At 70.9% G+C, this 115,343-nt stretch carries 75 protein-coding genes and 3 pseudogenes (1 of these 78 cut by a window edge); 46 read left to right on the top strand and 32 right to left on the bottom strand.

The features are described from left to right. Positions 1-2,055, bottom strand: partial view of a sulfatase-like hydrolase/transferase gene (locus WME95_RS42575; RefSeq protein ID WP_437904979.1) — the 5' portion only. It extends 258 nt beyond the left edge of the window; 2,055 of the gene's 2,313 nt are visible here — the first part of the coding sequence; it begins with the start codon at positions 2,053-2,055; the stop codon falls past the left edge of the window. Next, a complete protein-coding gene (locus WME95_RS42570; protein WP_437911086.1) occupies positions 2,052-3,110 on the bottom strand; it encodes a tyrosine recombinase XerC in 1,059 nt (352 codons plus the stop codon). Before WME95_RS42570 ends, WME95_RS42575 begins: the two co-directional genes overlap by 4 nt. Before the next feature lie 514 nt (positions 3,111-3,624). Here WME95_RS42570 and WME95_RS42565 point away from each other — a divergent pair. Continuing rightward, the gene (locus tag WME95_RS42565; RefSeq protein WP_437904978.1) at positions 3,625-5,148 is read left to right on the top strand and encodes an MFS transporter; all 1,524 of its coding nucleotides are present in this window, start codon (positions 3,625-3,627) and stop codon (positions 5,146-5,148) included. Between the two features lie 130 nt (positions 5,149-5,278). Here the strand turns inward: WME95_RS42565 and WME95_RS42560 are convergent, their stop codons facing one another. From WME95_RS42560 to WME95_RS42540, 5 genes are all read right to left on the bottom strand, one after another. Then, positions 5,279-5,641, bottom strand: coding sequence for a hypothetical protein (locus WME95_RS42560; protein ID WP_437904977.1), 363 nt, complete (start codon positions 5,639-5,641; stop codon positions 5,279-5,281). Positions 5,642-5,829: 188 nt separating this feature from the next. Beyond that, the gene (locus WME95_RS42555) at positions 5,830-6,444 is read right to left on the bottom strand and encodes a hypothetical protein (RefSeq protein WP_437904976.1); all 615 of its coding nucleotides are present in this window, start codon (positions 6,442-6,444) and stop codon (positions 5,830-5,832) included. Next, positions 6,444-9,710, bottom strand: coding sequence for a hypothetical protein (locus WME95_RS42550; RefSeq protein ID WP_437904975.1), 3,267 nt, complete (start codon positions 9,708-9,710; stop codon positions 6,444-6,446). Before WME95_RS42550 ends, WME95_RS42555 begins: the two co-directional genes overlap by 1 nt. Beyond that, positions 9,707-13,330 (bottom strand): protein kinase domain-containing protein, encoded by a 3,624-nt coding sequence (locus tag WME95_RS42545; RefSeq protein WP_437904974.1) that lies wholly within the window; start codon positions 13,328-13,330, stop codon positions 9,707-9,709. Before WME95_RS42545 ends, WME95_RS42550 begins: the two co-directional genes overlap by 4 nt. Positions 13,331-13,639: 309 nt before the next feature. Beyond that, positions 13,640-17,173, bottom strand: coding sequence for an AAA-like domain-containing protein (locus WME95_RS42540; protein WP_437904973.1), 3,534 nt, complete (start codon positions 17,171-17,173; stop codon positions 13,640-13,642). 608 nt (positions 17,174-17,781) lie between these two features. Between WME95_RS42540 and WME95_RS42535 the strand changes: the two genes are divergently transcribed. The 6 genes from WME95_RS42535 (at position 17,782) to WME95_RS42510 (ending at position 28,109) form a co-directional block, all read left to right on the top strand. After that, positions 17,782-19,764 carry an alpha-amylase family glycosyl hydrolase gene (locus WME95_RS42535; RefSeq protein ID WP_437904972.1) on the top strand — a complete coding sequence of 661 codons (1,983 nt, stop codon included), beginning with the start codon at positions 17,782-17,784 and terminating at the stop codon, positions 19,762-19,764. Positions 19,765-19,803: 39 nt separating this feature from the next. Further along, on the top strand, positions 19,804-20,883 hold the full coding sequence (locus WME95_RS42530; protein ID WP_437904971.1) for an ABC transporter ATP-binding protein: 1,080 nt from the start codon (positions 19,804-19,806) through the stop codon (positions 20,881-20,883). Positions 20,884-20,890: 7 nt separating this feature from the next. Next, entirely contained in the window at positions 20,891-23,179 is a 2,289-nt protein-coding gene (locus tag WME95_RS42525; protein WP_437904970.1) for an extracellular solute-binding protein, read from the top strand. Continuing rightward, complete coding sequence (locus WME95_RS42520) at positions 23,176-24,036, top strand: sugar ABC transporter permease (protein ID WP_437546213.1); 861 nt, start codon at positions 23,176-23,178, stop codon at positions 24,034-24,036. Before WME95_RS42525 ends, WME95_RS42520 begins: the two co-directional genes overlap by 4 nt. 228 nt (positions 24,037-24,264) lie before the next feature. Continuing rightward, a complete protein-coding gene (locus WME95_RS42515; protein ID WP_437904969.1) occupies positions 24,265-27,192 on the top strand; it encodes a response regulator in 2,928 nt (975 codons plus the stop codon). After that, on the top strand, positions 27,186-28,109 hold the full coding sequence (locus WME95_RS42510; protein ID WP_437546209.1) for a response regulator: 924 nt from the start codon (positions 27,186-27,188) through the stop codon (positions 28,107-28,109). The genes WME95_RS42515 and WME95_RS42510 overlap by 7 nt, the downstream gene beginning before the upstream one ends. Positions 28,110-28,163: 54 nt before the next feature. Here the strand turns inward: WME95_RS42510 and WME95_RS42505 are convergent, their stop codons facing one another. Then, the gene (locus WME95_RS42505) at positions 28,164-34,469 is read right to left on the bottom strand and encodes a thrombospondin type 3 repeat-containing protein (RefSeq protein ID WP_437904968.1); all 6,306 of its coding nucleotides are present in this window, start codon (positions 34,467-34,469) and stop codon (positions 28,164-28,166) included. Between WME95_RS42505 and WME95_RS42500 the strand changes: the two genes are divergently transcribed. From WME95_RS42500 to WME95_RS42480, 5 genes are all read left to right on the top strand, one after another. Beyond that, a complete protein-coding gene (locus WME95_RS42500) occupies positions 34,468-34,710 on the top strand; it encodes a hypothetical protein (protein ID WP_437904967.1) in 243 nt (80 codons plus the stop codon). The genes WME95_RS42505 and WME95_RS42500 overlap by 2 nt on opposite strands. Before the next feature lie 214 nt (positions 34,711-34,924). Next, complete coding sequence (locus tag WME95_RS42495) at positions 34,925-37,222, top strand: substrate-binding domain-containing protein (protein ID WP_437904966.1); 2,298 nt, start codon at positions 34,925-34,927, stop codon at positions 37,220-37,222. 541 nt (positions 37,223-37,763) lie between these two features. Then, on the top strand, positions 37,764-38,429 hold the full coding sequence (locus tag WME95_RS42490) for a hypothetical protein (RefSeq protein WP_437904965.1): 666 nt from the start codon (positions 37,764-37,766) through the stop codon (positions 38,427-38,429). Then, the gene (locus tag WME95_RS42485) at positions 38,426-38,653 is read left to right on the top strand and encodes a hypothetical protein (RefSeq protein WP_437904964.1); all 228 of its coding nucleotides are present in this window, start codon (positions 38,426-38,428) and stop codon (positions 38,651-38,653) included. Before WME95_RS42490 ends, WME95_RS42485 begins: the two co-directional genes overlap by 4 nt. A gap of 730 nt (positions 38,654-39,383) precedes the next feature. Beyond that, positions 39,384-39,863 (top strand): DUF4382 domain-containing protein, encoded by a 480-nt coding sequence (locus tag WME95_RS42480; protein ID WP_437904963.1) that lies wholly within the window; start codon positions 39,384-39,386, stop codon positions 39,861-39,863. Between the two features lie 135 nt (positions 39,864-39,998). Here WME95_RS42480 and WME95_RS42475 read toward each other — a convergent pair whose 3' ends face one another. Next, complete coding sequence (locus WME95_RS42475) at positions 39,999-41,165, bottom strand: serine hydrolase domain-containing protein (protein WP_437904962.1); 1,167 nt, start codon at positions 41,163-41,165, stop codon at positions 39,999-40,001. 191 nt (positions 41,166-41,356) lie between these two features. Between WME95_RS42475 and WME95_RS42470 the strand changes: the two genes are divergently transcribed. Continuing rightward, complete coding sequence (locus tag WME95_RS42470) at positions 41,357-41,830, top strand: MarR family winged helix-turn-helix transcriptional regulator (RefSeq protein WP_231864492.1); 474 nt, start codon at positions 41,357-41,359, stop codon at positions 41,828-41,830. A 71-nt stretch (positions 41,831-41,901) separates the two neighbouring features. Here the strand turns inward: WME95_RS42470 and WME95_RS42465 are convergent, their stop codons facing one another. The 3 genes from WME95_RS42465 to WME95_RS42455 all read right to left on the bottom strand — a co-directional run bounded on the left by WME95_RS42465 (position 41,902) and on the right by WME95_RS42455 (position 45,930). Then, a complete protein-coding gene (locus WME95_RS42465) occupies positions 41,902-43,428 on the bottom strand; it encodes a hypothetical protein (RefSeq protein WP_437904961.1) in 1,527 nt (508 codons plus the stop codon). Between the two features lie 28 nt (positions 43,429-43,456). Next, positions 43,457-44,977, bottom strand: coding sequence for a hypothetical protein (locus WME95_RS42460; RefSeq protein WP_437904960.1), 1,521 nt, complete (start codon positions 44,975-44,977; stop codon positions 43,457-43,459). Positions 44,978-45,159: 182 nt separating this feature from the next. Continuing rightward, complete coding sequence (locus WME95_RS42455; RefSeq protein WP_437904959.1) at positions 45,160-45,930, bottom strand: SDR family NAD(P)-dependent oxidoreductase; 771 nt, start codon at positions 45,928-45,930, stop codon at positions 45,160-45,162. Positions 45,931-46,071: 141 nt separating this feature from the next. On the opposite strand from WME95_RS42455, the gene WME95_RS42450 reads away from it, so the two are divergent. Continuing rightward, positions 46,072-46,980, top strand: a complete 909-nt coding sequence (locus tag WME95_RS42450; protein ID WP_437904958.1) for a LysR family transcriptional regulator — start codon at positions 46,072-46,074, stop codon at positions 46,978-46,980. A gap of 159 nt (positions 46,981-47,139) precedes the next feature. Here WME95_RS42450 and WME95_RS42445 read toward each other — a convergent pair whose 3' ends face one another. The 5 genes from WME95_RS42445 to WME95_RS42425 form a co-directional block, all read right to left on the bottom strand. Next, entirely contained in the window at positions 47,140-47,760 is a 621-nt protein-coding gene (locus WME95_RS42445; RefSeq protein WP_437904957.1) for a DUF1349 domain-containing protein, read from the bottom strand. A 116-nt stretch (positions 47,761-47,876) separates the two neighbouring features. Further along, positions 47,877-48,251 (bottom strand): response regulator, encoded by a 375-nt coding sequence (locus WME95_RS42440; RefSeq protein ID WP_437904956.1) that lies wholly within the window; start codon positions 48,249-48,251, stop codon positions 47,877-47,879. Between the two features lie 14 nt (positions 48,252-48,265). Then, positions 48,266-49,696 carry a sensor histidine kinase gene (locus WME95_RS42435; protein WP_437911085.1) on the bottom strand — a complete coding sequence of 477 codons (1,431 nt, stop codon included), beginning with the start codon at positions 49,694-49,696 and terminating at the stop codon, positions 48,266-48,268. Between the two features lie 195 nt (positions 49,697-49,891). Beyond that, positions 49,892-51,196: a c-type cytochrome gene (locus tag WME95_RS42430; protein WP_437904955.1), complete on the bottom strand. Its 1,305-nt coding sequence runs from the start codon at positions 51,194-51,196 to the stop codon at positions 49,892-49,894. A 5-nt stretch (positions 51,197-51,201) separates the two neighbouring features. Continuing rightward, the gene (locus WME95_RS42425; protein ID WP_437904954.1) at positions 51,202-51,780 is read right to left on the bottom strand and encodes a hypothetical protein; all 579 of its coding nucleotides are present in this window, start codon (positions 51,778-51,780) and stop codon (positions 51,202-51,204) included. 417 nt (positions 51,781-52,197) lie between these two features. Between WME95_RS42425 and WME95_RS42420 the strand changes: the two genes are divergently transcribed. The 7 genes from WME95_RS42420 to WME95_RS42390 all read left to right on the top strand — a co-directional run bounded on the left by WME95_RS42420 (position 52,198) and on the right by WME95_RS42390 (position 63,995). Next, complete coding sequence (locus WME95_RS42420; RefSeq protein WP_437904953.1) at positions 52,198-53,232, top strand: BMP family lipoprotein; 1,035 nt, start codon at positions 52,198-52,200, stop codon at positions 53,230-53,232. Positions 53,233-53,251: 19 nt separating this feature from the next. After that, positions 53,252-54,349, top strand: a complete 1,098-nt coding sequence (locus WME95_RS42415) for an ABC transporter permease (RefSeq protein ID WP_437904952.1) — start codon at positions 53,252-53,254, stop codon at positions 54,347-54,349. A gap of 56 nt (positions 54,350-54,405) precedes the next feature. Continuing rightward, positions 54,406-55,488 carry an ABC transporter permease gene (locus WME95_RS42410; protein WP_437546178.1) on the top strand — a complete coding sequence of 361 codons (1,083 nt, stop codon included), beginning with the start codon at positions 54,406-54,408 and terminating at the stop codon, positions 55,486-55,488. Further along, the gene (locus WME95_RS42405; RefSeq protein WP_437904951.1) at positions 55,485-57,041 is read left to right on the top strand and encodes an ABC transporter ATP-binding protein; all 1,557 of its coding nucleotides are present in this window, start codon (positions 55,485-55,487) and stop codon (positions 57,039-57,041) included. Before WME95_RS42410 ends, WME95_RS42405 begins: the two co-directional genes overlap by 4 nt. Next, a complete protein-coding gene (locus tag WME95_RS42400) occupies positions 57,038-59,020 on the top strand; it encodes a DUF1585 domain-containing protein (protein ID WP_437904950.1) in 1,983 nt (660 codons plus the stop codon). Before WME95_RS42405 ends, WME95_RS42400 begins: the two co-directional genes overlap by 4 nt. Next, positions 59,020-59,754, top strand: coding sequence for a hypothetical protein (locus WME95_RS42395; RefSeq protein WP_437904949.1), 735 nt, complete (start codon positions 59,020-59,022; stop codon positions 59,752-59,754). Before WME95_RS42400 ends, WME95_RS42395 begins: the two co-directional genes overlap by 1 nt. Before the next feature lie 278 nt (positions 59,755-60,032). Beyond that, positions 60,033-63,995 (top strand): phosphorylase family protein, encoded by a 3,963-nt coding sequence (locus WME95_RS42390; RefSeq protein ID WP_437904948.1) that lies wholly within the window; start codon positions 60,033-60,035, stop codon positions 63,993-63,995. Positions 63,996-64,430: 435 nt separating this feature from the next. Here WME95_RS42390 and WME95_RS42385 read toward each other — a convergent pair whose 3' ends face one another. Continuing rightward, positions 64,431-66,131 (bottom strand): AAA family ATPase, encoded by a 1,701-nt coding sequence (locus WME95_RS42385; RefSeq protein ID WP_437904947.1) that lies wholly within the window; start codon positions 66,129-66,131, stop codon positions 64,431-64,433. A gap of 212 nt (positions 66,132-66,343) precedes the next feature. On the opposite strand from WME95_RS42385, the gene WME95_RS42380 reads away from it, so the two are divergent. The 10 genes from WME95_RS42380 to WME95_RS42335 all read left to right on the top strand — a co-directional run bounded on the left by WME95_RS42380 (position 66,344) and on the right by WME95_RS42335 (position 78,673). Next, positions 66,344-67,735, top strand: a complete 1,392-nt coding sequence (locus WME95_RS42380) for a DUF1501 domain-containing protein (RefSeq protein ID WP_437904946.1) — start codon at positions 66,344-66,346, stop codon at positions 67,733-67,735. Then, on the top strand, positions 67,732-68,943 hold the full coding sequence (locus WME95_RS42375) for a c-type cytochrome (protein ID WP_437904945.1): 1,212 nt from the start codon (positions 67,732-67,734) through the stop codon (positions 68,941-68,943). Before WME95_RS42380 ends, WME95_RS42375 begins: the two co-directional genes overlap by 4 nt. Before the next feature lie 122 nt (positions 68,944-69,065). Further along, positions 69,066-70,754, top strand: coding sequence for a metallophosphoesterase family protein (locus WME95_RS42370; protein WP_437904944.1), 1,689 nt, complete (start codon positions 69,066-69,068; stop codon positions 70,752-70,754). Positions 70,755-70,760: 6 nt separating this feature from the next. Next, complete coding sequence (locus tag WME95_RS42365) at positions 70,761-71,912, top strand: hypothetical protein (protein WP_437904943.1); 1,152 nt, start codon at positions 70,761-70,763, stop codon at positions 71,910-71,912. Then, positions 71,909-72,532, top strand: coding sequence for an RNA polymerase sigma factor (locus WME95_RS42360; RefSeq protein WP_437904942.1), 624 nt, complete (start codon positions 71,909-71,911; stop codon positions 72,530-72,532). Before WME95_RS42365 ends, WME95_RS42360 begins: the two co-directional genes overlap by 4 nt. Beyond that, positions 72,529-73,407, top strand: a complete 879-nt coding sequence (locus WME95_RS42355; protein ID WP_437904941.1) for a hypothetical protein — start codon at positions 72,529-72,531, stop codon at positions 73,405-73,407. Before WME95_RS42360 ends, WME95_RS42355 begins: the two co-directional genes overlap by 4 nt. Before the next feature lie 61 nt (positions 73,408-73,468). Further along, positions 73,469-74,236 (top strand): hypothetical protein, encoded by a 768-nt coding sequence (locus WME95_RS42350; RefSeq protein WP_437904940.1) that lies wholly within the window; start codon positions 73,469-73,471, stop codon positions 74,234-74,236. 183 nt (positions 74,237-74,419) lie between these two features. Then, positions 74,420-75,214: a BPTI/Kunitz domain-containing protein gene (locus tag WME95_RS42345; RefSeq protein WP_437546149.1), complete on the top strand. Its 795-nt coding sequence runs from the start codon at positions 74,420-74,422 to the stop codon at positions 75,212-75,214. Positions 75,215-75,554: 340 nt separating this feature from the next. After that, on the top strand, positions 75,555-77,270 hold the full coding sequence (locus WME95_RS42340; RefSeq protein ID WP_437904939.1) for a DUF1592 domain-containing protein: 1,716 nt from the start codon (positions 75,555-75,557) through the stop codon (positions 77,268-77,270). Next, on the top strand, positions 77,267-78,673 hold the full coding sequence (locus WME95_RS42335; protein WP_437904938.1) for a DUF1552 domain-containing protein: 1,407 nt from the start codon (positions 77,267-77,269) through the stop codon (positions 78,671-78,673). Before WME95_RS42340 ends, WME95_RS42335 begins: the two co-directional genes overlap by 4 nt. Positions 78,674-78,735: 62 nt before the next feature. On the opposite strand, the pseudogene WME95_RS42330 reads toward WME95_RS42335, so the two are convergent. After that, positions 78,736-79,827: pseudogene (locus WME95_RS42330) on the bottom strand (vitamin B12 dependent-methionine synthase activation domain-containing protein); the annotation flags it as partial. 718 nt (positions 79,828-80,545) lie between these two features. Next, entirely contained in the window at positions 80,546-80,815 is a 270-nt protein-coding gene (locus tag WME95_RS42325) for a transposase domain-containing protein (protein WP_437904937.1), read from the bottom strand. A 309-nt stretch (positions 80,816-81,124) separates the two neighbouring features. Here WME95_RS42325 and WME95_RS42320 point away from each other — a divergent pair, with 309 nt between their 5' ends. The 5 genes and pseudogenes from WME95_RS42320 (at position 81,125) to istB (ending at position 86,074) form a co-directional block, all read left to right on the top strand. Next, positions 81,125-81,325 carry a hypothetical protein gene (locus tag WME95_RS42320; protein WP_437904936.1) on the top strand — a complete coding sequence of 67 codons (201 nt, stop codon included), beginning with the start codon at positions 81,125-81,127 and terminating at the stop codon, positions 81,323-81,325. Further along, positions 81,312-82,094, top strand: a pseudogene (locus tag WME95_RS42315) (recombinase family protein); the annotation flags it as partial. The gene WME95_RS42320 and the pseudogene WME95_RS42315, both read left to right, overlap by 14 nt. Before the next feature lie 646 nt (positions 82,095-82,740). After that, complete coding sequence (locus tag WME95_RS42310; RefSeq protein ID WP_437904935.1) at positions 82,741-83,661, top strand: ParB/RepB/Spo0J family partition protein; 921 nt, start codon at positions 82,741-82,743, stop codon at positions 83,659-83,661. Continuing rightward, positions 83,658-85,325 carry an IS21 family transposase gene (gene istA, locus WME95_RS42305; protein ID WP_437904934.1) on the top strand — a complete coding sequence of 556 codons (1,668 nt, stop codon included), beginning with the start codon at positions 83,658-83,660 and terminating at the stop codon, positions 85,323-85,325. Before WME95_RS42310 ends, istA begins: the two co-directional genes overlap by 4 nt. After that, on the top strand, positions 85,229-86,074 hold the full coding sequence (gene istB, locus WME95_RS42300; protein ID WP_437904933.1) for an IS21-like element helper ATPase IstB: 846 nt from the start codon (positions 85,229-85,231) through the stop codon (positions 86,072-86,074). The genes istA and istB overlap by 97 nt, the downstream gene beginning before the upstream one ends. Positions 86,075-86,253: 179 nt before the next feature. On the opposite strand, the gene tnpA is transcribed toward istB, so the two are convergent. The 3 genes from tnpA to WME95_RS42285 all read right to left on the bottom strand — a co-directional run bounded on the left by tnpA (position 86,254) and on the right by WME95_RS42285 (position 88,524). Beyond that, positions 86,254-86,430: an IS66 family insertion sequence element accessory protein TnpA gene (gene tnpA, locus WME95_RS42295; RefSeq protein ID WP_437904932.1), complete on the bottom strand. Its 177-nt coding sequence runs from the start codon at positions 86,428-86,430 to the stop codon at positions 86,254-86,256. Between the two features lie 542 nt (positions 86,431-86,972). Then, the gene (locus WME95_RS42290) at positions 86,973-87,539 is read right to left on the bottom strand and encodes a hypothetical protein (protein WP_437904931.1); all 567 of its coding nucleotides are present in this window, start codon (positions 87,537-87,539) and stop codon (positions 86,973-86,975) included. Positions 87,540-87,573: 34 nt separating this feature from the next. Continuing rightward, entirely contained in the window at positions 87,574-88,524 is a 951-nt protein-coding gene (locus WME95_RS42285; RefSeq protein WP_437904930.1) for a hypothetical protein, read from the bottom strand. Here WME95_RS42285 and WME95_RS42280 point away from each other — a divergent pair. Both WME95_RS42280 and WME95_RS42275 read left to right on the top strand, forming a co-directional pair. Further along, positions 88,480-88,716: a Tn3 family transposase gene (locus WME95_RS42280; protein WP_437911084.1), complete on the top strand. Its 237-nt coding sequence runs from the start codon at positions 88,480-88,482 to the stop codon at positions 88,714-88,716. The genes WME95_RS42285 and WME95_RS42280 overlap by 45 nt on opposite strands. A gap of 414 nt (positions 88,717-89,130) precedes the next feature. Beyond that, positions 89,131-89,568, top strand: coding sequence for a hypothetical protein (locus WME95_RS42275; protein ID WP_437904929.1), 438 nt, complete (start codon positions 89,131-89,133; stop codon positions 89,566-89,568). A 255-nt stretch (positions 89,569-89,823) separates the two neighbouring features. Here WME95_RS42275 and WME95_RS42270 read toward each other — a convergent pair whose 3' ends face one another. The 4 genes from WME95_RS42270 to WME95_RS42255 all read right to left on the bottom strand — a co-directional run bounded on the left by WME95_RS42270 (position 89,824) and on the right by WME95_RS42255 (position 96,341). Further along, positions 89,824-91,074, bottom strand: a complete 1,251-nt coding sequence (locus tag WME95_RS42270) for a transposase (protein ID WP_437904928.1) — start codon at positions 91,072-91,074, stop codon at positions 89,824-89,826. Positions 91,075-91,243: 169 nt separating this feature from the next. Then, a complete protein-coding gene (gene metH, locus WME95_RS42265) occupies positions 91,244-95,089 on the bottom strand; it encodes a methionine synthase (RefSeq protein ID WP_437904927.1) in 3,846 nt (1,281 codons plus the stop codon). Between the two features lie 2 nt (positions 95,090-95,091). Next, positions 95,092-96,045, bottom strand: a complete 954-nt coding sequence (locus tag WME95_RS42260; RefSeq protein WP_437904926.1) for an ArsR/SmtB family transcription factor — start codon at positions 96,043-96,045, stop codon at positions 95,092-95,094. A gap of 80 nt (positions 96,046-96,125) precedes the next feature. After that, positions 96,126-96,341 (bottom strand): hypothetical protein, encoded by a 216-nt coding sequence (locus tag WME95_RS42255; RefSeq protein WP_437904925.1) that lies wholly within the window; start codon positions 96,339-96,341, stop codon positions 96,126-96,128. A gap of 67 nt (positions 96,342-96,408) precedes the next feature. On the opposite strand from WME95_RS42255, the gene WME95_RS42250 reads away from it, so the two are divergent. From WME95_RS42250 to WME95_RS42230, 5 genes and pseudogenes are all read left to right on the top strand, one after another. Next, the gene (locus WME95_RS42250) at positions 96,409-96,609 is read left to right on the top strand and encodes an alpha/beta fold hydrolase (protein ID WP_437904924.1); all 201 of its coding nucleotides are present in this window, start codon (positions 96,409-96,411) and stop codon (positions 96,607-96,609) included. A 16-nt stretch (positions 96,610-96,625) separates the two neighbouring features. Beyond that, positions 96,626-97,453, top strand: a complete 828-nt coding sequence (locus WME95_RS42245) for an alpha/beta fold hydrolase (protein ID WP_437904923.1) — start codon at positions 96,626-96,628, stop codon at positions 97,451-97,453. Between the two features lie 157 nt (positions 97,454-97,610). Beyond that, positions 97,611-98,090, top strand: a pseudogene (locus WME95_RS42240) (catalase); the annotation flags it as partial. A 105-nt stretch (positions 98,091-98,195) separates the two neighbouring features. After that, on the top strand, positions 98,196-100,631 hold the full coding sequence (locus WME95_RS42235; protein ID WP_437904922.1) for a multiheme c-type cytochrome: 2,436 nt from the start codon (positions 98,196-98,198) through the stop codon (positions 100,629-100,631). Between the two features lie 115 nt (positions 100,632-100,746). Next, positions 100,747-101,847 carry an aldo/keto reductase gene (locus tag WME95_RS42230; RefSeq protein WP_437904921.1) on the top strand — a complete coding sequence of 367 codons (1,101 nt, stop codon included), beginning with the start codon at positions 100,747-100,749 and terminating at the stop codon, positions 101,845-101,847. Positions 101,848-102,243: 396 nt separating this feature from the next. Here the strand turns inward: WME95_RS42230 and WME95_RS42225 are convergent, their stop codons facing one another. Further along, positions 102,244-102,465 carry a hypothetical protein gene (locus tag WME95_RS42225; RefSeq protein WP_437904920.1) on the bottom strand — a complete coding sequence of 74 codons (222 nt, stop codon included), beginning with the start codon at positions 102,463-102,465 and terminating at the stop codon, positions 102,244-102,246. 828 nt (positions 102,466-103,293) lie between these two features. Next, on the bottom strand, positions 103,294-103,581 hold the full coding sequence (locus WME95_RS42220; protein ID WP_437904919.1) for a hypothetical protein: 288 nt from the start codon (positions 103,579-103,581) through the stop codon (positions 103,294-103,296). Between the two features lie 75 nt (positions 103,582-103,656). Here WME95_RS42220 and WME95_RS42215 point away from each other — a divergent pair, with 75 nt between their 5' ends. Beyond that, on the top strand, positions 103,657-104,352 hold the full coding sequence (locus WME95_RS42215) for a nitroreductase family protein (RefSeq protein WP_437904918.1): 696 nt from the start codon (positions 103,657-103,659) through the stop codon (positions 104,350-104,352). Here the strand turns inward: WME95_RS42215 and WME95_RS42210 are convergent. After that, complete coding sequence (locus WME95_RS42210) at positions 104,349-106,001, bottom strand: protein kinase domain-containing protein (RefSeq protein WP_437904917.1); 1,653 nt, start codon at positions 105,999-106,001, stop codon at positions 104,349-104,351. The two genes, WME95_RS42215 and WME95_RS42210, sit on opposite strands and share 4 nt — an antisense overlap. A 710-nt stretch (positions 106,002-106,711) precedes the next feature. Here WME95_RS42210 and WME95_RS42205 point away from each other — a divergent pair. Then, complete coding sequence (locus WME95_RS42205; protein WP_437904916.1) at positions 106,712-107,689, top strand: hypothetical protein; 978 nt, start codon at positions 106,712-106,714, stop codon at positions 107,687-107,689. Here the strand turns inward: WME95_RS42205 and WME95_RS42200 are convergent. Continuing rightward, positions 107,686-111,186, bottom strand: a complete 3,501-nt coding sequence (locus WME95_RS42200) for a hypothetical protein (RefSeq protein WP_437904915.1) — start codon at positions 111,184-111,186, stop codon at positions 107,686-107,688. The two genes, WME95_RS42205 and WME95_RS42200, sit on opposite strands and share 4 nt — an antisense overlap. A 460-nt stretch (positions 111,187-111,646) precedes the next feature. On the opposite strand from WME95_RS42200, the gene WME95_RS42195 reads away from it, so the two are divergent. Then, the gene (locus tag WME95_RS42195) at positions 111,647-113,983 is read left to right on the top strand and encodes a helicase-related protein (RefSeq protein WP_437904914.1); all 2,337 of its coding nucleotides are present in this window, start codon (positions 111,647-111,649) and stop codon (positions 113,981-113,983) included. 99 nt (positions 113,984-114,082) lie between these two features. Here WME95_RS42195 and WME95_RS42190 read toward each other — a convergent pair whose 3' ends face one another. After that, the gene (locus tag WME95_RS42190; protein WP_437904913.1) at positions 114,083-115,147 is read right to left on the bottom strand and encodes a toll/interleukin-1 receptor domain-containing protein; all 1,065 of its coding nucleotides are present in this window, start codon (positions 115,145-115,147) and stop codon (positions 114,083-114,085) included. Positions 115,148-115,343 lie beyond the last annotated feature (196 nt).

Below are 115,343 nucleotides of genomic sequence, written 5' to 3'. Positions count from 1 at the left end.
CGGGGCGAGGAACACGTCGGGCAAGAGCGACGCGCCCGACAGGAAGTCGTTCGCGGCCGCGCCCTCGGCAGGCCCGGGCACCCGCATCAGATCGAGCAGCGTCGGCGCGATATCGATCAGGCTGCGCCGCGCCGAGACCCGGGACGGCGCCGCGCCCGGCACGTGGACGACCAGCGGCACCCGCACGAGCTCCTCCCAGAGCTCGAAGCCGTGGCGGAACATCTTGTGCTCGCCGAACGCCTCGCCGTGATCGCTCGTCACGACGATCGCCGTGCGCCCGCCGTAGGGCGCCGCCGCGATCGCGTCGAGCAGCCGGCCGATGTGCCGGTCCGTGAAGGCCACCTCGCCGTCGTAGAGATCCCGCTGCGAGGCGGCGCCGAAGCCCGCAACGTCGTCGTGCCGGAGGTAGTCGGCGTGCGGGTCGAGGTAGTGGACCCACAGGAAGAAGCGCCCGCCCGTGTTGTCGGCCGACCCGATCAGCCGCAGCGCGGCGTCGGTCAGCGCGGCGCTCGTCGCCTTGTTGTCGACGTCCCAGGGCGCGCCCTCCGGCGGCGCCGCGGACATGTCCACCACGTCGAAGCCGCGATCGAGCCCGCCGAAGCTGCCGAAGTAGCGGTGCCCGTGCACGCTCATCGTGCGCACCCCGGCGCGCTTCAGGCGCTCGGCGACGAACGTGTCCTCCTCGCTGAACTTGTTGAAATGCCCCCAGTTCCTGTGGGTCTCGCTCCCGTACTTGCCGATGAGCATCGGGCCGACGCTCTTGCCCGTGTAGGACGCGAGCGAGTACGCGCGCTCGAACACGGTGGAGCGGGCCGCGAGGCCGTCGAGGTTCGGCGACACGGGCCGCGGGTTGCCCGCGTAGCCGAGGTCCCAGCGGAGCGTGTCGACGGTGACCAGGACGACGTTCAGGTCCGCCGGCAGGCGCGCGGTGGACGACCCGCGCGAGTCGGCGCCCGGGGCCGCCTTGGGGGCGGGGGCGAGCGCGGCGAGCGCGGCGGCCGTCAGATCGCCGCCGGAGCAGTCGTCGTCGACGCCGTTGTCGAGGATCTCCTCGGCCAGCGGGTGGACGCGCGCGTCGCGGTCGTCGCAGTCCCCGCCGCCGAACAGGGCGGCCGCGCGGTCGCCGTCGCGATCGGCGAGGCGGCGCAGGACCGCGAGGCTCTTGCCTCCGACGGGCGCGCCGCGCTCGATCGCCTGCGCCACCGCGGGCTCCGCGTTGAGCGCCGAGGCGGCGCGCGCGGTGAGCGCGAGCGGCAGGAGCGCGGCCAGGAGCGCGACCGGCGCGCGCGCCGTCCGGACGGCGACCGGCGCGAGGAAGGCGGCGAGCGCGACGACCAGGAGGAGCGCCGGGGCGCGCAGGTCGAGCTCGGGGCGCTTGAAGATGCCGTAGACGCCGAGGAAGCCGCCCTCGCCCGAGACGCCGCCCGTGGCGACCCCGAACGCGAACAGGGCCGCGGCGATCGCGAGCGCGACGCCGCCCGTGACCGCCGGATCGACCCAGGCGGGGCGGCCGTCGCTGGCCTTGGCGAGCGCGCGCCGGAGCGGCGGCGTGAGGGCGAGCACGGCGAGGCCCGCGATGAGGCCGAGGCCGAGCGCGCCCGCGGCGACGGCGGTGCCGACCAGGAGGGGCGCGGCCTCGAGGCCGAGCAGGGCGCGGGCGAGGTGGGCGGACAGGGTCATCCAGAGGAAGGCCGCGAGCACCGCGAGCGGCACGAACGCCGCGATGTCGGCGGGCCGGCCGATCGCCCGCACCCGCAGCGCGCCCACGAGCGTGGCCGGCGACGGCGGGTTCGACGGGTCGACAACGATCGCGGAGGCGCCCGCGAGCAGCCCGACGACGAGCGCGACGGGCGCGAACACCCCGGTGTCCGCGAGGTAGGTGGCGAGCTGGAAGGCGGCGTCGTCGCCGGCGCCCGCCGTGGCCCACCCGGCGTCGAGCGACGCGGCCACGACGCCGAAGACGCTGGCGCCGAGCGCGCTCCTGGCGAGCCGCCCCGCCCACGCGCGGGCCAGCGTCGGGACCGCGGGGCCCGGCGAGCTCGAGGCGCGCTTCACGCCGGGCCCCGCTTCCGCGCCATGGGGTGAGCGGCGTCGTAGACCTTCAGCAGGTGGTCGATCGAGACGTGCGTGTACCGCTGCGTTGTGGCGAGCGAGGCGTGCCCGAGCAGCTTCTGGATGGCCCGGAGGTCGGCGCCGCCGTCGAGCAGGTGGGTCGCGCAGGTGTGCCGGAGCGCGTGGGGGTGCAGGTCGGCCCGGCCGGCGCCGAGCGCGCCGTAGCGCTGGACGAGCGCCTGGACGCGGCGCACCCCGATGCGCGCGCCGCGGCGGGACAGGAAGAGGGCGCGGGGATCGCGGGCGCCGGTCGTCGGATCGGCGAGCTCGTCGCGCCGCTCGAGGTAGCGCTCGATGGCGGCGAGGGCGTGGGAGCCGAGCGGGACGATCCGCTCTTTGTCGCCCTTGCCGACGACGCGCACCGCGGCCCTGTCGGCCGGGCGCCGGTCGACGTGGGTGAGGTCGAGCCCGCAGAGCTCGGAGACGCGCAGGCCCGCGCCGTAGAGGGTCTCCAGCATGGCGCGGTCGCGGAGCCCCTCGGCCGTCTCGGCGCCGGGGATCTCCATGACCTCGGCGGCGGCGTCGACGTCCAGGAAGGTCGGCAGCGGGCGCCGGACCTTGGGCAGGGCGAGCTGGGCCGCCGCGTTCTTGTCGACCTCGCCGCGCCGCTCCAGGTAGCGGAGCAGGGCGCGGGCGGCGCCCACCTTGCGCGCGATCGAGGCGGGCGCGTGGGTGCGCGCGAGCGAGCCCAGCCAGCTGCGCAGCAGGAGCACGTCGAGGCCATCCACGGCCGTGGCCTCGTCCGGAGAGGGGGCCTCGCCGGTGGCCGGGGCCTTGCCGGTGGCCGGGGCCTTGCCGCGCGCTCGCGCAGGGCGGTGATCGGCGTTCGCGGCCGCCTTCTCGCGGGCGAAGCGCGCGAGCTGCTCGAGGTCGCGCCGGTACGCCGCCACGGTGTGGCGCGAGGCCCGCCGCTCGGCCGTAAGGTAGGTCAGGAAACGCGCGATCGCCTGCTCCAGCGTGGTCCCGCCGGATCGATCGCCGCTCCGCCGCGCGTGCATCACGGGGTTTGCCCTACCATCAGGACGGCGCCGCAGGCAAAGACTCGCCGGCGGCCGAGGTGGAGCGCCGCTCGGCCGGCGCCGCTGCGCGGCACGGCAGGGGAGGCGGGCGCTGGTCGGACGGGACCGCGGTCGCCACGTCCCGCGGCAGGCAGGTGGAGGTCGCGGGGCGTGTCTCGCCATGCCCTGACAAGAAACGCCCCTCACGGATCACGAGCGAACCACCCACCCGGTGGGCGACATGGCGCGAGCGCCGCTCGCTCCCGGCTCCTCTGTCCAGGATGATCCATGATCTGCGCTGTCGAGGCGTGAATCGGACTGCAGAGCGCGGCGGTGAATACCGGCTGTTTCGACGCGCGTGAGACCGGCGCCCGCTCGCTCGCCGCGAAGGAGCTGCTCAATCGTAGTTGCCCCTGACGGACCGCGGCGGGACGCGCCTGTGATCCAGGTGTGTACGCTGCTCTCGGTGTGGTACGAGGGCTTGCCCGGGGCCCGGGCGCACGAGGAGCATGAAATGACCAACGCCGCCGTGAGCGAGCCGGCCGTCGAGGCGCCGCCGAAGCTTTCCTTTGCTCAGACCCTGAAAAGCCTGCCGCGCTCCTTCTGGATGGGCTGCACCATGGAAATGTGGGAACGGCTGGCTTACTACGGCGTGCGTGTCGTCATGCCCATCTATATCGCGCAGGCCGACGAACCTGGAGGGCTCCACTTCAGCCAGCAGGACAAGGGCACCATTTACATGGTCTGGGCCCTCATCCAGTCGCTGCTCCCGATGATCAGCGGCGGTTACGCCGACCGGTACGGCTACAAGCGCACGATCTTCATCACGGTGTGGCTGAAGATCATCGGTTATCTGCTGATGGCGACGCAGCGGAGCTTCACCGGCTTTCTGCTCGGCGTGGTCATCCTCGCGACGGGCACGGCCCTCTTCAAGCCCGGTATCCAGGGCACCCTGGCCCAGTCGATGGACAAGTCGAACTCATCGGTCGGCTGGGGCCTCTTCTACTGGCTCGTGAACGTGGGCGCGGCGATCGGCCCGCCGCTCGCCGGCTACCTCCACGGCAAGAGCTGGTCGTGGGTCTTCTATGGCTGCGCCGCCATCATCTCCCTGAACTTCCTGATGCTGTTCACGTACAAGGAGGTCGACTCCGGCGCTGACAAGACCTCCGGGGCGTGGAAGGTCTTCAAGGACACGATCAAGAACATCTGGGACGCGCGGCTCATCACCGTGATCCTGCTGCTCTCGGGGTTCTGGCTGATGATGTACCAGCTCTGGGACCTGATGCCGAACTTCTACACGGACTGGATCAGCAGCACCTCCTTCGTGCAGAACAACCCCTGGCTCCCGGCGTCATGGCTCGAACTCAAGGATCCGCGCGGGGTCCAGCTCAAGCAGGAGAACGTGATCAACCTGAACTCGGTGAGCATCGTCCTGCTCCTCGTGCCCTTCTCGTACCTGGTGGCGAGGATGAAGGTGCTCTCGGCGATGACGCTGGGCATCCTCGTCGCCATCTTCGGCATCCTCGTCGCAGGGACCACGACGTCGCTCTACGTCCTCTTCGTGGGCATCCTGCTCTTCTCCATCGGCGAGATGCTGACCGGCCCGAAGAAGAGCGAGTATTTCGCGCTCATCGCGCCGAAGGGAAAGAAGGCGCTCTATCTCGGTTACGTCAACATCCCGGCGGCGATCGGCCCCGCGATCGGCGCGCAGATGGCGGGGATCCTCTATGGGACCCGGGGCGAGAAGGCCACGCTGGCCCTGCGCTACCTCGCCGAGAAGACCGATGTCGCCAAGGGGAAGGCCTGGGACGGCGATGTGGCGTCGCTCTCGGAGCTCCTCGGGGTGTCGCGCCAGCAGGCCTTCAGGACGCTGCAGGAGACGCTGCACATCGACGCCGCCGAGGCCACGCGCCTGCTCTGGGACACCTACCGGCCTTACGAGATCTGGTATTCGTTCGCGGCGATCGGGGTCGCTTCGCTCGTGGGGATGCTGATCTTCTCCCGGCGCTCGAGGCGGTGGAAGGACCTCGACGTGTAGGGCGCGTGGCCGCGCCGGTGCGGGCGAGGCGGGGGGGTGTAGGGCGCGTGGCCGCGCCGTCGCGGGCCTGGCGCCGGCTGGCGCGGCCAGTCGCCGCACGAGTGGCGCCTCCAGGCAGGGCAGCTCGCGGTTACGTCAACGCTTCGGCCGCCGTCGTGGCGGTGACGGCGCGCTCGAGCCACCGTTCCAGGACCTCAAGCTCGGCGCAGCCCTCGATGCGTGCGTCCTCCTCAGGACGCAGCGCGAGCTGCCGCTGCGCGAGCACTCTGCGCAGCGCGGTTCGGGCCTCGGAGAGGCGACCCCGCTCGATGCCCTTCTCGACCAGTTTCTGCTGTACGTCCGGGTTTGCCCCGAGCAGAGCCTGAAGGATCTCTCGCTCCCGCGCCTTGACCTCGGGGTCCTCACCCTTGCCAACCCACCACAACAGCTCTTCGCGCACGGTCGCCGACATCGCGGTGAATCTTACCATGCCGAGCACCCACGCGAGCGGCATTCGCGAGGCGGCTGCCCCACGCGCGGCTCAGGAACAGAGCGTGTCCACGGGAACCAGCGCGTTTTGCCGTGTTCTTCGCCGCTTCGTCTCTTACGCGCGGTGGTGCATGCGCATCACGAGATCGCATTGCGAACGATTTTTTATTTTTCGGATCATCCGCTCCGCTGCTGGACTCGCAGCGCTCCGGCCTACTCGCACGCCTCGCCGAGGACGTACCCGTGCTTGCAGATGCAGCGGCATTCGACCTCGAACTCGGGCTCGTTGCACGCCGGCCGGACCTGCCGCACCTGCTTCGCCGTCCGGCCCTCCCTGTCCTTCACCTGCACCTCGATCTCGTAGTCGTGATCGAAGATGTCGCTGCCCGACCAGTTGTTCGGGCAGACTCCCACGTTCGCGAAGGTCGAGATGTCGGCGTCGACGCTCGCTCCCCAGCCGTCGCCGGTCGGCCTGAGGTTGACCGTCCTCGACTCGGACATCACACGCCCGGACACGGGATCGCGGAGCGAGCCGGACAGCTGGACGCCGCAGGCGCTCAGGTTCGTCGCCCGGACGCCCAGGAAGAGCACCCGCCCGCCCTGCGGCGGCATGATGATGTCGATCCCGTCGCCGTCGCTCACCGGGTGCGCCGCGTCGCTCGAGTCGAGCGCGATGACCTCCATGCGGATGTCGGCGCCCTCCTCGCCCAGGTACCCGAGCTTGCAGGGGTGCTCGACCGGCGGGGGATCCCCGCCGTCGTCGGCGCACGCCGGCGCGGCGAGCAGCAGCGCAGCGAGCCCGCGGCTCGCCGCAGCGGGCCAGGCCATCAGCGGTCCCGCCCCTCCGGCGCCGGAGGATCACCCCCGTCGTCCTCGGGCTCCTCCCGCGGGATCGGCGCGCGCGGGCGCCTCGTGGCGCCCAAGGAGCTGGAGCTGATCGGCGCCATGGTGATCGGCGCCATGGTGATCGGCGCCACCGCCCGCGAGTCGGGCGCCGGGCGCTGAGACAGCGCGTCGCCGCGCCACCTGCCGTCGACGTCCGCCTCGGCGCGCCCCGGCGCCTCGCTGGGCGCCGAGCTCCATTCATGAAGACCAGCCTGCGGGAAGGGCGTGCGCTCGGCCAGGTACGCCGCGAGCAGCCGATCGCGCTCGAGCTCTTCCGTGCTCGGCGGCGGGGGAGGATCGAGCGTCGGCAGCTCGTCGGTCCACGTCAGGTCCGCGTCGTCCAGGCTCGATCCGGACCCGGCGCTGGAGAACGCGCGCGGCGCGTTCCGCTCCGTCGGGACAGGCTCCGGCGCGTAGCTCAGGGCACCGCCCGGCGCATGGCTGGAGGCACGGGCCGGCGGCGGGCTGGGGGTACGGGGCGCCGCGTGACCAGGGGCGCGGTCCGACGCGTGGCTGAAGGCACGGGCCGGCGTGGGGCTAGGGGTGCGGGGCGGCGCGTAGCCAGGGGCACGGTCCGACGCGTGGCTGGAAGGACGGGCCGGCGGATAGCCAGGGGCGCGGTCCGACGCGTGGCTGGAAGGATGGGGCGATGGATAGCGAGGGGCAGGGGCGCGGTCCGACGTGTGGCTGGAAGGATGGGGCGATGGATAGCGAGGGGCAGGGGCGCGGTCCGACGCGTGGCTGGAAGGATGGGGCGATGGATAGCGAGGGGCAGGGGCACGGTCGGACGCGTGGCTGGAAGGATGGGGCGATGGATAGCGAGGGGCAGGGGCGCGGTCGGACGCGTGGCTGGAAGGATGCGGCGGCGGATAGCCCGGGGCGCGGTCGGACGCGTGGCTGGAAGGATGCGGCGGCGGATAGCCCGGGGCGCGGTCCGACGCGTGGCTGGGAGGACGGGGCGGGGTGTACGTGGGCGCGTGATCGAGCGCGCTGGCGGGCGGAGGCTCGGACGCGAAGGAAGGGCTCCGCGAGGTCGGCGGCGGCCCCGGCGGCGGCGGATCGATGGTCGGGAGCTCGTCGTCCCAGTCCCAATCCTCCGGATCAACTCGGGAATCCGACCGGCGCGACGACGCGCCGAGCCGGAGATCCCCCGACCTCCGCGACGCCGGGAACGCCGCCGGAGGGCCGATCGTCGGCAGCTGGCCCACGCCCGGGTCCCGCGCCGGCGCGTCGTCCCGGCGCTCGATCTGCCGCGACGGGCGCGTCGGCTCGGGCGCCGGCACGGAGTACCTCGTCGACGCGACCTGCCCGAAGGGCCGCGAATCCCGCGGCAACCGCGGCGGAGGAGGGACGGCCATCGCCGCGCGCGCCGCCGCCGTCGAGGGGGGCGGCTGCGTCGAGATGAGGTTCTCGTCGCGACCCCGCTCGGCCGGCGCCGGGCGCTCGGCCGGCGCGGGCTGCCGGGGTTGCATGCTGGTCGGCGACGACCCGGCCTGCGCGGAGCCCGCGAGCGGCCTGCCGAGCCACGCGGCCTCCTTGCGCGCCTGCGCGGAGCGCGCGCCTTCCTCCGAGCGGACCGCGCGCGGCGCGAGCGTGTCGCCCGGCTCCGTCGGCGGGACCTCGTCGCCGAAGAGCACCGGCGCGGCGGCCGTCACGCGCGACTCCACCCCCGCGGCGCCCCTCCCTGAACGGAAGCCGAACGCGGCGCGGATCGCCCGCTCGTGGTGAGGCTCGACCTCGACGGGCCGGACGATGAAGCACGGCTCCGCGCCCGGCGCCCGCTGCGAGAGGTCGACGTCGAACGGCGCGCCGAGGAGGTGGCCCTGCTCGTCGAACAGGACGCGCACCGGCGGCTGCGCGAAGTGCGCGGGCGACAGCGGCGTCGAGAGCACGACCCCGAGCTCGCCGGTGCTCAGCTGCACGAACGTCCCGGTCGGGATGATGCCGAGCGCGCCGACGAGCAGCTTGCCGATCGCCCGGTCGGTCGCGCTCTCGGCGCCCGTGATCATGCGCTGGAGCACGGCGTCGAGCGACGAGGCGCCGCCCGATGCCGTCTCGATCGTCGGGAACGGCGCCGTCCGGAGCTCCGTGAACTGGCGGGCCGCCGCCAGGATGCGCGCGAGCACCGTGGGGCTGCGCCGGCCGCCGTAGAGCGGGCCCTGCCGGCCGCCTTGCCGGAGCGCGAGCGCCTCGTAGGCGATGACCGTGCGCGTGATCGAGGGCGCGTGCAGCTTGCCGAGCGCCGTCAACATGACGGCCGCGCTCGCGGGCAGCCGCTCCTTCTCGTCGTCGCTCAGGCCGCGCTCGAGGAGAGAGCGCGCGACAGGCTCCTCGCCGTCGGCCGAGCCGGCGAGCACCCCCGTGAGCCGCAGCCGGCTCACGTCGTAGAGCAGCGCCGCGGTGACGAGGCCCCCGAGCATCCTCCTGTCGGTCGTGAGCTGCCGGGCGATGCCCAGCGCGACGATCGCCGTGGACACGCTGAGGCCCCCCTCGTCCGGGTCGGCGATCTTGCCCGCGGCGACCGAGAGCAGCAGGCGCGCGTCCTCCTCGGCCGCGGCGACGAGCTTCTGCGCGACGCGCTTCACCCGCTGCGGCAGGATCACCGGGGACGAGCGCAGGGCCGCGTAGAACGACCGCATCACGAGGATCGCCGCCGCGTAGGTGCGGCTGATCCGGCCGATGCGGGTGCCGTCGCCGTCGATGGCCCCGCCGGGGAACGGGTTCGTGAGCTTGCGGACGCGGACGCCCCGCAGGCTCGACTGGAGGAGCCGCGCGGCGATGCTGCGGTCGCGCTGGGCGTCGGCGAGGAGGCGGGCGAAGGCGGCGAGCTCGGCCCGACGGACCGTCTTGTCGAGCACGAGCTCGGAGACGTCGCAGGCCTCGAAGAAGCTGCCGAGCTCCAGGGCGACCTCGTACGTCTCGCGCGAGGCGCGGAGCATCTGGCCGTTGATGAAGAGGGTGTTGCCCGCGAACACGATCGTCGCGGCCTCGCTCCCCGACAGCTCGCAGAACTGGACGATGCTGTCGATCGCGGACGGGACGAGCGACAGCACCGCCTGGTTCGAGTCGCTGTGCAGGAGGCACGCCTTCGCGAGCCGGTAGATCATCTGCACCAGGCCGAGCGCCGCGCGGCGCCGCCCGTCGGCCTTCACGCCCGAGATCGCCGTGTCGCCGGTGCTCTCGTGGAGGTTGGCTTTCTCCTCGCTCACGGCTTCCTCCCGCCGCGGGGCGACGGAGACGGCCCCGGCTTCGTCGAGGGCACCGCGCTGCCGGGCGTAGGCTCGATGGCCGTGCGGGACGGCGCGCCGAACGGCAACGAGGCGGGGCCCTGCCGCGCGCTGTACGGCGCGACGCTGGCGCTCGAGGGCGGGGCGGGGGACCTCGGCGGCATGGCCGGGCGCGGCATCGACGGCGGCATCGGCGGCGGCGCGGCCGTCGGGGTGGACGACGACGTGGAGGAAGGCGGCGGCCCACGCCGGCTGAACGGCACGGAGGTGGGAGGCGCCGAGGCGGCGCTCGTCGAGGCGGGCACCGGCGAGACGAGCGGCGGCCTGTAGGCGGATCGGCCGGCGTCGCCGTTCGGGGCCATGGATCCGGGGCGCGGGGTGCTCCACGGCTCGAGCTGATCCGGCAGGCTGAGCGGCCCGCCCGGGCTCACGCGCCGGACCGAGACGGGCGAGTACGAGCGCTTCGCGCGGGAGGGCGGCGCGCTCGCGTCCGGGTGCGCCTGCGCCAGGGGACGATCGCTCGGGCGGGTCGGCGCGACGAGGCGCGCGGCGATCGCGACCGCGGCGCGCGCTGCGGCGTCGCGCACCGGCGGGGTGTTCCACCAGCGCGGCTTGGTCGCCTCCTTGACCGCGCGGAGCGCCTCGTAGCTCCGCGCCTGGCAGAGGAAGTGCGCGGCCAGCTCGCGGGTCTGCTCGATCGCCTCGGACGGGATGAGCTGGCGCTTCTCGAGCAGCTCGATCGCGAGCTTCTCGGCCCGCGCGGGGTTCAGCTGCGCGACGGTCTCGATCCACTGCCGCCGCTCTGCCCCCGAGAGGTCGTGGAACGACGGCGCGATGATCCGCCGCACGAGCGTCGGGCCCGCTGCGAGGACGCCGAGCTTGCCGATGAGGCGCAGGGCCTCGCAGCGCACCAGCGGCGCGGGGTCGTCGAGGAGCTTCTGGAGCTCCTCCCGGACGCGGTCGGCGGCGGAGCCCGCGGAGCCGCCCTCGCCCGCGGCGGCGTCGGGGAGCTCGGCGAGCGCGTTGATGCGCACCTCGACGTGCGGGCTCGCGAAGCCGGCCTCCAGCGCGGCGAGGGCGCCGGGGGTCTTGAGCTGCGCGAGCAGCTGGAGGAGCGTCAGGGCGAGGGGGGCCGGGGCGCGAGAGAGCAGGTCCCCGAGCTCGGCCTCCCGGCCCGGCGCCCACCGCCGCATGTAGACGAACAGGACCTCGCGCAGGCGCTCGGACTGCACGGCGCCGTGGCACTGGCATGCGGCGCTGAAGAGCGAGCCGTCCTCGAGCGCGTCGAGCGCGTGGGCCAGCCCCTCGACGATCGCCGGGTCGAGCGGCGCCACGCTCCGGCTCGCGCCGGCCTGGGCCGCGCTCCGGCTCGCGCCGGCCTGCAACGTGTTCCGGCTTGCGCCGGCCTGCGCCGTGCTCCGGCCCGCGTCGACCTGTGTCGCGCTCCGGCTTGCGCTGGCCTGCGCCGCGCTCCGGCCCACGCCGGCCTGCGCCGCCACACCTGCGGCCGCCGCGCCGCCGAGGGCAGCGCCTGCGGCCGCCCCGCCGTGGCCCGCCGCGCCGGTGGCCGACGCTCCCGTGGCCGACGCTCCCGTGGCCGCCGGCTCCTCCGGGTGAGCCGTCGCGAGATCGTTGAGGATCGCCCGGAGCGCCTCGACCGGGAACATCGCCTGCGCGAGCGTCCGGTCGACGGCGCGCGCCGAGAGCTGCGGCAGCGCGGCGCTGGATCGACCTGCCGCGCCCGCCGCGCCGCGCTGCATGCCGTCGAGCCGCGCGAAGAACGCGCGCCGGAGCATCGTCTGCACCTCGAACGCGAGCTCGTAGCTGTGCAGGACGATCTGGTCGGCGGTCCACGCGGTGAGCGCCCCCGTCATGCGGTCCTCGTCGCCGTGCCGGACGGCGTCCACGTAGCCGTCGACGAACGCGTCCATGTAGCGCTCGTTCCACTGCTCCGACGGCAGCGCGATCTGGGCGCCGAGGGTGCTCCGGGTCAGCGGGTCGATGGCGAGCGCCGAGGCGGCCGCGCCCGTCTCCGCGAGCGCGGCCTCGACGTTCCGCTGGAGCGCCCTGCCCGCGAGCGAGCTCTCGTCCCACAGGCTCTCGATCTGCGCGAGGGCGCGCGCCCCCACCGCGACCTCACGGCACTGCTCCTCGAAATCCTCCAGGTCCGCGTCGCCCTCGGCGAACTGGTCGATCGCCATGTACGCGATGTGCTCGAAGCGCCGGTCCCAGAGCGCGGTCACGGCGTCGTCGTCCTCGCCCATGCCGAAGCTCTGGTCGCGGAGCAGGATGGCGGCGAAATCGCGGAGCTCGGCCTCGGTGATGCCGGCCTTGATCTGGATCTTCCGGACGCCGTCGGCGAAGAGCTGGTAGGGGATGCGATCGAACGGGGGCCTGTCGGGCTGCCAGATCGGCTGGCCGCCCGAGGTGAACGCGCTCGGGGTGACCTCCCAGCGGACGCCGAGGGGGTTCTGCGAGAGCGTCCGCGTGATCTCGTCGAACGCGAAGTGGATGCCCTTGTTCACGTGGGGGTGGTTCCACCCGTACTGGCGGATGTTGCTGAGCACGAGCGCGAGCTGCCTCCAGACGCCGACGAGCCGCTGGCAGGTCTGCTCGACGATCGACGGCGGATCCTGGTCCTCGTCGATGGTGTCGTTGCCGCGGACGAGCACGCGCGGCGCCTTCTTCTCGCGCGAGGGCGTCAGCTGGCCGGCGGCGTGCGCGGCCGTCAGCCGGCGGAGCTCGCCGCGCATCGCGGCGGCGCTCTGGAAGCGGCCCCCGCGCTCGAAGGCGAGCGCCTTGTCGACGAACGCCACGATCTCGACCGGCAGGTCGGGGACCTCGGTCGCGATCGACGGCGCGGTCTGCGTCGCGGCGAGGAAATACGACTCGGACTCGCTCCGGCCGCGGTTGAGCCGCTTGCCCGACAGCAGGGTGAACAGGCTCGCGCCGACCGACCAGAGGTCGGACCGGCCGTCGATGCCGGACACGCCCATCGCCTGCTCGGGCGACATGAAGGCCGGCGTGCCGAACGTGAGCCCCGCGCGCGTGGCCTGCCGCTCGGGGTCGCGCATCCGGGCGATGCCGAAGTCGAGGACCTTCACGTGGCCGGCGCTCGTGACGAAGATGTTCGCCGGCTTGATGTCGCGGTGGACGATGCCGATCGAGTGGCACTTCTCGAGCAGATCGAGCACCACGTCGAAGACGGGCAGCACCTGGGCGAGGGGGAGGGTGCCGCCGGCGCTGCTCGCGAGCCGCTGGAGCGTGGTGCCGGAGAGCAGCTCCATGACGAGGAACGGCTCGCCGCGGTCGCTGAGGTCGTCCTCGACCACGGCGACGCGCGCCGGGTGATCGACCCGGTTCGCGATCTTGCCCTCGCGCAGGAAGCGGTCCCGCAGCTCGGCGTTGCGCGCGAACTCGATGTGGAGGACCTTGACCGCCGCGCGCGTCCCCCTGCGGTGGGTCGCCGCGAACACCGCGCCCATGCCGCCGACGCCGAGCAGATCGTCGAGCCGCCACTTGGCGTTCAGGGCTGTCCCGATCCGCGAAGCGGCGGTGTCCACGAGGTTCGGCTCCTCGGCGTGCGGGTCGAGCGGGGCCATAGACCGGGCAGCGATCAGGGGCCGCGCAGTGCGCGGCAGAGGGCGAGCAAGCCTGGCCGAGCATACATGGTTCCCGCTGAAGCGCGAACCATGACAAGAACGTCCGCCCCCACGGAACAAAGGTGGGAGAGGCATCCTGTGGGGCTGCTGCCAGGCGCTTCGCAGCGCGCAGCGCGCGGGTCACACGGGGTCACGCGGGGTCACGTGGGTTCATGTTGGTTCACGTTTCCGCGTGCAGCCGATAGAGACGATCACGGCCCGCCGCGGAGCGCGCCGACACGCTCGGACACTCACCGACGATTCCCTGCTTCAGCGCACGTCCAGCCGCGGCGCTGCGCCGGCGTCCTGCTCGGGGGCGCCTGGCCACTCGGGGCACGTGGCGCGGTAGTCGATGCCGGGCATGAGCTGCGCCCATTCCTCGCGCGTGAAGTTGCGCCCGGCGTAGGCGCACGCGCGCGCCATCAGCGACTCGGCCGCGATCGAGAAGACGCGCGCCGCGCCGTCGTTCGCGGCGGTCACGACGCGGGTGGCGTCGGGGCTGAACACGGCGTCCGTCAGCGTGACGCCCTCGGCGCGGAGGGTGATCGCCTCGCCCTGCCCGTCCACGGGGAGCACCCGCGCGATGCCGTCGCTCGAGACCGCGACGAGGCGCGCGCTGTCGCTGCTGAACGCGACGGTCCGGACCGCCGCGCCGAGGCCGCTCAGGAGGACGGGCTGGCCCTGGCCGTCGACGCGGAGCAGCCGCACGCCGCCGTCGAGCGCGGCGATCGCGACATGGCTCCCGTCCGGGCTCACCGCGATGGCGGCGATCGCCCGGTCCTCGTACCCCGACGGGAGGACGCGCGGGACGCCGCGGCCGTCCGCGGGCCAGACCTTCACGTTGGGCCCCGACGTCGCCACGATGTGCTGGCCATCCGGGCTGAACGCCGCCCGGAGCAGCCCCGCGCGCTCGTCGCGCAGCACGACGGGCTCTCCCGGGACGCCGTCCTCGAACACGCGCAGGATGCCGTTCCACGAGGTCGTGACGATCCGGGTGCCCTCCGGGCTGAAGGCGACGCCCACCACCCGGTCGTCGTGGACCCCGAGCACGATCGGCTCGCCCCGCCCATCGGCGCGCCAGATCCGCGCCGTCTTGTCGGCCGAGCCGGTGACGAGGCGGCTCCCATCGGGGCTGAAGTCGACGCTGAGCAGGTGCTCCGCGTGCCCGCGGAGGACGACGGGCTCGCCCGAGCCGTCGGCCCGGAAGACGCGCGCGGTCTTGTCGGTCCCGGCGGTGGCGATCTTGCTGCCGTCGTGGCTGACGGCGATGCCGGTCAGCGGCCCCTCATGGCCGCGCAGGAGCAGCGGCTCGCCCGGCCCGCCGAGCCGCCACACCCGCGCGGTCCCGTCCTCCGACGCGGTGACGACGCTCGCGCCGTCGCGGCTGAAGGCGGCGCTGTTCACGACCCCCTCGTGGCCCTCGAGGACCATCGGCGCGCCCTTGCCGTCCGCGCGGAAGACGCGCGCGGTCCCATCCGCGGAGGCCGTGACGACCGCGCCGCCGTCGGCGCTGAACGCGGCGCTGCGCACCGCGCCCTCGTGCCCGCGGAGGACGACGGGCTCGCGCCGGTCCGCGCCGGGGATGCGCGCCGTTCCGTCGCCCGTCGCGAGGACGATGCGGTCGTCCACCGGGCTCGTGTCCGCGCTCTCGACGCCCGGCCCGTGCCCCTTCAGCGCCGCGGGGGCGCCGTGCCCGTCGGCGCGGACGACGTGGACCGTCCCGCTGATGGCCGTGGCGAGGATCCGGGCCCCGTCGTGGCTGAACACCGCGCGCCGGATGAGCCGCTCGCCCAGGGGCACGACGAGCGGCGGCTCGCCCTCCATGCCGAGGCGCCACACGTAGATCGCGCCGCCCGTCGTCCCCGCGACGACGCGGCTGCCATCCGGGCTGAACGCCACGCTGGTCGGCGCGGCGTCCCTCGTGCCGAGCGCGCGAACCTCGTGGCCGTCGGGGCGCCACAGGCGCACCGCGCCGTCGGTCGACGCGGTCGCCAGGAGGCTCCCGTCGTGGTTGAAGGCGACGGCGACGACGCCGCCGGGGGTGGCGGCGCGCAGCACGAGCGGCTCGTCGCGCCCGCCGAGGCGGAAGATCCTCGCGGCCCCGTCGGCGGAGGCGGTGGCGACGAGGCGGCCGTCGGGGCTGAAGGCCGCGTGGTGGACCGCGCCGCCGTGCCCGACGAGCACCTCCTGGTCGACGGCGGGGCCCCAGACCGCGTCGCCGAGCGCCTGCACCACGGCGGGGCCCGCGGGGCGGCCGCTCGCCCTGGTGGCGAGGGCCGCCTCCACGGCGAGCAGGCGCGCGCGGGGCAAGAGGCCCTCGGCGCGCTCCTTCGCCGACTGGGCCGCGAGCCGCCGGGCGTCGTTCTCGCGCGACTCCTGCCGCGCGCGGACCAGCGCCCGCTCCTCCTTCCCCATCTGCCAGAGCAGCACGAGGGTCAGGCCGCCGAGCAGCGTGACGGCGACGGCGAGCACGCTGATGAGCCGCCGCGTCGACCGCTTCTGGCCCTCCGCCCGCGCGCAGGCGGAGAGGAACGCCCTCTCCTCCGCCGAGAGGTCCGCTCGCCCATCGCACCACGACGTGAGCTCCGCGAGCGCCGCGCCGCCCACGAGGTAGTCGTCTCTCCGGCCGTGCGACAGCCAGCGCGCGAGCGGCTCCCGGGTGGCTCGGTCCGCCTCCCGTGACAGGACCCACGCCCGGTCGAAGACCCTGCGGACGACGCGATTGCGCACGTCGAGGTACGGCGCGCCCGAGGCCGCCGTCCGCTCCACGGAGAGCCCCGAGAGCAGCAGCGTCCGCTGGACCGGGTCGCCGGCGTCGACGCCCACCCGGTGGCCGTCGAGCAGCTGCTTGTAGAGCTGGAGGAGCGCCGGCGCCCGCCCGCAGCGGGGCCCCTGCGCCTCCAGGCACCGCTCCGCGTGGCGCAGGTTCGGGTCCTCGGTCCTTCCCTGGTCCAGGAACCGCCGCGCCACGGCCTCGTCGACGTCGAGACCGCGCCGCTCTCCGGCGAGATCGGCGCAGAGCCGCTGCGTCATGTAAGGGTGGCCCGAGGTCCACGCGAAGACCGCGTCGAGCAGCGCGTCGGGGTCGGCCACGAGCCCCTCCAGGCCCGCGCGGAAGCCGCGCGCCTCGGCGCGGGTGAAGTCGTCGAGCCGGATCGGGCGGCCGATGTTGAACGGCGCGCGCGCCGGATCCGCGACGAGCTCCGAGGGCGCCGCCGCCCCGAGCAGGCAGAACGTCAGCCGGCTGTTGGCGGGGCGCTCCGCGCGCCGGTTCACGAAGGCCCGGAGGATGGCGAAGAAATCGTCCCGCGAGAACGGGAGGGCCAGCGTGGCGTCGACCTCGTCGATGAACAGGACGATCGCGGAGGAGATCTCCACGAGCACGACGTCCTCGAGCCAGCGCAACCAGCAGTGCACCGGCCCGAGGTGCCAGTGGGCGTCCCAGAACTCGTCCGGCGGCTCCAGCCCGAGCTGCTCGGCGATCTCCGACGCGATCCCGAGGTACCAGCTCACCGGCGAGGTGGTGTCGGTGCCGAGCGCCCCGAGATCGACGCTCGCGCACTCCACCTGCTCGGCGCGGAGCCGCGTCGAGACCTGGAGTCGCAGGCTGGACTTCCCGGTGTGCCGGGTCGAGAGCACATAGCAGAGCTCTCCGCGCAGGAGCGCCTCGAAGAGCTCCCTGTCGGCGGGGCGCTCGATATAGATCACGCCCTCGCCCACGGTCCCGCCCGCCTGGAACCGGCGCCTGTGATCTCCGGCACTGGCCTTCGCCTGAACGAGGTCGGGAGGCGCCGAGAAGGTCACGAATCTGACGGTGCCATGCGACGCCAGGACCGTCAACGGAACGACAGCCCGTGTCGCTGGCGTCCGCGATGAAACAACAGGGCTCGCGACGGCGCGGTGAATGTCACGCGAATGTCGCGTCGACCGGATGGGCTGGCGCCCACACGATCGGGATTCGTCGGCGAAGGCGCAGGCGACGCGCGCCCCGCCTGCGCGCCTGCGCGTCTGCGCGTCTGCGTTGCGCGCGGCGCGATTGCGTGTGCGTCCATCGTGTCGCGCCGAGAAAACCCGCTTTTTACGTCCAGAAATTGTGGACCGGGCCACCGCTGCTGGTGTAGCGTTCGCGCCGTGCGAGGCGTGTTGAGGGCGGGGCAGAATCGCGTCGTGGTCGCGCCGGCCGCCGTGCCGCTGCTCGTCTGCGCATTGCGCTCCGCGGCTCGGAAGGCTCCTGCGGATACTACGGCTTTGCCTGACACTCCAGAAGCTCCTGCCGGAGCGCGCGGGCGGCCTGACCCGCACGCGCTCGCGCCGGCCGCGCCGCTGCCCATCGGGCTCATCCGTCGAGATGGGCTCTCGTCCGGCGCGTGTGTCGGCTCGCGTGGATGCGTGATGGCTCGACGCGCCGAGCTATGGTGATCACGATGGACCGGCGGCGATCGAGACTCTCCCTCTGGCGGACGGCGCGCGCGGCCGCGCTCGCGCGGACGGCGCGGGCGGCCGGGGTCGCCTCACTGGCGCTCCTCGCGGCGGCGTGCGCCGAGCTCGACGAGGAGCCCGTGCGGTCGGCCTCGCTCGCGGCGCACGCGAGCGACTGGCGGGAGGAGATCATCTATCAGGTGCTGATAGACCGCTTCGCCGACGGCGACGCGGGGAACAACCACCGGGTGGCCTCGGCGCCGGGCAGGTGGCACGGCGGCGACTGGAAGGGGCTCGAGGAGGGTCTGCCCTACCTCGAGGCGCTCGGCGTCACCGCGCTCTGGATCTCGCCGATCGTCAAGAACGTCGACACCGACGCCGGCGTCGACGGATACCACGGTTACTGGACGCAGGATTTCACCGAGCTGAACCCCCATTTCGGCGACCTCGCGTCGCTGCGCCGCCTCGTCGCGTCGGCCCACGATCGCGGCATGAGGGTCATCCTCGATATCGTGACGAACCACGTCGGCCAGCTGTTCTATTATGATATCAACGAGAATGGGCAGCCCGACGCGGACGTCCACGGCGGCGGCGAGGACGGGCGCCTCCAGCTCGAGGCCGTGAACGAGTACGATCCGGAGTTCGACCCCCGCGGCGTCCAGGCGCGGACGTCACCCGGCAAGTCGGGCCCGGCGCCGATCGTCTTCCGCCACGAGCCCGCGACCAACCACCTCCCGCCGCAGCCCGAGCTCTTCCAGGACCCCGAGGTCTACAACCGCAAGGGGCGCATCCTCGATTTCGAGGATGTCGACCAGCTCGTGCACGGCGATCTCCCGGGCGGCCTCAAGGACATCGACACCTCCCGCTGCGACGTGAAGCGGGAGATGGTCGACGTGTTCGTGCGCTGGGTCGAGCTCACCGACGTCGACGGGTTTCGCATCGACACGCTGAAGCACGTCGAGCACGAGTTCTGGCGCTATTTCACGCAGAACGTCCGGCTGCAGCTGGCGGCGATGGGCAAGACCGATTTCTTCATGTTCGGAGAGGCCTTCGACGGCAAGGACGACCTCGTCGGCAGCTTCACGAAGCACGAGGTCCCGGCCCACCCGCACGACGAGGCGCTCGGCGGCAACCTCGAGCGCGAGAACGCCGACGAGGCGGAGGGGGGCTGTCCGGGCGCCGCGCCGATCACGGGGGACTCTGTCGACTCCGTGCTGTATTTCCCCCAAGCTTATCGGGTCTTCCGCGACGTCTTCCGCGACGCCCGGTCCACGCGGCGGATCGAGGAGCTCTGGGACGCGCGGGCGCTCAACTACGGCGCTGAGCCGAACGCGAACGGCATCGGCGTCCCGCCGCTGAAGGCGCTCGTCAACTTCATCGACAACCACGACGTCCCGCGCTTCCTCCATGTCGGCCCGGGCGCCTCGCCCTTCAAGGCCGATCCCGAGGCGGCGCTCAAGAATGCGCTCCTGTTCCTCTTCACGGAGGAAGGCATCCCTTGCCTGTACTACGGCACGGAGCAGGGCTTCAGCGGCGGCGACGATCCGGCGAACCGCGAAGATCTCTGGGAGAGCGGCTATGACACGGAGCGCCCGCTCTTCCGGTGGATCCAGCGGCTCACGGCGCTGCGCAGGGGCTACCCGGCGCTCACCGCCGGCGAGCAGCGGGTGCGCTGGTCGACGGAGCGGACGGGCGAAGGGGACGAGGACGCGGGGATCTTCGCGTTCGAGCGGGGGGAGCCGGACGGCGACTATGCGCTCGTGGTGCTCAACACGCACCCCCGGAAGCAGAGCTCGACGAGCTTCAACGGGGCGGCGATGACGACGGGGCTGACGCGGGGGACCGTGCTCGTCGACGTGCTCTCGCCCGAAAAAAAGACAACTAGGGCGGGCGCGAACGGCGCTGTCACCGTCAAGCTGCCCCCGGTGAGCGGGGCGCTGCTCATCCCGGAAGACCAGATCATCCATGGTCTCTGATCCTGCCTGGCACTCCTCCCTTCCAAGAGAGTCTCCAACATGGCGTCTGTCAAAGTGCGCGGACTCAACAAGCGATTCGGCCAGACCCACGTGCTGCGCGGCGTCTCTGTCGACGTGCCCGACGGCTCGTTCGCCGTCCTCGTGGGACCGAGCGGCTGCGGCAAGTCGACGCTGCTGAGGCTGCTCGCCGGGCTCGAGGAGGCAGACGACGGCACGATCGCGCTCGGTGACCGCGACGTCACGCGGCTGGAGCCGCGCGATCGCGACATCGCGATGGTGTTCCAGTCGTACGCCCTCTATCCGCACCTCACGGTGCGCGAGAACCTCGCCTTCGGCCTCAAGCTCCGGAAGACGCCGCCGGCCGAGATCGAGGCGCGCGTGAAGGAGGCGTCGGAGATGCTCGGGCTCGGCCCGCTCCTCGACCGGCACCCCCGGGCGCTCTCCGGCGGCCAGCGGCAGCGCGTGGCCATGGGCAGGGCCATCGTGCGGCGGGCGCAGCTCTTCCTGTTCGACGAGCCGCTCTCGAACCTCGACGCCGCCCTCCGCGCGCAGGTGCGGGTCGACATCCGCAAGCTGCACGACCGGCTCGGCGCGACCAGCGTCTACGTCACCCACGATCAGGTCGAGGCCATGACGCTCGCGGACGAGATCTTCGTGCTCAACAAGGGCGTCGTCGAGCAGTCGGGGCCGCCCCTCGAGGTCTTCGCCCGGCCTCGCACCCGGTTCGTGGCGAGCTTCCTCGGCAGCCCGGCCATGAACTTCGTCGAGGCGCGCCTGGAGAGCCGGGGCGGCCGGTGGGTCGCGGCCCAGGGCGACCTCGCCATCGACGTCGACGCGGCCGACTTCCCGGGCGCGCTCTCGTCCGGGCGGCAGGTGACGGTCGGCGTGCGCCCGCACGAGGTGGACCTCGCCCCGGGCGACGGCGGCGCCCCGTTCGAGGTGGCGATCGTCGAGGCCCTCGGGGCCGAGTCGTACGCGCACGGCACCGTCGCGGGGGCGCCGTTCGTGGCGCGCCTCGACCCGGCCGCGCGCGTCGCGAAGGGCGACACCGTGCGGGTCGCGCTCCGCCAGGTGCACCTCTTCGACGCGGACTCCGGGCTGAGCCTGCGAGAAGCGTGAGGCGACCGTGCCGAGCCGTCGCTGTCGTCTCGCGCTCGCGCTCGCGCTCGCTGCGCCCGCGCTGATCCTCCTCTTGCCCGCGCTCGCGGCCGCCGCGCCGATCCGGCTGTGGCACGCCTACCGCGACGACGAGGCCAGGGCGCTCGACGCCATCGTCGCGGCCTTCGAGGGCGAGGAGGTCGAGGTCCTCGCCGTCCCGTTCGACGCCTACGCCTCGAAGCTCCAGGCCGCGATCCCGATGGGGGAGGGGCCCGACCTGTTCATCGACGCCCACGAGCGGCTCGGCGACTTCCGCGCGCGCGACCTCGTCACGCCCGTGGGCGACGCGCTCGAGCCGGGCGGCGAGGCCGTGTTCCTGGGGCCGGCGCTCGCCGCGGTCCGGCAGGGGGGCGAGATCCTCGGCCTGCCGATCAGCCAGAAGTGCGTGGCGCTCTACATGAACACCGCGCTCGTGAAGGAGGCCCCGGCGACCCTCGAGGACATCGCGGCGCTGGCCGGCTCGCTCCCCGAGGGCGTGTACCCGCTCGCGTACGAGGCGTCGAACGCCTACGCGCACATGCCGATCCTCGCGGCGTTCGGCGGCGCGATGCTGGGCGAGGACGACCAGTTCGGCTTCGTCGGCCCGGGGCCCGAGCGCTCGCTCGAGCTCGTCCGCGCGTTGATCCAGCGCCGGGTCGTCCCGGAGGACGCGAACGGCGCGCTGGTGACCGACCTGTTCAACGCGGGCCGCGCCGCGTTCGTGATCAGCGGGCCGTGGTTCGCGGGCGGCCTCGGGGAGGAGGCGCGGCGGCGCGCCCGCGTCGTCCCGCTCCCCAAGGTGCGCGAGACCGGCCTCCCGATGCGGCCGTTCCTGACCGTCGAGGCGGTGATGCTCTCGCCCCAGGGCGCGCGGCGCGCCGAGGCGCGGGCGCTCGCGCGCCACCTCGCGGGCGCCGCGGCCGCGGCCACGCGGCTCGAGGTCGCGCGCACGCCGCCGGTGCGGAGCGACGTGGCCGTCCCGGCCGGCGACGCCTTCATCGCGGCGTTCACCGAGCAGGCCAAGGCGGCCATCCCGATGCCGACCTCGCCGGCGATGCGCTCGACCTGGGAGCCGGCCACGCGCGCGATCCGCAAGGTGCTCCGGGGCGACGCGCCCCCCGACGTCGCGCTCTCCGAGGCCAAGCGCCGCTTCGACGACGTCCGCCGGCCGCTCCCTCCCCCCGCCTCGCCGGCGCCGCTCCTCGTCGCGCTCGGCGCGCTCGCGCTGCTGCTCGCTCTCCGGTGGGTCCGCGCCGCGAGGGGCGCGGCGCCCGGCACCGGGCGCTGGCGCTCGTTCCGGCGCGCGCTCGGGCGCTCGCTTCCTGCCTACAAGTACGTCGCGCACGCGGTCGTCGCGATCGGCGTGCTCGTGGTGATCCCGCTCGTCATCGGCGCGGCGACGTCGCTCTTCGCCGGCAGGGGCGAGGGCCTCCGGTACGTCGGCCTCGCCAACTTCATCAGCATCCTCACGGCCCGCGGCGGGCCGCTCTTCGCGAGCGGCTCGTTCTACCTCGTGCTCGCGGTGACCGTGCTCTGGACCGCGGTGAACCTCTGCCTCCACGTCCTCCTCGGCGTCTCGCTCGCGCTGCTCCTGCACCGCCCGACCCTGCGCCTTCGGGCGCTCTACCGGGTGCTCCTCATCGTGCCCTGGGCCGTGCCGAGCTACGTGACCGCGCTGTCCTGGAAGGGCATGTTCCACCGGCAGTTCGGGGCCGTCACCGGCCTCATCGAGGCGGTGAACTCCGCGCTCGGGACGAGCATCGAGCCCATCTCCTGGTTCTCGAGCTTCACGACGGCGTTCACGGCCAACGTGACGACCAACGTCTGGCTCGGGTTCCCGTTCATGATGGTTGTCACGCTGGGCGCGCTCACCGCCGTGCCGGAGGACGTGCTCGAGGCCGCCGAGGTCGACGGCGCCACGCGGTGGCAGCGTCTGCGGATGATCACGTTGCCCCTGATCAGGCCGGTGCTCGCGCCCGCGGTGACGCTGGGCGCGATCTGGACGTTCAACATGTTCAACGTCGTGTTCCTCGTGTCCGGCGGCGACCCGGACGGCACAACGGACATCCTCGTCTCCGAGGCGTACCGGTGGGCGTTCACCCGCGAGGCCCAGTACGGCTACGCGGCGGCGTACTCGGTGCTCATCTTCCTGCTCCTGACGCTCGCGACGCGCGACTGGCATTTCCGGCGGCGGCGGACGCCCGTCTCCGCCATCCCGCAGGGCGGGGCCGAGGCTGGATCGGCGCCCCTTCCGGCGGCGGCGACGGAGGTCGCGTGACGCGGAGGCCCTCTCCTGTCGAGTCGATCGCGGTGCACGCCGCGCTGGTCGCGGCGGTCGCGTTCGCGCTGTACCCGGTGCTCTGGGTCGCCTCGATCGCCTTCTCCGGGGCGCGCCCGCCGGTGCCGGAGGTGCTGCCCATCCCGAACCAGCCGACGCTCGAGCACATCGTCGCGGTGGTCACGACGTCGAAGAAGGTCGGCGGCGAGCCGATCTGGCTCTTCCCCCGCCAGCTCGCCAACTCGATCGTCGTCGCGCTCGCGACGGCGGCCGCCGGCGTCTCCGTCGCGGTCCCGGCGGCGTACGCGCTCGCGCGCTTCCAGTTCCTCGGCAAGGACCGCGGCCTGCGCGCGCTGCTCGCGACGCAGATGTTCCCCACGGTGGCGAGCGCGATCCCGCTGTACCTCCTGCTCGACGCGCTCGGCCTGCTCAACTCGCGGACCGGGCTCGTGCTCTGCTACGCGTCGACGGCGGTGCCGTTCTCGATCTTCCAGCTCCGGGCGGCGTTCGAGGCGATCCCGGTCGACCTGGAGGAGGCGGCGATGGTCGACGGGGCGACGCGCTTCCAGGCGTTCCTCCGGGTCGTGCTCCCGGCGGCGCGGCCGGCGATCGCCGTGACGGCGCTGTTCGCGATCATGACGGCGTACAACGAGTTCATCCTCGCGGCGACGCTGCTCGGCAAGGAGGAGATGTTCACGCTGCCGGTGGTGCTGCAGCGGTACATCGGCGAGTACGACGCGCAGTGGGAGCGGTTCGCGGCGGGGGCGCTCCTCGTGTCGCTGCCGGTCATGGCGGCGTTCTATGTGGTGCAGCGCCACCTGATCGCGGGGCTGACGACCGGCGGCGTGAAGGGGTGAGCGCGCCGCGGTGAGCGTGGCTGCGGGCGCCCCGGACGCGGCCCCGGCGGCGCGGGCCGCCAGCGCCGCGTCCGCGGGCGACGCGACCCGCGCTGCCCGGCCTCGTGCTGCTCGGGGCCGAGGGGCGTCCCTCCTACTTGCCCGCCGTGCCCGGGCGCCGCCCGTTCATGGGACCCGGCCCTCGCGGCCGTGGACGCCCGATCGCGACCCCGCTATCTCCATGAAGCCATGCCGAAGGCCGAGGATCCCCCGCCCGCCGCCGCGCCGGGGACCGCTCACGCGGACCCCCGCGCATCGGTGGGCGTGGGCGGCGAGCCCCGCCCGTCGCTGGGCGGCGAGCCCCGCCCGTCGCTGGGCGGCGAGCCCCGCCCGTCGCTGGGCGGCGAGCCCCGCCCGTCGCTGGGCGGCGACGCCGAGGGCCGCGGCACGTTCCTGCCGCTCCCCACCGCGCTGCAGCGGCGCCTCAGCCGGCCCTCGTGGGAGAAGTTCGTGCTCCCGCTGCTCGGCCCCCTGCTCGCGCTCCTCGTCATCGGCGCCGTCGCCACGCTGGAGGCCGCGCTCGACTGGACCGTCCCGAACCCGCCCGCGATCCTCTCGATGATCATCGTCTTCGCGGCGTTCAGCGGCGGCCTCTGGAGCGGCATCGTCACGGCGCTCATCTCGTGCGTCTTCTTCGCGCTCTACTTCTCCAAGGAGGGCGTCCTTTTATCGTACGACGAAGACAACCTCCTCCGGGTCATCGTCTACGCCGTCACCACCCCCGCCATGGCGGTGATGGCGAGCATCGCCAAGCGCCGCGCGGACGCCATGGGCGAGGCCTCGCTCGAGAACGAGCGCGAGCACTCCGCGAGCCTGCGCGCCCTGCTCATGCAGCGCCAGGCGGTCGAGGACGAGCTCCAGCAGGCCAAGGAGGCCGCCGAGGCGGCGAGCCGCGCGAAGAGCGAGTTCCTCGCCAGCGTGAGCCACGAGATCCGCACCCCGATGAACGGCATCATCGGCATGACGTCGCTCGCGCTCCAGACCGAGCTCACCCCGGAGCAGCGCGAGTACCTCGAGATGGTCAAGATCTCGGCCGACGCGCTGCTCTCCATCATCAACGACGTCCTCGACTTCTCGAAGATCGAGGCCGGCAAGCTCGAGATCGAGCCCGTCGTCTTCGACCCGAGCGAGATCATCGGCGACGCCGTGAAGACGCTCGCGCTCCGCGCCCACGAGAAGCGGCTCGAGCTCGCCTACGACGTCGGCCCCGACGTGCCCGAGGCGCTGGTCGGCGATCCGCTGCGCCTGCGCCAGGTCCTCGTCAACCTCGTGAGCAACGCGGTGAAGTTCACCGACGCCGGCGAGGTCGTCGTCCGCGCCGAGGTCGTCTCGCGCGCGCCCCTCACCGCCGAGGAGGATGCCAGCGCGGACAGCCAGGGCACGCCGAGCCTCTACGCGGGCGAGGCGCTCGGCGACGCCGTGGTGCTGCGCGTGAGCGTGATCGACACGGGCATCGGGGTCGCTCCGGACAAGCAGCGGCTCGTCTTCGACGCGTTCGCTCAGGCGGACGGCTCGACCACCCGCAAGTACGGCGGCACGGGGCTCGGCCTCACGATCTGCGCCCGCCTCGTCGAGATGATGGGCGGCAAGATCTGGATCGAGAGCGAGGTCGGCAAGGGAAGCACGTTCCACTTCACCCTCCAGCTCCGCGCGCTCGATGGCGCCGCCCGGTCGCGCCGCCTGGAGATCCCGAAGGACCTCCTCGGCACGAAGGTCCTCATCGCCGACGACAACGCGACCGCGCGGCGCATCCTCGCCGAGACCATCGAGGGCTGGGGGATGAAGGCGGTCCCCGTCGACTCGGGGGCGGCGGCGATCGCGGCGCTCTCGGAGGACTCGGGCGTGTGGGCGCTGCCCTGGGGCAAGCCGGGGGGCAACGCGGTCGGGCCGAGCAGCTCGTTCGGCCTCGCCATCGTCGACGCCCGCATGCCGAAGGTCGACGGCTTCGCCGTGGTCGAGCACTGCCGGAAGCGCGAGATCTTGAAGGGGCGCGTCCTCATGCTGCTCAGCTCGACGTCCGCGCAGGCGGACGTCGCGCGCTGCCGCGATCTCGGCGTCTTCGCCATGGTCACGAAGCCCGTGAAGACGTCCCACCTCCAGGAGGCCGTGTTCCACGCCTTCGGCGTCCCGACGCGGACCTCGCTCCGGTCGGCCGACCCGCGCCGCGCCGCGCCCGGGACGCGCGCGCGCGGCCTGCGCGTCCTCGTCGCCGAGGACAACGCGATCAACCAGAAGCTGATGCGCCGCTGGCTGGAGCGGCAGGGCCACCACGTGCACATCGTCGAGAACGGCCGCCTCGCCGTCGAGAAGATCGCGGGCGGGCAGTACGACGTGGCCCTGCTCGACGTGGAGATGCCCGAGATGGACGGCCTCCAGGTCGCGCGGGTCGTCCGGGCCCGCGAGCGGCGCGAGGGCGGGCACATGCCGCTCATCGTCGTGACCGCGTACGCGATGAAGGGCGACCGCGAGCGCTGCCTCCGGGCCGGCTTCGACGGCTACCTGTCGAAGCCGGTGCAGGTCGACGAGCTCTACGACATGATCGACCGGCTGGCCGCCGGGCCCTCCGCCCTGGAGATCGAGGACCCGGCGCGCATGTCGCTCGGCGCGCCGAGCTCGTATACGTCGGCGCCCTCGCCGGCGTCCGACAGCGGGCCGCCGAGCACCCGATCGGAGGAGCGGCTCCTGCCTTCGCCCTCCTCGATCGCGGCCCGGCCGATGTTCGATCGCACGAAGGCGCTGGAGCGGACGGGCGGCGACGCCGACCTCCTGCGCGAGCTCGCCGAGGTCTTCCTGGAGGAGTGCCCGCGCTGGATGGGCGACATCGACGACGCGGTCGCCGCCGGCGACGCCCGCAAGCTCCAGCGGGCCGCGCACAGCCTGAAGGGCGGGGTCGACAGCTTCGGCGCGCGGGGCGCGTTCGAGGCCTCCTTCGCGCTGGAGAAGATGGCGCGCGCGAACGAGCTCGGCAGCCTGGCCGAGGCGCAGTTCGCGCTGCGGGCGCAGATCGAGCGCCTGCTCCCCGAGCTCGCCGCGTTCGTGCGCGAGGGCGCGCCGGCGGACCCGGCGCCGCCGGTGCAGGGCGAGCGGCGCTCTGATAGCGAGGTGACGCGATGGTGAGGGTGCTCGTGGTGGACGACTCCCCGATGGATCGGCGCCTCTCCGGGAGCTTGCTCAAGAAGCGCGCCGGGATGGAGCCCGTGTACGCCGAGAACGGCGTCGAGGCGCTCGAGACGATCGCCAGGTCGATGCCCGAGATCGTGCTGACCGATCTCCAGATGCCGGAGATGGACGGCCTGGAGCTGGTCGAGGCGATCCGCCGCGAGCACCCGTACCTCCCGGTGATCCTGATGACGGCGCACGGCAGCGAGGAGATCGCGGTGCAGGCGCTGCGGCGCGGCGCCGCGAGCTACGTCGCGAAGCGGAACCTCGCGGCGGAGCTCGTGAACACGGTCGAGAACGTCCTCGCGGTGGCGCGGCTCGATCGGCGGGAGCAGCAGCTCCTCTCGTGCCTGACGGCGACCGAGTCCCATTTCGAGCTCGACAACGACGTGGCGAAGGTCCCCGCGCTGGTGGGCCACGTCGAGCAGAGCCTGGGGCGGATGCGGCTGTGCGACGAGACGGGCCGGATCCAGGTCGCGGTGGCGCTGCGCGAGGCGCTCGTGAACGCCATCGTGCACGGCAACCTCGAGGTCAGCTCGACGCTGCTCGACGAGCAGCCGAGCGCCTTCTCCGCGCTCGTCGAGCGCCGCCGGGCGGAGAGCCCGTACCGGGATCGGCGCGTTGTCGTCGTGGCGCGCGAGACGCGCACCGAGGCGACGTACGTGGTGCGCGACGAGGGGCCCGGCTTCGACCCGCGCAACCTGCCGGATCCGACCGATCTCGCCAACCTGGACAAGCCGAGCGGCCGCGGCCTGATGCTGATCCGCACGTTCATGGACGAGGTGCGGCACAACGAGAAGGGCAACGAGATCCGCATGGTGATGAAGTGCCGCTCGCCGGGGGCCGGCGGCGAGCCGGGCGACGACGGCGGCTGACGCGGTCCGTCGGATCGCCCGGGGGAAGGCTCGTGGTGATCTTCAGGACGAGCGCTAGCGTTCCGTGTAGCAGACCGTGAGCCACGGACGTCGGCCCGCGTTGGTCTGCTCGCTCGCTCCGAATGCGGTCCGCGCCCCTGGATCCTCCTCGAGGAGGAACCCGAAGTTGGGAGCCGCGCCGTCGAGCCACGCCTGCACCAGATCGGTCAGATCCAGGGTCACATCCCCGTACGGGACCCCTGTCACGGTCGCTTCGACGGCCGTGTCGTAGCTCGCGCCGAAGCTGCTCCAGGTCACCGTCGCTTCTTCCCATGGCGCAGTGATCCGGTGCGCCCGGATCGCCTGTGCGCCCGAGCTCACCGCGAAGGCCCCGAACGTGCTCGATGCGACCGCCGCGCCGGCGGGGAAGCCGCCGAGATCGAAGCGGAACAGCGCCCGCTTGGGGAAGCCGCCGCTGTGACCCGAGTGGGCGTAGGGCATATTCCCTTCGTTGTAACGGGGGTATGCCTCCCAGACCGTCGTGTCGGAGACCTCGCCGAAGAGCCCGCGCTGGATCGTGACGCACACCGGATCGCAGGCGTCGCCGACGCCGTCGTGGTCCCGGTCCTCCTGCGACGGGTTGGCGGCCTCGAGGCAGTTGTCCTCGGGATCACACACCCCGTCGGCGTCGCCGTCCGCGCAGGCGACGCAGCTCGCGCTGCACCCGTCGCCGTCGATGAGATTCCCGTCGTCGCATGACTCCCCGGGATCGACCTCGCCGTCGCCGCACGCGGGCGCGCGCTCCGCCGCGGCGTAAGCAAACACGTAGTCGAGCTCATCCCATGTCATCCGGCTGAGGGCGTAGGCCTCGGCGCCCACCGCCCCGAGCGCGGCGAGCGTCTCCTCCCGCGTGTCCGCCGAGCCGTAGAACAGCCGGAAGACGTGGGACTCGCCCGGACCGAGCGCGCCGAAGTCGAAGTCGAAGAGCGACCCGAAGTCCCCGGGTCCCACGTCGCTCACCGGCTCGGGCGGCCCTCCCGCGGCGACGAGCGGGTCGGCCGGGTTCCAGGGGCTCGTGCCCGTACCGAGGAGCGCAGGCGTCGTGCCCGGCTGCATCGTGACGTGCTCGCCCCCGCGGTACTCGATGATGTTCCAGTTCATCACCCGGCGGTAACGCAGGTCGACCGGGCTCGCGCTGATGTTCTCGATCGTCACCTCGACCTCGTACAGCGAAGGGGTCGCGGGCGACGGCCGATAGGCGTGCGTGACGAGGAACGTCGAGCCCACCTGGACCGTGGAGACCGCCGTGCTCTCCGTGGCCGAGAAGCTGACGAGCGTCATGTTCGCGGGGGCGCTGTCCAGGCCATCCGTCACGAAGCCGGAGACCTGCGCGATGGCGTCGCCGACGCCCCACCCCTCGGAGCCGGGGGTGCCCTCCAGGCCATCGATGGGAGAGTCACGACCCAGAGGCTCGCGGGAGATCCCGATCCACTCGTCCCGCATGTACGGGTCGAGCACCAGGTTCAGGTGGCCTTCGCAGTTGATGCCGAGCTGAACCCGACCGTTCCAGATCGCCGCGCCGCAGCGATCGCAAGGGTCGCCGATGCCGTCGCCGTCGCGGTCGCGCTGATCCGGGTTGAAGTGCCACCCGCAGTTGTCCAGGGTCTCGCATATCCCATCGAGGTCGTAGTCGTAGGCTGCGGTGCCTACGCAGTCGTTGCAGGCGTCGCCGAGCCCGTCGCCGTCCGCGTCCTCCTGTCCTGGGTTGTAGGTGGCGTAGCAGTTGTCGGTCCGGTTGCAGAGGCCGTCGCCGTCGTGGTCCCGGTCCCCCACGGCGAAGCAGGCATCACACGCGTCGCCGACGCCGTTGTAGTCGTTGTCGGACTGTCCCGGGTTGGGCGCGAGCGGGCAGTTGTCCTCGAGGTCGATCACCCCGTCGGCGTCGGCGTCGGGCTCCGCGAGGCACCCCGCGCTGCAGCCATCGCCGCTGCTGCGATTGCCGTCGTCGCATTCCTCGTCGGGCGCGAGCTCCCCATCGCCGCACATCGGCGCGTGATCCGAGCCGTTGTACGCCAGGATGAAGGTCGGCGGCGCTGGCCACTCCTCCAGTCGATCCAGGGAGTACGCCTGGGCGTCCACCGCCTCGAGCGCGGCGAGCGCATCCGCCTGCGTGCCCGCCGCGCCGTAGAACAGCCGGAATGCATGCGCGTCCCCCGGATCGAGCGTGCCGAAGTCGAAGTCGAAGAGCGCACCGTAGTTCCCGGGGCCCAGGTCGCTCACCGGTCCGGGCTGTTCCCCCACGAAGCCGAAGGGATCGTGCGAGCCCCAGGGCGCCGTGTCCGTACCGACGAGCTCGGGCACCGAGCCCGGCTGGAGGGTGACGAACTCCGAGTGGTAGACATACCCGAACCAGTCAATGCTCCGGCGGTAGCGCAGATCGACCGGGCTCGCCCCGATGTTCTCGATCGTCACCGCGACCTCGTACAGCGACGGCGTCGCTGGCGACGGGTGGAAGTCGTGCGTGACGCGGAAGGTCGAGCCCACCCGGACCGTGGAGACCGCCGTGCTCTCCGTGGCCGAGAAGCTGACGAGCTCCATGTGCCCAGGATGGCTGGAGATCAAGGTGCGCGCGTCGCCGACGCCCCACCCCTCGGCGCCGGGTATCCATTCGATGCCCTCGGCGACAGAGCGTCCCTCGCGCAGATAAACGATGCCCGTATAGGTGGGCACCGTCCACCACCCGTCGGACAGGTTCAGCTGACCGTTGCAGTTGACGCCCAGCCGGACCGTGCCGCTCGAGATCACCGCGCCACAGGGGTCGCAGGCGTCGCCGCGCCCATCGCCGTCGCGGTCCCTCTGGTCTGGATTGAATCCATCGAAGCAGTTGTCCTCGTTATCGCAGACGCCGTCCGTGTCGTTGTCCCAGACGCCGAGCCCTGCACAGTGGTCGCAGGCATCCCCGTCCCCGTCGCCGTCCGCGTCCTCTTGCCCGGGGTTGATCTCCCCGTCGCAGTTGTCGATGCGGTCGCAGACGCCGTCGCGATCGGGGTCCTGATCCCCCGCCGCGAAGCAGGGGTCGCAGGCGTCGCCGACGCCGTTGGCATCGCTGTCGCGCTGCTCGGGGTTGGGCGCGCTCGGGCAGTTGTCACACGCGTCGCCCCGCCCGTCGGCGTCGCTGTCCTCTTGCCCCGGGTTGTGGCGGTACCTGCAGTTGTCCGCGTTGCCGCAGATCCTGTCGCCGTCGTCGTCCCAGCCGTCCGCCTGCCCGCACGAGTCGCAGGCGTCGCCGAGCCCGTCGCCGTCGCGGTCCTGCTGCCCAGGGTTGCTGGCATGGACACAGTTGTCGGTCTCGTCGCAGACGCCGTCGCGATCGTCGTCCCGGGCTCCAGGGCCTGCACAGGCGTCGCAGGCGTCGCCGCGGCCATCGCCGTCGGCGTCTTCCTGGCCGGGGTTGAACCGGCCGTCGCAGTTGTCGATGTCGCTGCAGACCGTGTCGTGATCCGAGTCGGACTGGCTCGCTCCCCGGCAGGCGTCGCAGGCGTCGCCCACTCCGTCGCCGTCGCCGTCCTCTTGCGAGGGATCGAAGTTGTACAAGCAGACGTCGGCCAGGTCGCAGACGCCGTCGCGGTCTGCATCCCAGTCTCCCGCGGCCCCGCAGGCGTCGCACGCGTCTCCGATCCCGTTGCGGTCGACGTCGAGCTGCTCCGGATCGGGCACGAGCGGGCAGAGGTCGCAGGCGTCGCCCACCCCGTCGCCGTCGCTGTCCTCCTGCTCCGGGTTGAAGACGTCAGGACAGTTCTCCACCCCGTCGCACAGCCAGTCCCAGTCCCGGTCCGAGGCCCCGGCTCCGTCGCAAGAGTCGCAGGCATCGCCGAAGCCGTCGCCGTCCCAGTCCTCTTGCCATGGATTCATGGCGTTGGGGCAGTTGTCCATGTCATCGCAGAGCGCATCGTAATCCCCGTCGTACTCGCTGAGTCCGGTGCAGGAATCGCAGACGTCGCCGCGGTTGTCGCCGTCGCTGTCCTGTTGCCAGGGATTGAAGTCGTACGGGCAGTTGTCGGCTTGATTGCACACGCCGTCGCGGTCGACGTCCCCGTCTCCCGCGGCAGGGCAGAGGTCGCACGTGTCGCCAATGCCGTTGTGGTCCCAGTCGACCTGATCCGGGTTGGGCACCGTCGGGCAGTTGTCGCACACATCGCCCACCCCGTCCGCGTCGCCGTCCTCCTGCGCCCAGTTGAAGGCGTAACGGCAGACGTCCGCCTCGTCGCAGAGCCCGTCCCAGTCCGAGTCCCGGTCCCCCGCCCCATAGCAGGAATCGCAGGGATCACCGTAGCCGTCGCCGTCGCTGTCGCCGTCGTCCTGCGCCGGGTTGTAGAGGTAGACGCAGGTATCCGCGTCGTCGCAGGCGCCGTCGCGGTCATAATCACCGATCCCGGCTCCGTCGCAATAGTCGCAGGGGTCACCGTAGCCGTCTCCGTCGGCGTCCTCCTGCTGTGCGTTCCACGATCCGTTACAGTTGTCGATATCGTCGCAGATCCCATCGTCATCATAGTCGTTCTGGCTCCATCCACGGCAGCGGTCGCAGGCGTCGGCATGGCCGTCGCCGTCGGTGTCCTCTTGCCACGGATTGAAGTCGTAGACGCAGCTGTCGTCCCGATCGCAGACGCCATCTCTGTCGGAGTCCTGGTCTCCCGCGGCCCGACAGACATCACACGCGTCGCCGATGCCATTGTTGTCTGTGTCGAGCTGCTCCGGGTTGGGCACGCGTGGGCAGTTGTCGCACGCATCGCCTACCCCATCGCCGTCGCGCTCCTCCTGCTCCGGGTTGAAGACGTAAGGGCAGTTGTCCTCCTCGTCGCACAGCCGGTCCCCGTCCGAGTCCCAAGCCCCGGCCCCGTCGCAATAGTCACAGGCGTCGCCGGATCCGTCGCCTTCGCTGTCCTGTTGCCAGGGATTGAAGTCGTACAGGCAGTTGTCGGCTTGATTGCACACGCCGTCGCGGTCGAGGTCCCAGTCTCCCGCCGCAGGGCAGAGGTCGCACGTGTCGCCAATGCCGTTGAAGTCCCAGTCTTGCTGCTCCGGGTTGGGCACCGTCGGGCAGTTGTCGCACACATCGCCCACCCCGTCGGCGTCGCCGTCCTCCTGCTCCGGGTTGAAGACGTAACGGCAGACGTCCGCCTCGTCGCAGAGCCCGTCCCAGTCCCAGTCCCGGTCCCCCGCCCCATCGCAGGAATCGCAGGGATCACCGTAGCCGTCGCCGTCGCTGTCGCCGTCGTCCTGCGCCGGGTTGTGGATATAGGCGCAGGTGTCCGCGTCGTCGCAGGCGCCGTCGCGGTCATAATCCCCCATCCCGGCACCATCGCAATAGTCGCAGGGGTCACCGTAGCCGTCGCCGTCGGCGTCCTCCTGCCGTGGGTTCCGCGGTCCGTTACAGTTGTCTATCTCGTCGCAGATCCCATCGTCATCATAGTCCTGCTGGCTCCATCCACGGCAGCGGTCGCAAGCGTCGGCAAGACCGTCGCCGTCGGTGTCCTCTTGCCACGGATTGAAGTCGAAGACGCAGTTGTCGTCCCGATCGCAGACGCCATCCAGGTCTCTGTCCTCGTCTCCCGCGGCCCGACAGACATCACACGCGTCGCCGATGCCGTTGCTGTCTGTGTCCAGCTGCTCGGGGTTGGGCACGCGTGGGCAGTTGTCGCACCTGTCGGCGACGCCGTCGCCGTCGCCCTCCTCTTGCCCGGGGTTGAAGCGGTAGACGCAGTTGTCTGTCTCGTCGCAGACGCCGTCCCAGTCGCTGTCCCAGATCCCGAAGCCTGCACAGGAGTCGCAGGCGTCCCCGTGGCCGTCCCCGTCGGCGTCCTCTTGCCCAGGGTTGTACCAGCCAAGGCAGTTGTCCACTCCACCGCAGACGCCGTCGCCATCGTGGTCCCACCTCCCGGGACCCACGCAGCGGTCGCACGCGTCCCCGAAGCCGTCGCCGTCGACGTCCGCCTGATCGGGGTTCGCCGCGTCGCCGCAGTTGTCGCAGCCGGCGCCGAGCCCGACCCTCACCCCATCACCGTCGATGTCCGCCTCGACGGCCCAGCCGAAGACGCTGTTTCCTTGGCACAGGTCGCGATCCGAGCAGCGCCCATACGGGTTGTCGTCCCATGCGTCGAAGATGCACGCGCTCTCGGAGCCGGCGGTCGACTCGACGGTCACGCGGACGAACCCCCAGCCGACGCCGTCGAATCCGCCGATCGCCTCCACGCCGAAATCGTTGCACTGCGCGGGGTCGTACAGCGCCAGCGCCGCTGGATCGGTGATCGTCCGCACGAGCGGCGTCGCGTTGCAGTAGCACCCATTGGAGCTCGGCACCGTCTCTAGGAGCATGCCGTTCATGAACAGCTCGAAGCTGTTCTGTCCGCAGTCTGCATGGTTTATCGTGAACGTGATGGAGCTCGGCGCCCCGTATGCCGGTCTCAAGCACACGAAGGACGCGAGCAGCGCAATGACGCTGATGAATCCCGCCCTGCCGTTTCGGCCCATAGGCCCTCCGCCTCTCCCCGCCCTGGGTGGACGGGTCAGCGTTGACGCGTTGTATACGGCTCAAGTGCGAAATGTCCCTGAGCGTAATCCATGATCTTCGCGCCTTGGCGGTGTTCTCGTCAACAGAAAAACCGGCGCGGGTGTGTTCGTCTCGTGTCCTCACGTGGCCGCGGGGCAGGCGCCGCCGCTGTCGAGCCTCTTCGACTTTCTTCGACATCGCCCCGTCGCAGAGAGATACGTCCGGACCGTGGTATATAGGTGGGTACGCGAGCGCAGCCGTGGGACGGGGGAGCAGGGAGACCGGGGCGATGGTTCAGGGTAGCCGGGGCAGTGAAGTCGAGTTGCCGGGGCAGCGGGGCGGCAGAGCTGACGGCTCGGCCCAGGAAGATGGAGCGGGCGGGCAGCCGGCCGCGGGAGGAGATGCCGGCCGCTCGACGCGTGATGTGAATCGCCTTGCAGAGCCGCCCCCCGGCGGTACAGGCGTTCATGGGATGCGACGTGGGATGACCGTGGGCGTCATCACCCCCTACCTGGACGGCTCGTTCTGGAACCCGGTCCTGACGGGTATCCACGAGGCGGCGCGAAAGCACGGCTGTCGCATGCTGGTGATGCGCGGCACGGCCGCCTCGCTCCAGGCCCCTTCGCTCGCCAGAGAACAGGTGGATGGATGGATCGTCGTGATCGGGGTGGACGGCATCGAGCAGCTCGCTGCCGCGCGGGTCCCGCTCGTCGTCGTCGGCACCCATGTCCACAAGGGCGACTGCCCGTCGGTGATCCCGGACAACCACAGCGGGATCCGGGGCGCGGTGCGCCATCTGATCGGACACGGTCACCGGCGCATCGCGTTCGTCGGCTGCTTCCACGAGTCCGATGTGCGCGAGCGCTTCGACGCCTACCGAGAGACGCTCGCCGAGGCGGGGATACCGCTCGACCCGGAGCTGGTCATCCGGACCGACGACAACTGGTATACCGGCGGCGAGAACGCTGCCCCGCAGCTCATCGCGCTGCGGAACGCGTGTACAGCTGCGGTCTTCGGGACGGACAAGAACGCGATCGGGATGATGCCGTCGCTGAAGGCGGCGGGCGTCCGCATCCCCGAGGAGCTGGCGATCGTCGGCTTCGACGATGTGCCGGAGGCGCAGACCTCCGACCCACCGCTGACCACGGTGCGCCAGCAGTTCGAGATGCTGGGGAGCGCCGCGTGTGAGCTCGTCGTCTCGATGCTCTCCGGCGAGACGGCTGTGCCAGAGCTCGTGCTCACGCCGAACACGCTGATCCAGCGGATCTCGTGCGGATGCGACGTGGTCCAGAGCTTCCTCGACGAGGACGCGGCGCCCGGGGAGCACGGCGGCGGCGACCTGGATCGACGGATGGTCGAGCTGCTCCTCGCGCCCCGGCCCCTGGCGCCCGATACACCGCCTGCCGCGGTATGGCCGGGGGTCGCCCTGGTGCTCGAGGCGTATGAGGCGGCGATCGAGGGCGCCGCGCCCCCTCCGGCGAAGGCGCTGGAGCGCGCCTACAAACAGGCCGTCGACATCTCCTCCGATATGGGCACCTTGATGGCGATCGTGCGCCTGCTCCGCCGGTCCCACGAGCGGCGCCGCGAGCGGCTGGGCGGGGATGCGGCGTCGGCGCAGCGGGTCGAGTCGTTCCTGGACGGCGCGCACCTCTCGATCGCGCGGGCTCGGCTCAGCGTCGAGGCCGAGTTCGTGGCGCAGCTCGGGATGCTCGTGCGGTCCAATCACGACGTGGGCCTCGCGCTGGTCAGCGCCTCGCAGGAGGAGTCCATGTCGCTCTCATGGCTCGCGAAGACCAGCGCGACCTGGGCCTGCCTTGCGCTCCGGGAGGACGCGAAGACGCTCGTCGTCGCCGGCGCCTTCAGCCGTGACGGCAGCGCGACGCCCCCGATCGGCGGCCGCCATCGGCTGGAGGCGTTTCCGCCGGAGCACCTGCTGCCGCCCGCGGCCGCGAGCGGCGCGCTCATGATGATGCTGCTGCCGATCCGCACCGAGCGGCGCGACTGGGGGGTCGTTGCGCTCATGGGGCCGACCCTCCGCGAGCTGGCCGGCGACGAGGGCACCGTCGGGGTCTGGGCGTCGCTGCTCGCCGCGGCCCTCGAGCGCGGCGAGCTCGTCCAGTCGCTCTCGACGAAGAACGCGGAGCTTCAGATGGCCTATGCGAGCGAGCGGACGCTCTCGGAGACGGTGCGCGAGCTCGGCTGCCCGCTCATCCCGCTCCTGCCCGGCGTGCTGCTCGTGCCGCTGATCGGCGCGATCGACCGGGACCGCGCCCTCCAGGTGCTCACGGCCGTGGTCGAGGGGGTGGGCCGGCACGAGGCGCGCTTCGTGCTGCTCGATATCACCGGCGTGCCGGCGGTGGACGCCCAGGTCGCCCATGCGCTGGGCCAGACCAGCCGCGCGGTCGCCCTGCTCGGCGCGCGCCTCTTCCTGGTCGGCGTGCGCCCCGAGCTCGCCAGGAGCCTCGTGGACGTGGAGCTAGGCAGTCTGGCCACGTACTCGTCGCTGGCGGGAGCCCTTCACGAGCTGACGACAGGAGGCCTCCGCCCTGGCGGCGCGAGGCGCGGCGCGCCGCGCCTTCCTCGCTGAGACGCCGCCGCTGGCGCCACCGTCAGCGATCGTCGCAGCTGCTATCCCAGGTTGTGCAGCTGTGCATTCGATGGATTTTGGAGCTGCCGCCGTCGAGGCAGACGGCGTTCGTCTCGCATCCGTAGCGATCGGTCGCTTGCTGGCCGCCTGTCCCACAGAGACCATCTCCGACGGATCGAGCGTGGTGCCGTTGACCTTGGCGGCGTAGAAGGCTTTGAAGGAGTCGGTCGACACGACGCTCGTTGTTGTGAATCTTTCAATGTTCCCGTGTCTGATGATTCGCATGGGTCCGACACCCGACCACGAATCGGCTCATTTCCGTTCTTCATCCGTGGTCTCAGGCAATCCTCGTGCCCAGTATCGACGATGCCTGTGTTCAAGGCGTGTGCCAGATGCAAGTTGTCGAAATGTTTAGTCAATCGTGCCTGTCTGAACACCTGTGATTCATCGTCGAACCGTTCGAAAATCGCTTGAGGCCATCGGGCGATTGATGCACGATGGGCACTCCAAGGAGACGACCGCTATGAGACGAACTCTATGTGTGCTCGTGACGGCAGCAGCGGCGATGCTCTTGAGTGGGGCCGCTCTGGCCCAGTCTCCCCAAGCAGCGGCGCCCGCCAAGGCGGCCGACGCGAAGAAGCCAGAGGGAAAGGCTGGCAACGTGGCGAAAGCTGACGCGCGAGGGCTGGCCAGCAAGAGCGAGCATGGCGCCGGCGACGCCGATCTTGCGCCTGGCAAGAGCGAGCATGCCGCCGGCAAGGCCGATCTTGCGCCTGGCAAGAGCGAGCATGCCGCCGGTGACGCCGATCTTGCACCTGGCAAGAGCGAGCATGCCGCCGGCAAGGCCGATATGGCGCCCGGCCAAGCGGACAAGGCAGCCGGCAACGCGGAGGTGGAGGGCAGCGCTGCGGCCACGGAGAAAGCCAAGGCGCGAGAGATCCGCAAGAAGAGCCAGCGTGAGGCGGTGCGCACGAAAGTCGTCGCCGCACTCGAGAACCAGCCGATGACGGAAGCGATGAAGCAGGAGCTCCGCCGTCATGCCCGGCGGATTGCGCGCCTCGAGCGCGTCAATCAGCTCGCCAGGGATGAAAAGGATCAAGCTTCGTCCGAGCGCGTGTCCAAGCTGATCGATAAGGAAAACGCGCGTCACGAGACGTGGATGGCGAATTTCAACGCGAAGGCCGTCGCGAAGGCAGGTGCAAAATGAGGCACGCTCTGAGCGCCGTTGGGATAGCGGCATCGATGCTGCTGATGGTTGGCTGCAAGCAGGGCTCGACGACGGAGCAGCAGGATCCGGCGCCCAGCGCGCAGCCGACGATTGCAGACACGGATCTCGCCGTTCCGGCGGACTTCGAGGAAGAGGCCGCGAGCTCGATCACTGTCGCCAATTACAAGACGGAGCTCGACGCGATCGAATCTGAAATCAACTGATCCATCCGCGGCGAGCGGTCGGCCCAGGTGAAGTCGGTGCTCGCGCGCGTCACGAAAGACGCTTCGAGCGGTTGCTGCACCGAAGTTCCAGCAGTGAGCTTCGCTGCGATGCGCTCTTTTTGCAGGCGATCGGCGGGACACGCCAGCCTGTCTCATCAACCGTCGCGAGCCCGCCGAAGCTAGGCTCTGACTGACGAACGGCGCGGGCGGCCCGAGCCCAGTCGGCTGTCCCCCCAGGTTCGTCCCGGGTTGCTCCCTCCGGAGAGCGAGCTCGACCGACGGATCGGGCCGCGCAGCGGTTCGTCAGACGGAGCCTCGGGAAGGCGACCATGGAAGCCTCCCGATCTGGGGGGCCGGCCGATCATGCTCGGCCATGGCTGCGAGCTCATTCCATGGAAAGCGACTCGAGCGGCGCGGCGCCGAATGGCCATTGAGGTCCCTGGGCGATCGAAGAATGTGAGCCGTCGGAAGAGCGCTCGAGCACTGGTTGAAACAGGTGATGGAGGCCCAGTCAATGGGCTCCTCTTGGAAGGGGCGCGATGCATGGGCGCCGCCTTCGCCCCGAACGAAGGAGATTGATATGCACGCTTTCTCATCGCACTTGGTCCGCTTCGGCTTTTTCGCGCTCGTCATCGCTGGCTGTGGCGGCGGTGATGCCACCGTGGAGGTGGGGGTCACGGCCCAACCGCTTCAGGCGTCCGCTCCGTCTGAGGGAGGCACGGAAGAGGCCGTGCGGAGGCACCTCGTGGTCACGCTCACCGAGGTGAACGTCCATGTCGCGGGGGACGCGGAGCAGGATGAAGCCGGCCAGGCGTCGCCCGGCGATGACGACGGGTCGAGCCACGACGAGAGCGCGGGGGAGAGCGGCTGGAGCACGATCTTCAGCGGCGAGGTCAAGCTGGATCTCCTGGACGCGAGCTCGACCGAAAAGCTCCTCGGATCGAGCGAGGTCCCCGCGGGCAAGGTCACGCAAGTTCGGCTCGTGCTCACCGACGCCGAGCTTGTGGAGGGATCCACCACGAGCCCGGTCTCCTGTCCCTCCTGCTCGGAGTCGGGGCTCAAGATCGTGACGGAAGGCGCGGTCGAGGTGAGCCCCGGTGGCACACTGCACCTCACGCTCGACTTCGACCAGGCCAGATCCCTGACGCAGGAGCAGAGCGGCTATCGCCTCGATCCCGTCATCAAGATTGCCAAGGCAGAGGAGCTCTGAGCCGCGCTGTCAGCGGCCCATGATGGCCTGCGAGGCCCGGATGAGACCTACGGGGAAGCCCAGCAGGCTGTAGAGCGAACGCCGCCCCTCCTCTCACGAACCCAGTCACGCGCCCCGGCGACGCGCGACCAGCGCTCATAGGCACGAGTACACGGCCTCGATCAGCGCCGGCCACCGCGGGTCGCCGCCCTGGCCGCTCGCGATCGTCTGGTTCGGCGTGTAGCCGAACCCGAGCCCCGCGTCGGGGTCGGCGAAGCCGAGCGCGCCGCCGGCGCCGGGGTGGCCGAAGGTCCGCGGGCCGCGTCCGAAGGGGCGCAGGGCGCTCGGCAGCATGAACCCGAGCGAGAACCGGCTCTCCGCGAGGAGGACGGCGTCGAGCCCGGCCGATCGCTCCGCCAGCGCGGCCTCGACCGCCTCCGGCGACAGCACGCGCGCGGTGCCGGCGAGGGCCCCGCCGTTCGCGAGCGCGCCGTACATCCGCGCGAGCGCGCGCGCGTTCGCGTGGCCGTTCAGCGCGGGGATCTCCGCGCGCCGGGCGCGGGCGGTGTTGACGAGGCCCGGCGACACGAGGTCGCGCGGCCTGGTGAAGGCCATCGAGGTGAGCGACGCCGGGTCGCGGAAGCTCGCGCCGAACGCGCCGCCCAGGCCGTTCGGGCTCGCGACGGTCGGGGGCACCTCGGCGATCCGCCCGTCGTGCTCGGCGCCGGTGCCGATGTGGAAGTCCAGGCCGAGCGGGCCCGCGACGGCCTCCCGGAGGAACGCGCCGACCCGCTGGCCGCTCGCGCGCCGGATCACCTCGCCCACGAGGAAGCCGAACGTCACGGCGTGGTAGCCGTGGCGGGCGCCCGGCTCCCAGAACGGCTCCTCCGCGGCGAGGGCGGCGGTCATGGCCTGCCAGTCGTAGAGCGCGCCCTCCTCCGGCTCGGCGCGGAGCGCCGGCAGGCCGGCGCTGTGGTCGAGCAGCTGGGCCACGAGGACGCGCCCCTTGCCGGCCGCGCCGAACTCCGGCCAGGCGGCGGCGACCGGCGCGTCCACGTCGAGCGCGCGCCGCTCCGCGAGCGCGTGGGCGCAGAGCGCCACGGCGCCCTTCGTCGCCGAGAAGACGTTCACGATCGTCTCGAAGCGCCACGGCACGGTCTTCGCCGCGTCCCGGAAGCCGGCCCAGAGGTCGACGACCACGCGGCCGCGCACGGCGGCGCACACGGCGGCCCCGAGCTCGGGAAACCGCTCGAAATTCGAGGCGAACGCCGCGCGCACGGGCGCGAACGCCGGGTCGCAGGAGCCATGGATTGCGAGGTGCATCGCTCGTCCCTTCGTCCCTTCCTCGGGGCAGCACGGGCCCGGGCGCGCGCGGGCGAGCCGCCCGGCCCTTTCGCGCCCGACCCGGATGATGCGCACCCTATATTGCGCAACCTTGGTTGATGAATAGGGCCGCCGCCCGCGGCCGTCAACGTCATTTGCGCAACCTCGGTTGCGGGTTACACGCTCCGGCCGTGAAGCCCGCGCGCCCGGACGAGGACCTCGTGCTGCTCTTCGCCGCCATCGCGGCCGCGAACAGCGACGAGGTGATGCGCCGCGTGGAGCGGGCCGGCCACGGGGATCTCCGGCCGAGCCATGGATACGTGTTCCAGCACCTCGTCCCGGGGCCGGTGAAGGTGAGGGAGCTCGCGGAGCGGCTCGGCATCACGGCGCAGGGCGCCTCGAAGGCGGTGGCGGAGCTGGAGCAGCTCGGCTACGTGCGCCGGCGCGTCGCCGAGGACGACCAGCGCAACCGGCTCGTGGAGCTCACCGACCGCGGGTGGGCGGCGGTCGAGGCGGGGCGCGCCGCGCGCGCCGCGGTGAACAGGCGGCTCCGCGCGCTGCTCGGCGAGGAGCAGGCCGGCGCGCTGCTCGCGTCGCTCCAGCGCATCGCGGAGCGCACGGGAGGGCTCGAGCTCCTGTCCTCGCGCCGGCTCCGCCAGCCGTAGCGCGCCCGGGTCCGACCCGGCGGCTCTTCTCGTAGCGTCGAGGACCCAGGCGTCGAGGTGCGGCGCGTGTCTCAGTCGCCTGGCGCGGCGGGCGCGAGGAGCGAGGTGTCGATGCGCAGCACGCGGGCCGTGAAGGGCCCCTCGCGTGACGCCTGCGTGCGCATGGCCACGGTGAGCTCCGTGCCGAACGCGGAGACATCGACGAGCGGGTGCTGCTCGTGCAGATCGTTGAAGTAGCTCCATCCTGCGATCGCGGGGAGCGGCAGCGTCACCGCGACCTCGGGCGCGCCTCCGGCGGCAGGCACGCGCACGAGGCGCAGCTCGCCGCGGCTCTCGTCCGCCACGGTGTGGCCGACGCACACCCGGTCCAGACCGGTGTCCTGCAACTCGTACGTGAGCGTCTCGTCGATGTGGCTGATCAGGAGCGCGACCCACGCGTCGCCATCGCTCGTGCGCGCGGCCGCGAAGGCCGACCATTCGAGCCCGGAGGCCACCATGTGGCATTCGGCAGGGCAGCTCGTAGCGCCCGGGAGCGGGCCGTCGACGCCGTCCTGGCAGCGGTACGTGGGCGTCTCGGTGCCGGGGATCGCGACCTCGTCGAAGCCGCCGTCCTCGCTGGCGCTCGCAAGCCGCAGCCCGTCGGTGTGCTGCACGACCGCCGCGAAGCGCGGAAACGTCGCTTGTCCGGCGGGCTGCGGCGGCGGGACGGGCTCGTAGTCGAGCAGGAAGCTCGCGGAGTCCGGGGCGCCAAGGCTCCGCTCCGTGGTGCCGTCGAGCACCGTGAGCTGCCGTTCCCCTGGGAGCGGTTCGACGAGCCCGAACGCCAGCGGCGCGTCGTCGGGCGCGAGGGCGAAGCGGGTGTAATCGCTGCCGCTCGGCCGGCTCGCCGGCGCGACGTCCCAGGCGCCGCCGGACGTGCGCGTCGCGTGCGCGACGCCGTCGTCCGCGCCCGTGTCGATCCAGATGTGGGGCTCGCCCCGGGAGTCCACCGCGACATCGAGGACCGGCACGTGGCCGTCGTCGCGATCGAACACCGCCTGCTTCTCCGCCGCGCTGCCGGCCAGCGGCAGGAACACGACACCGCCAGGATAGCCGTCACCGCTGCCGTTCGTCTCATCCACCGCGGCATACGCCCTTCCGTCCGGCGAGAGCGCCACGCTCACGGTGTTGGACTGCACGTCGAAGTCTCGTTGCGTCGCCCCATCGTCGTCGAGCTCGAACAGCCGCGTCGGGTCGTTGCTGCTCGTCACGAGGTATGTCGCGCCCGCCGCCGGCACAGCCCGCACCCCGCCCGCTGCAAACGTGGCATCGGTGCATGTCACCTCCACGTCGAGCGTGATCGCGCAAGGCGCGTCCGCGGGACAGGCATCGTCGTGATCGCCTCGCCGCGATTCACACGTCGCCGGGGCGTCGCCCGCGCCGCCTTGACCGCCGGCGCCGCCTTGACCGCCGGCGCCGCCTTGATCCTCGGCGCCACCGGCCCCTCCCGTGTCAGCTGGCGCGGTGGTATCGCCCTGGCACCCGAGCGTCACCGACAGGCCGGCGAGCATGCCGGTCCCAAGCATTCGAAGGATGTGGTTTTGCAATTTCTGACGCATGAGTGATCGCCTCCCTGTGATGCGCGTCTCAGTCGCCTGGCGCGGCGGGCGCGAGGAGCGATGTGTCGACGCGCAGCACGCGGGCCGTGAAGGGCCCCACGCGTGACGCCTGCGTGCGCATGGCCACGGTGAGCTCCGTGCCGAACGCGGAGACCTCGACGAGCGGGTGGCGCTGGTACACATCGCTGAAATGGCTCTCGCCTGCGATCGCGGGGAGCGGCAGCGTCACAGCGACCTCGGGCGCGCCTCCGGCGGCAGGCACGCGCACGAGGCGCAGCTCGCCGCGGCTCGCGTCCGCCGCGATGTTGCCGACGCACGTCGGCAGATCGGCGTTCTGCACCTCGTAGGCGATCGTCCAGTCGAGGTGGCTGATCAGGAATGCTATCCACACGTCGCCGTCGCTCGTGCGCGCGGCCGAGAAGGCCGACCATTCGAGCCCGGAGGTCACCTCGTGGCAGTCGGCCGGGCAGCCCGGCGACGGGGAGTCGCCGAAGCCGCGCTGGCAGCTGTACGCCGGCGTCGCTGTGCCGGGGATCGCGACCTCGCCGTCGCCCTCGCCGGCGCTCGCCAGCCGCAGCCCGTCGGGGTGCTGCACGACCGCCGCGAAGCGCGGGATCGTCGCTTGAGCGGCGGGCTTCGGCGGCAGGACGGGCTCGTAACGGATCGGCGAGCTCTCGGGGACCGGAGCGCCAAGGCTCTGCTCCGTGGCGCCGTCGAGCACCTGGAGCTGCCAGCTGCCGGAGCCCGCTTGGACCATGCCGAACGAAAGCGGCGCGTCGTCGGGCGCGAAGACGAAGCGGGGCCAACCGCTGTCGGCCAGCTGGCTCGCCGGCGCGACGTCCCAGGCGCCGCCGGACGTGCGCGTCGCGTGCTCAACGAGCTCCGGCGCGTCCGTGAGGATCCAGATGTGCGGCTCGCCCTGGGAGTCCACCGCGACATCGATGACCGGCACGTATTTGTCGTCGCGATCGAACACCATCTGCTTGTCGGCCGCGCTTCCGGCGAGCGGCAGGAACACGACACCGCCGGGGTAGCCGTCACCGGTGCCTTGCGTCTCATCCACCGCGGCGTACGCCCTTCCGTCCGGCGAGAGCGCCACGCTCACGGTATTGGACTGCACGTCGAAGTCGCGTTGCGTCGCCCCGCCGCCGTCGAGCTCGAACAGCCGCGTCGGGGCGTTGCTGCTCGTCACGAGGTACGTCGCGCCCGCCGCCGGAACGGCCCGCACCCCGCCCGCTGCGAAGTCGTGCCCGGCGCACGTCACCTCCACGTCGAGCGTGATCGCGCACGGCGCGTCCGCGGGACAGGCGTCGTCGTGGTCGCCCCGCCGCGACTCGCACGTCTCCGGGCTGCCGCCTTGACCGCCCGCGCCGCCCTGACCGCCGGCGCCGCCCTGACCGCCCGCGCCGCCTTCACCCCCGGCGCCGCCGGCCCCTCCTGTGCCAGCTGGCACGCTGGTCTCTCCCTGGCACCCGAGCGTCACCGACAGGCCGGCGAGCATGCCGATCCCGAGGATTCGAAGGATATGGTTAGGCAATTCCCTGCTCATGAGCGCTCGCCTCCTTGCGATGCGCTGCCACTCAGCACCAAATGTGCCAGTCGCGCTCCTTCGCAAAAGCCCCGGTTACGCTCGATGACCTGTGCCGTTCTGTGTCGGAATGCTCGTGGTGTTCGCTGCCCGTTGCAGGCGCGGGCCCGACGATCACGCGCCTGCCGCGAGCTCGGAGCGCCTCAGAGGTTCATGCCGCCTGACGCCTCGATGCGCTGGCCGGTGATCCACTGGCCCTCGGGCGCGAGCAGCACGGCGACCGCGCCGCCGATGTCATCGGGGAGGCCGACCCGGCCGAGGGCGGTCTGGGCGGCGATCATCCTGTTCAGCTCGGCGTTGTCGCGCACGACGCCTCCCCCGAAGTCGGTCTCGATCGCGCCGGGCGCCAGCGTGTTCACCGCGATCTTCCGCGGCCCGAGCTCCTTCGCCAGGTAGCGGGTGAGCACCTCCACGCCGCCCTTCATCGCGGCGTAGGCGGCGTAGCCCGGGAAGCTGAACCGCGTGAGCCCCGACGAGACGTTGAGGATCCGCCCGCCGTCCGCGATGAGCGGAAGGAGCTTCTGCGTGAGGAAGAACGTCCCCTTGAAGTGGACGTTCATGAGCGCGTCGAACTGCTCTTCGGTCGTCTCGGCGAAGCTCGCGTTGCCGCCCATGCCGGCGTTGTTCACAAGGTAATCGAAGCGATCGCGCTTGAAGCGACCGGCGAGCTCCGCCTTGACCGCGGCGGCGAACGCGTCGAATCCGCGGGTGCTCCCCAGATCGAGCGCGATGGCCGCCGCCGTCCTCCCCTTGGCCTCGATCTGCTTCACCACATCCGCCGCCTCGGCCGCGGCGCCGCGGTAGGTGATGATGACGTCCACGCCGCGATCCGCGAGGTGGAGCGCCATGCTCTTTCCGAGCCCGCGGCTTCCGCCGGTGACGAGGGCGACGGGGCTACGCTTGGATGTGCTCATTGTCGGGTCCTTTCGATGGCGACGCGGCGGCTCGCCGCTGTCCGCGGCGGCTGCGCGCCGTTGTCTGCGACAGTGAATAGCGATCCGATCCCGGTTGCGGAAGGCGCGAGGCTCCGACACACTGTTTCGCCAATCGAAACAATGACCATCGACGTCGGATCGCTGAAGATCTTCGTGAAGGTGGCGGAGCTCGGCAGCTTCACGCGCGCCGGCGAGCACCTCGGCATGCCCAAGGCGCGCGTGTCGCTGCGGCTGAAGGCCCTGGAGGCCGAGCTCGGCACCCGGCTCCTCCAGCGGTCGACGCGCGTCGTGCGCCTCACGCCGGACGGGGAGGAGCTCCTCCCGCGGGCGCGGCGCCTTGCGCTCGAGGCCGACGAGCTCGGCGCGATGTTCCAGGCCGCGCGGGGCCTGCGCGGGCGGGTGCGGATCGATCTGCCGGTGAACTTCGCGCGCGACGTCATCATCCCGCGCCTGCCCGAGCTGCTCGCGCGCCACCCCGAGCTCGAGGTGCTCCTCAGCACGACCGATCGGCGCGTCGAGCCGCTCCGCGAGGGCTTCGACTGCGTCCTGCGCGTCGGCGCCCCGGGGGGCGACGGGCTCGTCGGCCGCAGGCTCGGCCTCCTGCGGATGGTGAACCTCGCGAGCCCGTCCTATCTGCGGCAGTACGGTACGCCTCGCCGGATCGAGGATCTCGATCGGCACCTCCTCGTGCATTACTCGTCGACGCTCGGCGCCGAAGCGCCGTCGTTCGAGTACCCCCACGACGGCGGCTACCGCGAGTGGCCGATGCGCAGCGTGGTGACGGTCAACAGCGCGGACGCTTATCTCGCGGCGTGTGTGGCGGGCCTGGGCATCATCCAGGCGCCGCGGGTAGGCAAGTTCGCCAGCATCACCGCGGGTGAGCTCGTCGAGGTCTTGCCCTCCCTCACCTGCGCGCCGATGCCCGTCTCGCTCCTCCACACGCACGGCAGGAGCGTGCCGCGCCGCGTGCGCGCGGTGATGAGCTGGATCACCGAGGTGCTCTCTCCGCACCTCGCGTCGCTCGCCTAGAGCGGCGGTCACCCGCTTCGGATACGGGCCCATCTCGACGTTTTCGGTGCTCAGCGCACAGGAGTGCGCTTCCGCGCCGAAAACGCCGATCTGGACCCGTCTCCTGTGCGGGTGACCGCCGCTCTGCGACGCTCGTGTCGGGGGCGGGTGGGAACCGCTCTAACCTGCGCGCCCCGGGGAGATCCGGAGCAGATCGAACTCGGCCACGAAGCCTTCGCCGAGCGGGCTGCAAGCGTAGAGGCCGCACTCCACCTGGCGCGCGCCGTCGTCCTCGTGCAGGTGGGCCATGCGGATCTGCGTCCACGCCGCGCCGTCGTTCGAGCTGTCGACGAGGTAATCCGGCCCCTCCCGCCGGACGCGCAGCCAGATCTCGCGGCGATCCGAGGGAAATGGCTGGGTCGACCAGTCGCTGTAGCCCGCGTTCGTCACCACCGCGCCGAGCCGGCTCGGGCCGTCCGGCTCGAACTCGACCGACGTCTTCAGCCAGCACGACTCCGCGATCCGCACCATGAGCCCTGCCTGGTCGTACTGGTGCGCCGGCCGGAACCGCACATGGCAGGTCATCACGAAGTCGCCGCCGGCGCGGGTGAAGAGGAAAGGCCCGTTGTCGTTGCGAAAGCCGTAGTGCGTCCGCTGCCAGTAGTCCGTCTTCGCGGCGGGCTCGACGACGAGCACGCCCCGCTCCGGCGCCACCGCCCAGCGCGCCGGCGGGTTGCGCCACGTGAGCCGCGGATCGATTCCAGGGTTGGTAAAGCCCTCTTCCAGAAGCTGTCCTGTCATGACGCAGACCTCCGAGCGCCGCACGGCGCGCGGTCCGCCCGCGCGCGGCGAGGGCCGGGAGGCTACCACGGAGCGCGCCGCGTCCGGGTGCGCCCCGCTGCGACCGGCCGCGCCGCTCACGCCGAGGGCTCGCGCGGGCCGAGCACCACGTCGTGGAGCTGGTCGAGATCGAAGGGTTTGGGGAGGAACCGCGCGAGCCCGAGCTCCGCGGCCAGCGCCGAGACGTCCACCGCCGCGCTCACGAGCACCACGCGCACCGCCGGATCGACCCGCGCGAGGATCGCCTTCGCGCAGACGCTGGGAGAGAGCCCTGGCATGAAGTAGTCGCACAGCACCGCCCGCAGCCCGTCGCGCTCGCGCTCGAGGAGCGGGAGCGCCTCGACGCAGTCGGCGACCTGGAGGCAATGGAGCCCCCACCCGTTCAGGCTGAGGGCGACGAGCTCCCGGAAATCGGGGTCATCGTCGATGACCAGCACGCGGTTTCGCAGCATGTTCCCTCTGCTCGCTAGCGCCTCAGTTCCAGTGAAAAGACCATGAGGTCACCGGCCCTCCGCTCGATCCAGAACCTCGCGCCGTGGAGCCGGGCGATCCCCTGGACGAGGTGGAGGCCGATGCCCGTGCTGCGCGGCTGGTCACGCCGCCCCTCGAACGCGACGACGGCGAAGGGCTCCAGCAGCTTCTCGAGGTCCTCCGGGAGATCCTTCCCGCCCCGGACCTCAATCGTGATGAGCACGCGCGCGGCGGAGCCGGCGTCGATCGTGACGAGCACTGGATCGCGCTCCAGCGCGACGGACACGGCCTGGACGAGCAGGCTCCAGAGCGCCTGCTCGACGAGCGCTGGATCGCCCAGGAGGTGCGCGTCTCCCCGGGGCACCAGGCGAATGCTGTGATCTCTGGCCACGAGCTCGAGCTCCCCGATCACGCGGCGGGCGAGCTCCTCGACGTCGATCGCCTCGGGCTTGAAGGGGAGCTCGCCTCCGGAGATGCGCGCCGACCACAGGAGATCCTGGACCAGGCGGCCGAGGCGCGTCGCCTGGCGATCGATGATCGTGAGGGCGCGCTCGCGGATGGCCGTGTCGTTCCGGTGGGTGAGCGCGACCTGCGAGAACCCCTTCATGGTGGTGAGCGGCGTCTTCAGCTCGTGCGCGGCGACGGCGAGGAACCGGTCGCGATCCTTGTCGCGCTCGGCGATGGCCTTGAAGCTCGTGTTCAGCGTGTGGGCGAGCACGGCGAGCTCGTCGTCCCCCCGGTCCCCGAGCGGCTCGTAGACGCCGCGCTCGCGAAAGCGCTGGACGGCGGTCACCATCCGGTGGATGCGCGGCGCGATCGCGCGGCGCACCGCGAGGCCGAAGAGCGACGCCGCCGTGACGCCCCCGAGGCCGACGGCCATGAAGACGAGGAGGATGCGCCGCCGGATGTGGTCGAACGCGTCGTAAGCGACCTCCATGTAGCGCAGGTTGATCCTGTGCAGCTTGACGAGGGCGTCGCTGAGGTGCTCCACGTCGGCGCGCCGCACGTGCGGCGCGGGCGTTGGACCCATGAGCCCGGTCGTGCGCTCGAGGTGCATCACGACGGCGGCGATGGTGTCCGCCGCCTCGCGCTCTTCCTCCAGGAGCACGAGCTCACCGGCCCGAGCGAGCGCAGCGCGGAGGTGGATGGCCTCCGGGAGGGTCGAGGTCGCCGTCAGCCACTCGCGCTGGTACCGATCGATGAAGGAGCGGAGCCGCACCATCGGCTCCCGGACCTCGACCGAGACGTCCGACGGCGGGCGAGCGAGCAGGGGATAGAGAGCGTTCGACGACTCGATGCCGCTGCTGATGACGACGAACGGCTGGAAGACATAGTGACGCAGGTAGGCTGTCTCGATGGCCAGCCGCTTGAGCGCGACGATGGACATCGTGATGCCCAGGGCGGCCAGGATCAGCTGGCTCAACACGAGCAAGGAAAGACGCCTTCCAATGGACATCCTCCCCGGAGCCCCGTTGCCTCCGCCGCTCGGAGGCGAGCCCGCGTGCTGAGCGCGTTGAGACCACCGAGGCATTGGCCACCTCCTCGGTGTCACCGTGGAAGCAAGGGGGGCACCACGACAAGGCCGGAGCGACCCTGGCGATCGCCCCCTCCCGCTCGTTCGCTATTGCGGCCGCCCCTGCGCGATCCAGCTCTCGACGAGCTGGATCTCCTCCGGCCCGACCGCGGGCAGCCCGAGCGGCATCCCGCGCACCGCCGGCGACGCGTGGCCCGCCTCCTCCGCCTGCCGCGCCAGCAGCGCGGCGACGAGGCGAGGGGCGCCGTCCGGCCCGCGCGAGAACACGCTCCGCCGCTCGCCCTGATCGTCGATGTAGCCCGCGGCGATCCCCTCGTACGTGGCGAGGTTCAGCCCGCGCGGCTTGAACCCGAAGCCGCCCGTGTTCCCGGGCCCGCCGTCGCCGAGCGCGTAATCCGGCTCGGAGTGGCAGTGCCTGCACGTGACGCGGAACACCCGGCGATCCACCTCGGCGTACGTCACCCGCCGCGACAGCAGCGGCAGCCGCTCGGGCGCGCTCGCCGGCGCCCGCGGCGAGAGCTCCGCGGTCGTGACGAAGGCCGCGATGTCCCGCGCCTCGGCGGGCGACATCGGCACCTGCGGCATCGGCGTGCCCGGCTTGATCGCCGCGGGGTCGAGCACCCACGCGGCGAGATCGGCGGGCTCCATCCGGTCGCGCGCGTGCCTCAGATCCGGCGCCAGGGCGATGGCGGCGCGCGTCTCCTTCTCCATCCCCTTCACGGGCGCGACCGCCGTCACCCCGGCCGCCCCGGAGAAGGCGTGGCACGTCCCGCACCCCTTGGCCTCGTAGAGCTCGCGCCCCCGGGCCGCGTTCGCGCCCTCCAGCGACGCAATCGGACGTTCGCGCCGTTCGCGCTCCTCGCGGCGCTCGCGGCGATCGCGCGTGAGGTAGGCCGCGATATCGCTCGCCTGCTCGGGCCCGATCGCGAGCCGCGGCATCGTCGCGTGCAGGCGCGGGCGCACGTCGTGCGGTGACAGCAAGAAGGCGCGGATCCAGTCGCGGCGCAGCCTGTCGCCGGCGGCGGCGAGCGACGGCACGTCGCGCAGCTGCACGAGGTTCTCGTTCCACCGCTTCATGGCCGCGGCCGGCGCCTGGAACCGGCCCGCCGCGATGTCCTGGTGGCACTGGACGCAGTGGGCGTCGCGCGCCGCGGGCGCCTGCCCGGTCCCGTCGTGGCAGCGGTTGCACTGGAGCTCCGCGACGAGCCGCTCCCCGCGCGCCGGATCGCCGGCCGGCGCCGCGGCCACGGCGGCCGGAGCGGCCGCCCCGGCGCCCTGGTCGCTCGCGCGCGGCGCCGCGGCCAGCGCGGGGCCCCGCGCGTCCTCGGAGGTACACCCCGCGGCGCCCGAGGCGAGCGTTGCGAGCAGGGCGAGCAGCGGACGGGCGCGCATCGGCGTCAGCTCTGCGGTCCGACAGCGCCGCTCGTCCGGCAGAGCGCCTTGTTCTGCGCCATCGTCTCGCACCGGGTGGCCGCGGCGTCGTGCCCCGCGTTGTCCCCCGAGAGCGCGCGCAGCCGCGCCAGCGTCGCGTAGGCCTCGGGGCTCGTCAGGAGGTCCTTCTCGGCCAGATCGCCGAGCAGCTTGAGCGCCTCGCCGCGGTGCTCGGGCGCCCTGGCGAGCGCCTCGCCCAGGTCGGTCTGGAGCGCCGGATCGTTCTTCCGCTGCTCGTTCAGCCGGCGCAGCGCGCGGATCGACCAGTCGATGTTCCCCTTGCGCTCCTCGGCCGACGCCCCGCCCCACGTCTCGAGCAGCTCGCGCGGCAGCTGCGGTCCGACCTGGAGCGCCCCGTCTGCGCGCGCGGTGGCCACCGCGAGGACGCGGAAGGCCCGGTTGATCAGCGGGTCCTTGTCATAGGAGATCCGCCGGATCTCGGGGAACATCCGGATCACGCTCCCCGCCGCCGCGGTGAACCGGCCGTCGTGAAGCGTTTGCTCGGCCTGGGCGATCCCCATCACGCGGTGGTCGATCGCGGGCATGATCTCGACTCCACCGCAGGCCGACGCGTCCGCCGAAGGGATGACGGCAGACGCGATGAGTGCACAAAAAAGCGTGAATCGAACGGCGGGACCATTCATGGAAGGACCTCCTCGGGAAGGCTGCGCCGGCGCGCCCCGTCGCTCATCGGGCGCTGCCGATCGACTGTGACAACGCTCGAGGAAAAAATGTTGCTCCCCCGATCGCGATCTCGAGGCGCGCCGTGCTCCCGCGCAGCTCGCCGTGCTCCCGCGCAGCTCGCCGTGCTCCCGCGCAGCTCGCCGTGCTCCAGCGCAGCTCGCCGTGCTCCCGCGCAGCAGATGAGAGCGCCCGTGTGAGCAAAGGTGCGCCAGTGCGATACGGTGGTTGCCTTGGTGCGCGGCCCGGTGTCCAATGCGGGCCTTCCAAGGAGATCCGGCATGTTGAAGAAGCGGCGCGTCGCGATCGCGGTCCTGCTGGTCCTCGCCAGCGCGCTCGCGGGGTGTAACAGCAGCAGCAAGAAGGCCGACTGCGCGAGCCCCGAGGTGTTCTGCGTGGGCCTCGTCACCGACATGGGCAAGATCGACGACAAGTCGTTCAACCAGTCGGCCTGGGAGGCGCTCCAGCGGGCGCAGAAGGAGCTCGGCGCCACGACGCAGTACATCGAGACGACGGATCCGAAGGACTACCCAAAGAACATCGCGACGTTCGCCGAGGAGAAGTACGACGTGGTCGTCACGTCGGGCTTCGGGCTCACGGAGGCGACGCGCGCCGCGGCGGATCAGTTCAGCGGCGTCAAGTTCATCGGCATCGACCAGTTCCAGAGCGCGACCAAGCCGAACGTCGTGGGCCTGGTCTTCCCCGAGGACCACGGCGGCTTCCTCGTCGGCGCGCTGGCCGCGATGATGACCAAGACGGGGAAGATCGGCGCCGTGCTCGCCACCGACGCCGTCCCGCCCGTGTGGCGCTTCGGGGAGGGTTTCCGCGCCGGCGCGCGCCACGTCAAGCCCGACATCGAGCTCAGCGTCGTCTATCACAACGACGTCGGCTTCGATAAGACGTTTACCGATCCCGAGTGGGGGAAGACGACCGCCGTCTCGATGATCGACAAGGGGGTCGATATCGTCTTCGGCGGCGGCGGCAAGACGGGCAACGGCGCGCTGCTCGGCGCGGCCACGAAGGGCGTTTACGCCATCGGCGTCGACACCGACCAGTACTTCACGGTGCCCGAGGCCCAGAAGGTCCTCCTCTCCAGCGCCGTCAAGCTCATCTCCGACGGCACCTTCGACCTCATCAAGTCGGCCAAGGAGGGGAAGCTGCCGTCGGGGAACTTCCAGGGCAAGTCCGGGTATGCGCCGTATCACGATCTCGACGCCAAGGTCCCCGCCGAGGTGAAGGCGAAGATGGAGGAGCTCCGGAAAGGGCTGCTCGACGGGACGCTCAAGACGGCGGTGCCGCCGGCCAAGGGGCCGTGATCGCCCTGGGCTCTTGAGGATGCGAGAGAAGCTGATCCGGCCCCTCCGGCCGCTGCTCCTGCCGGCCCTCTCGGTGTTCACCGCGATGGTCCTGGGCGGCGTCCTCATCGCCTTGGCCGGGGGCAACCCGATCGAGGCCTACGCCGGCATGCTCGAGGGCGCGCTCGGGTCGCCGCGGGCGGTGAGCGAGACGCTCGTCTGGGCGACGCCGTACATCCTGGCCGGCCTGTCGGTCTCGCTGGCGCTCAAGGGCGGCCTCTTCAACATCGGCGCGGAGGGCCAGCTCGCGCTCGGGGCGCTCTCCGCGGCCTGGGCGGGCCACTGGCTGCCGCAGCTCGTGGGCGGCGGCCTGCCCGCGGCGCTGCACGTCCCCCTGACGCTGCTCCTCGGCGCGCTCGCGGGCGGGCTGTGGGCCGCGGTGCCGGGCTGGATCAAGGCGCGCGCCGGGGGACACGAGGTGATCAGCACGATCATGCTCAACTATGTCGCCCTCAACGCGGTCAGCTTCCTCCTGAACGGTCCGATGAAGGACCCCGAAGCGTCCAACGTGCTCTCCCGCACGCCGCTCATCGACGAGAGCGCGCGCATCCCGGCGCTCGTGGACGGCTTCCGGCTGCACTGGGGCTTCCCGCTCGCCCTGCTCGCGGCGGCGCTCGTCGGGTGGGCGCTCCGGCGGACGACGTTCGGCTTCGAGATCCGCACGGCCGGGCAGAGCCCGGACGCCGCGCGCTACGCCGGCGTGCGGGTGAGCCGCACCGTGATCGCGACCATGGCGCTCTCGGGCGCCTTCGCCGGGCTGGCAGGCTCCATCGAGGTGAGCGCGCTGCACCACCGGCACGAGCTCGGGTTCTCGCAGGGATACGGCTTCGACGCGATCGCCATCGCCCTGCTCGGCAAGGCGCACCCCGGCGGGACGGTGCTGGCGGCTTTGCTGTTCAGCGTGATGCGCAGCGGCGCGACCCGGATGCAGTACCTGACGCAGGTGCCGATCGACGTGATCTCCATCATCCAGGCGCTGATCCTGCTCTTCGTCGCGGCGGACGCCCTGGTCAGGCGCATCTACCGCGTCCGGGGCGACCACGAGCGGCTCGTGCTCACGCGCGGGTGGGGCGGCTAGCGCGCCGGATCGAGCGAGGGGACCGGAGCGGGGAACGGGAGCAGGGAAGGACGAAGATGGGCTATCGACGCTACGCATTCATCGCGGTGGTCGTGGGCGTGCTGGTCCTCGTCGTGACGCTGGTCGGCGCGTCGCAGGTACCGCCGCTGACGATCGTGGCCAGCATGGCGGCCACGACGCTCGCCGTCGCCACCCCGCTCACCCTGGGCGCCCTCTCGGGCGTCTTCTGCGAGCGCTCCGGGGTCGTCAACCTCGGCATCGAGGGCATGATGCTCGCGGCGGCGTTCTCGGGCTGGTTCGGGTCGATCTACGCGAGCTCGATCCTGGGCTTCCCGCCGCTGCCGAGCCTGCTGCTCGGCGTCGTGATCGCGGTCGCCACCGGCGCCGCGCTGGGGCTCCTGCTGGCCGCGCTCGCGGTGACCTTCTCGGTGGACCAGATCCTCGCGGGGACGGTGATCAACCTGCTCGCCGTGGGGCTCACCGGCTTCTTCAACCGCCAGCTCTTCTTCGGGTCGGGCAGCGTGTTCGGCGGGCAGGTGCCTCACGCGCCGGGCGTCCTTCCGCGCATCGGCGTCCCGCTGCTCGCGGACATCCCGGTCGTGGGCCCCGTGTTCGAGCAGCAGCCGATCGCCGTCGCCGCCATCGCGCTGGTCGCGCTGACGCACCTCGTGCTCTTCCGCACGCGGTGGGGCCTGCGCGCGCGGGCCGTGGGCGAGCACCCCCGCGCGGCCGCGACGGTCGGGATCGACGTGGCCCGCGTGCGCTACGTGAACGTCGTGATCGGCGGCGCGATCGCCGGGCTCGGCGGGGCGTATTTCACGCTGGAGTCGGTGCCGTCCTTCGAGCCGCTGATGACGAACGGGCGCGGCTTCATCTCGCTCGCGGCGATGATCTTCGGCGACTGGACGCCGTTCGGCTCGTGGGCCGCGGCGCTCGTCTTCGGCGCGGCGCAGGCGTTCCAGATCAACCTGCAGCTCTTCCGCGACCAGATCCCGCCGTCGTGGTCGTTCCTGCAGCAATCGTCGGTCGTCGGGCTGGTGCCCTATCTCCTGACGCTGCTGCTTTTGACCGGCGTCATCGGCAAGACCACGCCGCCGGCCGCCGACGGCCTGCCGTACGAGCGGGAGGGGCGGCGGTGACGGCCGTCCTCGAGGCCCGGGGGATCACCCGGCGGTTCTCCGGCGTCCTGGCGAACGACAAGGTCGATCTCGACCTCCGAAAGGGCGAGATCCACGCCCTGCTCGGGGAGAACGGCGCCGGCAAGTCGACCCTGATGAACATCCTCTACGGGCTCTTGCGCCCGGACGAGGGGTCGCTCCTCCGGAGCGGGCGCCCGGTCGCGCTGCGCTCGCCGATCGACGCGATCGCGCTCGGGATCGGCATGGTGCACCAGCACTTCATGCTGATCCCGGTGTTCACGGTCGCCGAGAACGTCGTGCTCGGCGCGGAGCCCGTGCGCGGCGCCCTGCTCGACCGCCGGCGCGCGAGCGCCGAGGTCCGCGAGCTCTCGGCGCGCCACGGGCTGGACGTCGATCCCGACGCCCGGGTGGAGGATCTCCCGGTCGGCGTGCAGCAGCGGGTGGAGATCCTCAAGGCTCTTTACCGGAAGGCGGAGATCCTGATCCTCGACGAGCCGACGGCCGTGCTCACGCCCCAGGAGGCGGACGAGCTGTTCCGCGTGCTGCGGGGGCTGACGGCGCGGGGGGTCTCGGTCCTGTTCATCACGCACAAGCTCAGGGAGGTGCTCGCTGTCGCGGACCGGGTGACGGTCATGCGCGCCGGGCGCGTGGTGGGCGCCGCGATCCCGGCGGAGACGGACGAGCGCGGCCTCGCGGCGATGATGGTGGGCCGCGAGGTGGCGCTCCAGGTGAGCAAGGCCCCGGCGAGCCCCAAGGACGTCGTGCTCGAGGTGCAGCGCCTCGGCGTCGCGGGTCGCCGCGGATCGGGCGCCGACGTGGTGCGCGAGGTGAGCTTCTCGGTGCGCGCCGGCGAGATCCTGGGGATCGCCGGCGTGCAGGGCAACGGCCAGACCGAGCTCTGCGAGGCCATCACCGGCCTCTCGCCGCCCCGCGCCGGGCGCGTGCTCCTCCGGGGCCGCGACGTCACCGGCGCGCTGCCCCGCGCGCTCATCGAGCGCGGCGTATCGCACGTGCCCGAGGACCGCCAGCGCCACGGGCTCGTGCTCTCGTACGCGATCGCGGACAACCTCGTGCTGTGCACCTACTACAAGGCTCCCTTCGCCGTGCGCGGCGTGCTCCGCGACGACGCCCGCGAGGAGAACGCGAGTCGGTTGATAAAGACCTTTGACATCCGCGCGCCCGGCCCGGGGACGCCCGTCTCCGCGCTGTCGGGCGGCAACCAGCAGAAGGTGATCCTCGCCCGGGAGATGAGCCGCCCCGTCGAGTTGCTCGTGGCCAGCCAGCCGACCCGGGGCGTGGACGTCGGGTCGATCGAGCACATCCACCGCGAGATCGTGGCGGCGCGCGACGCGGGGGCGGCGGTGCTGCTCGTGTCGGCGGAGCTCGACGAGATCCTGGCGCTGTCGGACAGGATCGCGGTCATGTACCGGGGCGAGATCGTGGCGACGCGGGACGCGGGCGCGGTATCGCGGACGGAGCTCGGGATGCTGATGGCCGGGGTGCTCCCCGGCGAGGAGGCCCCGTCGCCCGCCGCGGAAGAGGTCGACGCATGAGGGGGCGCGCGCTGCGCGCGCTGGCCGTGGCGGCGCCGCTCGCGGCGGCGGCCGCGGCCTCGTTCGCGCCGCCGTCCGCCGCCGAACCGACGCTGGAGCAGTACCGGTACTTCCGGGCGCTCTCCCTCGACCTGAAGGGGCGGCTCCCGACGCGCGAGGAGCTCGCCGAGATCGAGTCGCCGGGCTTCGATCTGGACGCCTGGATAGAGCGCCACCTCGACGGTCCGGGGTATGCCGAGCGGCTCACGCGCATCTACATGGATGTCCTGCGGCTCGAGCTCGGCCCGGCGGGGCTGTTCACGCCGTCTGCGACGACGCTCCGCCGGGTGCAGGTGCTCGGCCCGGAGGGCAAGCCGCTCTATGTCTATTACCGCGTCAACCAGCGCCGCCTGAACCCGGTGATCGACGGCGAGTTCTGCTTCTCCGACGCCGAGAGCGGGCTCGGGGTGGCGGCCTACGCGCCCATCAAGGGGACGCCCGCCCGCATCTCCCAGCGGCTGCTCGACGAGCGGACGACGCTCGTGCGCCCCTACTGGCTCTATCGCGATTACCTCTCCGTCGTCCCGACGCAGCGTTATGGCGACGGGTGGAAGGACCCGGACAGCGCCTATGTCCCGCTGCCGCAGCTCCTTGTCGAGCCGGACGGCAAGACGCCGACCGTCGAGGTCCGGGTCTGCAAGGAAGAGGCGCAGACCGCCGAGGTCGGCCACATCTACGCGAGCGACATCCCCCCGCCGCCGAAGGGGGCTCCGCTGCCGCCGGGCCGCGCGCGCCCGCCGGTGCGCGAGGATCGTTATGCGAAGGCGCACCGGGGCGAGCCGATCTCGTGCCGGAGCGCGCTCGCGCCCGTGATGAGCGTCGATTGCGGCTGCGGCATCGGCCTCGAGCATTGCTTGCCCGCCGACAGCTCGGGCAGGGATCCGCGGAGCTTCGTGCTGCCGGCGAATACCCCGCTCGGCATCCAGGATCCCATCGGCTCCGCGCCGCACACGATCAGCGGCTGGAACAAGTTCTGGTGGTCGCAGGAGGCGATTCACACGATGAATCACGTCTTCGCGGCGGATCGCGATTTCCGGGAGATCCTCACCGGTCGTTACACGTTCATCAACGGGCCGCTCGCGCAGTTTTACCGGTCGAGCGCGCCCGCGGCGTGCTGCTCGCTGCATCCATCGTATGGGATGCGCGAGGACGAAGCGCCCCTGTTCTTGCCGGGCGCGGTGCCGCCGGTCGTCGCGCCGCACGACGTCTCGACCTGGACGTTCATCCCCGATCGCGGGCCGCGCGCGGCGGGGATCCTCACGACGCCGGTGTTCCTCACGAAGTATTCCTCGCGGCGCGCGCGGGCGGCGGCGCTCTACAGCGCGTTCCTGTGCAAGAGCTTCACGGCCGAGCACGCGGAGCTCCCGCCGTCGGAGGAGCCCGACCTCATGGTCCGGCCGGGCTGCGCGAGCTGTCATGCGACGCTGGAGCCGCTCGCGGCGTATTTCACCCGGGTCGAGGAGACGACGTGGACCTATCTGCCGGCTGAGCGGTTCCCGATCGAGAACCCGGTGTGCAAGCTGAACGCGGAGGGGAAGACGGGGCAATCGTGCCAGCGCTTCTACGACCCCGTGTTCTCGAGCCGGGAGCGCGGCGTGCTGCGGGGCGCCTATGCCTCGGCGGATCACGCCGAGCGAGGCCCGGCCGGCGCCGCGGCCGATCTCACGCGTATGCCGGAGTTCGCGTCGTGCGCGGTCGAGCGCGTCACCGAGTCGTTCCTTGGGCGGCCGCTGCGCGAGGAGGACGAGGCGCTGCTCGGCGCGCTGCGCGAGCGGTTCGTGTCGCGCGGCTACCGGATGCGGCCGCTGGTCGAGGCGATCGTCCGCTCGCCGGCGTATGCGCGCGCGAGCAACGTGCGGCCTGCGCTGGAGCGGGGCGGGGCGGCGAAGGGCGGGGCGGGGGAGCGGGGCGGCGCGACGCGCGGCGAGGAGGCGCGGTGATGCAGGGCCGGGGGAGGGCGCCCGGGCGGACGGGGGCCTTCGCCCTCGCTGGGGTAGCCGCGGCGGCCGCGGTGGCCGGCGCGTGCGGCCCGCCGGAGGCGATCGCGCCGCGACCTGCCGCGCCGCTCCGGGAGACGGGGCGCGTCGCGCAGAGCCGGGCTCCGAGGGAGGATCTGCGGCTCATCCCGGCGGAGGCGTACCTGAGGACCTATCTCCGGCTGTTCGGCGGCCTCGCGCCCGCCGAGGTCGAGCGCCGCGCGCGGGGGGACGACAAGGCGGCGCTTTTCGACACCTGGGGAGACTACCTCGCGGCGCTCGGGCTCCCCGATCACGGCCTGGATCTCCCGCGCGCCACGCAGACCAACGCGCTCATGCTGGCGGCGTTCGAGCGGCTCGGGATCGCGCTCTGCGACCGCGCCCTGGAGCACGATCTCAAGGCGAAGGAGCGCGTCCCGATCGAGCGGCGGCTGATCTTCGCCTTCGATCTGCCCGCGCAGGACCCGGACGAGGCGGCGTTCGCCCCGCGCTTCGACGTGCTGCACCGGACGTTCCTGAGCTACCCGGCACGCCTCGCGCCGCCGGATCGGGAGGCGAAGTTCTTCGCGCTGTACGAGGGGACGGTCGCGCGGCACCGCGCGAAGGGCGCGGCGAAGTCGCGATTCTCACCGGAGGAGGCGGGGTGGGCGGCCGTCTGTTACGGGCTCGTGCGGCACCCGGAGTTCCATTTGTATTAGCATCACCGCGGGAAGTCGCCCTGGAACAGGGGAAAAATCGCCAAGATGCCAAGGCCGCCAAGAGGAGAGGTAGAGAGGGCGCCGTCGTGACGATGCCGCCCGGTGAGCCCTAGATCGCCAATGACGTGGCTCGATACGGTGGGCGCGCTTTACGCTGCAGAGCTGGGCGCCGCGCCGGCTCGATGCGAGCCGGCGACGCGCGAGGAGCGGAGCGCGGGCCCGGTCAGCGCCGTGTTACGGCTTGACTCTCCGAGCCAGTTGGCGCGAGATGTTCTGCGATGGATCTCGCGGATCTGGCGGGCCACATCGACTTCGGCATTCTCACGATCCGCGAGGATGAGTTTCGCGCCGTCCTGGCCCGCTTTCCCGAGCGGTATGGCGATGGCCGCGCGCGCGGTCTCCGCGTCTACAACCTACGCCGGCTCGGCCTCGGCGCCGCCGGCACGTACACGATCGCGATCCTCCGCTGCATCGAGCAGGGCAACGGCGAGGCGCTCGCCGCCGCCCGCGACCTGCTCGAAGACCTCGCCCCGCGCTGGCTCCTCGTGATCGGCATCGCGGGTGCGACGCCCGCTCCCGAGTTCACCCTTGGAGACGTCGTTGTCTCCACGCGGATCGTCGATTTCAGCGTGGAGGCGCTGCTCCATGACGGCTCCTTCGAGCATGCCGTGACGGGAGGGGCTGTCCACCGCGAGGCCGCGATCCTCGCGGCCAATCTGCCTGCAGTTGAAGCTGAGCTCGGGCCTTGGAACACGTCAGCATCGATCCAGGTGCAGCGGCCGACCGTGGATCTCGCGCCCGAGAATTTCTATGGCGACGAGGCGTGGCAGGAGAAGGTGCGCAAGACGCTTCAGCACCACTTCGGTGGCACCCCGCGGCCGCCGTGCTTTACCGCCGGCGCGCTCGCGGTGAGCGATCGGCTGGTGAGGGACGCGGAGCGTGCAAAAGCGTGGCTGAGAGCGGCGCGGCAATTCCTGGCGATCGAGATGGAATCCGGCGGCGTCCACCGCGCCACGTACGGACGCGACGTGCCCTTCCTTGCGATCCGGGGGATCAGCGACGTGATCGGCTTCAATCGGGATCCTGCGTGGACCGAGTACGCGTGCCACAGCGCGGCAGCGTTCGCGCGCGCGTTTTTGCTGACGATGCCGATCGAGCCGCACGCGTCCGGAGGCGCAGGCGCGTTGAGGGGGGGAGCCCCGACGAGCCCCGGCGAGCGCGACGACCCGCGACCGGGCCTCGGCGGATCGCCTCCGCCCGGCCCGGCGGCGGCTGCGTCGGTCGGCGGCAACCGTGAGTGCTTAAGCCCTCTCTCCGTGGTCCGGGATGCACCTCCGGCGGCGACGGCCCTTCCGGACCCGCTCTCCCATCGCGCCATCCACGCGTTGCCGCCGGCACCGCTGTTCGTGGGGCGTGAACGCGAGCTAGCAGAACTCCACCGCGTCTGGGATTCCCAGGACGTCGGTGTCGCCTCGCTCGTCGGCCTTGGCGGCGCAGGAAAGACTGCCATCGTTGCGGAGTTTCTTTCGAGGCTCGCGAGCGGCAGGCGGCATCGCCCCGATCGGCTCTTCGTGTGGAGCTTCTACATCGATCAAGACGTCGGCACGTTCCTCCGCGAAGCGTACGCGTACTTCGCAGCAGGCGAGCAGCCAGATGAGCGCGGGATCGGGCTCGCGTACCGCTTGGTCGAGCGACTCACGCAGGCTCCCGGCCGCAGCTTGATCGTCATGGACGGCCTCGAGCGGGTGCAGCGTGGCCTGAGCGACCGTCACGTCGGCTTCGGCGAGCTGGAGGATCCCTTGCTGCGGCACGTCATGTCGCGGCTCGCGCTGGGCGTTGGAAGCTCCAAATGCCTCATTACGAGCCGCTTCCCGCTCGCGGACCTGCGCCGCTGGAAGGGCAGAGGTTACCGGTGTGTCGACGTCGATCAGCTCGATCGCGGCGATGCAAGGCGGCTGCTCTCTCATCACAGGATTCGAGGCGAACAGGCGGCTTTCGACCGCATCATCGACGAGTATGGCGCCCACGCGCTCACCCTCGATCACCTTGGCATCTACCTCGCAGAGTTCTGTGGCGGCGATGCGCTGGCCGCTCACGATCTACAGGAGCCTCGAATCGACTCGGACCTCCCGGAGGAACGCAAGCTCGCACGCGTGCTACACGCTTACGAGCGTTCGCTCACTCCCGTCGAGCTCGCGTTGCTCTCCCGCTTCTGCATCTTCCGATTCGGGGCGACGCCCGAGACGCTGCACACGACCTTCGCAAAATCAGGCGATTCGAGGGTCGCCGGTCCGCTCATTGGGATGACCGAGATCGAGCTCCGTAGGATCGTCAAGCGGCTCGTGGATCTCCACCTCGTCCTGGTCGAGCCGGGGGAGCACTACACCGCACACCCAGCGATTCGCGATCATTTCTACCAGCTCTTCACCGAGTGTGCCGCGGCGCACGACGCCGCCCGGGCTTCGTACAGGAGCCTCTCGGCGGTCGCCACGCTGGAAGCGTTCGAGCAGTTCAAGGACCGACTCGAGGCACTTCAGACGGAGCTTGAGGCTCTGCGTCGGTCAGAACGCAGGAAGGCTGCTAATGAGATGAAGAGCGCGGAGGCTGCCATCCTCTCGTTGATCCGCGCTTGGCCAAGGCATTCGCGGCGCGCCTTCGGAGAATCCATATATTTGTTGACTCTGGCCGCAGTGCCTGAGCGTAGGTGGTTGGCTGGGTCTGTAAAGGTTCTGGTTCGTTCGTTGGTCTATCGTTGGGTTTTGTCGGGGCTTGATTATGATGACATTTTCGAAGGCGCGTTAGCGGATGAATTGCCGCTTTTTTCACGGGCTGACCACCGGGGCCATTTATCCGGGCTATCATCGCTGCAGCGACTGGCCTCGATGCCAGGGTGGCGTCCACTCGAAGAGATACTGAACAATCTCTGGTTCGCGTTGAGCGCAATCCGCGATCGATGGCAAGCTCATGAGCTGCGTCGCGCTGGCACCCTGGAGTTGGCGACCGATCTCGAGTCATTTCTATCCCGCTACCAAGGGCAGCTCGATCTGAAGGCTATCAACAAACTGAGGGGCGCGATCGTCGCGCTCCGAGCAGGCGATTTTCCGGAACTCCCCACATTGGCCTTGTCGCATGCACGGCTGAGCGCCGCTCCAGGCGTCGAGCACCCCTCGGACGGTCCCACGCTGGATCTGCTGGAGGAGCTCATCCATCACACCGTCCGCGCAGGTGATGTGCGCGGCGCGCTTGACATCTACCGCCAGAGGCTAGGGGGACGCGAGCACCTAGGAAAGCGCATCGGGGAGTACGCGCGAGGTCTGCGGATCCTACGCTCCCTTCCTGGCGAACCGCTCGATCTGGCATGGTACCTCCGTGCCTGCGGGGAGCTAAGCCGAGCACTCGATATCATTGATCAAGTGCATCCGCTCTGGGCCGGCACCATCCTGTGTCTCCGTGGATTCCTGCCCCGCGCGGCGACCGGCCGCTACTGGAGAATGACACGGGAAGTCGCGCGCTTCCTCATGGGTGAAGGCATACCGACGACCAGCGTCGGCTGGGGCGAAGCAATGGTTGACGCTGAGATCGCTGTGCTCGCGGGGCGTCTCGAGCTTGCCGAGGACGTGAATGAAAGCCACGCTCCCGAAATGGCGCGGACCCGGCTAGCCTTGGCCGACGCCGCGCGGCGCAGGGGCGGCATCGAGGAGGCTCGGCGGATACTTGACTCCGCCAGACCCTGGATCCTGCACTCTTGCTCGGTCGAGCATCTATGCCTGCTCCATCTGATCTCCGGCCGAATCAGCACCGATCGCGCCGACCATGCATGCGCTGCCGCGGAGCTGGCGGAGGGCCTCCATCTCGCAGATACGTGGGGCTTTGGTATCTACTTCATTGATCTGATGAACGAGCAGGCGCGGTCGTTCCTTGCACAGGCCTCTCTAGCGCGTGCGCAAGGGCTGAGTGAGGAGGCCTCGGCGGCGTTCGCCCGTGCTGCAGAGGCAGCCTTGAAGGCGCTGAACGGCGTTCTGCTCGATACGGATCAACCCGCGGCGACGCCGGATGCGCCCCTGAGCAACCTACGCCGGATAGGAGCGCGTCATCCGGAGTGTCAGTACGCCTGGGGGGCGGCGGAAGGAATGACGCTGCTGGGTAAGGCATCCTGCGGATTGGGACGACTCGACGAGGGCGCACGATGGAAAGACGAGGCAGCGAAGCTCCGTGCCTCCCTGCCGCGCGTTTCGGCATAGGTCGGAGTCGAGGTCGAACCGGCCGGCAGGTCACATCGGCGGCTCTCACTGCGGCACCTCGACGCGCGCGCCGTCGGTCTGTACCGAGCGCGTCCAGCAGCTCCGGGAAGCGCGCTGAGCTACCGCTGGCACGCGCGCCCGATCCGCTGGAGGGTGTCGGGGATGAGCTGGCATGCTCCTGAACGTTGCTGTCCTGGTGTTTACACCGCGGCGGACCTCTCCTGCTGTACCGAATCTCTGATCTTCCTCGACGAGGTCGACGCGCTCACCGGGCCCACGCTGCTCTCGGCGCTGCGCCAGCGCTGCGGAGGCCACCGGCGCAGGCCGCGGGGATTGCCCTTCGCCTATTGCCTCCATCGGGATGCACTGCGTCCCTAAAGGGCTAGATCGACGCCGCGCTCGGCACGCCGCTAGGTGGGCAGGGAAATCCGACGATCACCGGCCAACCCCCTCGGCGGCGCGCACCGCCACCTGCTTGCCGCTGAACGCCACCGCGAGCGCGTGCACCGGAGACGCGCCAGCGGCGCGGAGCTCGGCCGTGTAGTCCCTGCGGTCGATCTGCGACAGCCCCTCTTCCAGCGCTTGCTCCAGCGTCTGGCCGCCTCGCGCCACCTTCATCTCCAGCACGACGCCGGGTTTGCCCGGCTGCCGGGGCCGCACCAGCACGTCGGGCCTCCCTTCGCCGGACTCGCGGTTGGACCGCACCTCGTAGTCGGGCTCCAGCGTGGCGAGCAAGCCTGCGACGAACCCGTGATAGACCTCCTCCGGGCCGAGGCGGCGCGCCTCATGGTACGAGAGGACGTTCACGACGAACGCCCGGAGCTGCTCTTCGAAGGTGGCCACATCGCCGCTCAGCAGCGCCCGCACCAGCCGCCGCGAGCTCGCGCCCTGCCCGGACAGCCGCCCCTCCATCCAGTCGCGGAAGGTGCTGATATAGACCTCGCGCACCTCGTCGTTCGGGATCGACAATCGATACGCCGGCACGTGGGTCGTCCCCGCCTCGACCGCCTCGGCGCGCAGGTACCCCGAGAACACGAGCAGGGCAAAGAGCGCTCGCGGGCTGCCCGGCAGCTGGTCGAAGGCCACGTTCTCGTCGAGCCGCTGCTCGATCGCGCCCCCCTCGAGCAAGATGGCGATGTCGTCCTCGACGTCGAGCGCGTGGTGCACCAGCAAATCTCTGATGAGCTCGTTCGCGCTGGTCGACACCCAGTAGCTGCGGGTGCGCCTGTCGTCGCTGGCCAGGAAGCTCAGCACGGACCAGGGATTGTAGACCACGGTCTCGCCGAAGATGTAGCCGTTGTAGGCCTTGCGGACGCTCTCGAGCCTGTCGAGCGCGCTCCCGTCTTTGAGGAGCGCGATCACCTCGGGCTCGGTGAAGCCGAAGCAGGTGGAGAACTCGGTGCGGAGGAGCGAATAGACACCGATGTTGTTGAGGCAAGAGAAGATGCTCTCCCTCGCGATCCGCAGGACGCCCGTGAGAACGGCCCTGGACAGGTGAGGGTTGTCCTTGATCCCGCCGGTCAGGAAGGCGCGGAAGAAGTCGAGGACCTCGCGGGCGTAGCCCCCGACGAAGCCGGCGTGGATCGGCTCGTCGTACTCGTCGATCAGGATGACGACCTTCTCGCCGGAGGCGCGGTGCAGGTAGGCGCAGAGATCGAAGAGCGCGCGCTGATAGAGCACTTCGTCCGCGGTGCCGTCGAGGATGGCGCGGTAATCGCGCGCCTCGCGCTCGCTCAGGGCGCCCCCATCGAGGAGCGCCCGGTGCTCGTCGAACAGCGCCTCGATCTTCCTCTGGATGGCCTTCCAGCACGCCTCGAAGGCGGGCGCCTTGACGTCCCGGAAGGTCATGAACACGACCGGATAGCGCCGGAAGTGCGCCCGGTACGCTTCGCCCGCGCGCCAGATGGAGAGATCCTCGAACAGGTGCGAGAGGTCCTCGTCGCGCCTCTCGAAGAAGTACCGGAGCATCGACAGGTTCAGCGTCTTGCCGAAGCGCCGCGGCCGCGGGAGCAGGAGCCCCACGAGCCCTGGGCGGTCGACGAGCTCCTGGATGAGGTGCGATTTGTCGACGTAGACGAGCCCGCGCTCGCGGAGATCGCGGAAGTCGGAGATGCCGAGAGCGACGTGCTGAATCATGGGGGCGCTCGACGGGCGGAGCATCACGAGCATGGAGGAAGGGCGAGCTCAGTAGCAAGCGGGCAGCGCCGGCCTTCAGCGTGCGCCGCTCTGGCCGCCAGCGCGCGCCGCCAACCGAGAGGCCGTCACGAAGGCGGCACGCACGAGCTCGTTGGACGGCAATGTCGTGCGGGCGCGCGCGGCCGCGGAGGGTATCCTGAGCCGCGCGCCCGATGCCTCGCCACGACCCCTGCCCCCGCCGCCTCGCCGTCCCGCGCCGCGCGCTGCTCGAGGCCGCCGCGGGCGCGGCGCTCGCCGGCGTCCTCGGCCTGCCGGCGCGCGCGCTCGCCGCGCAGGGCAAGGCCGCGGAGGACGAGTTCTTCCTCTTCATCCACGCGTCCGGCGGCTGGGACGTGACGCTGTGGGCCGATCCTCGGAACGAGGCCAGGGGCCTCGTGAGCCCCGCGACGACCGACAACACGGACACCGCGGGGCTCCGCCTCTGGGTCGACGCGCCCGCGGCCGGCGGCGCGAAGAGCTTCGCGCCGGTCACGCCCAGGGGCTCGAGCCTCGTGTTCGGCCCGGGCATCGGCGCCCTCGCGGACATGCACGACCGGCTGTGCATCCTCAACGGCCTGGCCATGAACACCGTGAGCCACCCCGACGGCACGGCGTTCTCGACCACGGGACGGCACCTCAGCGGCGGCCGCACCGTGGCCTCCAGCGTCGACGCGATCTGCGGGAGCGAGCTCGGCGCGGGCCAGACCTTCCCCGTCGTCTCGGTCCAGTTCCCCTCGGCGTTCGTCGGGGAACGCCTCGATCGGCGCGCCGTCCCGCTCATGGTCGGGGAGATCGGCACCCTCAGCCGCTCGCTCTCCCGCGCGCGCCACTACGACACCGACGAGGACCGCGCCGCGGTGACCGCGCTCCTCTCCGAGGAGGCCAGAACCCTCGCCGCGCGATCCAGCCACACCGACGCCCTGCGCGGCTTCGCCATCCAGGCGGAAGGGCTGGGCAAGATGCTGAGCGCAGGCCTCCAGGAGGTGTTCTCCAGGGGCAAGCTCATCCAGGCGCACCCGGAGTTCAACCACGCGGCCCGCTACGCCAGGCAAGCGGCCGTCAACGCCGCGTTCGCGATCGAGGCCATGCGGCGGAACGTCGTCCGCTGCGTGAGCTTCTCGAGCAGCGGGTTCGACACGCACACGAGCACCTACCGCCAGCACGCGGCCACCCAGCAGGAGCTCTTCGACCTGATCGCCGCCCTCCTCGGCTCGCTCGACAAGACCCCGCACCCGACCCGGGCCGGCAAGAAGCTCTCGGATCACACCCACATCCTCGTGACGAGCGACTTCTGCCGCACGCCCCAGCTCAACACGGCGATGGGCCGCGACCACTACCCCAACAACTCCGCCATGGTGATCTCCCCGCGCTTTCGCGGGAGCTTCGCGTTCGGCAAGACCGACCCCGAGCAGCTCCTGCCGGCCCCGGCGAAGACGTTCCAGGGCGGGCCGCGGCCGATCGCCCCGCCGGATCTGCTCGCCACCTTCCTGTTCGCCTTCGGCATCTCCCCGCGCGCGCACCTGCGCGACGGCGAGGTGGTGCCGGAGCTGCTCCGGTCGCCGTGACGCTCCTCCGCCGAGCGGCGTCCGCCGCCGCGCTGGCGTTCTCGTCCTCTGCGCTGGCGCTCTCGTCCTCCGCGCTGGCGCTCTCGCTCGCCGGATGCGCGGCGCAGGCCGCGGCGCCCCTCCCGCCGCTCGTCGTGCGCGAGGTCGCGTGGCCGTCCCCGGGGGAGCTCGGCGCGGTGCGCGCGGTCGCCGACGACGGGCGCCGCGTCGTGGTGTTCCACGACGGCGCCGCGGCCGTCTTCGTGAACGGCGCGCTCGCCAGGGTGGAGCGCGCGCCCCACCGCTGGGTGAGCGCCGCGGCCCTGCCCGCGCCCGACGGCTACGGCACGTGGATCGTCGGCGTCGACGCCGAGGGCCGGCTGCTCCGGCTCCCAGGCCAGGGGGCCTTCGAGGTCGTCTCCGACCGCTACGGCCTCGAGCGCGCCGCGGTGCGGTCCGCGATCGGCCTCGGCGAGGGCGGCGCCACCTTCGCGCTGGACCGCGAGATCGCGGTAGCGGACGGCGAGACCGTCACGCGCTACGCGACGGGCCCGCTCGCGACGTTCGCGGCGGGGGCCGGGCGCGTGGCCTTCTCGGCCGGGGGCGATGGGCTCGGCGCGCTCGACGTCGCCACGAGGGCGCTGCGATCGTACCCGCTCCCGGCGGACGGCGCCGCGCCGCTGCTCGCCCTGACGGGCGCGGGCGCGCTGCTCGCGGCGACGCCCGATGCGCTCTACGCGGAGGACGGCGCCGGCGTCCTGCGCCTCCGGTTCCGGGCGCGCGCCGCGCTCCACGGGCTCGCCGTCTCCGGCGACCGCGCGTGGTTCGCCGACGGCGACGAGCTCGGCGTGCTCGAGCAGGCCGGCGCGCGCGAGACCCGCGGCGCGCGCCTCCCGCAGGGCGGCAGGCTCGTCGGCTCGCCGAGCGGCGACGTGTGGCTGCTCGCGTCGGGCGCCCTCCGGCGCTTCGCCGCAGAGGACGGCGCCGGGACCGCCTGGGGCGAGATCGCGCCCGTGTTCGCCCGCGCGTGCGCGCGCTGCCACCGCCCGCGCGGCGAGGGCGGCGTCGACCTCTCCACGCCCGCGGCGTGGGCCTCGCTCCGCGAGGCCATCGCGCGCCGGGTCGTGGACGAGCGGAATATGCCGCCCCCGGGATACGCGCTGTCCGAGGCCGACCGCGCGCGCATCCGCGCCTTCGTCGGGCGCGCAGGGCCGCCCGCGCGGCCGTGATGTGGGCTCGCCGCCGTGGCCGCGATGCGCGCTCGCCCGCGCGGCCGTGAGGCGCGCTCGCCGCCGCCGCGCGCCCGTCTTGCGCTACCCTGGGGCACCATCGCGAAGAGGAGAGCTGTCTGATGATGTCGTTCAGCCCGGATCCGCGCGTCGCAGAGCAGCAGATGCACGCCATCATCTACTACCTCACGGGGTTCGGGTACATCGACGGCGAGCTCGATCCGACCGAGAAGTCCTTCATCCGCGGCTACATCCACGACCTCGTCCGGCAGCGCGCGCGCGACGCCCTCGCCGGCGAGGCCCAGGAGAGCCAGGACGTCGTCGGCCGGTGGACCAGCCACTTCCACGAGGTCTTCTCCGAGATCGACCACCAGATCCAGAGCCATTTCACCGAGAGCGTCGCCGAGGGAGAGGACCCGAAGGACTTCGTCCTCTCCAAGATCAAGCTCCGCTGCTTCGAGCTCCTCGACGGCTTCGACGACGACAACCGGAAGGCGCTGCTCGCGACCGTCGACGAGCTCATGCTCGCCGACGGCGTCGTCCACCCGAACGAGCAGCGGTTCCGCGACGAGCTCTCGTCGCTCCTGTCGGCGTCCCCGATCGAGATCGACGACGTCGACATCGAGACGATCGAGCAGGGCGCGGTGGTGATCGATCCGGCCACGCGCAAGCAGGCGCGCGAGGTCGATCACCCGTTCTTCAAGGCGTTCGAGTGGGACTACGCCAGCGACGCAGCCACGTTCGCGGAGCAGGCCAAGGTCGACATGGACCTGATGCGCAGGTTCGAGGCGAAGCTCGAGGAGCAGCGCGCGCGCGGCGCGGGCCGGCTCGACGGCGCGGCGGATTTCGCGGGCTTCGCCGGGCAGGCGCCCTTCCTCGACGGCCACGTCTACGTCGCCTCGCCCGACCCCGCCGAGGACGTCGAGCTCCTGGTCATCGGCGATCTGCACGGCTGCTACTCGTGCCTCAAGGGGGCGCTGATGCAGGCCGACTTCTTCGCCAAGGTGCAGGCCCACCGCGACGACCCCGCGAACCACCCGCGGATGATGCTGGTGTTCCTCGGCGACTACATCGATCGCGGCAGGTTCAGCTACAACGGCATCCTGCGCACGGTGATGCAGCTCTTCCTCGCCGCGCCCGAGAGCGTCTTCGTGCTGCGCGGCAACCACGAGTACTACGTCGAGCTGAACGGGCGCGTCCTCGCGCCGGTGCGGCCCTCCGAGGCGATGAGCTCGCTCGCGGCCATCGCGCCGAACGAGGTGTTCGCCGCCTACATGCGCCTCTTCGAGGCGCTCCCCAACATGCTGGTCTTCGACAGGATCCTCTTCGTCCACGCGGGGATCCCGCGCGACGAGACCATCGCCGCCCGGTGGACGTCGGTGTCCTCGCTCAACGACCCGGAGATCCGGTTCCAGATGCTCTGGAGCGACCCCAGCGAGGTCGACGCGATCCCCGCGGAGCTCCAGAAGTCCACGGCGCGCTTCCCCTTCGGCAAGCGGCAGTTCAAGAGCTTCATGCAGAAGCTCGGCTGTACCACGCTGATCCGCGGCCACGAGCGCGTCCCGGAGGGCTTCCGCGTCGTGCACGACGACCCCGACGGGGTGCTGCTGACCCTGTTCTCCGCGGGCGGGAAGACCAACGACGACCTGCCGCTGACCAGCAACTACCGCGAGGTCACGCCGATGGCCCTCACCATCCGGTACAAGGGCGGCGTCAGCCAGCTGACCCCGTTCGCGATCGAGTACGAGCGGTACAACGATCCCAAGTACAACGCGTTTTTCCGCGAGCAGCTGCCGCCGCTCCATCCGTAGGACGTGATGCGCCTGCTCGATCCCTGTCGGCGGGATCTCCTCGCTGCTGCGGATTCCCTCGTCGTCTCCGCGCCCGCGCTCGGCGTGCTCGCGCTCGCCGCGCTCGCCGCGGTGGCGGGGGATGCCCGCGCCGACACCGCGGCGAGCGCGGGCGGCGTCGAGCTCAACTGGATCGCGCCCGGGGAATGTGCGGATCGATCGCGCGTGCTGGCCGAGATCGAGCAGCGCCTCGGGCGGTCATCCGAGGCGAACGGCGAGCCGCCGCTGAAGGCGAGCGCGGTGGTCTCCCGGAACGAGCGCGGGTCGTGGGACCTCCGCCTCACGACGACGCTCGGCGAGACGACACGGTCGCGCGAGCTCCACGGCGAGACCTGCGCGGAGCTCGCGGACGCGGCGGCGCTGATCATCGCGCTCGCGATCGATCCGGACGCAGCGAGCCGCGGCACCCCGACGGCGGAGCCGGACACCGGCGCGGCGCCAGGCGACATCTCCGGCGAGGATCCAGGCGCCGGCGCGGATCCAGGCGCCGGCGCCTCGGCGGCGGCGGACGCATCTCCGGACGCGCCCACCGCCGCCGAGGCGCCGTCTGCGGCCTCGCCCCCGCCAGGGGCCAGCGCGGCCCCGGCGCAGGGCCCGTCGCGCCCCCTCGAGCTGCGCGGCACGCTCAGGGCCTCCGGCGTCCTCGACACCGCCTCGCTCCCGGCGGTCGCCCCGGGGGCCGGCATCGCGGTGGGCATGCTGATCGGAGCCGTCCGCGTCGAGCTGTCCGGCACCTACTTCGGCGCGCAGCAAGCGTTCGTCGAGCGGACGACGATGGGCGGCGACGTCCAGCTGACCACCGGCGGATTGCGCGTGTGTTACGCGATGCGTTATCGCCCGGTCGAGCTCGGACCCTGCGCCGGCGTCGAGGTCGGCGTCATGAGCGCGGACAGCTTCGGCGCGGCGTCGCCCGGCTCGAACCGGGCGCTCTGGGTCGCGCCGCACCCCGGAGCGCTCGCGACCTTCACCCTCTCGGACCGGCTCCGCGTCCCGCTCACGCTCGACGTTCCGTTCCCGGTGACGCGCGATCGGTTCGTGCTCGTGGGCATCGGCGCGGTCCACCGGAGCGCCGCCGCCACGCTCCGCGCCTCGCTGGGGGTCGAGGTGCGATTTCCGTGACGGATTCAGAGGGCGCCGGCCATGTACTTCGCGTGACGAGGACGTCCCCCGCGTCGGCGCTTCCCTTCGCGGGGTCCGTGTTCGATCCGCACTTCGGCACCCACGACGCGCCCGTCTCGCTCGACTTCGACGCGGTCTACGACGAGCACGCCGACTTCGTCTGGCGAAACCTGCGCCGGCTCGGCGTCAGCGAGGCGAGCCTGGACGACGCCTTCCAGGACGTCTTCGTCGTGGTCCACCGGCGGCTCGGCGAGCTCGAGCCGCGGTCGAGCGTGAAGGCGTGGCTGTTCGCGATCCTCTGCCGGGTGGCGCGCGATCACCGGCGCCTCGTCCGGCGCAAGGGCGGGCTCGAGGAGCTGCCGGGCGGCGTGGCGGACCGCGGGCCGGGGCCGGCGGAGCGGCTCGAGCAGGTCGAGGCGCTGAAGCTCGTCGACGCGCTCCTCGCGGAGCTCGACGACGACAAGCGCGCGGTGCTCGTGATGGCGGAGATCGAGGAGCTGAGCGCGCCGGAGATCGCCGCGGCGCTCGATCTGAAGCTGAACACCGTCTACTCGCGGCTGCGCGCCGCGCGCCGCGAGTTCGAGCTGGCGCTGGCGAGGCGCGGGGGCGGGTGGCCATGAGCGAGCCGGGCGACAAGGCGCGCGCGCTCCTGAGGGCGGCCCGAGCGGACGGGCTCGCGCCGTCCGACAAGGCGCGGCTCCGCGCGGCGCTCGCGGGCAAGCTGGCGGTCGGCGCGCCGCAGGAGCCGTCCGGGGAGGCGCCCACCTCGCCCCCGTCGCCGCTCGCGGGCAGCGGGGCAGGCGGCGGCGTCCTCGCGGGCAACGCGGCCGGCGGCGTGCTCTCGGGCAAGATGCTCGCGGCGGGCGCGCTGATCGGCGCCGTCGCCTTCGCCGGCGGGTTCTTCACCGGCAGGGCGACCGTCGACGCGCCTCCGCCGGCCAGCGCAGCGCCGCCGGCGAGCGCGCCCGCGGCACCTCCGCCCGCGATGACACCGCCCGCGATGACACCGCCCGAGGTGGCTCCGCCCGCAGCAGCTCCGGTCGACGCGCCGGCGCCGACGGCGGCGCCCCCGCCCCCGCGCGAGGCCCGCGCGGTCGCGCCGGCACCGCCGCGGCCGCTGGACCCCAGCGCGGAGGACGCCGCGCGGGCGTCCTCGACAGGGGACGGCGAACGCGAGCCGGCGCGCCCGCGCGGCGGACAGCCGGCCAGGCCGAGCACGCTCGCCGCGGAGATGGCCCTGCTGCGCGAGGCGCAGGACGCCGTGCGGGACGGCGATCCGTCGGCCGCGCTCGATCGCCTCGACGACCTCGGCGCCCGGTTTCCAAAGGGCCAGCTCCGCGAGGAGCGCATGGCCGCGCGCGTGCTCGCCCTCTGCGCCGCAGGGCGGGCGCCGGAGGCGCGCGCGGAAGCCGAGCGGCTCCTCGGCGAAGCGCCGAGCTCGGTGCACGCGGGCCGAGTCCGCGCTTCGTGCGCGTTCCGAAAAAAAACCGACTGACAGAGACGGATGTTCCTCGCGCCGGCCATGTACCGATGGACCGCAAGAGACAGGAGGAACCATGAATCATTCGACTCGCGTCGCGCTCGCGTTGCTCTTCGCTGCTGCCTCGCTCGGGAACATCGGCTGTCAGTCGCAAGACCTGCCCATCGGCGGCGATGAGGCCAGCTCCGGCGGCGGGGAATCCGGCGGCGGAACCGGCGCGGCCGCGCTGCTCGTCGCGCACTGGGAGGGATACGTCGAGAACTTCAAGTTCCGTTCGGGATCGGACGCGGTGCAGCTCGACATCGATACGGTGGAGGGTTCGGTGATCCAGGGGACGGTGCGCTTCGGGGCGGGGCCATCGATGCCCCCGCCCACGGATCCGGACGTGGGTTATCCCCCGAACCCCGGGATAGAGGTTAGTTACGCGCTCGGCCTGCCCTACGAGGGCTTCGATTTCACGCTACTGGGCGCGCAGCTCAGCGAGAGCCGGCTGCGCTTCTCGATCGCCCCCACAGAGCTCTGGAAGGGCTGGTGCGAGCTCCAGACGCCGCGCCTTGTGGTCACCCCGGGCGGCGGCGAGCGCACCTACTTCTGCGAGTCCGACCAGGGCTACCTGCAAGGCAGCGACGGCTGCTTCCTGGCCGATCAGCCCGTCGACTGTGCCTATATCGATCTGTGCATCAAGGAGGTTTGCCATTGTCGCGAGTCCGGGTGCACAGTGGACGCGGAGCTCGCGGAGGAGCGGGTCGACTTCGATCTTGAATTCGGTCAACAGGAGGCGAACGGCAGCATCGCGATCGAGAGCGCCATTTTTTACAATGTCCGGCTGACGCGCGACCCCTGACGGCGAGCAGCTCAGGACCGGTCCCCTCGACGACGCTGTCATGGTGTGCCGCGCCGTCTGGCACACCGAGGCCCAGCGCCCGCGCGATCCGGGCCGAGATCGGCGGGCGCATCGACCGGACGCCCAGGGCATGCCCGTTGCAACTCGCCCGGCATGCCTCGGCGCTTATCCCTGGGTCTTGGCTTGCTTAGCTCCCTTCTGCTCGCCGCAGGCTGCTCCGGAAAGGTGGATCCCGCAGGCTCGGGCGGCGGGGACCCGGGCGGAGGCGGTTCGTCTGCGGAGACCGGCGGCGGTGGCGGTGGCGGGCAATTGCCCGTCCGGTGCCTGCTCCCGGCGGATCCTGGTCCGTGTGAGGCGGCGTTCCCGAAATACTGGTACGACCCGGCCGCCGGCGCGTGCAGGGAGTTCACCTACGGCGGCTGCGAGGGCAACGAGAACCGCTTCGATTCCCTCGCCGCGTGCGAGGAGGCCTGTCGGGGCGAGCTGCCCGACATAGGCGTCTGCAACGCGCCGAGCGATTGCATCCTCGTGTCGCGGGGCTGCTGCGGCGCCTGTGACACGGCCAATGCCGAGAACTTCAGGGCCATCAACCGCGCCGGGACGAAGCTCAACGAGATCATCCAGGGGTGCGGGGGCGTCGCGTGCGGCGCGTGCCCGGAGGTCACCGAGGCGGAGCGCACGACCCAGTACTTCACCGCCACGTGCGAGGCGGGGCGCTGCGTCGTCCTCGACGTGCGCGAGTCGCCGCTGACGGAGTGCACTGTCGACTCGGACTGCGCCCTGCGCGACGGCCTCGGCTGCTGCGAGGGGTGCGACGGGACAGGCATCGTCGCCCTCAACCAGAGCGCGGAGCTCGATGCCCTGGTCTGTCCCGCCGGCATGGGCGCGTGCCCTCCGTGCGCGCCCGTGTTCCCGGGCGGGATGACGGCGGTCTGCTCGTCGGGCAGGTGTCAGCCGCAGATGCCCCCGGCACCTTGAACGACGCGGGACGACGAGGAACGACCAGCGCTCCTGGCGTGCGTGATCAGGCGCTGTCTCCTGAATCGTGGATAAGGCACTTTCCTGCGCCCACCTGGGCGCCTTCCCGTCTCGGCGCGTCAGCGCCGCGCTGCGCCGATTCCGGTGAACAGCTCCGGCGCATTCGGCGGAACGGGCGGAATCGACGAGACCGACGAGACCGACGGGACCGACGGGACCGAAAGAACCGACCGCTCCACCATCGCCTCGCATTGACGCTGAGCTCCTGGCCCCGATAGCCTGTTCCATGGAGCGCTCGTAGATTCTTCTTTCTTCGAGCTCATTCACGAAGGAGCTGCCCGTGAATCGAAGCACCCCGAGGATGCTGCTCGCGGCCATCGCGCTCTCCAGCGCGGCCGCGTGCTCGGGATCGTCTGGAGACGGCGGATCGAATCCGGGCGACGGTCCCGGCACCAGCACCAGCACCGGCACCGGCCCAGGTCCCGACCCCGGCGCCCAGTGCGAGCCCGGCGTCACCGCGCCAGGCCCGACCCCGCGCCTGACGCGGCTGACGCACGCGCAGTACGACAACACCGTCCGGGACCTCTTCGGCAAGGACATGAAGGCCTCGGCGGCGTTCCTCGCGGACCCGGCGTTCGAGGGGTTCAACAACAACGCCAAGGGGCTCCTCGTCTCCGATCGCCTCGCCCGCGATTACCGCCGCGCCGCGGAGACCATCGCGGCCGACGCGGTCGTCGACCAGGCCGTGCTCGGCAAGATCGTGCCGTGCGCGCCGGAGGGCGACGGCGCGGCCTGCGCCCGGCAGCTCATCCGCGAGCTCGGCAAGCGCGTCTACAGGAGGCCGCTCTCGGCGGAGCAGGAGGAGGCGTACGCCGCCGCCTACGCCCGTGGCAACGGCCTCTTCGACGCGGGCACGCCGTTCGAGCAGGGCGTGCGCCACGTCATCGAGGCGATGCTCCAGTCGCCGCACTTCCTCTACCGCATCGAGCTCAGCGAGGAGCTCGACGGCGGGGGGATCATCCCGCTCGACGCCTACGAGGTCGCGACGCGGCTCTCCTACCTGCTCTGGAACAGCCTGCCCGACGACGCGCTCCTCGAAGCGGCGGAGGGCGGCGCGCTGGGCACGCCCGAGGGCATCGAGGCCGAGGCGCGGCGCATGCTCGCCGACCCCAGGGCCACGAGCGCCCTGGACGACTTCCACGCCCAGTGGCTCCACATGAGCCGTTACGCGGATCTCTCGAAGGATCCGGCGCTCTACGAGGACTTCGACGCCAGCGTGTCCTCGGCCATGGCGGCCGAGACGAGGCAGTTCATCCGGCACGTCGTCCTCGAGATGGAGGGCGACTTCAGGACGCTGATGACGGCGCCCGTCGGCTTCGTGAACGACAGGCTCGCCCCGATCTACGGCGTGGAGGGGTCGTTCACGAGCGAGCTCGTGGAGACGCCGCTCGACCCGGCGGAGCGGGCAGGGCTCCTCACGCAGGCCGGCTTCCTGAGCTCGCACGCGTTCTTCAACAAGAGCTCGCCGATCCACCGCGGCGTGTTCATCCAGCGCCAGATCCTGTGCACCGACCTCCCCGACCCGCCAGCGGACATCAACACGACGCTGCCGCCCATTCAGGGCGAGATCAAGACGACGCGCGACCAGGTGGAGGTGCACACGTCGCCGAAGGCGTGCAACGACTGCCATGCCGTGATCAACCCGCCGGGCTTCGCGCTGGAGCACTTCGACGCGGTCGGGCGCTACCGCGCCGACGAGGACGGCGAGACGATCGACGCGACAGGCACGATCGCCGTCGGGGACGGTGAGATCAGCTTCGACGGCGCCGTGGATTTCGCGACGCAGCTCGCGGAGAGCCCCGTCGCGCAGCGGTGTTATCTGACGAACTGGTACCGTTACGGCAATGCCCGCCAGCTCTCGCGGGAGGACGCGTGCACGATCGCCGAGCTCGACGAGAAGCTCGGCGCGTCCGGGTACAACATCAAGGAGCTGCTGGTCGCGCTCACGCAGACGAAGACGTTCAGGTACCGGGCCGTGGAAGAGGTGGACCAATGAATCGCAGAACGTTCTTGCGGGGCGCGTGCGGGGTGATGCTCGGCCTCCCGCTCCTCGAGTCGCTGCGCCCGCGCGACGCCAAGGCCGACGCGAGCGCGCCGCGCCGGTTCATCGCCTTCTTCATGTGCAACGGCGTGAACATGACCAAGTTCTTCCCGAGCACGCAGTACGGCGCGCTGACGGCCGCGTCCTTCGGGGCGACGCGGGCGATAGCGCCCCTCGCCGCGTACCGGGACAAGCTCTTGATCCCGCGGGGCATCCACATGGTGCCGCGCGGCTACGGGTTCGACCCGAGCGCGGGCGACGATCACGCGAAGGGGATGGGCTGCAAGCTCACGGCGCAGCCGCTCGTCCAGGGCACCCAGTACGCGGCGGGGATCTCGCTCGACCAGTTCATCGCGAACAAGATCAACCCGCCGGGCACGCCCGCGCTGACGCTGATGGTCGGGGCGAAGACGCCGAACGTGCGCGGGCACATCTCGTACACCGGAAGCGAGCAGCCCGTCAGCGGCGAGAACAACCCGTGGCTCGCGTACCGGGACCTGGTCGGCGGGACGGACCTCGAAGAGGAGGCGCTCGTGCGGCTCACGAAGCGCCGCGAGAGCGTGCTCGACCTGGTCTCGGTCGAGTACGAGGCCCTGCTCAAGAAGAAGCTCAGCAAGGCCGATCGCGACAAGCTCGACATGCACTTCCAGACGGTGCGCGACCTCGAGGTGGGCATGGGCGGCTCGGGGATCATCCCGCGCGAGCTCTCGCCGGAGCGGGCGGCGGAGATCGAGGGGATCGACCCGGACACGGTGGGGTTCGACGCGGAGTTCAAGAAGGTCGGGCGGATGCAGATGGACATCCTCGCGCTGGCGATCGCGACCGGCGCGACGCGATCGGCGACGCTGCAATGGGGCTCGGGCGCGGCGGGGCCCATCTTCAAGTGGGATGGGATGGCCCACGAGTACAACCACCACAAGCTCTCGCACGGGAACACGAGGGACGACGACACCGGGAGCGCCGTCGACGGCTACGAGGAGATGCTCTTCAACATCGATCGCTGGTTCATGGGCGAGTATGTCTATCTGCTCGACCGGCTCGCCGGCTACGAGGAGGGCGGGGCGACGGTGCTCGACAACAGCGCCGTCGTGTTCATGAACGAGCTCTCCGACGGCCTGCGCCACGATTTCCGCGACCTGCCGTACATCATCGCGGGGAGCTGCGGCGGCTACTTCAAGACGGGGCAGTACATCAAGGTGACGCGGCAGTCCAATACGGTGCAGGACAAGGACGCGCCCCACAACAAGCTGCTCACGACGCTCGCGAACGCGGTCGGCTGCACCGAGGAGGGCGGGGGGCCGATCACGAACTTCGGCTCCTTCGGCCAGGCCGGCGAGCTCGACGAGCTCAAGGCCTGATCCGGCGCGCCGCCGTACCGGCGGCGCTGCCGTCAGCGCCGAACGAGGGGAGAACTCAGGCGCTAGTTTGAAGCGTCGTAGTTGAGGTTCGGGCCGAGCCAGCGCTCGACCTCCGCGACGGTCATGCCCTTGCGCGCGTGGTAGTCGACCACCTGGTCGCGATCGATCTTTCCCAGGCTGAAGTACCGGGCCTCCGGGTGCGCGAAGTACAGGCCGCTCACGCTCGATCCGGGCCACATCGCGAACGACTCGGTGATCTGGATGCCGGTGCTCTTCTCGACGTCGAGCAGCCGCCAGAGCGTGCCTTTCTCCGTGTGATCCGGGCACGCCGGGTAGCCCGCCGCGGGCCGGATGCCGCGGTATTTCTCCTCGATGAGCTCGGCCTTGGTCAGGTCCTCCTGCCGGCCATAGCCCCACTCGTCGCGCACGCGCTTGTGCAGGCACTCGGCGAACGCCTCGGCCAGGCGATCGGCGATCGCCTCGGCCATGATGGCGTTGTAATCGTCGTGCACCGCCCTGAACCGCTCGCACAGCTCCTTCAGGCCGATCCCGGCGGTGACCGCGAAGCCGGCGATGTGGTCCCGGAGGCCGGTCTCCCTGGGCGCGATGAAATCCGCGAGCGACCGGTTCGGCTCGCCGCCCTCCTTCGCCGTCTGCTGGCGCAGGAAGTGAAACCGCTCGAGCACCTTCGCGCGCGTCCCGTCCGTGTACACCTCCACGTCGTCGCCCACCGCGCTCGCGGGGAAGAAGCCATAGACGCCGCGCGCTGTGAGCAGCTTCTTCTCGATGATCGTGTCGAGCAGCGCGTTCGCCTCGGAGAAGAGCTGGCGCGCTTGCTCGCCGTACTTCTCGTGCTCCAGGATCCGCGGATAGACGCCCTTCAGCTCCCACGTGTGGAAGAACGGCGTCCAGTCGATGTACTCGCGCAACGCGGCGAGCGGGAAGTCCTCGAGCACGCGCGCGCCGGTGAACTCGGGCACCGGCACGTCCTCGGCACGCCATTCGATCCGCGTCCGGTTCGCGCGCGCGGCCTCGAGGGAGACGAGCTTGTGCTTCGGCGCCGCGTGGAGCCGGCGGAGCTTCTCGTACTGATCACGAAGTTTTCGGAGTCCTTCTCCGTCGCGACCCAGTAGACCAGGAACGCATCGTTGGGCAGCGTGATATTGAAGCTGGCCGTTTGGCCGGCGTTGATCTCCGCCGTGGGGTCCTGCCCGATGAGCGAATAGGCGCGGTTGGGCCGCGAGTTCTCCACCGCTGCCATGTTGGCCATCGCGCCCATGTCGGCACCGACGCCCCTGTCCACGACGGTGGATTGAGGCGCGGGGCGCTTGCCGAGCTTGATGGGCGGGCGCCTCTTGAGGACCTTCGGGGCGATGCGCTTCAGCTTGGCCTTCGCGTTCTTGGCCTTCGGGCCTTCGCCGAGCTCGTTCAGGATGTCATGCATTGGAACCTCTCTCTTGCTGTTGATCTGCGATTGCTTGCTGGTGTTCCGTGAGCGAGGGCGCTGGTATGCGTCCTGTAGACCCCATCCTCGCGTGGTGCGCGCTGTCGCCGTAGATTCGCGGCGCGATGCGAGAGCAAAAGCAGCCTGCGACGAAGGGTGGCTGGACCCAGCAGCGAGCGGAGGAAACGGCGGTCGACGCCGAGGTCGCCACCCGCGTGCACGGCGCCCGCAGGCGCGCCGCGGCGAAGCCGCGTGCCGCCGATGCCTCGGCCGAGGCCGAGTCATCGACGAGGCGCCGGATGCCACGCGCCGACCGCGCGAGCGTCGACGAGGCGTCACCAGCGCGCCAAAGCCGGCGAGCGGCGCGCCCGGCGGGCGGCAAAGCGGCGTCCGTGCCCGCGACATCGGACGGCGACGCTGAGCAGCGATCAGCTGGGCGCCGCTGCCGGCGCCCGGGGCCACGGACTGGCCGCGAACCGCTGCCGAGCGTCGGCGTTCTCGAGGGTCTGCTTCCAGGACTTGGGAGCGAGCTCGATGATCCGCTCAGGCGGCCAGGTGGGCAGCAGGATCAGCACGTCGCGCAGGTAGGCCCAGGGCTCGATGCCGTGCAGCGCACAGGAGGCGATGAGCGACACGATGGTGGCGTTCCACTCGGCACCGTCCTTGCTGCCCACGAAGATCCAGTTCTTCCTGCCCACGGCGACGACCCGATCATTCTGCCCATGTCGACCTGCGCTGCGTGGTGCACTACCGGTGGCACCCGGCCTATGGCGAGCGGGTTCAGGTGGCCTACCGTGAGCACCGCCAAGGCGAACTCGTCGCCGTCTGCGAGATGGGTGACGGTACGCGAGAGGTCCTGCCTGCTTGGATGCTCGACCGCGCCGCTTGCGCGCGGATGAGCTTCGGCGCCGCTCGGCCAAATGTTCGAGCGTTGATAAATCTCCGTGCCCTGCTCGACGACCTCGGTTTCCGCTGCGCTCCCGCAGCATCCGGCCATGGTTCGACCGATGACCAAGAGGGGAACCATGAAGCCGAGCCAAGCGCCGCTGCCGCCATCGACAAGAACGCCGCCGCCGACGTTGAGCCGGCGACCATGCCTGCCGCCCGATGCTTCCGTCGAGAGCGTCGAAATTCTCGCAGAAATCCTCCTCAGCGCGGCTGCCAGCATGCGCCGCGAAGTGCAGGAGGTAAGCGATGAAGCCAGTTGACCTTCCGCAGAGCGTGTTAGAGCGTCGTGCCGTGGTCTACGTACGGCAGTCGACAGGCGTGCAGGTGCACGACAACCAAGAGAGCCTGCGTCGGCAGTACGATCTCGCCGAGCTGGCCCGTTCGTATGGGTTCCGCGATGTAGTCACCATTGATACGGACCTCGGTCGTTCCGCCAGCGGTACGACCGAGCGGCCCGGATTTCAGGCCTTGGTGGCCCAGATATGCGAAGGAGGCGTTGGAGCTATCTTCTGCTTGGAAGCTTCCCGCCTCGCCCGCAATGGTCGCGACTGGCACCACCTTCTCGAGCTTTGCGGCCTTGTGGGGTCCCGGGTGATCGACGCCGAGGGCGTGTACGATCCGAGCCATCCCAACGATCGGCTGCTGCTTGGGCTCAAGGGTACCATGAGCGAATTCGAGCTCACGGTGATGCGCCAGCGCTTGGTCGAAGGAGCTGTTTCGAAGGCACGCCGAGGCGAGCTCCGCGTCGCGGTGCCGGTCGGGTACGTCTGGTCGAAGGAGACGGGACTGGACCTGGATCCGGACCGCCGCGTCCAGGAGGCTGTCCGAACGGTATTCCGCCTCTTTTCTCGGTTGGGCAGTGCGCGGCAGGTGCTGCTCACGATGTGCCGCGATCATATCCTCTTTCCGCGCCCCGAGGACCCCAAGCGACCGGGCCGTCTAGAATGGAGGGCGCCGGCATACCGCAACGTCATCGCTATATTGCAAAGCCCGTTCTACGCCGGCGCTTACGTCTACGGAAAATCCGAGCACTTTAGCGGCGCCCTCCCGGTGATCCACCCCACGGCGCGATCATGATCCACCGCGCCGCCTGCTGACGCCTGCCGCGCGGCGCGATCGTGATCCACCCCCGGCGGCGCCGCCGGTCCGGAAAGGCGGCCCACCGTCGCCCGTCGGGGACGCTGCGCGAATGGCAACGCGCAGGCGATGCTCGGAGTGTCGAAGGACGTTCACGCCGTCGGCGAAGGCGCAGACGACGCAGCGGGTCTGCGGCGCGACGTGCCGCGCAGCGCGGGATCGCAAGCTGGCGCGGGCGCGGAGACGCTGCGAGGTCGTCGAGCACCGGGCCGAGGAGCGACAGCGGCAGCAAGCGAGCCGCGCGCTCCGCAAGGCGGCGACATGTCACGCGCCAGCTTCGGCGGCTAAGTCTGCGGAATTGCCGGAGGAAATCGTCCGTCTGGTGGATCACGCGCTGTCGCTGTCACGCGCCACCTTGATGCGCGATCTACGCAGGAAACTGCCGGGTTTGATGCAGCCATCTGGCAACGACCCGGCGCCTGTCACGCGCCAGCTTGGTCGCGCAACCGCTGGATAGAAAAGGAGAATTCGTCGTAGATCTGGCGCGCGTCACGCATGACCATCGCCTCGAGTGGCCAGGCGGTGGTGGAGTCCGGGCGTGCAATTCCCCCACGACGAGGAGCAGCCCATCGAGCTCGCCGAGCTCGGCGACCGCCTCTCCGCACTGCGGCTGTGCGAGGCCTCGGCCCTCGAGGCCATGCGTCGGTCGCTCGCGCGCTACGGTCAGCTGACGCCGCTGTGCGTGTTCGCGAAAGGCGGGCGGCTTCAGATCATCGACGGCTTCAAGCGTGTGCATGCCGCGCGCACGCTGGGCTGGAGGACGCTCCGCGCCAGCGTCTCTGACGTCGACGCGCTCGGAGCCAAAGTGCTCCTCGTCGCACTGCACGAGCGACGCGGGCTCACCGAGCTGGAAGAAGGATGGCTCGTCCGGTCGCTCTATCGCGAAGATGGGCTGTCGCAGCCGGCGATCGCGCAGCGCCTCGGCCGCCACAAGAGCTGGGTCTGTCGCCGCTTGCTGCTGGTCGAGGGCCTGGACCCAGCCGTGCAGGCCGATGTCCGCTTGGGTCTGATCTCCCCTCGGGCCGCCGTGGTCGTCGGGCAGTTGCCACGTGGCAACCAGCACGACGCGGCGGGTGTGGTGATTCGTCGCGGGCTGACCGTGCGCCAGACGGAGCTGCTGGTGACCGAGCTGCTCGAGTGCGCCGACGACGCCGCGCGGGCGCAGCAGATCGCGCGCCGGATGGAGGGCGCCCTGCCCGGGCCACGCAAAGCAGCGCGCCCGACGCGGGCGGCGCGCAACGAGGCGGACTGGATCTCGGCCGACGTCCGCACGCTCTGGCAAGCCGCGGCGCGGCTCGAGGCACGGCTGCTCGCCACGCCGCTCGGGTCCTTGGGGCCCGAGGCCGCGGCGCTCATCCACGACGGCTTGGTCGCGCTCAGTCCAGTCCTGACCGCCTTGCAACGCACCATCGACCGCGCCTGCGGCGACAAGGCCCCTTCTGAAAAGGACGCAGCATGACCGCGGCATGGCATACGCGCGAGGAGCTCGTGCATCAGCTGGTGACGCTCGCACGACAAGGCCTCTCGCGCCGTGCGCTCGCGCGCGCCCTCGGCATCAGCCGCAACACCGTCAGGGGACTGCTCGCCATCCACGCAGCGTCGCGCGAGGCCGCGCATACGGCCTTGCCGCCGCGACCGCCCCGCGTGCCGCGCGCGGCCAAGGTCGATGCGTTCGAGGCGCGTGTCCTCGCGTTGCTCGCTCTCTACCCCGACATCACCGCGCAGCGCGTGTTCGAGACGCTGCGCGAGGAAGGGTTCGACGGCGGCTACACCGCCGTCAAGAAGCGCGTTCGCGCCCTGCGTCCGGCGTCTCGCCCTGCACCGAGCCTCGCGACCCCAGAGTACGGCCCCGGCGAGATGGCCGAGAGCGACTGGTCTCCCTACGAGATCACCTTCTCCGACGGCCGGCGAGAGATGGTGCAGGCCTTCTCCTACGTCCTCGTCTCCTCGCGGCGCAAGTTCATCGAGCTGTACCGGCAGGCCGATCTCCACGCGCTCATGGACGGCCACGTGCGCGCCTTCCAGCGCTTCGACGGCTGCGCGCGCGCCTGCAAGTACGACAGCCAGAAATCCGTCGTCCTGCGCTGGGAAGGACAGCAGCCCATCTACAATCCTCGCTTCCTCGCCTTCGCCGCCCACTACGAATTCCGGCCGGCCGCCGTGCGCGGCAACCCCAACGCCAAGCCGCGCGTCGAGCGCGGCTTCTGGGAGCTCGAGCGCTCGTTCCTCAACGGCCGCTCCTTCACCGGCTTCGACGACATGCGCGCTCAGCTCGCGCGATGGCTCGACGCCATCGCCGACCAACGGCGCCATCATGGGCTCACGCCGCTCGACCGATTCGCTCAAGAGCGCGAGCACCTCGTGCCACTGCCGCGCCACCCCTATGACACCGCCCGCGTCGTCTACCGCATCTGCAGCATCGACGGCTTCGTCGCCTGGGACGGCAACCAGTACGCCGTGCCCTACGAGCACGTCACCGACATCTTGCCCGTGCGCGTCACCCAGCAGGAGCTGTTCGTCTACGCCGCCGATCTGAGCTGCGTCGCGCGCCACCCGCTCGCCCCTCGCGGCCGAGGGCTCAAGCTCGACCCGGCCGGTCTGCACCCGCCTCCACAGCGCAAGAGCCCGGTCGATCTCGACATGCTCCGCGTCGCCTTCGACAGGATGGGCGAGCACGCCGCGCGCTTCTTCCACCTCATGAGCGCGGGGCCGCCTCGGTTGTGGGGCCATCAGGCGCGCCAGATCCTGCTCTTGCGCGAGCGCTATGCCACCGCCGACCTCGACGCCGCGCTCGGCCACGCTGCCGCCTTCGGCGCCCTCGACTTCCGCGCCGTCGAGCGCATCCTCGCCGCCCGGGCAAACCCGCGCTCGCTCGATGAGTACGTCGCCGAGCACACCGTGCGCCGCATCGCCGAGGCGCTCGGCGAGGTGCGCACGGCGCCGCGCGACCTCACCGAGTACGACCGCTTGCCCGGCATCGCTCTACCTTCCGGCGCCTCGCGCGCCGGCGACAAGGAGACCCTCCCATGCCCAAACGAAACGGCGGCGGGCGCGACGACTCGCCCGCCGGCAGCGACCCCGTCATCGAGCGACTCCGTCATCACCTCACCTTCCTCGGACTGACCCATACACTCCATCACCTCGATGAGCTGCTCACCTGGGCCATGCACGAGCGCCCTGCTCCCTCCGCCCTGCTCGAGTACGCCCTCGGCACCGAGGTCGGCTCCAAGCTCGAGGGGCGCATCGCTCGGCGCCTCGACAGCAGCGGCTTGCGCGAGCGAAAGACGCTGGAGGCCTTCGACTGGAACTTCCAGCCCGAGCTCGACAAGTCCCTCGTCCTGGAGCTCGCGCGCCTCGACTTCGTACGCAAGCGCGACGATCTCGTCATCACCGGCAAGAGCGGCACCGGCAAGAGCCACCTGCTCAAGGCCTTCGGCCTGCGCGCCTGCGAGCAGGCGATCGCCGTCCGCTACGCCCGCTGCGTCGATCTGCTCGACGACCTGCACGCCGGCCTCGCCGACGGCACCTACGGCAGGCGGCTGAAGGCCTGGGCGCGTCCCGAGCTGCTCATCATCGATGACGTCGGTCTCGGGCAGGTCAAGAAGCGCGACGACGAGCCCACGGCCGCTCATACCCTCTTCAACCTCATCGACTGCCGCCACGGCCGCCTCGCGACCGCCGTGACCTCCAATATCTCCCTCAGCGACTGGGGCCGCTACCTCGGCGACACCACCGTCGCGATGGCCATCCTCGACCGCCTCGCCATGCACGCCATCCGCATCGACATCGACGGGCCCAGCTACCGCCAGCGCCTCGCCGAGCAGCGGGCCGACAAGCGCTCTGCCGAAAAGGGCGAGCGCGCCGCGACCTGACCTGCCCCTCGTCATCCACTGACCGAGCTACCGCGAGCACCCCGCCGACCAGCGGCCTGGGCGTGCCGGTGAACGCGCCCCGCACCGGGGCGAGCCCGCCGCGGTCTGACCTGCCCCTCGTCGCACCTGGATCACGATCGCGCCGCTCGCGACCAGCACCGCGTGGGGCCGGTGGATCTCTAAAGAGGTCGGAAGTGGATCAGCCCCAGGGCGCCGCTGAAGATCCCGAGTCGGCGGCTCCAGGAGTAGAGCGTCCCGGCGTTGATCCCCTCCTGCTCCGCGAACACGCGGGCGGAGTGCCCGCTCTTATGCCAGCGCGTCACTCGATCGCGCCAGGTGCTTCTGTTCTCGTCCATCGACACCTCCGGCGCAGGGTTCTACGCAGCGTTCGGGCCCCAGGACAGCATGCAGGTCGCCGAACGCATACGGGCGCTGGGACCTCGTCGGCGCGGTGGACGTGGTAGGTCCCGCTGGGGATCACATGGGCGTTCGCGAGCAGTGAGTTGCGCGCACCGTCCTGTGGCAGGAAGCTTACGCCGGGGCCATGTGGCGCGACGCCGGCGCGCTCGACGAGCTCGCGTCCCAGGGCCGCGACGCCGGCAGACCTCGCGCGAGAACAGGACCGACCCGAGGCCGCCCGCGACGGCGCGGGCCGGCGCTGCGCGTCAGGCGGACCGCATGGCCGGTGGATGTCGGCTCGGCCTACACGCCGTCGGCGGGGAGCGGCGCCCGCGAAACGAGCAGGCCGGCGCCGTGTGGGGTTGGTTGGGCTTACTGGTGCTGGTCGGTGGACATCAGGTGCGCTACGAAGAAGCGCCCATTGACGCACCATGCGGGGTGACGGCGTCAACCTCGCGGATGAGGGCACCGCCGGCGTCGAGTGTGCCGAAGAAGCCGATTACTCGGTTGACAGGACTCGGTAGCCCCTGATAAGCGCTGGCGGGATGTATCCGTAGGTTTGAAAATCATCGGGCGTGTCGGCATCGAGACCACCGCTGAAAATAGACAGGTAGGCAAAGCCGAACTGATGGAGGCGGAACACCGAAAGGTTGTCGTCGGCGGGAACGAGCTGATCGTGCTCGAGGTGGATGGTACGAGCACCGGGGGAGAGATTCGCGGCCAGCTTGGCTTCTATACCGCAGCCCGAACCGAACGCGCCTGTCGTCGAACTGCTGTAGTGGACGCATGCCTTCGCGGCCGGCATAAAGTTCCCTCCCGACGGAATGAAGTCATTCGACGGGTGGCCGATGGTGAGCTCGACGTACACATCTGTATAGTCTTCTAGCCCGTCGGTCGTCCAGTTCGGAACCGGGCATTGGAAGCGAGGCTCAGCCCAGACATCGGTGCTGCTGTAAGTATAGCACTCAAAGCCAGAGAACCGGAGAGTTCGCGCCAGAGCATCGGTTGTGGTGGCGGCAACGCCCGCGACGGCAAGAAGTCCCAAAAGAACATTCGTGGATTTCATTCTGCGATCCTGTTGTATTTGATTATGGAGGTTGTTACTTGCAGTTAGAGAACACGACGTGAGTCAGAATTCCTGACGAGGTGGCGTCTTCGGTATTGCCCCTGATTTCTACGGCACAATTTCGTGCGTAGCGCATCTGCGGTATGCGGTTGTGTTCGCGCAAAGCTGTCTCGATGCTCTCCCAGCGAACGCGCGCGACACAGCGCTTGTATTTGCACTCCAACGACTCCACGTCGTACCCCAGCGCCGACGAGAGCGTGCCTAGGTTTTCGCGTAACGCGCTGGCGGCCGATGGCGCCCAGTCGGAATCTTCGGGAGCCCTCTCGAAGTCCCAGAGCATGCGCTTGAACGCTGCGTCGGCGCGTGCGTGCGCCTCGTCCTCGTCCTCGTCCTCGTCCAGGGCCTTCGCGTTATCTGGCTCTGGCGGAGTGGTCGTGGGTAGCGGTGCCGAGAGCACCGGACGCGGACGTTCCGCTGAGTTGTTGAAGCGCTGCGCGGATTGCCGCGGCTTTACCGTTTCGCCCGAAGAGGCGCGCATTTGCTCTTTTGACGGGACAGATGTCAAACCCATCTTGCCCAAACCGAGCACCAATGCGGCGCCGAGGATCAGTGTGGATAAACACAACAGAAGTGCTCGCGTCTTGGACAAGACCTGTCCTCCTCCGGTATCGCTCGCGCCGAATGCTGTGGGCTTAGAGCTTAAGACGTAATTGGAGTCCAGCTTACAATTCTCCCGATAAATTGTCAACAGAATTTTGTTCTCGGCAAAATTCTGACGGCATGGATCCGTGTCGAGCATGCCGCCGGCGTCGCGACGCGGAGCGCGCGCTCGATCTCGACGGGCTGCTCGAGAACGACACGATGGTGAGGCCTCGCCATCACGAAACTGACACCAAGGCCTCACCATGCTCGGCCGCGTGGTGAAGACGGCCTGCACTAGATTCTTCGCTGCCTGCACGAGGCTGACATTCGCGATCGAGTTCATCTTCAGCTCAACCGCGGCGAGTCACGCCACGAGCTTGCTCGTCGACTCTTCTTCGCCAACCAGCGCGCGTTCCGCATCGGCGACCACGAGGAGACCAAGTCGAGCAAGAGCGCGAGCGCGCCACCGGGCTACCGTCGCGTGAGAGCACCGTGTGCGCATCTCGCCGCTCGCGCACGCCCATGTGATCCCTAGAGGGACCGCGCCGACGAGGTTCCGGAGCCCTTGCTGCAGGCTTTGCACGGCAGGGGCCAGGACCCCGTCCAGGCGCGACGCTGGCGCAAGGGGCCGGGGAACTCGTCCTAGTGGACGCCCGCGCGGCCTGGGCACGGCGCCGGGCCAGCCGGCCCCGCTCGACGACGGGTCCGGGATCGCCGGAGGGGTCGCCCCGTACACCGAGGTCACGTGATCTGGCCTTCGCGAATGCCAGTCAGGTCATGGGGACACGTGACAACCAGCGCTCTCTTCGTCACACGTTACATTCATGCTTTAAATTCATTTCCCTCGCCTGGGGTCGACGTTGATCCTGTGTTTAAACACTCTTTAAAGTAGAGCAGAAAATGAAGTCCTCACTCTGGCAGGTTTCGAAACCGGTGCTTCTGTAGGCGCATGAGCTCGCGACGCTGGTACGAGCTCGCGTGCGGGGTGGTCCGCGCGCCGAGCCACGTCCTCGAAGAGTGTTTCCAGATCAACAAGCAGACGCGGTGTCACCTGCGCGCGATCGCACGGCTGCACCCTGAGATCGGACGGCTGTGCGACGAGCTGGAGGCGCCGAGGAACGCCGTTCGAAAGATCGCGCACGCGCCGGGTGCGGCGGCGCAGTGGGAGCGGGCGGCGCAGGTGCTGGGTGCGATCGTGGAGAAGCGCCGGGCGACGGCGCAGCGCCGATCGAGGCTGGAGGCGGCGCGTCTGGAGGCGCTCAAGCGGATGGGACCGCCGATGGAGGGGGGGAAGGTCGCGGGCAGCCTACGGGCCGCGTGGGAGGCGGCGGAGCGCGGGACGCCGGCGATCCGGGGTGGGCAACGCCCTCACCGCGCGGTAGCGTAACCGGTTGAACTTTAGGCGACTGGGGTGGGGTCGAGGTCAAACATGCAGAGCTGGCAGGACCGGGGCAGAGCGGATAGGAAACCATAGAGCTCTCGCCCGTGTCAGCCCCGCGGGAACGGCGCCGGGCGAGCCGTCTATCGCGCATCAAACACCCGCTCGCCCCGTCGCAGGGCCCGCGCGCCGTGCATGGGGTGCAGCTCTGGCTCGACGACCGCGACGTGCGTTCGCCATGACGGGCTCGGGCCGGGTGCCCACCTACGCCGCGTCGAACCCGAACGCCATCGGTTCCCACGTTGGATCGCGCGCGGGTGCTGCCGTTCGGGGCTGCGAGGGCAAGTTCAGATGATCGAGGATGCGGCGCACCACCGCTGAGTCGGTGATCGTGGAAAGCACGCGCATCCTCCGTTCGCATCTCGGGCAGCGGAGCGCATCGAAGCCGAACGAACGCTTCATGAGCACGGCCCACTCGACATAGCGCGACGTTGCGAACAACTCCCCTTCGAGCAGCCGCCCCCGTTGCAAGACCGAGATCAGGGTCGGCTCAACTCGCACCGTGCGCTCGGCATGCGCGAGCGACCTCGCTGAGAGCGCCGGCGGAGCGCACGGCGACGCGGGCGCGGGCGATGCGGGCGCGGGCGCGGCGGGCAGAGGCGCGTGCCCCGCGCACGGCTCAGACTTCGCGGCGCGGGCCGGAGGTCTGGGTGTCACGAGAGAGCGCCACGACGAGCGAGGCGCGAACACGCCATGGTATCTCGCAAGCGGGATCTTCGGCGGAGGAATCAAAGCCGCGAGCCGGGCCATGAACTCCATTGGACTCATGACGCGGTGAGTGCGTCCTCGCCGAGGTGTCTTCAGCAAGTACGCTATACGCCCATCGGGCAGGAGCTCGATTCGATCGAGTGCGAAGGCCGGGCGGGAGCAGTACCGCACGAGCCTCTCGCGCCCCTGATCGTCATCCGCTGCGATGCGCACCGCGCAATGCACGTTGAACCCGTCGCACGCCGCGGAGAAGCGTCGCTCTCGGCGCTCGAAAGCCGCGTCGGAACTGTCCTTGTGCTCGAAAGGCCGCGCAAGATACGCTCCACCTGCGAGTGCGAGCTGGGTACACGCATCGAGCGCGGAGGGCTCGATGGTCTCGTTGCTGCGCTCCTCGGCCGCGCGCTCGTCGAGGTAGCCGCGGCGCCGTAGCCAAAGAAGCGCACGCTCGCGCATCCGTCGCGCCACCTCGCTGACATCGTCCTTTGAAGGCGGCGGCGCATCGTGGAAGCGCACGCCCATGGCGGTCTTCTCGAAAACGCCGTCGATTGCCAGCGTGTGAAAATGGACGTGAACGTTCAATCTCGAGCCGAATCTCTGAGGTAATCCGACCGAGCCCGTCCGTGCGCCGGCGATGCTCGCGAGCCGCGTGGTCACGCGGGCGATCTCCTCCGCGAAGATGCGCTCCATCGCCGCGAGGACGTCGGACCTTTTGGTCGCAAGCGCACGCAGCTCAAACGGAAGCGACATGACCCACTGCCTGACGGGCACGTTGGGGAAGATACGATCGACGAGCGTCGCCGCCTCATTGCACATCCGGCGCGAGGCGCAGCTGGGGCGAAACAGGCGGAAGCCATGAGAATCGCTACTGTTTCCAGCGACCGCTCGTCATGGACCGGTTTTTCTGGTGGGATTTCTGCTAGTTTGAAGCATCGTAGTTGAGGTTCGGGCCGAGCCAGCGCTCGACCTCCGCGACGGTCATGCCCTTGCGCGCGTGGTAGTCGACCACCTGGTCGCGATCGATCTTTCCCAGGCTGAAGTACCGGGCCTCCGGGTGCGCGAAGTACAGGCCGCTCACGCTCGATCCGGGCCACATCGCGAACGACTCGGTGATCTGGATGCCTGTGCTCTTCTCGACGTCGAGCAGCCGCCAGAGCGTGCCTTTCTCGGTGTGATCCGGGCACGCCGGGTAGCCCGCCGCGGGCCGGATGCCGCGGTATTTCTCCTCGATGAGCTCGGCCTTGGTCAGGTCCTCCTGCCGGCCATAACCCCACTCGTCGCGCACCCGCTTGTGCAGGCACTCGGCGAACGCCTCGGCCAGACGATCGGCGATCGCCTCGGCCATGATGGCGTTGTAGTCGTCGTGCACCGCCCTGAACCGCCCGCACAGCTCCTTCAGGCCGATCCCGGCCGTGACCGCGAAGCCGGCGATGTGGTCCCGGAGGCCGGTCTCCCTGGGCGCGATGAAATCCGCGAGCGATCGGTTCGGCTCGCCGCCCTCCTTCGCCGTCTGCTGGCGCAGGAAGTGAAACCGATCGAGCACCTTCGTGCGCGTCCCGTCCGTGTACACCTCCACGTCGTCGCCCACCGCGCTCGCGGGGAAGAAGCCATAGACGCCGCGCGCCGTGAGCAGCTTCTTCTCGATGATCGTGTCGAGCAGCGCGTTCGCCTCGGAGAAGAGCTGGCGCGCTTGCTCGCCGTACTTCTCGTGCTCCAGGATCCGCGGATAGACGCCCTTCAGCTCCCACGTGTGGAAGAACGGCGTCCAGTCGATGTACTCGCGCAACGTGGCGAGCGGGAAGTCCTCGAGCACGCGCGCGCCGGTGAACTCGGGCACCGGCACGTCCTCGGCGCGCCATTCGATCCGCGTCCGGTTCGCGCGCGCGGCCTCGAGGGAGACGAGCTTGTGCTTCGGCGCCGCGTGGAGCCGCCGGAGCTTCTCGTACTCGGCGCGGTGCTGGGCGACGAACGCCGCCTTGCCCTCCTCGCTCAGGAGGCTCGTCGTGACGGGCACGGCGCGGCTCGCGTCGACCACATGCACGACCGGCTCGCTGTAATGCGGGGCCACCTTGACGGCCGTGTGCGCCTTGCTGGTCGTCGCCCCGCCGATCAGGAGCGGCAGCTTGAAGTTCTGCCGCTCCATCTCGCGGGCCACGTGGATCATCTCGTCGAGCGACGGCGTGATCAGCCCGCTCAGGCCGATCAGATCCGCCTTCTCCTGCCTGGCCCGCTCGAGGATCTTCTCGCACGGGACCATGACGCCCATGTCGATCACCTCGTAATTGTTGCAGGCGAGCACGACGCCCACGATGTTCTTGCCGATGTCGTGGACATCGCCCTTCACCGTGGCGAGGACGATCTTCCCCTGCGTCTTCACCTCCTGCCCGGCGGCGGCCATCGCCGCCTTCTCCTCGTCCATGAACGGCGTGAGGTACGCGACGGCCTTCTTCATCACGCGCGCCGATTTCACCACCTGCGGCAGGAACATCTTGCCCGCGCCGAAGAGATCTCCGACGACGCTCATTCCATCCATCAGCGGGCCCTCGATCACGGAGAGCGGGCGGCCGAGCTTGGCGCGCGCCTCCTCGGTGTCGATATCGATGTATGTATCGATGCCCTTGACCAGCGCGTGCGACAGCCGCTCCTCGACGGTGCCTTTGCGCCACTCCTCTTCTTTCTTCTCGGTCGCGGCGGCGCCGGCGCTCCTGGCCTTCAGCGCTTCGCCGAAGTCGACGAGCCGCTCCGTGGCGTCCGGACGCCGGTTGAGCAGGACGTCCTCGACGAGCTCGCGGAGCTCCGGCTCGATCTCCTCGTACACCTCGAGCATGCCCGCGTTGACGATGCCCATGTCCATGCCGGCCCGGATGGCATGGTAGAGGAACGCCGAGTGCATGGCCTCGCGCACCCGGTTGTTGCCGCGAAAGCTGAACGAGATGTTCGACACGCCGCCGCTGACCTTGGCGTGCGGCAGGTTCGCCTTGATCCAGCGGGTGGCCTCGATGAAGTCGACGGCGTAATTGTTGTGCTCCTCCATGCCGGTGGCGACCGTGAGGATGTTCGGATCGAAGATGATGTCCTCGGGAGGAAACCCCACCTCGTCGACGAGGATGCCGTACGCGCGCTTGCAGATCCGGATCTTGTCCTCGTAGGTGGCGGCCTGCCCCTGCTCGTCGAAGGCCATGACCACGACGGCGGCGCCGTACTTGAGGACGGTCCTCGCGTGCTCGCGGAACTTCGCCTCACCCTCCTTGAGCGAGATGGAGTTCACGATGCCCTTGCCCTGCATGCACCTGAGGCCCGCCTCGATGACCTCCCATTTCGACGAGTCCACCATGAACGGGACCTTCGCCACCTCGGGCTCGCTGGCCAGGAGCAGCAGGAAGCGCGTCATCGCGGCGACGCCGTCGATCATGCCCTCGTCCATGCAGATATCGATGACGTTGGCGCCGTTCTCGACCTGCTGGCGCGCGACGCTCACCGCTTCTTCGAACTTCCCCTCCTTGATGAGCTTCGCGAACTTCGGCGACCCGGCGACGTTGGTGCGCTCGCCCAGGATCATGTAGACGCCGGGCTGCTGCGTGAACGGCTGCGAGCCGGACAGGCGCAGGGGGATCGGCGGGCCGGAACCGGAAGAGGCCGCGCCGCCGGGCGGGGCCTCCGCGGGGGGCCTCGGGTCGAGGGCGCGCGGGGGCTTGCCGGCGAGCGCCTTGGCGATGGCCGCGATGTGCTCGGGCGTGTTGCCGCAGCAGCCGCCGGCGATGTTGAGGAGGCCCGCGTCCGCGAAGCCGCCGATGTGGCGCGCCATGTCCGGCGGCTCCAGATCGAAGCCCGTGGGGGAGAGCGGGTTGGGCAGGCCGGCGTTCGGGTAACAGGAGATCGCGGCGCTGGACTTCTCCGAGAGGTCGGACAGGAACGGATACATCAGGTCCGGGCCGAGCGAGCAGTTCAGCCCGATGGCGAGCGGGTTCACGTGCTTCACCGCGTTCCAGAACGCCTCGACCGTCTGCGCGGAGATCATCGTCTCTCCGCCGCGCCCGACCGCCGCCGAGATCATCACCGGCAGGGTCTTGCCGTCCTTGTCGAACACCTCTCGAATGGCGACGAGCGCGGCCTTCGCGTTGAGCGAGTCGAAGATGGTCTCGACCAGCAGCACGTCGGAGCCGCCGGCGATCAAGGCGCGGATCTGGTGGACGTACGCTTGCTTCACCTGATCGAACGTCACGACGCGGAAGCCGGGGTCGTCGGCGTCCGGGGAGTTGGACAGGGAGACGGTGAGCGGGCCGATGGCGCCCGCGACGAACCGCTGCCGCCCGTCGGCGTTCGCCACGCGATCGGCCCATTCGCGGCACTGCCGCGCGGACTGCTCGTTGATCTCCCAGGCGAGGTCGTTGAGGAACGGGTCGTCGATGATCCCTTGATAGAAGGCCGGGTCCTTCCGCCCGCCGTGCTCGCGCGGGTCGTCCACGAAGAACTCGCTCTGGGTGATGCTTGTCGCGCCGAACGTGTTCGTCTCGATGATGTCCGCGCCGGCCTCGAGGAACCGCCGGTGGATGTCGCAGATCATCTCCGGCTGCGTGAGCGAGAACAGATCGCCGTTGTTCAGCAGGTCTTTCTTCGAATCCGCGAATCGCTTGCCCCGGATGTCCGCTTCCTTCATCCCGTAGGTGCGGATGGTCGTCCCCATCGCCCCGTCGATGATGACGATGCGGCTCTGGAGGAGCTTCTGGAGTGGATGAAGGGGAGGCGTTGTGTTGTTGGACGGCATGATCAGCCTCGCTTGGCGCTCTTGGAGGGACCGGGGGTCGGCTTGTCGGCGATGGCGAGCACGACCTGGAAATGGGGTTTCTTTGTCTCGCGGCAGGCGACTTCGGACGCGGCGACATCGAGCTTCACGCGGGTGAGCATGGCGCGGATGTCGGAGGGCGAGAAGCCGGGGTGGCGCTCGCCGTAGGGCACGGTGATCTCCCGCTGCTGGTGCGCGTCGAGCGACAGGATGACCACCCGACCGCCCGGGCGGAGCACGCGGGCGCACTCTTCCAGCGCCCGCGGCGGGTCCTCGGCGTAGGTCAGCGTGTGAAACACGAGGACCGAGTCGAAGGAGGCGTCTCCGAACGGCAGCGCGTGGACGTCGGCGACCTGGACGCGGACGTGGGGCTGGGTCGAGAACCGCTCTCTCGCGGCCTCGATCATCCGGCTGCTCGAGTCGACGCAGGTGAGCGAGCGGCAGTAAGGCGCGAGCGCGCTGGCCGCCGCGCCGTCGCCCGATCCGACGTCGAGGACGTCGCCGAGGCGGAGCAACGCGGCGATGCCGACAGCGAGCGACTGCCATGTGCGGCCCGGGGAGTAGTGCCGCTCCATCTCGCCGGCGAAGGACTCGGGGAGGCCGCCGCGCCGCTCGGCGTCGAGCTCAAGGAGGCGCCGCTGGTCGCCCTCCAGGGTCGGGTCGGGCGATTTCGTGGCCTCATCGAGGAGGGCCTTCGCGGTCCCGGGCAGGGTGTCGACCGCGAGCGCATAGAACGACTGCGGCCCCTGGCGCCGATCCCGCACGAACCCCGCCTCGCGGAGCCGCCCGAGGTGCGTCGAGACGCGCGACTGCGCGATGCCCGTCACGCGAACCAGATCCGTCACCCGCAGCTCGCGCTCGCGGAGGAGCACGCAGAGCCGTATCCGGCTCTCGTCCCCGAGGAGGTTCAGGGTCTCGATGTATTCGGAAAGACTCATGTATTCATGTATCTAGATGCGCGAATGTCATAGAGGCGCCGGCTGCAGGAGTCAAGCACCCCTCGAGAGCGACAGGTGCGTCAGAGCTCGAGCGTGCCGCCGAGCTCGAGGAAGCGCGTCGTCGAGGCGGGGCGAGCGAGTCGCCGCGCGCTCGGCACCGTCGTCACCACTCGGCCGACGCGCGCCTCGTCGGCGACGAGCGCACGCCCGGCCAGGTCGAGGTTGTCGGCGTGATGATCGTGGCTCAGCAGCACGGCGTCCAAGGTGCCGAGCGACGCCGGGCTCTCCGGCGTCACATAGCGCTTCTCCGTCGTCGCGGCCGAGGAATATCACGCCGATGAGGCCGGGCGGCTGCAGAAGCTGATGGTCACGCGGACGCCGCTGCTCATCATCAGCGGCGACAACGACATCAGCACCGCCGTGGACAACCGGTTCGCGCTGAACCGCAAGATCCCCAACGCTCATCTGGCCGTGTATCCTGAGTCGGAGCACGCCCCGCAGCATCAGTACCCGCAGCTCGCCGCCGAACAGGTGGCCTCGTCTCTGCGTCACGCCATTCGATAGATAGAAGGAGCGCCACATGCCGATTTTCAAGACCAAAGAAGGCGTCGAGCTTTTCTACAAGGACTGGGGCAGCGGCCGGCCTCTGGTGTTCCATCACGGCTGGCCGCTGTCGGCAGACGACTGGGATGCGCAGCTCATGTTCTTCCTTGCGAAGGGCTTCCGCGTCATCGCGCACGATCGTCGCGGTCACGGGCGCTCGTCGCAGACCTTCGACGGCAACGAGATGGACACGTACGCCAGCGACGTGTCGCAGCTCACCGCTCACCTTGGTCTCAAGGGCGCGGTGCACATCGGCCACTCCACGGGCGGCGGTGAGGTGGCGCGTTATGTCGCGAAGCACGGGCAGGACGGCCGCGTGGCCAAGGCCGTGCTCATCGGCGCCGTGCCGCCGATCATGGTCAAGAGCGACAAGAATCCCGGTGGCCTTCCCATCGAGGTGTTCGATGGGTTCCGCGCCGCGCTCGTCGCGAACCGCGCGGAGTTCTACCGCGCCGTGCCCGAAGGGCCGTTCTATGGATTCAATCGTCCAGGGGCCAAGACGCTGCCGGGGGTCGTCGACAACTGGTGGCGGCAGGGCATGATGGGCGGCATCAAGCCGCACTACGACTGCATCAAGGCGTTCTCGGAGACCGATTTCACCGACGACCTCGCGAAGATTGATGTGCCCACGCTCGTGATGCACGGCGACGACGACCAGATCGTGCCGATCGCGGACTCCGCGCTGCTGTCGATCAAGCTGCTCAAGAAGGGCACGCTCAAGGTCTACGAGGGCCTGGGGCATGGCCTGTGCACCATCAACCCGGACGTCGTCAATCCGGATCTGCTGGAGTTCATCCAGTCGTGAGAGCGAGGGCCGCGGACACGAGAGTCCGCGGCCTCTCATCGCCGTCCGCGTCGCTCAGGCTCCTTCGACGGCCGGCAGCTCGAAGCGAAGCGTCGCGCCGAAACCAGGGTTGGGCTCGGCCCAGAGTCGGCCGCCGTGGCGCTCGAGGATCGAGCGGCTGATCTTCTTCCGCGACCCGCTGCGCTTCCCCGACCTCAACCACGCCGTCAAGCGCGACCCCCGGACCGGGATGCGCAGCGCGGACAACAACTGGGACTTCTGGACGTCGCTGCCCGAGGCGCTCCACCAGGTGACGATCGTGATGAGCGACCGCGGGATTCCGCGCAGCTATCGCGCGATGCACGGCTTCGGCAGCCACACCTTCAGCATGATCAACGCCGCGAACGAGCGCGTGTGGGTCAAGTTCCACTTCATCAGCCAGCAGGGGATCGACAACCTCACCGACGCCGAGGCCGAGGCGGTGGTGGGGCGAGACCGCGAGAGCCACCAGCGCGACCTGTTCGAGAGCCTGGAGGCGGGGCGGTTTCCGCGCTGGAAGCTCTGCATTCAGGTCATGTCCGAGGCGCAGGCGCGGACGCACCGGCATAACCCGTTCGACCTCACCAAGGTCTGGCCGAAGGCCGACTATACGCTCATTTTCGAACCGACACGGCGAATGGGACGACAGCGCCGGCGCCGGTGAGCCGCCGCTGCCCGGACGCGTCGTCGTCGACGATATCGTGGCGGCCGAGCTCGCCGCCGCGTGGGCGCAGTACGCCACCGCCCGCGGCGTCATCCTCACCGAGTAAACGCGCACCCTGCCGCACGCGAGACCCGGGCGTCTCTGCACGACCCGCGTCTCGCGGCGGCGCTCGCGTCCGCTCCGCACATGGCCGATTTTCGACTCGTTCGCTCGTGGCCCATCGCTGTCCTGATTCTGGCGCTCATCGGGCTCGTGGTCTGGCGCGCGTCCACGAGCGCGTCGTCACTCACGCCAGACGACGCCTCCACGGCGAGCGCTTCGGGGGTGAAACCCGGGGCGGCGCGAGGCGGCGTTGCGGAGGCCTCGCTGGCTGCCGCGACGCGGGTCAGCCCGGCGGAGCGCTCGCCGGAGCGCGCGGCGGCCGGCTTCGTCGGCAGCGACCGATGCGCGCCGTGCCACGCCGAGGAGCACGCCGCGTGGCAGGGCTCGCAGCACGCGCGGGCCATGCAGCACGCGACCGCAGCCACCGTGCTCGGGAACTTCGATGGGGCGCGCCTGCGTTACGCCGGGCAGGTCCACCGCTTCGATCGCCAGGGCGGGAAATACTGGGTCACCACGGACGGCCCCGATGGCCAGCTGCACCGCTACGAGGTGCTGTACACCTTCGGCGTCGAGCCGCTCCAGCAATACCTCGTCGCCGGCCCGGGCGGGCGCTTGCAGGCGCTGCCGTTCGCGTGGGACGCGCGCCCCCAGGCACGCGGTGGGCAGCGCTGGTACCACCTGCACGACCGCGACGACGTGCGCGCCGGCGACGTGCTGCACTGGACCGCCGCCAGCCAGAACTGGAATCACATGTGCGCCGAGTGCCACTCGACGCACGTCACGAAAGGGTATGACGCGGCGGCGGATCACTTCACCACCACCTGGTCCGAGATCAGCGTCGGTTGCGAAGGCTGCCACGGCGGCGGCGCGCGCCACCTCGACTGGACCGAGGCGAGGACGCCGGACCCCTCGAAGGGCCTCGACGTGCGCTTCGATGAGCGCAAGGACGCCACGTGGACGCGGCTGCCCAGCGGCACCGTGCAGCGTGGCAAGAGCGCCTCGAGCGGCACCGAGAGCGCCACGTGCGCGTTCTGCCACAGCCGCCGCGAGACCCTCTCGCAGCCGTTCCGGCACGGCGCTCCGCTGCTCGACAGCGTCGCGCTCGAGCTGCTGACCGCGCCCTTCTACACGCCCGACGGCGTGATGAGCGACGAGGTCTTCACCTATGGCTCGTTCCAGCAAAGCAAGATGGCGAATGCGGGTGTGACGTGCAGCGATTGCCACGAGCCGCACTCCGGCCGTCTGCGCGCCGAGGGCAACGGCGTGTGCGCGTCCTGCCATGAACCGGCGCGCTTCGATGTCCCCGCGCATCACCACCACGCCGCGAACGCCGCCGCAGCGAATGCCAGCGCTACGCCCGGCGCGCCCGCCGCTCCGCGCTGCGTCGACTGCCACATGCCGGCGCGCACGTACATGGGTGTCGACGTGCGTCACGATCACGGCTTCCGGGTGCCTCGGCCGGATCTCTCGGTCCGCCTCGGGATCCCGAACCCATGCACCGACTGCCACGCGCAGAAGCCGGCGAGCTGGGCCGCAGACGCCGTGCGAGCCTGGCTCGGCCGTCCCGCGCAGGGCTACCAGACCTATACCGAGGCCTTGGCTCTCGCGCGCACCGCGCCCGGCGACCCGGCCGTTGCCGCTGAGCTCCAGCGGCTCGCGACCGACGGCGCCGTCCCCGCCATCGCGCGCGCCACCGCGCTCGCCTCGCTGCGCGCCGCCCCGACGGCCGCGTCGCTCGCCATTCTCGGTGCGGCGCTCGCCGATCCCGACCCGTTGCTCCGGCGCGCTGCGCTCAGCGCGCTGGAGGGCTACGATCCCCGTCGCGCCGCGGCCGTCGCCGCGCCGCTCCTCGCCGATCCCGTACGCGGCGTGCGCGTCGAAGCCGCGCGCGTGCTTGCGGGCGTCGACCTCGGCGCCTTGCCCGAGCGCGCCGCGCGGGCGCTGGACGGGGCGTTGAGCGAGTACATCGCCACGCAAACCCTCCACGCCGATCGCGCCGAGGCCCAGAACGACCTGGGCCTGATCTTCACCCGCACGGGCAAGCCGCGCGACGCCGAGCACGCCTACCTCGCCGCGCTTCGCATCGAGCCCGGCTACGTCCCCACCTACGTGAACCTCGCCGATCTCTATCGCGAGCTCGGTCGCGACGCGGACGGCGTCGCGCTGCTCCGGCGCGGAATCACCCGTCTTCCCGAGCAGGCCGAGCTGCTCCACTCGCTGGGCCTCGCCCTGGTCCGGCAAGGCCACCAGGATCAAGCGCTCGAGCCGCTGAAACGCGCCGCCGCGCTCGCGCCAGAGCAGGCTCGCTTCCAGACGGTCTACCAGGCCGCGCTGACCGCCCTGCGGTCCTCCCCCCAGGCTGCTCACGCCCAGTCGCGTCTCGGACGGCCATGAGCTCCTTCACCCCCCAGCGGTCACCCCCTGGGTCGTGAACGTGGGCTCGTGCCTGTGTTCGCATGGCATGTCCCCTGCAGTCTGGCTTCGCCCTGAAAAGGAGCGTTGCCCTGTCATGACGAAGCGACCTTCTCGGCGGACCTTCCTCCACGCCGCGGGCGCAAGCCTCGCGCTCGGCGCGTGTGCGGAGAGCGCGCAGCTGCGGCAAAACGCTACATCCCCGGGCGCGGGCGCTCCGGAGCCTCCCGAGGGGCCTTCCTCCGGGGCGCCAGAGGAAGAGGACGTCACGCTACCGGCGGGCGGCGTGATGCCGACGAGGGCTCTCGGGCGGACCGGCGTGAAGGTCAGCCTCCTCGGCCTCGGCGGCTTCCACATGGCGGTCCCCAAGGACGAGCAGGAGAGCATCCGGCTCGTTCGCTTCGCGATCGATCACGGGGTCACCTTCCTCGACAACTGCTGGGACTACCACGACGGCAAGAGCGAGGAGCGCATGGGCAAGGCGCTCCAGGACGGATACCGCAGCAAGGTCTTCCTGATGACCAAGCTCGACGGCCGCACCCGGGCGACCGCCGAGGCGCAGCTCGAGCAGTCGCTCCGGCGGCTGCGCACCGACGTCATCGATCTCGTGCAGATGCACGAGATCATCCGGATGAGCGATCCCGAGCAGATCTACGGGCCCGGCGGCGCGATGGAGGCGCTGGTGGCCGCGAAGAAGGCCGGCAAGATCCGGTTCATCGGCTTCACGGGGCACAAGGACCCGGACATCCACCTCGCCATGCTGAAGATGGCCGAGCGGCAGGGCGTCCCGCTCGACACCGTGCAGATGCCGCTCAACGTCCTGGATCCCCATTACCGGAGCTTCGAGAAGGCGGTGCTCCCGGTGCTGACGCAGCAGGGCATCGGGGTGCTGGGGATGAAGCCGTTCGCCGGCGGGGAGATCGCGAAGGCGGGCGTGGTCTCGCCGATCACCTGCCTGCACTATCCCATGAGCTTGCCGACGTCGGTGGTCATCACCGGCTGCGACAGCCTGGGTGTCCTCAAGCAGGCGCTCAAGGCGGCTTACACGTTCCAGCCGCTCGGCAGCGAGCGCGTCTCGGCGATCCTGGCGCGCACCGCCGAGCTCGGGGCCAGAGGGGAACACGAGCATTTCAAGACCACGGAGCGCTACGACGGCACGACGAAGAACCCCCACTGGCTGACGACCGCGAACCTTTGAGCGGGAGCTCGGCGGGGGCTCCCAACGCAAGGGGGGCAAGCCTTGCCACGGACGTCGCCGAGCAGGCGCCCTGCTCCTCCGCCGGCCCCCCGCGCGCGCCAGCCGCCGCACGTGCCCGAGCGTGCGGATTTTCTAGCCCCACAAGAGAGAGCGCCGCCGACGGCATCGATCGATTGTTGAACTACCGTCGCTTTCCCAGGAGAGTGAATGAATCAGGGTTGCATGTTCGACATGGCCGGCCGCCTCGCCGCCCAGGTGATGTCCGGAACCACATCGGCGCCATCCGCGTTCCGGACACTCGCACGGTGCATTCCGGACACCCCGTTCTACTGAAGCGACAATGAATGGAACGCCCGGCGGCAACTCCTGCGAGAGCGACCGCCGGGCGCCGTTGGCTCAGTCTAGGTATCGCTGCCGTCCGTCGATCCAGTCGGCCGAGTGCTGGCTGCTGCCGCCAATCACGCCACAATTCTCCTCGTCCCAGACCTCGGGCAATTCATCCGCCGGAATGCCATGCCTCTTCCCTATCCGCATCGCATCGGTCTTGCTCAGTCTCCCCCCACTGACCCTCTTGTGGCGCTCGCACTCGCTGTAGAAACCGCTCATGGCGTCATTCATGTTCGTTCTCCACTGGGTTTGGTTGTTGGCTAACGCGTGGAAGCGCCGCCCCATGCGGCTGAGCCCCGTTGACCAGCGATCGGTCCTGAGGTACACCACGGCAGTTCGGCTTGGTAATCGAACGTGCCGGGAGCAACCTCGGACAAAGGGCGGATCGTGGGCGAATCCCTGCGGTTCGCCTTTCATGTTCCAATTCGGAACATGGGAACGTCTGTAGGATCTGCTCTGTGTTGTCCAGCGCGATGTGGAACTAATTTTGCGTCGGAGGAACCACGGCGGGTTCACATCCCAGCGAGAATGTCAAGACGATGGCGTGGTGCGGATGGTTCTCTCTGAGAAGCTGCGAGCCAGCATCCCGCGACGCGGCTCGGCGCCCACAGTGAACCCCTTCAGGCCAGCCATGGCGGAGGAGCCTCATCCTTTCGCGCCCCCGTAGTCAAGGGCTCATGAAACGTCCGGCTCGTCCTCGCCATGCCGGTCGATCCGGAGCCCGAGCCACCCCCGCAGTGCGCCCTCTCCTCGACGTCCCACCCCGTCGCCGTGCGTCATGCCAACCACTCTCCAGCATGGGCTGCGCGCTCTCGCCGTGGCGTCACAGCGGGCGCTTCGCCGTCCGTCGGCGTTCGCGCGACCGACGACGCGAAAGAGCCGCTAAACAGGCTGTAGAAGCGCACGTGGGCTAGGACATGCGCTGTCCGACCCGGCTCATCCAGAGCGGGCCGACGATCTCTCAAGTGGTAGACTAAGGGCCTTAATGAAGGCGCCCGTGGCGGGGCGGGCCTCCGAAGGGCTGGAGTTTCGAGGGGCTGGAAGCGCCGCCCCCAACCATCACCGGGCGTGTCGAGCCCGGGGTAACTCGCTCGTCGTGCAGCCCGGAGCGCGCCGGTTCGGAGGATCCGGCGCGCTCCCCGCGGGGCTTCCGTGGTGGAGGAGCCACCGGGCGAGCGGCGCCCAGGCCTGGTCGACGGCGTCCGCGGCGTGGAGGAGGTCGCCGTGCCCGAAGTCCTCGTCCTCGTCCTCGTCCTCGCGCGCTGGCGCAAGGTGCCTGACGACATGAGCGGCGACGTCCGTGGAGGCGATGAGCGTGGTCCACCCGAGTCGGTCTCGCTCCGCCACGCGGCGATTCGACCCTGGCCAAGTCGTCGAATAGGATTGTGATTTCAATGAGAAGATCTGGAGAGGCAGGCGGTCATGGACGTCTATGAGGCAGTCAGGAGCCGACGGGCGGTGCGAGGATTCACCGACCAGCCGGTCTCGAGGGAGGTTCTGGAGCGCGTGTTATCCGCGGCGGCTTGGTCGCCATCCGGGTCGAACCTCCAGCCGTGGAACATCTACGTGGTGACCGGCGCGCCGCTGGCTGAGCTCAAGAGGCTCGCCGTCGAGCGCGTGGCTGCAGGCGACCGGTGGGACGAGCGGGAGTACGAAATGTACCCGCCGGGAATGAAGCCCCCGTACAGAGAGCGCCGATCCGCTTTCGGCAGGGAGCGCTACGCCTCGCTCGGGATTGCTCGCGAGGACTGGGAGGCGCGGCAGCGGGCCGCGATCGCCAACTGGGACTGTTTCGGCGCGCCTGCCGCCCTGTTCTGCTACGTCGACCGTGACCTGGGCCCGGCCCAGTGGGCCGACACAGGGATGTATCTGCAGACTGTCATGCTGCTGCTGCGCGCCGAAGCGCTGCACAGTTGTCCGCAGATGGCGTGGTCGCAGGTTCGCAAGACCGTCGCGCAGGTCCTGTCACCCCCGGACGGGCTCATCCTCTTTTGCGGCATGTCGATCGGCTACGAGGACCCCACGGTCGGTTACACCCGTACGGGCCGGGCGCCGCTCGACGAGACGGTCAAGTTCATCGACGGCTTTAATTCGCGCTCTTCAGAAACGGGATACTAGAAGCCGAAGGTCGGATCCTTCTCGGAAGCGCCCTTGCTGGAGGGCGCCCCCTGAGAGGGCCGCCTGCTGGCCGGGGGAGGCGCCTGCGGGCGCCCAGGCCTTGGCGCGGCCTTCGCGGCGCCAGGTGGGGGGGCCGCAGATGGAGGGGCCGCCGAGGCGGAGGCCGCGCTGGTCGGGGCCGACGACGCCGGCGTGGCGGGGACGGCGCTCGTGTCCGGGGGAGGCGGGGCAGGCACTTCCTCCACCTGTGTCGGCGGTGCAGCGGACGCTGGAGCGTCCGGCGGAGACGTCGCCGCAGGGGAAGCGGTGACGTCGGGAGCAGGCGAGCGAAGCAGGACGACGGCGGCGATCCCCAGGCCGACCAGGAGCACGCTCGCAGCCACGGCGAGCACCGCCCGCGACGGGGCGCGACGATCCACGGGCGGGGACAGCGCGCCTCCCACGGCCTCGAGCGTGCCGCTGGCGGTCAGCGTGCCGCCCGCGGCCAGCGTGTCGCCCGCGCCCACCACGCCACCCGGGACCCGCGTGCGGTCCTCGACGACCGTCCCGCCCGCCGCCAGCGTGCCGCCGGCGGTCACCGCGTCGTCCAGGGCCACGGTGCCACCCCCGGCCGGCGCGACGCCGTGAGCGTGCGCGACGCCGTGAGCCGGCGGGATGCCGAGAGCCTGCGCGATGCCGTGAGCTGGCGCGACGCCGTGAGCCGGCGCGCTGCCGAGAGCGTGCGCGACGCCATGCGCCGGCGCGCCGCCGTGAGCCAGCGCCTCGGTCGAGTCCAGCGAGTCGCGCGAGTCCGGGACCGCCGTGCGCTGCACCGCCGCGGCGAACGCGCGGGCGAGCTCGCTCGCGCTCTGGAACCGCTCCGCGGGCTCGCGCTTGAGCGCGCGCTCCAGGAAACGATCCAGCTCGGGCCAGATATTCGGCGCGAGCTGCGAGGCGACCGGGATGTCGCCCGTGCAGATCTCCACGAGCACGTCGCCGAGCTCTTCGCCGGGGAAGGGCAGCTGGCCCGTGAGGCACTGGAAGATGATCACGCCGAGCGACCAGAGATCGCTGCGGAAGTCGATCGTCTTGCTCCGGCGCACCTGCTCGGGGCTCATGTAGTGCGGCGAGCCGATCAGCGTGCCGGTCTTCGTCGCGTCGGCGGCGAGCCCGGTGCCGATCGCCTTGGCGACCCCGAAGTCGAGGATCTTGACGACCTCCTCGCCCTGCCGCGCGAGGAAGATGTTCGCCGGCTTGAGGTCGCGGTGGATGAGCCCCACCTCGTGCGCGCGGCGGAGCGCCTTGGACACCTGGCTCACGATGCCGACCAGCTCCTCCGGCTCGAGGCGCCCGTGGCGCGCGAGGTACGCCGCGAGGTCCTCGCCCTCGAGCAGCTCCATCGCGAGGTAGGGCGTGTCGCCCTCGAGGCCGTAGTCGTAGACGTGGACCACGTTGGGGGTCCGGAGCTGGGCCGAGGCCTTCGCCTCCCGCTCGAACCGCGCGCGCGCGACGGGGGAGTCGGCGTGCTGCGGCATCATGAACTTGAGCGCGACCTCGACGTCCAGCTGGAGGTGCCGGGCGACCCAGAGGAAGCCCATGGCGCCGCCCGCCAGCGGCCGCTCCAGGCGATACTTCCCACCGACGACGCTCCCCGCTTCAAGCGACAGCATGCGATCGAGCCTTCCGCGTCCCAGCGTCCTTCCGTTCGGGCCTCCGCGGTCTAGCAGAGGGCGGGCCCCATGTCGTGCTTCTTACAGCGGCCGGCATCTCGCCCCATCATGCCATGGGCGCGGCGACGCGACGAAGGCCGAGCGCGAGCGCGCTGCTGTCGCATCTTCTCCTTCCCCGCATCGGCAGGCTGCTCCCCGGCCCTCCGCGGCATCAAGGCCAGGGGCGATGTCGCTGAAGAGGGAGAAGCTGCCCCCGCCCAGGTGGCCCAGGGCTCTGCTCTCGCGCATGCAATACTGGTGAAATTTTCCGGCTATTCAGGCGTTCTGGATCCGCCGAACGCCGACGTCGATGCAGCCCAGAGGTAGGGGCGAGCTGCCGTGCTCGTACGTGACACGGGCCAGCGCGCTGCGTGCGCGAGCTCGATCCTCCGCATCAAGGCCCGCGCCTTCGACCGCCGCGTCGTTCGCGCTCTCCCGCGGTACGCGCACGCACACCCCGAACATCCGCGCGATGAACTGCCACTCTCCTGTTCATCGATTCGCGCCCCCCCCACGCTGTGGCGGTGCAGCGCTGAAGATACGATTTCTAGATGACATCGATGCGGCGCATGTAATAGCCAGATTCTTCTCCTCCCCATACGCGATGCCGCTCTCCCTCATTTCGCAAAAACAGCACGCCTCGCGCGAAAATTGGCTTGCTCGGGCGTCCGATGAATCCCATTCTCGTCACCGCATCGATGCGCAGCAGATTCGACGCCTTCGGCAAAAGCGTCCTGCGCGAGACCCTCGGTCTCGTCGGCGGCGCCGACACTCAGGTCGAGGTCATCGCAACTTCCCAGATCATGGACATCTGGTACACGCCCGATCCCGCCCGCGCCGCGTTGCGCGCAGAGCTCGGCCTGCTCGGCGAGCTCGCGGCAGAGCCCTGCCAGTTCGAGCCCTTCCACGACACCCCCGGTCCGGCCGAGCTGCGCGGGTGCGTCCGCAAGCAGCTCCACTGGCACCACGAACTCGAGCGCCGCAACGGCGGCCCCGTGCCCTTCCCGCGGCTGTGCGTCCTCAGCAGCGGCCGGCCCGCCACCGTGCTCGACGCGTTCGGCTTCGACCCGGTGCCCGGGCGCCCCGGCCTCTACCGGGCCGCGCCGGGATGGCGGATCGACCTCGTTGTCATCGCCGAGCTGCCGCGCACCCGAGGCACCCTGCTCCTGCGCCTGCTCGGCGCGCGCGCCGTGCTGCGCGATGCCATCCGTGAGCTCATCGACCTGCCCGACGACGCCTGGGAGAGGGGCATCGCCCTGCCCTGGCTGTTAAGATTGCGTTTCGAGGTCCCGGCCGAGCCCTCGGCGCGAACGACGGAAGACGCGGAAGAGGAGGAGATCGTGACGGAAGTTCAGCAGTGGTTCGAGCAGCTCAAGCAGTCGCTACGCGACGAGGCGCGGAGGGAGGGCCTCCAGGAGGGGCGCAAGGAGGGCCTCCAGGAGGGGCGCAAGGAGGGCCTCCAGGAGGGGCAGCTCCGGGTGCTGGCGAGGCAGTTCGAGAAGAAGTTGGGCCGACCCCTGACCGAGATGGAGCACTCCCTTTTGGCTGAACGGTTCGAGCGCCTCGGCGCCGATCGCCTCGACGATGCCAAGCTGGCACTCCCGCCCGAGGCGCTCGCTGCCTGGCTCGCGGACCCGACGGCGCGCTAAGACAGATCCGTCGTTCGTCGAAGCGATCCGCGCCTTCGCCTGCCCACGCCGAGGAGCAGCAGCGCCGCGGCGGCGAGGAGGATGCGAGCGCCGGTCGGGGGAGGCGCGAGGCGGCAGCCGCACCCGCCGAAGGCGATGGGCTCGTCCGCAGGGCAGGCGCCCGGGGCCGCGCAGGGATCGACCGGCCCAGGATCGACCGGCCCAGGGCTGCACTCGGGCGCGACGGTGGAGGGGCTGCACACGCCGGCGCGGCAGATCTCGTCGAGGGTGCAGCCATCGCCGTCGTCGCACGCGAGGCCGTCGACGGCGGCGCAGGTGCCGTCCGCGGGGGCGCCGGCCGCGACGCTGCACGCCAAGCAGTCGGAGGGATCGCCGCCGCCGCACGCGGTGTCGCAGCAGACGCCGTCGACGCAGTGGCCGCTCGGGCACGTGAGCGGGCCGCAGGGGCCGACCAGGCGCGCGCGGACCCGCGGGGCGTCGTAGGCGGGCTCCTCCATGAAGCGTGCGTAGGCCAGCAGCGCGGTGCCCTTGGCGTCGGCGGCGAGCGCGAGCGAACCGAGGATACCCGGGTCACCCGCGAGGGAACGCACCGGGCTGACCGCGCCCGCGGGGTCGAGCACGGCGCCCTGGATCGCCGGCGTGGCCGGGTGAGACGACGGCAGGCTCCAGGCGAGCAGCGCGCCTTCCGGGGTGGACGCGATGCCGAGAGAACGGGCGCCGTGAGGCAGGGTCGAGCACCACGGGCAGGGGCTGAGCGACGCGACCCGGAGGCCTCCCGGATCGAGCACCTCGTCGGCAGGGGTGATCCGGGTTGCGTGGATCTCGGGCTCCCCTGTCTGGGTCACCGCCAGGCCGAGCACCACATAGTTCGGGTCCACGTAGCGCGCGACCAGCGGCCCACTGCCTCGGGGGAGCACGGGGAATGCGCCGGGGGCCAGGACCTCGCCCCCAGGGCTGACCTGAACGCCGAAGATCCCGTCGGCGTCTTGCCGCTGGAAGAACAGCAGGTAGCCAGATCCATCGGAGGCGATGGCCAGAGGGTGGCTGTCCGGAGGGAGGCCGAGGACGGGCGTAGGGCCGCTGAAGGTGCCGCTCGGATCGAGGTGGAACAGCTGTGGATTGGACCAGCCATCGTCGTCGACGAACACCGTCCCGCCGCCGATCCCGCGCGTGACGATGGCAGGGATGACCCTCAGCGGAGTCACGCGCGGGACTTCGTCCAGGACCACCCCGTCAGGGCTGATCCGCGCGGCCTCGATCGGGCCGCAAGGCGGCCAGTCGCTGCAGCGGCAGGCGCGGGCCCAGAAGACGACCGTGTTCTCGCCGTCGAAGATCGCGCTGGAGTGAACGAGATCGCCGGTGGCGACGGGGATGGCGCTGGGATCGAGCACCGCGCCTTCGGGGCTGACGCGCGCGCCGTAGATGCCGCCGCGCACGCCCGAGGCGCTCGTCCGGGTGTCCCGCCAGAGGACAAGGTAGTTCCTGCCGTCGAAGGTGACCGAGGGCTCGTCCTCGGCGTTGGCGCCGAGGGCGATCGGGAAGAGCGGCCCCTCGATCGGCGCGGGCGCCTCACCGAGCCGCGCGCCGGCGAGCACGTACGCGTCGTCGCAGGAGGTCAACCCGCGAAAGGAGGCGAGCACGGCGGCGCCGGTGGAGGCGATCGCGCCATCCCTGACGAACTCGCCGACCACCGGGGCATCGGCGTCGAGCGGGGCGCCGTCGGCGCTCAGCCGGGCCAGGTGCAGGACGGTGTACCAGCAGCAGTCGTCGCCGGTGAGGTCCTGGATGCCGAGCACGAACGTGGTCGTTCCCTCGACGGCGGCGCCCTGGATGGTGTCCAAGGGCGTGTCGGTGACGAGGAAGGGGGAGGCGTCGACGAGCGCCCCGCCGGGCGTCACCCGGGAAGCGAGAGCTCGCTGGTCGTGCCTCGTTGTCCAGACGACGACGTAGTGCGTGCCGTTGAAGGCCACCGCAGCGGTGACGGAGGAAGAGTCGACGCCGGACGCGAAGACGAGGTGCGAATCGAGGAGGACGCCGTCGGCGCTGACGCGAGAGCCGCGCAGGGTGCCCCTATCTCTCTCGTACTCGTACCAGAGCAGGAATGCGTCGGTGCCTGCGGAGGTGGCGGCCATGGGCGTGGCGCCGGGAAGGAGGGGTGCGCCGTCGGGATCGCGCGGCGGGCCCTCGAGCGGGATGTGCGCGCGGTGGAGGCTGAGCTTGCCCCCCTCGTTGCGGCCCCAGAACGCGAGGAACCCACCGGGTGCCGCGGTGAGCGCGAGCTCGCCGTCCCGGCGGTCGAGCGCCGGCGCGGTGAGGTCGAAGCCACCCGGATCGACGACGGTACCGTCGAGGTCCACGCGCGCGGCGCGCAGGTGGGTGGGTGGCCCGTAGCCGTCCTTGCCCGGGCCCGCCTCGATGCCGAAGGCGACCAGGAAGCGGCCGCCGCCCGCGGCGACCTTCAGCGCGTGGCTGCCGCCGGAATCGCTCCAGGAAACCTCGCCGAGGTCCATCGCGGGCACGTCGAGGACTCCGCCGTCAGGGGTGACGCGTGCCGCGCGAACGCGCACCGAACCGGACCGGGAATCCTTCCAGGCCACGAGGCAGACCCCGCTGTCGCAAGCGAGGGCGGGGTCGTGTTGATCGTTGACGGCGGCGGTGGTGACGGGGGCATCGATCTCGAGCTCGGGGGAGAGGAGGGGGTCGAGCACGGCCGGGTACGCAGCGCGCTCGAGGACGCCCTCCGGAACGCGCAGATCGAGGCCGCCGGGCACGGCCTGCACCGGGATCTCCACGGCCGCACCGCGGGCGTCGATCCAGGTGGCGCGGCCGACGCGGATCCCGACACCGCTGGAGGCGTCGGCGAAGTGGTGGCCGCCGGCGGTCTCGCCCGCGTAGCCGTGGCCGGCGGTGGAGAGGTGGACGGTGAGATCGCCGGTGCCCTCGGGGCGCGCGGGGAACGAGAAGCTCAGCTCGACGCCATCGTCACGATTGCGCAGGTGCTGAGCGAGCTCGCCGCGGTCGAGGACCAGGTGGCCGTCGCGCTCGACGCGGCCGCGCGCCGAAGCGGGCGGGTCCCCGAGGGCGCGATCGCCGCGGGCCACGCGCGCGGCAGCGACGCGCAGGGGCGCGACCGCGCGCGCGGCGGTCGGGGCGATGGGGACGACCTCGAAGGCCTCGGTGGCGGCGCGGACGCGGTAGGTATCTCCGCCGCCGGTCCAGGCGCCGCCGTCGGGGCGAAAGGCGAGGTGCGCTGCGCGCGCGACAGCGCGGGCATCGAGGGGGACTGCGGCGGCCGCGGCGGCGGCCGCGGCGGCTGGAGTGGCAGGCGCCGCGGCTGGAGTGGCAGGCGCGGCGGGCGCGGCGGCTGGGCCGGCGACGTGCGGCGGGGCGGCCGCGGCCCATGCGAGGGTCGCCACGACGAGCAGCAAGCAGATGCAGCGGAGCAGGGGTGCGCCGCGGAGGCGCCGCTGCGCGCGAGCCGGATCGTTCAAGGGCATGTGCTCGCTCCTCCTCTGCGGAAATGGCCGAGCCTGAGCCGTCTGCCTGCGAGGCTATGGGCTTCGAGCGTGCCCGGCTACTGACCACGCTGTCGTTCCCAGCGACCACACCGGGCAGGTGTGCTGTCTCAGGAGCAGGTGTGCTGTCTCCGCTGGCGCAAGCGCAGGCTCACTCGGTCGCGGAAGCTGGAAACATGGGGTCCGGGCAGCTCTGGGCAACAGAGCGAGCCGCTCGCGCAGCTGCCGCCATGCGCGCCATGAGGTGGAGCATGTCGCCAGAGGTGCCAGAGGTGATCGACACCACCGGTGCCTCCGGCGCGGGTCGGGCTCCGCCGCTCTGGCTTCGCAGGGCCATCGGCGCCCGAGGACGAGCCCGCCCAGCGGCAAGGACCGGAGGCACACGCCCTCGGGTGTCGCGCGGGGGCGTAACCGCGGCGTCCGGTACTAAGCTGCGTGCGCCATGGTCGACGCTTCCCCCATCACCGCCGTCCTGGGCCCGACCAACACCGGCAAGACCCACCGCGCCATCGAGCGCATGCTCTCGCACGACTCGGGCATGATCGGCCTGCCGCTGCGCCTGCTCGCGCGCGAGGTCTACGACCGGGTGAGCACCCGGGTCGGCGAGGCCCGCGTCGCGCTCGTGACCGGCGAGGAGAAGCGCGTCCCGAGGCGGCCGGACTACTGGGTGTGCACCGTCGAGGCGATGCCGGTCGATCTGGAGGTCGACTTCCTGGCCATCGACGAGATCCAGCTCGCCGCGCACGACCAGCGCGGCCACGTGTTCACCGAGCGCCTGCTCCTCTCGCGCGGCCGGCGCGAGACCTGGTTCCTCGGGGCCGACACGATGCGGCCGCTCGTGGCCGAGCTCGTGCCGACCGCGAGCATCGTCCAGCACCCGCGCCTCTCGCGGCTCGCGAGCGCCGGGGCCGGCAAGCTCTCGCGCCTGCCGCCGCGCAGCGCCGTCGTCGCGTTCTCGACCCCGCAGGTCTACGAGATCGCCGAGCGGCTGCGCGCGCAGCGGGGCGGCGCGGCCGTGGTGCTCGGCGCGCTCTCGCCGCGCACCCGCAACGCGCAGGTCGCCCTCTTCCAGTCGGGCGAGGTCGACTACCTCGTCGCCACCGACGCGATCGGCATGGGGCTCAACCTCGACGTGCGCCACGTCGCGTTCGCGGCGCTCCGCAAGTTCGACGGGCGCGCCGTGCGCGACCTCGACCCCGCCGAGCTCGCGCAGATCGCCGGCCGCGCGGGCAGGCACCTCGCGGACGGGACCTTCGGCACCGTCGCGCCGCTCTCGCTCCCCGACGGCGTGGCCTTCGCGATCGAGGCGCACCGGTTCCCCCCGGTGCGGCGGCTGCTCTGGCGGAGCAGCGAGCTCGACATGAGCTCGATCGACGCGCTCCTCGCGTCGCTCCGGGCGCGCCCGCGCGCCCGCTCGCTGAGGCTCGTCGACGACGCGGAGGACACGGCCGCGCTCGCGAGGCTCGCCGAGGACCCGGAGGTGCGAGCGCGCGCGCGGGGTGAAGAGGCGGTGGGGCTCCTCTGGGAGGTCTGCCGCATCCCCGACTTCCGCAAGCTCCTGTTCGAGTCGCACGTCGCGCTCCTCGCCGAGATCTACGGGCAGCTCTCGGGCCCGAGCGCGGCGCTCGACGCCGGCTGGATGGCCGCCCGGGTGGCCGAGATCGACGAGGTGGGCGGCGACATCGACACGCTGATCACGCGGATCGCGTCGATCAGGACGTGGACGTACATCTCGAACCACGCGCGCTGGGTCCGCGACGCGGCCGCGTGGCAGGAGCGCACGCGGGCGATCGAGGATCGCCTGAGCGACGCGCTCCACGAGCGGCTCGTGCAGCGCTTCGTCGAGCGGGGCGGCGGGGCGGCGCGCCGCTTGCGGGCGGCGTCGAGCGCGCGGGCGGCGCCGGGCGCGCGGTCGTCGCCGGGCGCGCCCTCGACGCAGCGGCGCGCGGAGGCCGAGCCGCCGGCGGTGCCGGAGGGGCACCCGTTCGCGCGGATCGCGGCGCTCCGGGCCCGGCTCGCGCCGGGGCCCGCGGCGCCCGCGCCCGAGGACGACCGGGCGCGCTGGGTCGAGGAGCTCGTGGGGGCGCCGCACGAGCGGTTCTCGGTCGACGTGGGCGGGCGGATCTTCGACGGCGAGCGGGTGCTCGGCCAGCTCGCGCGCGGCCCGACGCTGCTCCTGCCCGACGTGCGGCTCGCCGCGCTCGAGGACCTCGGCGCGGGGGCGCGATCGCGCGTGCTCCGGCGGCTCGTGGCGTTCGCGCGCGATCTCGTCGAGGCGCTGCTCGCGCCGCTGCGCTCGCCCGAGGTGCGCGCGCTCCCGGGCGCGGCGCGGGGGATCGTCTACCAGCTGGAGCAGGGGCTCGGGACGGCGGCGGCGCGCGACGCGGAGGAGCAGGTCGCCGAGCTCGCGCCGGAGGGCCGGGCGCTGCTCGCGGCGCGCGGCATCGAGGTGGGCGAGCGCGTGCTCTACGTGCAGCCGCTGCTCCGGCGCGGTGCGCTGGAGCGCCGCCTCGCGCTGTGCGCCGCCTGGTTCGACCGCGGCCGCGTGCCGGCGTGCCCGGCGCCCGGCGCGGTGTCGATGGCGGTCGCGCCGGGCGTGGATCCGAAGGCGTACGCGGCGATCGGCTACCCGGTGTTCGGGACGCGGGCGCTCCGCGCGGACGTGGCGGAGCGGGTGCTCCGGGCGCTCGCGAGCGGCGAGCCGGCGGAGCGGCTCTCGGGCTGGATGGGGTGCTCCGCGCGGGAGGCGCCGAGGGTGGCGGCGTCGCTGCTGGGGTAGGGGAGGGGGCCGGCGACCGTCCGACGTCGAGGTCGAGCGCAGAGGACAGCGGATTCTCGGCGACGTGCCGCCCAGCGTGCCGAGGACGCCCTCATCCCCTCACAAGCTGATTTCACAGGTAAGCTCGGGGGTACCTCTCGACTCGCCGTGCGTAATAGACCATTTGACGTCGCTCGACATGGCGCGTCGCACGATCTCCTCCATGACCCCTGCAATCCACAAGCGAAGCAGCACCGAAGGGGGCCCGAGATCGTCGATGGTCAGCACCACCTTGCAGGCAAATCCGGTGTCGACACGCCAAGATCCGGACGTGAAGAGGCACGACAAGATGCTGGTCGTACGGTGCAGGACGGGCACGACGTTCACCGTCGGCACCGCGTAAACGGAGCGCACGAACTGGTGCAGGTCGCCGCTGACCGCCAGTCGACCGAAGTCACGCCAGCGCTCGGGATCCCGCAGGACCAGCGACGTGGCGAGATCCATGTAGGTCGTGAGCGTCTCGAGATCGTATCTCGCGAGCAAATCGATCGACTCATGGCGGAGGTCGTCGCGGCAGTGTTCGGGCATTTGCGCCACGACCTGGTCGCGTGCGCTCCTGCCGCACTCATCGATGAGCGTCCGATCCATGCTGCGCAGGACAACACCGCTTACTCGAACTTGTCCTGCGGCGCTCGCCCGGCGCGGCTGTCCCAGGGTGACGCTCGGCCGCGTGAGGCGCGTCACGGCGACGGCTTGCTCGATGCGCGCCGCGACGTCGGCCCAGGCGATCTCGGGGTCAGGGGAGCTTGCCAGCGGCTCGCCTCCCGCGGGGAGGGGCGTCAGGAACGCGAACGCCGCAGCGCTCCAGTCGCACGGGCGCAAGATGATCGGAATCACCCGCGCGCCGCCGCTGGTCAGCAGCCGCCGACGCGCCTGCTCGACGTCGGCGCCGCATTCGTCGTCCGCCAGGAAATCGGCGCTTACCAGCAGCAAGATGATACGGGCCTGCGCGAGCCGGGTGGCGGCCGTAGCGCTCCGTTCCTCGTCGGCCCCGATCAGCCCTCTGTGCCAGGGCCGGATGAGCCCCTGTCGGACGAGCGGGCCTAGATGGCTATCGAGGCGACACCTCAGCGCCTCGTCCGCATGCGCATAGGAGATGAAGATGTCGATCGCCAGATCGGCCACGCTCGCGAGCGTACCAGGATCGGCGGCGAACGCGCAGGAACTCGTGGCGTCCGCAAGGTCGATCCCGCTGGCCCCAGCGCCTTCCGACCGTGGCCGCGCGAGCACGGAAACGAGCGCGCCACGCAGCGCGCCTCGCCGGGGTCGTCGTTGATTCTTTGTCCTCGCCGCCGGCGGCCATCTAAACTCGCGGGGCCGT

The organism is Sorangium sp. So ce327 (genome assembly GCF_051530205.1).
Lineage (GTDB): Bacteria > Myxococcota_A > Polyangia > Polyangiales > Polyangiaceae > Sorangium > Sorangium cellulosum_B.
This window is presented reverse-complemented; position numbering and strand designations above follow the sequence as displayed.

What these genes read in the sequence shown, in the direction of transcription:
- WME95_RS42570 (WP_437911086.1), bottom strand. Translation starts at nt 3,110, where the DNA reads ATGCACGCGCGGCGGAGCGGCGATCGATCCGGCGGGACCACGCTGGAG.
- WME95_RS42565 (WP_437904978.1), top strand. Translation starts at nt 3,625, where the DNA reads ATGACCAACGCCGCCGTGAGCGAGCCGGCCGTCGAGGCGCCGCCGAAG.
- WME95_RS42560 (WP_437904977.1), bottom strand. Translation starts at nt 5,641, where the DNA reads ATGCCGCTCGCGTGGGTGCTCGGCATGGTAAGATTCACCGCGATGTCG.
- WME95_RS42555 (WP_437904976.1), bottom strand. Translation starts at nt 6,444, where the DNA reads ATGGCCTGGCCCGCTGCGGCGAGCCGCGGGCTCGCTGCGCTGCTGCTC.
- WME95_RS42545 (WP_437904974.1), bottom strand. Translation starts at nt 13,330, where the DNA reads ATGGCCCCGCTCGACCCGCACGCCGAGGAGCCGAACCTCGTGGACACC.
- WME95_RS42535 (WP_437904972.1), top strand. Translation starts at nt 17,782, where the DNA reads ATGGTGATCACGATGGACCGGCGGCGATCGAGACTCTCCCTCTGGCGG.
- WME95_RS42530 (WP_437904971.1), top strand. Translation starts at nt 19,804, where the DNA reads ATGGCGTCTGTCAAAGTGCGCGGACTCAACAAGCGATTCGGCCAGACC.
- WME95_RS42515 (WP_437904969.1), top strand. Translation starts at nt 24,265, where the DNA reads ATGCCGAAGGCCGAGGATCCCCCGCCCGCCGCCGCGCCGGGGACCGCT.
- WME95_RS42510 (WP_437546209.1), top strand. Translation starts at nt 27,186, where the DNA reads ATGGTGAGGGTGCTCGTGGTGGACGACTCCCCGATGGATCGGCGCCTC.
- WME95_RS42500 (WP_437904967.1), top strand. Translation starts at nt 34,468, where the DNA reads ATGAACAGCTCGAAGCTGTTCTGTCCGCAGTCTGCATGGTTTATCGTG.
- WME95_RS42505 (WP_437904968.1), bottom strand. Translation starts at nt 34,469, where the DNA reads ATGAACGGCATGCTCCTAGAGACGGTGCCGAGCTCCAATGGGTGCTAC.
- WME95_RS42495 (WP_437904966.1), top strand. Translation starts at nt 34,925, where the DNA reads ATGGTTCAGGGTAGCCGGGGCAGTGAAGTCGAGTTGCCGGGGCAGCGG.
- WME95_RS42485 (WP_437904964.1), top strand. Translation starts at nt 38,426, where the DNA reads ATGAGGCACGCTCTGAGCGCCGTTGGGATAGCGGCATCGATGCTGCTG.
- WME95_RS42475 (WP_437904962.1), bottom strand. Translation starts at nt 41,165, where the DNA reads ATGCACCTCGCAATCCATGGCTCCTGCGACCCGGCGTTCGCGCCCGTG.
- WME95_RS42465 (WP_437904961.1), bottom strand. Translation starts at nt 43,428, where the DNA reads ATGCGTCAGAAATTGCAAAACCACATCCTTCGAATGCTTGGGACCGGC.
- WME95_RS42460 (WP_437904960.1), bottom strand. Translation starts at nt 44,977, where the DNA reads ATGAGCAGGGAATTGCCTAACCATATCCTTCGAATCCTCGGGATCGGC.
- WME95_RS42455 (WP_437904959.1), bottom strand. Translation starts at nt 45,930, where the DNA reads ATGAGCACATCCAAGCGTAGCCCCGTCGCCCTCGTCACCGGCGGAAGC.
- WME95_RS42450 (WP_437904958.1), top strand. Translation starts at nt 46,072, where the DNA reads ATGACCATCGACGTCGGATCGCTGAAGATCTTCGTGAAGGTGGCGGAG.
- WME95_RS42445 (WP_437904957.1), bottom strand. Translation starts at nt 47,760, where the DNA reads ATGACAGGACAGCTTCTGGAAGAGGGCTTTACCAACCCTGGAATCGAT.
- WME95_RS42440 (WP_437904956.1), bottom strand. Translation starts at nt 48,251, where the DNA reads ATGCTGCGAAACCGCGTGCTGGTCATCGACGATGACCCCGATTTCCGG.
- WME95_RS42430 (WP_437904955.1), bottom strand. Translation starts at nt 51,196, where the DNA reads ATGCGCGCCCGTCCGCTGCTCGCCCTGCTCGCAACGCTCGCCTCGGGC.
- WME95_RS42425 (WP_437904954.1), bottom strand. Translation starts at nt 51,780, where the DNA reads ATGCCCGCGATCGACCACCGCGTGATGGGGATCGCCCAGGCCGAGCAA.
- WME95_RS42420 (WP_437904953.1), top strand. Translation starts at nt 52,198, where the DNA reads ATGTTGAAGAAGCGGCGCGTCGCGATCGCGGTCCTGCTGGTCCTCGCC.
- WME95_RS42415 (WP_437904952.1), top strand. Translation starts at nt 53,252, where the DNA reads ATGCGAGAGAAGCTGATCCGGCCCCTCCGGCCGCTGCTCCTGCCGGCC.
- WME95_RS42410 (WP_437546178.1), top strand. Translation starts at nt 54,406, where the DNA reads ATGGGCTATCGACGCTACGCATTCATCGCGGTGGTCGTGGGCGTGCTG.
- WME95_RS42400 (WP_437904950.1), top strand. Translation starts at nt 57,038, where the DNA reads ATGAGGGGGCGCGCGCTGCGCGCGCTGGCCGTGGCGGCGCCGCTCGCG.
- WME95_RS42395 (WP_437904949.1), top strand. Translation starts at nt 59,020, where the DNA reads ATGCAGGGCCGGGGGAGGGCGCCCGGGCGGACGGGGGCCTTCGCCCTC.
- WME95_RS42390 (WP_437904948.1), top strand. Translation starts at nt 60,033, where the DNA reads ATGGATCTCGCGGATCTGGCGGGCCACATCGACTTCGGCATTCTCACG.
- WME95_RS42385 (WP_437904947.1), bottom strand. Translation starts at nt 66,131, where the DNA reads ATGATTCAGCACGTCGCTCTCGGCATCTCCGACTTCCGCGATCTCCGC.
- WME95_RS42380 (WP_437904946.1), top strand. Translation starts at nt 66,344, where the DNA reads ATGCCTCGCCACGACCCCTGCCCCCGCCGCCTCGCCGTCCCGCGCCGC.
- WME95_RS42370 (WP_437904944.1), top strand. Translation starts at nt 69,066, where the DNA reads ATGATGTCGTTCAGCCCGGATCCGCGCGTCGCAGAGCAGCAGATGCAC.
- WME95_RS42365 (WP_437904943.1), top strand. Translation starts at nt 70,761, where the DNA reads ATGCGCCTGCTCGATCCCTGTCGGCGGGATCTCCTCGCTGCTGCGGAT.
- WME95_RS42355 (WP_437904941.1), top strand. Translation starts at nt 72,529, where the DNA reads ATGAGCGAGCCGGGCGACAAGGCGCGCGCGCTCCTGAGGGCGGCCCGA.
- WME95_RS42350 (WP_437904940.1), top strand. Translation starts at nt 73,469, where the DNA reads ATGAATCATTCGACTCGCGTCGCGCTCGCGTTGCTCTTCGCTGCTGCC.
- WME95_RS42335 (WP_437904938.1), top strand. Translation starts at nt 77,267, where the DNA reads ATGAATCGCAGAACGTTCTTGCGGGGCGCGTGCGGGGTGATGCTCGGC.
- WME95_RS42320 (WP_437904936.1), top strand. Translation starts at nt 81,125, where the DNA reads ATGACCAAGAGGGGAACCATGAAGCCGAGCCAAGCGCCGCTGCCGCCA.
- istA (WP_437904934.1), top strand. Translation starts at nt 83,658, where the DNA reads ATGACCGCGGCATGGCATACGCGCGAGGAGCTCGTGCATCAGCTGGTG.
- istB (WP_437904933.1), top strand. Translation starts at nt 85,229, where the DNA reads ATGCCCAAACGAAACGGCGGCGGGCGCGACGACTCGCCCGCCGGCAGC.
- tnpA (WP_437904932.1), bottom strand. Translation starts at nt 86,430, where the DNA reads ATGGACGAGAACAGAAGCACCTGGCGCGATCGAGTGACGCGCTGGCAT.
- WME95_RS42290 (WP_437904931.1), bottom strand. Translation starts at nt 87,539, where the DNA reads ATGAAATCCACGAATGTTCTTTTGGGACTTCTTGCCGTCGCGGGCGTT.
- WME95_RS42285 (WP_437904930.1), bottom strand. Translation starts at nt 88,524, where the DNA reads ATGAACTCGATCGCGAATGTCAGCCTCGTGCAGGCAGCGAAGAATCTA.
- WME95_RS42275 (WP_437904929.1), top strand. Translation starts at nt 89,131, where the DNA reads ATGAGCTCGCGACGCTGGTACGAGCTCGCGTGCGGGGTGGTCCGCGCG.
- WME95_RS42270 (WP_437904928.1), bottom strand. Translation starts at nt 91,074, where the DNA reads ATGTCGCTTCCGTTTGAGCTGCGTGCGCTTGCGACCAAAAGGTCCGAC.
- metH (WP_437904927.1), bottom strand. Translation starts at nt 95,089, where the DNA reads ATGCCGTCCAACAACACAACGCCTCCCCTTCATCCACTCCAGAAGCTC.
- WME95_RS42260 (WP_437904926.1), bottom strand. Translation starts at nt 96,045, where the DNA reads ATGAGTCTTTCCGAATACATCGAGACCCTGAACCTCCTCGGGGACGAG.
- WME95_RS42250 (WP_437904924.1), top strand. Translation starts at nt 96,409, where the DNA reads ATGGTCACGCGGACGCCGCTGCTCATCATCAGCGGCGACAACGACATC.
- WME95_RS42245 (WP_437904923.1), top strand. Translation starts at nt 96,626, where the DNA reads ATGCCGATTTTCAAGACCAAAGAAGGCGTCGAGCTTTTCTACAAGGAC.
- WME95_RS42230 (WP_437904921.1), top strand. Translation starts at nt 100,747, where the DNA reads ATGACGAAGCGACCTTCTCGGCGGACCTTCCTCCACGCCGCGGGCGCA.
- WME95_RS42225 (WP_437904920.1), bottom strand. Translation starts at nt 102,465, where the DNA reads ATGAATGACGCCATGAGCGGTTTCTACAGCGAGTGCGAGCGCCACAAG.
- WME95_RS42215 (WP_437904918.1), top strand. Translation starts at nt 103,657, where the DNA reads ATGGACGTCTATGAGGCAGTCAGGAGCCGACGGGCGGTGCGAGGATTC.
- WME95_RS42210 (WP_437904917.1), bottom strand. Translation starts at nt 106,001, where the DNA reads ATGCTGTCGCTTGAAGCGGGGAGCGTCGTCGGTGGGAAGTATCGCCTG.
- WME95_RS42205 (WP_437904916.1), top strand. Translation starts at nt 106,712, where the DNA reads ATGAATCCCATTCTCGTCACCGCATCGATGCGCAGCAGATTCGACGCC.
- WME95_RS42200 (WP_437904915.1), bottom strand. Translation starts at nt 111,186, where the DNA reads ATGCCCTTGAACGATCCGGCTCGCGCGCAGCGGCGCCTCCGCGGCGCA.
- WME95_RS42195 (WP_437904914.1), top strand. Translation starts at nt 111,647, where the DNA reads ATGGTCGACGCTTCCCCCATCACCGCCGTCCTGGGCCCGACCAACACC.